At 37.6% G+C, this 115,343-nt stretch carries 91 protein-coding genes and 5 pseudogenes (2 of these 96 cut by a window edge); 52 read left to right on the top strand and 44 right to left on the bottom strand.

Annotated features, from left to right (window positions below; translation table 11 throughout):
• The 4 genes from bafA (ACFINI_RS01645) to bafA (ACFINI_RS01660) all read right to left on the bottom strand — a co-directional run.
• Positions 1-1,526, bottom strand: partial view of a BafA family autotransporter gene (gene bafA / locus ACFINI_RS01645; RefSeq protein ID WP_375645469.1) — the 5' portion only. The gene continues 1,078 nt to the left of window position 1, outside the view; the window shows 1,526 of its 2,604 coding nt (coding positions 1-1,526); it begins with the start codon at positions 1,524-1,526; its stop codon lies off the left edge, out of view.
• A gap of 356 nt (positions 1,527-1,882) precedes the next feature.
• On the bottom strand, positions 1,883-2,071 hold the full coding sequence (locus tag ACFINI_RS01650; protein ID WP_375620748.1) for a hypothetical protein: 189 nt from the start codon (positions 2,069-2,071) through the stop codon (positions 1,883-1,885).
• Between the two features lie 295 nt (positions 2,072-2,366).
• Complete coding sequence (bafA, locus tag ACFINI_RS01655) at positions 2,367-4,931, bottom strand: BafA family autotransporter (protein WP_375645470.1); 2,565 nt, start codon at positions 4,929-4,931, stop codon at positions 2,367-2,369.
• A gap of 363 nt (positions 4,932-5,294) precedes the next feature.
• Positions 5,295-10,799, bottom strand: coding sequence for a BafA family autotransporter (bafA, locus tag ACFINI_RS01660; protein WP_375645471.1), 5,505 nt, complete (start codon positions 10,797-10,799; stop codon positions 5,295-5,297).
• Between the two features lie 570 nt (positions 10,800-11,369).
• Between bafA (ACFINI_RS01660) and ACFINI_RS01665 the strand changes: the two genes are divergently transcribed.
• Positions 11,370-12,659 (top strand): MFS transporter, encoded by a 1,290-nt coding sequence (locus ACFINI_RS01665; protein ID WP_375620745.1) that lies wholly within the window; start codon positions 11,370-11,372, stop codon positions 12,657-12,659.
• On the opposite strand, the gene ACFINI_RS01670 is transcribed toward ACFINI_RS01665, so the two are convergent.
• From ACFINI_RS01670 to ACFINI_RS01680, 3 genes are read right to left on the bottom strand one after another with little or no spacing between them, the layout of a single operon-like run.
• The gene (locus tag ACFINI_RS01670; protein WP_375620744.1) at positions 12,656-12,922 is read right to left on the bottom strand and encodes a hypothetical protein; all 267 of its coding nucleotides are present in this window, start codon (positions 12,920-12,922) and stop codon (positions 12,656-12,658) included. The two genes, ACFINI_RS01665 and ACFINI_RS01670, sit on opposite strands and share 4 nt — an antisense overlap.
• A complete protein-coding gene (locus ACFINI_RS01675; protein WP_375611245.1) occupies positions 12,909-13,088 on the bottom strand; it encodes a hypothetical protein in 180 nt (59 codons plus the stop codon). The genes ACFINI_RS01670 and ACFINI_RS01675 overlap by 14 nt, the downstream gene beginning before the upstream one ends.
• On the bottom strand, positions 13,088-13,534 hold the full coding sequence (locus ACFINI_RS01680; RefSeq protein WP_375620743.1) for a DNA polymerase III subunit chi: 447 nt from the start codon (positions 13,532-13,534) through the stop codon (positions 13,088-13,090). Before ACFINI_RS01680 ends, ACFINI_RS01675 begins: the two co-directional genes overlap by 1 nt.
• A gap of 407 nt (positions 13,535-13,941) precedes the next feature.
• Here ACFINI_RS01680 and lptF point away from each other — a divergent pair, with 407 nt between their 5' ends.
• The 6 genes from lptF (at position 13,942) to rsmA (ending at position 21,481) form a co-directional block, all read left to right on the top strand.
• Complete coding sequence (gene lptF / locus ACFINI_RS01685) at positions 13,942-15,132, top strand: LPS export ABC transporter permease LptF (protein WP_375611243.1); 1,191 nt, start codon at positions 13,942-13,944, stop codon at positions 15,130-15,132.
• Positions 15,129-16,220 (top strand): LPS export ABC transporter permease LptG, encoded by a 1,092-nt coding sequence (lptG, locus tag ACFINI_RS01690; RefSeq protein WP_375645472.1) that lies wholly within the window; start codon positions 15,129-15,131, stop codon positions 16,218-16,220. Before lptF ends, lptG begins: the two co-directional genes overlap by 4 nt.
• Positions 16,221-18,581, top strand: a complete 2,361-nt coding sequence (locus ACFINI_RS01695; protein ID WP_375645473.1) for an LPS-assembly protein LptD — start codon at positions 16,221-16,223, stop codon at positions 18,579-18,581.
• 109 nt (positions 18,582-18,690) lie between these two features.
• Positions 18,691-19,647, top strand: a complete 957-nt coding sequence (locus ACFINI_RS01700; RefSeq protein WP_375645474.1) for a SurA N-terminal domain-containing protein — start codon at positions 18,691-18,693, stop codon at positions 19,645-19,647.
• Positions 19,647-20,660 (top strand): 4-hydroxythreonine-4-phosphate dehydrogenase PdxA, encoded by a 1,014-nt coding sequence (pdxA, locus tag ACFINI_RS01705; RefSeq protein WP_375645475.1) that lies wholly within the window; start codon positions 19,647-19,649, stop codon positions 20,658-20,660. The genes ACFINI_RS01700 and pdxA overlap by 1 nt, the downstream gene beginning before the upstream one ends.
• Positions 20,651-21,481: a 16S rRNA (adenine(1518)-N(6)/adenine(1519)-N(6))-dimethyltransferase RsmA gene (gene rsmA / locus ACFINI_RS01710; protein ID WP_375645476.1), complete on the top strand. Its 831-nt coding sequence runs from the start codon at positions 20,651-20,653 to the stop codon at positions 21,479-21,481. Before pdxA ends, rsmA begins: the two co-directional genes overlap by 10 nt.
• 29 nt (positions 21,482-21,510) lie before the next feature.
• On the opposite strand, the gene gmk is transcribed toward rsmA, so the two are convergent.
• From gmk to ACFINI_RS01745, 7 genes are all read right to left on the bottom strand, one after another.
• Positions 21,511-22,188, bottom strand: coding sequence for a guanylate kinase (gmk, locus tag ACFINI_RS01715; RefSeq protein ID WP_375611237.1), 678 nt, complete (start codon positions 22,186-22,188; stop codon positions 21,511-21,513).
• Positions 22,189-22,486: 298 nt separating this feature from the next.
• Positions 22,487-23,596, bottom strand: coding sequence for an endolytic transglycosylase MltG (gene mltG / locus ACFINI_RS01720; protein WP_375611236.1), 1,110 nt, complete (start codon positions 23,594-23,596; stop codon positions 22,487-22,489).
• A 96-nt stretch (positions 23,597-23,692) separates the two neighbouring features.
• The gene (gene fabF, locus ACFINI_RS01725) at positions 23,693-24,955 is read right to left on the bottom strand and encodes a beta-ketoacyl-ACP synthase II (RefSeq protein WP_375612931.1); all 1,263 of its coding nucleotides are present in this window, start codon (positions 24,953-24,955) and stop codon (positions 23,693-23,695) included.
• Between the two features lie 101 nt (positions 24,956-25,056).
• Positions 25,057-25,293, bottom strand: coding sequence for an acyl carrier protein (locus tag ACFINI_RS01730; RefSeq protein ID WP_004860281.1), 237 nt, complete (start codon positions 25,291-25,293; stop codon positions 25,057-25,059).
• A gap of 261 nt (positions 25,294-25,554) precedes the next feature.
• On the bottom strand, positions 25,555-26,292 hold the full coding sequence (fabG, locus tag ACFINI_RS01735; protein WP_375620734.1) for a 3-oxoacyl-[acyl-carrier-protein] reductase: 738 nt from the start codon (positions 26,290-26,292) through the stop codon (positions 25,555-25,557).
• An 18-nt stretch (positions 26,293-26,310) separates the two neighbouring features.
• Positions 26,311-27,255, bottom strand: coding sequence for an ACP S-malonyltransferase (fabD, locus tag ACFINI_RS01740; protein WP_375645477.1), 945 nt, complete (start codon positions 27,253-27,255; stop codon positions 26,311-26,313).
• 77 nt (positions 27,256-27,332) lie between these two features.
• Positions 27,333-27,920: an undecaprenyl-diphosphatase gene (locus ACFINI_RS01745; protein ID WP_375620732.1), complete on the bottom strand. Its 588-nt coding sequence runs from the start codon at positions 27,918-27,920 to the stop codon at positions 27,333-27,335.
• Positions 27,921-28,255: 335 nt separating this feature from the next.
• Between ACFINI_RS01745 and rpsF the strand changes: the two genes are divergently transcribed.
• The 10 genes and pseudogenes from rpsF (at position 28,256) to ACFINI_RS01795 (ending at position 38,725) form a co-directional block, all read left to right on the top strand.
• Positions 28,256-28,663, top strand: coding sequence for a 30S ribosomal protein S6 (rpsF, locus tag ACFINI_RS01750; RefSeq protein WP_375612935.1), 408 nt, complete (start codon positions 28,256-28,258; stop codon positions 28,661-28,663).
• Positions 28,663-28,911, top strand: a complete 249-nt coding sequence (rpsR, locus tag ACFINI_RS01755) for a 30S ribosomal protein S18 (RefSeq protein WP_375620813.1) — start codon at positions 28,663-28,665, stop codon at positions 28,909-28,911. Before rpsF ends, rpsR begins: the two co-directional genes overlap by 1 nt.
• Before the next feature lie 149 nt (positions 28,912-29,060).
• Positions 29,061-30,041: a hypothetical protein gene (locus tag ACFINI_RS01760; RefSeq protein WP_375620731.1), complete on the top strand. Its 981-nt coding sequence runs from the start codon at positions 29,061-29,063 to the stop codon at positions 30,039-30,041.
• 25 nt (positions 30,042-30,066) lie between these two features.
• On the top strand, positions 30,067-30,663 hold the full coding sequence (gene rplI / locus ACFINI_RS01765; RefSeq protein ID WP_375629349.1) for a 50S ribosomal protein L9: 597 nt from the start codon (positions 30,067-30,069) through the stop codon (positions 30,661-30,663).
• A 593-nt stretch (positions 30,664-31,256) separates the two neighbouring features.
• Positions 31,257-32,747, top strand: a complete 1,491-nt coding sequence (locus tag ACFINI_RS01770) for a replicative DNA helicase (protein ID WP_273791081.1) — start codon at positions 31,257-31,259, stop codon at positions 32,745-32,747.
• A 613-nt stretch (positions 32,748-33,360) separates the two neighbouring features.
• Positions 33,361-34,296 (top strand): annotated as a pseudogene (locus ACFINI_RS01775) (DnaB-like helicase C-terminal domain-containing protein); the annotation flags it as partial.
• Positions 34,297-34,302: 6 nt separating this feature from the next.
• Positions 34,303-35,679 carry a DNA repair protein RadA gene (gene radA / locus ACFINI_RS01780; RefSeq protein ID WP_375645478.1) on the top strand — a complete coding sequence of 459 codons (1,377 nt, stop codon included), beginning with the start codon at positions 34,303-34,305 and terminating at the stop codon, positions 35,677-35,679.
• Between the two features lie 142 nt (positions 35,680-35,821).
• Positions 35,822-36,364 (top strand): CvpA family protein, encoded by a 543-nt coding sequence (locus tag ACFINI_RS01785; RefSeq protein ID WP_375629355.1) that lies wholly within the window; start codon positions 35,822-35,824, stop codon positions 36,362-36,364.
• Between the two features lie 115 nt (positions 36,365-36,479).
• Entirely contained in the window at positions 36,480-37,973 is a 1,494-nt protein-coding gene (gene purF / locus ACFINI_RS01790) for an amidophosphoribosyltransferase (protein ID WP_375611226.1), read from the top strand.
• Positions 37,974-37,975: 2 nt separating this feature from the next.
• Positions 37,976-38,725 (top strand): SDR family NAD(P)-dependent oxidoreductase, encoded by a 750-nt coding sequence (locus ACFINI_RS01795; protein WP_375645538.1) that lies wholly within the window; start codon positions 37,976-37,978, stop codon positions 38,723-38,725.
• Positions 38,726-38,795: 70 nt separating this feature from the next.
• Here the strand turns inward: ACFINI_RS01795 and pssA are convergent, their stop codons facing one another.
• The 5 genes from pssA to cysS form a co-directional block, all read right to left on the bottom strand.
• Positions 38,796-39,635, bottom strand: a complete 840-nt coding sequence (pssA, locus tag ACFINI_RS01800) for a CDP-diacylglycerol--serine O-phosphatidyltransferase (protein WP_375611225.1) — start codon at positions 39,633-39,635, stop codon at positions 38,796-38,798.
• Positions 39,636-39,643: 8 nt separating this feature from the next.
• A complete protein-coding gene (locus tag ACFINI_RS01805; protein WP_375611224.1) occupies positions 39,644-40,342 on the bottom strand; it encodes a phosphatidylserine decarboxylase in 699 nt (232 codons plus the stop codon).
• Between the two features lie 117 nt (positions 40,343-40,459).
• On the bottom strand, positions 40,460-42,343 hold the full coding sequence (locus tag ACFINI_RS01810) for an ABCB family ABC transporter ATP-binding protein/permease (protein WP_375620728.1): 1,884 nt from the start codon (positions 42,341-42,343) through the stop codon (positions 40,460-40,462).
• Between the two features lie 115 nt (positions 42,344-42,458).
• A complete protein-coding gene (locus tag ACFINI_RS01815; protein WP_375645479.1) occupies positions 42,459-43,130 on the bottom strand; it encodes a DUF421 domain-containing protein in 672 nt (223 codons plus the stop codon).
• Between the two features lie 49 nt (positions 43,131-43,179).
• Positions 43,180-44,688 carry a cysteine--tRNA ligase gene (gene cysS / locus ACFINI_RS01820; protein ID WP_375645541.1) on the bottom strand — a complete coding sequence of 503 codons (1,509 nt, stop codon included), beginning with the start codon at positions 44,686-44,688 and terminating at the stop codon, positions 43,180-43,182.
• Between the two features lie 490 nt (positions 44,689-45,178).
• Between cysS and ACFINI_RS01825 the strand changes: the two genes are divergently transcribed.
• A complete protein-coding gene (locus tag ACFINI_RS01825; RefSeq protein WP_375606299.1) occupies positions 45,179-45,547 on the top strand; it encodes a TIGR02301 family protein in 369 nt (122 codons plus the stop codon).
• Positions 45,548-45,952: 405 nt separating this feature from the next.
• On the opposite strand, the gene ACFINI_RS01830 is transcribed toward ACFINI_RS01825, so the two are convergent.
• On the bottom strand, positions 45,953-47,281 hold the full coding sequence (locus tag ACFINI_RS01830) for a dihydroorotase (RefSeq protein ID WP_375645480.1): 1,329 nt from the start codon (positions 47,279-47,281) through the stop codon (positions 45,953-45,955).
• Positions 47,282-47,345: 64 nt separating this feature from the next.
• On the opposite strand from ACFINI_RS01830, the gene ACFINI_RS01835 reads away from it, so the two are divergent.
• The 3 genes and pseudogenes from ACFINI_RS01835 to ACFINI_RS01845 all read left to right on the top strand — a co-directional run.
• A complete protein-coding gene (locus tag ACFINI_RS01835; RefSeq protein WP_375645481.1) occupies positions 47,346-48,218 on the top strand; it encodes a YgfZ/GcvT domain-containing protein in 873 nt (290 codons plus the stop codon).
• Positions 48,211-48,828, top strand: coding sequence for a YfbR-like 5'-deoxynucleotidase (locus ACFINI_RS01840; protein ID WP_375610152.1), 618 nt, complete (start codon positions 48,211-48,213; stop codon positions 48,826-48,828). Before ACFINI_RS01835 ends, ACFINI_RS01840 begins: the two co-directional genes overlap by 8 nt.
• Positions 48,829-49,179: 351 nt before the next feature.
• Positions 49,180-49,321 (top strand): annotated as a pseudogene (locus ACFINI_RS01845) (integrase); the annotation flags it as partial.
• Between the two features lie 99 nt (positions 49,322-49,420).
• Here the strand turns inward: ACFINI_RS01845 and panB are convergent.
• The 11 genes from panB to rpoZ form a co-directional block, all read right to left on the bottom strand.
• Positions 49,421-50,236 carry a 3-methyl-2-oxobutanoate hydroxymethyltransferase gene (gene panB / locus ACFINI_RS01850; RefSeq protein WP_375645482.1) on the bottom strand — a complete coding sequence of 272 codons (816 nt, stop codon included), beginning with the start codon at positions 50,234-50,236 and terminating at the stop codon, positions 49,421-49,423.
• Positions 50,233-51,093 carry a pantoate--beta-alanine ligase gene (gene panC / locus ACFINI_RS01855; RefSeq protein WP_375645483.1) on the bottom strand — a complete coding sequence of 287 codons (861 nt, stop codon included), beginning with the start codon at positions 51,091-51,093 and terminating at the stop codon, positions 50,233-50,235. Before panC ends, panB begins: the two co-directional genes overlap by 4 nt.
• A 23-nt stretch (positions 51,094-51,116) precedes the next feature.
• Positions 51,117-51,863, bottom strand: coding sequence for a DNA repair protein RecO (gene recO / locus ACFINI_RS01860; RefSeq protein ID WP_375620720.1), 747 nt, complete (start codon positions 51,861-51,863; stop codon positions 51,117-51,119).
• A 25-nt stretch (positions 51,864-51,888) separates the two neighbouring features.
• Positions 51,889-52,794: a GTPase Era gene (gene era, locus ACFINI_RS01865; protein WP_012754937.1), complete on the bottom strand. Its 906-nt coding sequence runs from the start codon at positions 52,792-52,794 to the stop codon at positions 51,889-51,891.
• Positions 52,787-53,494, bottom strand: a complete 708-nt coding sequence (gene rnc, locus ACFINI_RS01870; RefSeq protein WP_375612949.1) for a ribonuclease III — start codon at positions 53,492-53,494, stop codon at positions 52,787-52,789. Before rnc ends, era begins: the two co-directional genes overlap by 8 nt.
• A complete protein-coding gene (lepB, locus tag ACFINI_RS01875) occupies positions 53,475-54,287 on the bottom strand; it encodes a signal peptidase I (RefSeq protein ID WP_375620718.1) in 813 nt (270 codons plus the stop codon). Before lepB ends, rnc begins: the two co-directional genes overlap by 20 nt.
• Positions 54,288-54,366: 79 nt before the next feature.
• The gene (acpS, locus tag ACFINI_RS01880) at positions 54,367-54,768 is read right to left on the bottom strand and encodes a holo-ACP synthase (RefSeq protein ID WP_375620717.1); all 402 of its coding nucleotides are present in this window, start codon (positions 54,766-54,768) and stop codon (positions 54,367-54,369) included.
• A gap of 26 nt (positions 54,769-54,794) precedes the next feature.
• A complete protein-coding gene (locus ACFINI_RS01885; protein WP_375610146.1) occupies positions 54,795-55,403 on the bottom strand; it encodes a DUF2062 domain-containing protein in 609 nt (202 codons plus the stop codon).
• Between the two features lie 93 nt (positions 55,404-55,496).
• On the bottom strand, positions 55,497-56,075 hold the full coding sequence (gene pyrE, locus ACFINI_RS01890; protein ID WP_375620810.1) for an orotate phosphoribosyltransferase: 579 nt from the start codon (positions 56,073-56,075) through the stop codon (positions 55,497-55,499).
• Between the two features lie 16 nt (positions 56,076-56,091).
• Positions 56,092-58,317 carry a RelA/SpoT family protein gene (locus ACFINI_RS01895; RefSeq protein WP_375645484.1) on the bottom strand — a complete coding sequence of 742 codons (2,226 nt, stop codon included), beginning with the start codon at positions 58,315-58,317 and terminating at the stop codon, positions 56,092-56,094.
• Positions 58,318-58,445: 128 nt separating this feature from the next.
• Positions 58,446-58,844: a DNA-directed RNA polymerase subunit omega gene (gene rpoZ, locus ACFINI_RS01900; RefSeq protein ID WP_273791104.1), complete on the bottom strand. Its 399-nt coding sequence runs from the start codon at positions 58,842-58,844 to the stop codon at positions 58,446-58,448.
• Between the two features lie 567 nt (positions 58,845-59,411).
• Here rpoZ and ACFINI_RS01905 point away from each other — a divergent pair.
• Positions 59,412-60,080 (top strand): uracil-DNA glycosylase, encoded by a 669-nt coding sequence (locus ACFINI_RS01905; protein WP_375620809.1) that lies wholly within the window; start codon positions 59,412-59,414, stop codon positions 60,078-60,080.
• Positions 60,081-60,128: 48 nt separating this feature from the next.
• Here the strand turns inward: ACFINI_RS01905 and smpB are convergent, their stop codons facing one another.
• Complete coding sequence (gene smpB / locus ACFINI_RS01910) at positions 60,129-60,605, bottom strand: SsrA-binding protein SmpB (protein ID WP_012231306.1); 477 nt, start codon at positions 60,603-60,605, stop codon at positions 60,129-60,131.
• An 18-nt stretch (positions 60,606-60,623) separates the two neighbouring features.
• Complete coding sequence (gene dapA, locus ACFINI_RS01915; protein WP_375629370.1) at positions 60,624-61,508, bottom strand: 4-hydroxy-tetrahydrodipicolinate synthase; 885 nt, start codon at positions 61,506-61,508, stop codon at positions 60,624-60,626.
• Between the two features lie 251 nt (positions 61,509-61,759).
• Here dapA and ACFINI_RS01920 point away from each other — a divergent pair, with 251 nt between their 5' ends.
• Positions 61,760-63,850 (top strand): lytic transglycosylase domain-containing protein, encoded by a 2,091-nt coding sequence (locus ACFINI_RS01920; protein ID WP_375620714.1) that lies wholly within the window; start codon positions 61,760-61,762, stop codon positions 63,848-63,850.
• A 1,036-nt stretch (positions 63,851-64,886) separates the two neighbouring features.
• On the opposite strand, the gene ACFINI_RS01925 is transcribed toward ACFINI_RS01920, so the two are convergent.
• A complete protein-coding gene (locus tag ACFINI_RS01925) occupies positions 64,887-65,657 on the bottom strand; it encodes an energy transducer TonB (RefSeq protein ID WP_375645542.1) in 771 nt (256 codons plus the stop codon).
• Positions 65,658-65,899: 242 nt separating this feature from the next.
• Between ACFINI_RS01925 and ACFINI_RS01930 the strand changes: the two genes are divergently transcribed.
• The 5 genes from ACFINI_RS01930 (at position 65,900) to ACFINI_RS01950 (ending at position 72,238) form a co-directional block, all read left to right on the top strand.
• A complete protein-coding gene (locus ACFINI_RS01930; RefSeq protein WP_375645485.1) occupies positions 65,900-68,077 on the top strand; it encodes a TonB-dependent hemoglobin/transferrin/lactoferrin family receptor in 2,178 nt (725 codons plus the stop codon).
• Positions 68,078-68,340: 263 nt separating this feature from the next.
• Complete coding sequence (locus tag ACFINI_RS01935) at positions 68,341-69,384, top strand: hemin-degrading factor (RefSeq protein ID WP_375611207.1); 1,044 nt, start codon at positions 68,341-68,343, stop codon at positions 69,382-69,384.
• A gap of 18 nt (positions 69,385-69,402) precedes the next feature.
• Positions 69,403-70,305, top strand: a complete 903-nt coding sequence (locus tag ACFINI_RS01940; RefSeq protein WP_375645486.1) for a hemin ABC transporter substrate-binding protein — start codon at positions 69,403-69,405, stop codon at positions 70,303-70,305.
• 5 nt (positions 70,306-70,310) lie between these two features.
• The gene (locus tag ACFINI_RS01945; protein WP_375612958.1) at positions 70,311-71,408 is read left to right on the top strand and encodes a FecCD family ABC transporter permease; all 1,098 of its coding nucleotides are present in this window, start codon (positions 70,311-70,313) and stop codon (positions 71,406-71,408) included.
• On the top strand, positions 71,405-72,238 hold the full coding sequence (locus ACFINI_RS01950) for a heme ABC transporter ATP-binding protein (RefSeq protein ID WP_375611204.1): 834 nt from the start codon (positions 71,405-71,407) through the stop codon (positions 72,236-72,238). The genes ACFINI_RS01945 and ACFINI_RS01950 overlap by 4 nt, the downstream gene beginning before the upstream one ends.
• A 1,122-nt stretch (positions 72,239-73,360) precedes the next feature.
• Here the strand turns inward: ACFINI_RS01950 and ACFINI_RS01955 are convergent.
• Positions 73,361-74,335 (bottom strand): tail fiber protein, encoded by a 975-nt coding sequence (locus ACFINI_RS01955; protein ID WP_375611203.1) that lies wholly within the window; start codon positions 74,333-74,335, stop codon positions 73,361-73,363.
• A gap of 1,868 nt (positions 74,336-76,203) precedes the next feature.
• On the opposite strand from ACFINI_RS01955, the gene thiC reads away from it, so the two are divergent.
• From thiC to ACFINI_RS02000, 9 genes are all read left to right on the top strand, one after another.
• A complete protein-coding gene (gene thiC / locus ACFINI_RS01960) occupies positions 76,204-78,039 on the top strand; it encodes a phosphomethylpyrimidine synthase ThiC (protein ID WP_375645487.1) in 1,836 nt (611 codons plus the stop codon).
• A complete protein-coding gene (locus tag ACFINI_RS01965; protein WP_375645488.1) occupies positions 78,036-78,986 on the top strand; it encodes an FAD-dependent oxidoreductase in 951 nt (316 codons plus the stop codon). The genes thiC and ACFINI_RS01965 overlap by 4 nt, the downstream gene beginning before the upstream one ends.
• Positions 78,987-78,989: 3 nt before the next feature.
• Positions 78,990-79,187 (top strand): sulfur carrier protein ThiS, encoded by a 198-nt coding sequence (gene thiS, locus ACFINI_RS01970; RefSeq protein WP_273791115.1) that lies wholly within the window; start codon positions 78,990-78,992, stop codon positions 79,185-79,187.
• 4 nt (positions 79,188-79,191) lie between these two features.
• Positions 79,192-79,965 (top strand): thiazole synthase, encoded by a 774-nt coding sequence (locus ACFINI_RS01975; protein WP_375611200.1) that lies wholly within the window; start codon positions 79,192-79,194, stop codon positions 79,963-79,965.
• Positions 79,962-80,567 (top strand): thiamine phosphate synthase, encoded by a 606-nt coding sequence (locus ACFINI_RS01980; RefSeq protein WP_375611199.1) that lies wholly within the window; start codon positions 79,962-79,964, stop codon positions 80,565-80,567. Before ACFINI_RS01975 ends, ACFINI_RS01980 begins: the two co-directional genes overlap by 4 nt.
• Complete coding sequence (locus tag ACFINI_RS01985; RefSeq protein WP_375620807.1) at positions 80,558-81,316, top strand: hydroxymethylpyrimidine/phosphomethylpyrimidine kinase; 759 nt, start codon at positions 80,558-80,560, stop codon at positions 81,314-81,316. The genes ACFINI_RS01980 and ACFINI_RS01985 overlap by 10 nt, the downstream gene beginning before the upstream one ends.
• Positions 81,317-81,764: 448 nt before the next feature.
• Positions 81,765-82,604, top strand: coding sequence for a uracil-DNA glycosylase family protein (locus tag ACFINI_RS01990; RefSeq protein ID WP_375638082.1), 840 nt, complete (start codon positions 81,765-81,767; stop codon positions 82,602-82,604).
• A gap of 73 nt (positions 82,605-82,677) precedes the next feature.
• Positions 82,678-85,305 carry an aminopeptidase N gene (gene pepN / locus ACFINI_RS01995; RefSeq protein WP_375645489.1) on the top strand — a complete coding sequence of 876 codons (2,628 nt, stop codon included), beginning with the start codon at positions 82,678-82,680 and terminating at the stop codon, positions 85,303-85,305.
• Positions 85,306-85,590: 285 nt separating this feature from the next.
• A complete protein-coding gene (locus ACFINI_RS02000; protein WP_375645490.1) occupies positions 85,591-87,912 on the top strand; it encodes an ATP-binding protein in 2,322 nt (773 codons plus the stop codon).
• Here ACFINI_RS02000 and ACFINI_RS02005 read toward each other — a convergent pair.
• A complete protein-coding gene (locus tag ACFINI_RS02005) occupies positions 87,909-88,433 on the bottom strand; it encodes a methylated-DNA--[protein]-cysteine S-methyltransferase (RefSeq protein ID WP_375611196.1) in 525 nt (174 codons plus the stop codon). The genes ACFINI_RS02000 and ACFINI_RS02005 overlap by 4 nt on opposite strands.
• Positions 88,434-88,887: 454 nt before the next feature.
• On the opposite strand from ACFINI_RS02005, the pseudogene ACFINI_RS02010 reads away from it, so the two are divergent.
• The 4 genes and pseudogenes from ACFINI_RS02010 to ACFINI_RS02025 form a co-directional block, all read left to right on the top strand.
• Positions 88,888-88,986 (top strand): annotated as a pseudogene (locus ACFINI_RS02010) (integrase); the annotation flags it as partial.
• Between the two features lie 257 nt (positions 88,987-89,243).
• Positions 89,244-92,729, top strand: a complete 3,486-nt coding sequence (gene carB, locus ACFINI_RS02015; RefSeq protein ID WP_375645491.1) for a carbamoyl-phosphate synthase large subunit — start codon at positions 89,244-89,246, stop codon at positions 92,727-92,729.
• A 247-nt stretch (positions 92,730-92,976) separates the two neighbouring features.
• Complete coding sequence (locus ACFINI_RS02020; protein WP_012754908.1) at positions 92,977-93,186, top strand: cold-shock protein; 210 nt, start codon at positions 92,977-92,979, stop codon at positions 93,184-93,186.
• Positions 93,187-93,508: 322 nt separating this feature from the next.
• Entirely contained in the window at positions 93,509-94,711 is a 1,203-nt protein-coding gene (locus tag ACFINI_RS02025) for a pyridoxal phosphate-dependent aminotransferase (RefSeq protein WP_375645492.1), read from the top strand.
• 1,162 nt (positions 94,712-95,873) lie between these two features.
• On the opposite strand, the gene ACFINI_RS02030 is transcribed toward ACFINI_RS02025, so the two are convergent.
• Both ACFINI_RS02030 and trxB read right to left on the bottom strand, forming a co-directional pair.
• Positions 95,874-96,779 carry a LysR family transcriptional regulator gene (locus ACFINI_RS02030; RefSeq protein ID WP_273791217.1) on the bottom strand — a complete coding sequence of 302 codons (906 nt, stop codon included), beginning with the start codon at positions 96,777-96,779 and terminating at the stop codon, positions 95,874-95,876.
• A 42-nt stretch (positions 96,780-96,821) separates the two neighbouring features.
• Entirely contained in the window at positions 96,822-97,778 is a 957-nt protein-coding gene (trxB, locus tag ACFINI_RS02035) for a thioredoxin-disulfide reductase (RefSeq protein WP_375612968.1), read from the bottom strand.
• A gap of 310 nt (positions 97,779-98,088) precedes the next feature.
• Between trxB and ACFINI_RS02040 the strand changes: the two genes are divergently transcribed.
• Entirely contained in the window at positions 98,089-99,483 is a 1,395-nt protein-coding gene (locus tag ACFINI_RS02040; protein ID WP_375631664.1) for a TrkH family potassium uptake protein, read from the top strand.
• Positions 99,484-100,690: 1,207 nt separating this feature from the next.
• Here the strand turns inward: ACFINI_RS02040 and ACFINI_RS02045 are convergent.
• On the bottom strand, positions 100,691-101,749 hold the full coding sequence (locus ACFINI_RS02045; protein ID WP_375645493.1) for a glycosyltransferase family 4 protein: 1,059 nt from the start codon (positions 101,747-101,749) through the stop codon (positions 100,691-100,693).
• A 17-nt stretch (positions 101,750-101,766) separates the two neighbouring features.
• Complete coding sequence (gene greA / locus ACFINI_RS02050) at positions 101,767-102,240, bottom strand: transcription elongation factor GreA (RefSeq protein WP_007347010.1); 474 nt, start codon at positions 102,238-102,240, stop codon at positions 101,767-101,769.
• A gap of 338 nt (positions 102,241-102,578) precedes the next feature.
• On the opposite strand from greA, the gene ACFINI_RS02055 reads away from it, so the two are divergent.
• From ACFINI_RS02055 to ACFINI_RS02065, 3 genes are all read left to right on the top strand, one after another.
• Entirely contained in the window at positions 102,579-102,893 is a 315-nt protein-coding gene (locus ACFINI_RS02055; RefSeq protein WP_375612971.1) for an SH3 domain-containing protein, read from the top strand.
• 258 nt (positions 102,894-103,151) lie between these two features.
• On the top strand, positions 103,152-105,461 hold the full coding sequence (gene uvrB / locus ACFINI_RS02060) for an excinuclease ABC subunit UvrB (protein WP_375645494.1): 2,310 nt from the start codon (positions 103,152-103,154) through the stop codon (positions 105,459-105,461).
• Positions 105,462-106,090: 629 nt separating this feature from the next.
• Positions 106,091-106,873 (top strand): BA14K family protein, encoded by a 783-nt coding sequence (locus ACFINI_RS02065; RefSeq protein ID WP_375629396.1) that lies wholly within the window; start codon positions 106,091-106,093, stop codon positions 106,871-106,873.
• Between the two features lie 70 nt (positions 106,874-106,943).
• On the opposite strand, the pseudogene ACFINI_RS02070 reads toward ACFINI_RS02065, so the two are convergent.
• A pseudogene (locus tag ACFINI_RS02070) lies at positions 106,944-107,255 on the bottom strand (MBL fold metallo-hydrolase); the annotation flags it as partial.
• 4 nt (positions 107,256-107,259) lie between these two features.
• Here ACFINI_RS02070 and ACFINI_RS02075 point away from each other — a divergent pair.
• Both ACFINI_RS02075 and ACFINI_RS02080 read left to right on the top strand, forming a co-directional pair.
• A pseudogene (locus ACFINI_RS02075) lies at positions 107,260-107,658 on the top strand (sensor histidine kinase); the annotation flags it as partial.
• A gap of 472 nt (positions 107,659-108,130) precedes the next feature.
• On the top strand, positions 108,131-108,754 hold the full coding sequence (locus ACFINI_RS02080) for a BA14K family protein (RefSeq protein WP_375645495.1): 624 nt from the start codon (positions 108,131-108,133) through the stop codon (positions 108,752-108,754).
• Between the two features lie 70 nt (positions 108,755-108,824).
• Here the strand turns inward: ACFINI_RS02080 and ACFINI_RS02085 are convergent, their stop codons facing one another.
• Positions 108,825-109,475: an MBL fold metallo-hydrolase gene (locus tag ACFINI_RS02085; protein ID WP_375606477.1), complete on the bottom strand. Its 651-nt coding sequence runs from the start codon at positions 109,473-109,475 to the stop codon at positions 108,825-108,827.
• Between the two features lie 144 nt (positions 109,476-109,619).
• Between ACFINI_RS02085 and ACFINI_RS02090 the strand changes: the two genes are divergently transcribed.
• Positions 109,620-110,324: a response regulator gene (locus tag ACFINI_RS02090; protein WP_375645496.1), complete on the top strand. Its 705-nt coding sequence runs from the start codon at positions 109,620-109,622 to the stop codon at positions 110,322-110,324.
• An 8-nt stretch (positions 110,325-110,332) separates the two neighbouring features.
• The gene (locus ACFINI_RS02095; protein ID WP_375645497.1) at positions 110,333-111,673 is read left to right on the top strand and encodes an ATP-binding protein; all 1,341 of its coding nucleotides are present in this window, start codon (positions 110,333-110,335) and stop codon (positions 111,671-111,673) included.
• Between the two features lie 45 nt (positions 111,674-111,718).
• Here the strand turns inward: ACFINI_RS02095 and ACFINI_RS02100 are convergent, their stop codons facing one another.
• Together ACFINI_RS02100 and ACFINI_RS02105 are read right to left on the bottom strand one after the other, a co-directional pair.
• The gene (locus ACFINI_RS02100; RefSeq protein ID WP_375629408.1) at positions 111,719-112,219 is read right to left on the bottom strand and encodes a YbjN domain-containing protein; all 501 of its coding nucleotides are present in this window, start codon (positions 112,217-112,219) and stop codon (positions 111,719-111,721) included.
• A 403-nt stretch (positions 112,220-112,622) separates the two neighbouring features.
• Positions 112,623-112,868, bottom strand: a complete 246-nt coding sequence (locus ACFINI_RS02105; protein ID WP_273791228.1) for an accessory factor UbiK family protein — start codon at positions 112,866-112,868, stop codon at positions 112,623-112,625.
• A gap of 304 nt (positions 112,869-113,172) precedes the next feature.
• Here ACFINI_RS02105 and lgt point away from each other — a divergent pair, with 304 nt between their 5' ends.
• The 3 genes from lgt to pgeF form a co-directional block, all read left to right on the top strand.
• The gene (lgt, locus tag ACFINI_RS02110; protein ID WP_375645498.1) at positions 113,173-114,051 is read left to right on the top strand and encodes a prolipoprotein diacylglyceryl transferase; all 879 of its coding nucleotides are present in this window, start codon (positions 113,173-113,175) and stop codon (positions 114,049-114,051) included.
• Positions 114,026-115,105, top strand: a complete 1,080-nt coding sequence (locus ACFINI_RS02115; RefSeq protein WP_375645499.1) for a class I SAM-dependent methyltransferase — start codon at positions 114,026-114,028, stop codon at positions 115,103-115,105. The genes lgt and ACFINI_RS02115 overlap by 26 nt, the downstream gene beginning before the upstream one ends.
• Positions 115,106-115,207: 102 nt before the next feature.
• Positions 115,208-115,343, top strand: the beginning of a protein-coding gene (gene pgeF / locus ACFINI_RS02120; RefSeq protein WP_375645500.1) for a peptidoglycan editing factor PgeF. 656 nt of this gene lie beyond the right edge of the window; 136 of the gene's 792 nt are visible here — the first part of the coding sequence; its start codon is at positions 115,208-115,210; its stop codon lies off the right edge, out of view.

A 115,343-nucleotide genomic window follows, 5' to 3' on the forward strand; every position in this document is an offset into this window, starting at 1 on the left:
AGAGTCTGATTTTCTTGAGAGGGAGATACAGAAACACTAGAGACATTCTGTGCCCCTCTTATCTGTGCCCCTCTTAAATGACGTGGAGGTCGTGGTTTAGATGGCTGTTTTTTAGTAAGTGAACGAGGACCGGTATTTTTTCCTTCAGAAGAAGCCCCTTGATCAGACTGTGTACCCGTATCAGCAGACAATGCAAGAGGAAACTTCGCTTTCTTATTCACACACTCTACTTCAGAATTAGAACCTTCCGTATCTCCAAAAGCTCTACTTAAATACCAAATTGTAGCACTACCACTAGAATCAGCACATCTTCCTCTCTTCACTAAGCGATACTGATAGGTTCCACCATCAACAGCTGTAATGTCCTTGCCCAAAAGATCTGCCAGAGTAAAATTAGCTCCGCCATTGTGGCTTCTATCGGTAATTAACGGAAGCTCAGTAACCAAACTATTCCTTTGTGAGAGAGGACCTGTAATTTCACGTCCAGAATCTGCAATATTTATTTTGTGATTCCCTGAGCCCTCACCAATCAACAAATAATCACTCGCATCCCACGTAGCGCTAATATTGAATCGAAAATGTAAATCCCCTGAAAGTCTCTCAACATAAAGTGAAATATGACGTGGATCATACGGAATAGAAGAAAAAATAACAGTCCCACTCTGCCCCCCTAAATCTTTAATTTTAATCTGTGGTTTTTCTCCTATCTTCCGTTCACCAACCTCAAATATTATCTCATCCACGCTCTCTTCTATAGGAATTTTTTTCTTAGTTATATGATTTGTCCTATCGCCAGCGAATAAATAAAGTTCTCCGCCACCATTGATCCTTACTTCTCCAACGACTTCTTGTACACCAACATGGAACCACGATTTAGCAAAATCCGTAATTGTTAAAGTATCTACAAATCCCATAGGATATACAACTTGAATAGCTTGATCCTTCAAAGTAGTTTTCACAGACTCCCCTAGTGCTAAGACATGCTGTCTCCCATTCCCAGAAACTTCTGTAAACATTGCTCTCCCCCCTTCCTTTCTTTGCCTCGCATAAATATTTTGTTCTCCATCATTTCCCACTTTCGCATACCAAGCACCTCCCCCATCATACACATTCTGCTGTCCCACTGCTCCACCTCCACCCGTAACTGTGGAATTATATGCACTACTTCGTCTAACCACGCGTGTAAAATCAATATTTGGCTCTTCATGAATAAACTGCTGACCTCCCCAAATTTTGGCGCTCATTGCAATTCCTGCTCGTGTAACTATTTGCATCCCTCCTTTTTTAATAGTGGACCCCACGGAAGTTTTTCCATTCTCAACAAGCTCTACATCACCATATTCAATCGTAATATTATTTTTGAAAAAACTAGCAATCAGTTCTAAATTTTTTTCTTCCTCTTCTCTATTTCCCACATCTGTTGCTCTTGTTAGCACTCTATTCCTACTCTCAACTACACTTGCAGATTGCAAAAGACAACTACTGATCATCAATACTGAAAAACTTAATTTGTATTTATACCGCATTATCCACACTCCACTCTCAATTATTTAGAAAAATACCCCGCGGCTACATAGGTCGCTCGCTTTAGATTGTATCATAATGTGTTTTATTTATGTCTAAATACAATTTTTTAGTGTATTTTTTAATTTAAGCAACTTTAAGTTGTTTATCTATAAGCCACTAAAAAACTCTAACTTAAGGCAGAAAAATTGAATAAAATTCAAAATGTTCACTTAAGTTAAAGGAATAATTTGCATATCTGGAATTATAGATGAAAAAAATGCTCGTGCCCTTTAATGGAGCCCCTCTTCACGTAAAACAAAACGCTACTGGGTTGTACATTCACACACTTGTTTTAAAGAGACATCTCTCAATGCACTCAAGCCCATTTCGCGACGTCATCCATGAATGATATACCGGTAAAGCCATTGAACTCCCAATCTTTACGCTTATGAAGAAGCGAGCCGATATCATCATACACTTTTCCAGCCCTAAAATGTTGCAACGCTACACCCTTTGGTACTTGAGGCAGTTTAATAAGAGGTATTTTTAGTTCTTTCTTGTACAATTTTTATCCACGCAGGCTTGCCTGCTTGTGACGTGCAAGAAAATGGTTTTGATTGATTCAACATAAACAGATTTGGAATCAGAGAATTCTATGATTTTCGCGACTCTCATTCAACATGCATAGAAATGAATTATTATTATAAATTCAGTATGTTACCTTTAAAAGAGAGAGTATAAAGACATTCCTACTGTTTGAGAAAGTCCTTACACTCTCGAGAAGACATAGCCGAGCGTTATCTGTTTAAGCTTGCAAAACAATTACATTTGTAAAGTCAATCAGCCGTGTACACACATATTTAGAAACTATAGCGTAATCCTAAAATACCTTGAAGAGCATTCTTAATCTTATGTCCTTTTAGATAATGTGCTTCCGCATAAAGTGTTAGTTTATCATTGACCGAACCGTTTAAACCAATTCCCAATTTACCCGCACTGCCTGATAAATCTGTAATAAATTTATACTGGTTATTAATTGTCGTATAATTATTATTTATATTCTCACGCAACCAAGCTGCCATAATGTAAGCTGTTAATGAAGTTTCTGAACTCACAAAAAATTCATGTCCTGCAGTCAATCCAACTTCACTGCGGAATGAAGTTAATGGGCTTAGATCACCTATCATTCCATTGGAAAGTTTTATTCTTTTACCTTCAACCTGCAAACCTGTTAGCTTGATATAAGGCTGCATCCAAGTATTCTGTGCCGGTTCAAAATAACAGCCAATCTCAAATGATCCACCTATCGCCCACTGATTGTAATGACTTTGAATGGCTAAACCATTCGTTGAGATGGCTTTCAAATCATCCTGGTAATAATTATATTTCAAAACACCATCCATATACCATCCACGATGATCAAAATAAGTTGCGTAAGTTCCAATGCTATAAGAGCTCAGATCACTATCACCACCTCGTGCATGAGAAATACGTACTTGATCATAACTCCCGAAACCACCAACATACAACTCTCCATGCCTTAATTCACTCAACTGATCAGCACCAAAGACTAAACCTGTCTGCCCAAGCTTAAAGTGTGTATGGCCTGTCGCAACACGTTCTCTGCTCTTAATCCCATAAGTCCATAGTTCGATATCCTTCTTATTTCTGTCCCAAATTTTTCTACCATTCCGTATAATTTGCAACTCATTATTAAAAATAAGCCCAGGAACTACGGACAACGTTAACACTGCATCTGTAGAGGGGGTTGTTGATGTTTCTCCAGGAAAAAAAGGATTTGTCGGATCTGGTATAGAAGGTTCTGGTCCACTGAGGCGGTCTGCCGATAAAAACCAAACTTTTCCATTTTCATCCTTTCTTTCTTTCAAATCATACATATAAGTTCCACCATCAATGGCGTTAATTTTTTCACCCTTAAGATCTGTCAGCGTAAAATGCGCTCCACCACTTTGATCCGTAATTAAATCACGCTTATTTGAAAAAGGATCCGTGATTTCAACTCCAGAATCAGCAACACTTATTGTATGTTTCCCAGCGCCTTTCTCAACCAAGAGATAATCACCACGGTTATGGGCAATCGTAGTATTGAACGCGAAATGTAAATTTCCTGAAAGATTATTCACATGAAGCTGAGAATAATATGGATCAGAACCTGTAAACGAAAAAATAACACTCCCTTCACCACTTAATTTTTGTATCAAAGAACTTTTTCCATCAAACTCATCAGTAATAGAGTATAGTTTTGTATCTTTTCCATTTAAAATAATATCTTCTACTGTAGTGCGTTGTTGATCATTCCCAGCATAAAGATGGATCTGCCCAGAATGGTTTACCTGTGTCTTGCCTTCTAATGTTGCTCCAGCATGCACCCATGATTTTGTTTGATCATTCATTGTTAGATTTTTTACAGATCCATCAGTATATATTTCCTGAATAGCACTCTCATTTAAAGTGACTCCAATAGCCTGACCGCCTTTTAAGATACGTTGTTTACCACCACCAAAAACTTCTGTGTGAAATGCAAAACCACCATTTTTTGCACTTTGAGACTTTTGTCCAACTTCTTGGACACCCCCTTGCATAACTTTTGTATTCCAAACTTTTCCGCCATCATATACTTTTTGTTGGCCTAGTGTTTCATCTTGACCATAAATGATAGTATGAGAAGCACTACTGCCTTTAATCTCTCCTCCAATATCCCCCTCCCCGAAAACAAGCTGCTCACCGCCATAAATTTTAGTCCCCTCTACTTTCCCTCCATTTCCAACACTTTGGTGCCCGCCTTCTTTAACAACAGCATTTTTCGAAAAACCTTGTTTTCCCTTTAAAGCCTGAACATTTTCAATTCCACCATGTTCAATTTTACTATTCTCACTGAGTCCTCCTGCATACACATAAAGCTCTGCACCATTCCTTACAGTGTTATTAATGGATCGCCCTGGACTATCAATTTCACCATCATTTGAAATGTATGCTTTACCTTCATTATCAAGGATATAATTTTCTAACATTGCCCCATCTTTAATGGAAATAAGTTCAGGCTTTTTAAGAAATGCAGTATTTTGTTCTTGTGCATTATATCCAGCATTGTCACGATGACTGCTGTCAAGCTCCTGTTGACTCGCAAACACTCTAGCACCCTTATCCATGATAAAATCTCTAGGCTTTTTTAAAAAGTCTAATTCATTGCGCGTTCTTACCATAACATCATTAGAGGCTCCAAGTATGCATCTTGCTGATTTCATATCCTCATTGTATTGATCTTGAAATACTTTATCATTTTCATAACTTGAAGATTGACAAAAAAGTGCTGTTCTCTCCTCATTTGCAGCAGCAGCTTGCACAAAACAGCTGCTCAACATGAGTATCCAAAAATTTCGTTTCCATTTATATTGTAGAGCCATATCCTCCCCCCTTCACGCCTGCATAGACACTGAACGTAATTAGCTCTACAAAACATATTTTCAACCTTAGATTGCAACAATCCTTCTTAAAAATCCTCCTTATCTCATAAAAAACCGTTCTTTACAGTTTTTTAAATACTTTTTTGATCAAGAATATAAGGGCGTTTTTATAGTGCTTCTTTAGCATTTTCTCGGAGTTTTCTTATCAAAGATAAAAAGTAATGCATAATCAAGTATATAAGGGTATACAGTTTATCATGAACAACGAAGCTGCGTGCTCTGAAAAATTGTTCTCTGATGCTGCATTAAAAACTTTAAAAAACTAATCATACATTTAAAGATAACTAAAAAATAACCATATCGTTAGAAACTATAGCGTACACCTAAAACACCCTGAAGGGACTGTTTTGTTTTACGCCCTTTAATATAATGTGCCTCACCATATAACTTTAACTTCTCACTCACTAAACTGCTTAAACCTATTCCTAATTTACCTGCATTCCCCGATAAGTCAGTGGTAAATGGATGGCGTTGATTAATTAACGTTTGATTGTCATCTTTATTCTCACGCAACCATGCTGCTGTAATATACGCAAGCGATGAGGAATCCATGTGTGAACCAAATTCATACCCTAAAGATAAACCAACCTCACTGCGTAATGAAGTGAATGGACGCATGTCACCTGTCATATCATTCGATAACTTGATTTCTTTACCCTCAACTTGTAACCATGTAAATTGTCCATAAGGCTGTAACCAACTGTTCTTTGACGTCTTAAGTCGATAACCAGCTTCAAAGGAAGTTCCCAATGCCCTTTGAGTATATGTTCCTTCAATCTCTAAACCATTCGTTGAAACGGCTTTTAGAGTATTTTGATAATGATTGTATTTTAAAATACCATCGAGATACCATCCACTATGATCAAAATAAGTGACATAAGCACCAATACCATAAGTATTGATTCCACTGTTACCCCCCCGTGCATGCGCAACACGGGCACGATCATAACTGCCAAAACCACCTATATAAAACTCTCCATTTTCCCACTCGCTTAAACCATTGATCCCCAAAACGATACCGGTCTGATCCAGTTTAAAATCTATATGCTCTGTAGCAACACTCTCTTTAGATTTAATCGCATAGGTCCATAAAGCCGTATTCTTTTTACTTTTATCTAGAATTCCTCTTCCCACACGTACGGTTTGCATTTCATTGTGAAAAACCATCGCTGGCGCCACAGACATAGACAATACCGCATCTGTAGAGGGAGTGGTCAAAAAGTGAGAAACTGAAAGTTTCTCACTCAATTGTGGAAAAGGTTGTTCTTTATGAACTGGACGTAAAATCATTTGATCGGCTAAAAATTGAGAAGAGGTTGAAACAGCAGTTTGTTGTTTTTCATCAGAAAGAGGATGAAGACTTCCTGAACCTAAGACTTCAATAACGTGACTTCCAAGAGAGGAAACAGTTGGAGATACAAAAGCTGGAGATCTTTGATTCAAGTTTTGGCGGTTTTTTCTTCGACGTGGCAATTTAATAACACGCGCTTGTGGTGCTGCAATAGTTGAAAGAGAAGAAACTGATTGATTTTGATTTAAATGCCGCATAGATCTGCTTCTACTACGTGGTAAACTGTTGAGAAATGAAACATTATCAATAAATACTGCAGATAAATACCAAACTTTTTCACCCCCATCCTCATCAATTCTCTGTTTTAAACCATACGTATAGGTTCCGCCATCAATAGTTTTAACATTTGCACCAGAAAAGCTTCTCAGGGTAAAATGTGCGCCACCACTTTGATCAAAAATTAAATCAAGTCCTGCTGAAGAAGGATCAACAATTTCAATACCAGAATCTACGACACTTATTGTATGAAAACCACTCCCATTCTCAATAAAGAGGTAATCACCTTTTTCTTCTGCAAGGCTAACATTAAAGTTAAAATGTAGACTCCCTGCTAGATTATCAATGTAAAGCTGAGAGTAATATAAATCATCTTCAAAAGAGGTAAAAATGACTTTTCCTACACCGCTTAACTGCTGAATGCGTGTACTTTTGTCGTCAAACCCACGAGCAACGGAGTATAATTGAGCGTCTTCTCCATTTAATTCAATGTTTTCTACTATAGTTTGTTGACCATCGTCTCCAGCATCAAGATGGAGCCCACCAAAATCCTGAACTTTTATTTCTCCTCCTAATATTGCACCAGGAGAAATCCATGAATTAGCATTACCTTCAATCGTTAGATTCTTTACAATTCCACCTGCATAGACTTCTTGAACACCACCAGTGCGTAAAATGACTGTATTTGCTTCACCTCCTGCTAAAACACGCTGCACACCCTCTGAAAAGATTTCAGCATTTACAGCTAAACCGCCGGCTTTTTCTGCAAAGTTATCATCATTAGGAAACCACTTAGCAAGAGTTTGTACTCCTCCACTCATCACTTTTGTTTCCACAGCCATCCCATCATCATATACATTCTGCTGTCCCGGCGTATCACCTTGACCATAAAGTGTCGTGTTATAAGCACTGCTCCCCACAATTCCACCATTTACATAACCATTTCCGAAAACAAGCTGCTCCCCACCATAAATTTCAGCTCTCAATGCAGAGCCTCCCCCCTCCACTTTTTGTTTTCCACCCTCGTAAATAATCGTAGATTCTGAGACCCCCTGTTCCCCTACAATCTCAGTACCACCATTTTCAATGGTTGTATTTTTACTGAAACCACCAGCTTCAACATAAAGTCTTCCTGATCCCTGAATTGTATTATTAATAGACTTCTTAAGAACACCTTGCTCTCCATCATCAGAGACATAAACTACGTTACCATCACCGAGCAAAGAGCTTTGTAGAATTCCTCCTCCTTCCCCAATGCTGTAATGAATTACATCAGAGATACTAAAATCTTTTGCCGATGTCATATTTTCTTCTTTTTCAGGAAGCTTATCTATAGGCGACTCCACATGAGGTGAAGGAATTACAGGAGCAGAAGTTATTTGTGATATAGCCAAAGACCAAGTCTTTCCCCCATTATCATCTTTTGTCTTTAAGCCATACATGTAGGCTCCACCATCAATCGTACTCGTCTCTTCACCAGAAAAATCTGTCAGAGTAAAATGCGCATTTCCGCTTTGAACATGAATTAAATCAAGCTCCAAAACTAAATTCTGATCTTGTAGAGGAGAATTGGTAATTTCAACACCAGAATCGATAACACTTATGGTGTGATTACCTGATCCTTGTTTTATCAGAAGATAATCACCGCGCTGTTCTGCAAAATTAGTATGCAACCTAAAATGTAAACTCCCTGAAAGATCATTGATCTCAAGTTTAGAGTAATGTGGATTAAACACGGTAGAAGTAAAAATAACACGACCATTCCCACTCAGATTCTCAATCAAAGAACTTTCACCATCTATATTAGAGGCAATCGCGTACAATTTTGTATCTCTGCCATTTAAGACAATTTTTTCTACTTCAGTACGAGATTGCTCTGCACCAGCATAAAGATAAATCCGTCCAGAATCATTAACCGTTGTCTTTCCTTCCAATGTTGCGCCACCATGTAACCACGATTGTGCTTGATCCTTAACGGTTAAATCTTTTACATAACCTCCTAAATCTATTGCCTGAAAAGCAGTCCCTTCTAAAAGAACGCCAATCGCGATTCCTCCCGCTAAAACATGTTGCTGTCCACCAGAAAAGACCTTCGTATCAAAGGCAAAACTGCTATACTCGTCTAGATCCTCTTCTCCATAAAGATTTTGTATCCCTCCTTCCATGATCTGTGTGTTAAAAACCTCTCCATCATCATACACATTCTGATATCCTCGCACTCCATTCTCACCAGAAACGATAGTGTCATAGGCGCTGCTCCTCACCACCGCACCTTTAATATCAGACTTTCCTGAAACAAATTGCTCACCTCCGTAAATTTCAGCCCCTTCAGCTTTTCCCCCCTCTTTAACCTTTTGTTGCCCACCTTTATGAACAATAGTATCCTGTGAAAGACCCTGTGTTTTAATAAGCTCAGTGCCACCTCTTTGAATTGTCGTATACAAGCTAAAACCACCGCTATAAACGGAAAGCTTTCCACCATCTTTAACTGTAATACTAATTGAAGTTTCTCCATTGCTATCAACTTCCTTGCTACTCGTGTCAAAGCTAGGATCTGCAATAGAAACAGTTGTTCCTTGATCAATTGTGAGTTCTGTAAGTAAATCACTTGATGAACCAGTATATGGTTTCAATACACTATCAAAAACTTGAGAAGTTGTCTCATCAATGGTGTGGTTTGCATCTAAGTACCAAATTTTACCAGTACCCTTATTGTTTCTATGTTGCAAACTGTACCGATAGGTTCCGGCATCAACAGTTCCGATTTTTTCACCAAAAGTGTTTGTCAGAGTAAAATGGGCATTTCCGCTGCGATCAGTAATTAATTTAAGCTTTTTGTAAGAAGAATTTGTAATTTCACGCCCAGAATCAGCCACACTTATTGTGTGAGAACCAGAGCCCCTTTTTTTAATCACAAGATAATCACTAAGCTGCTTGGCAAAATTGACATTAAAATCAAAATGTAAAGAACCTGAAAGATCATCAATATTAAGTTGAGAATAGAGCTTATTCGTCCCTAAAGACGTAAAAATAACTCTCCCATTTCCTTTTAAATTCTTAACATTAATCTCAGGTTTTTTGCCGTTATCTTCAGACGCAATAATGTATAGTTTGGTATCTTCTCCATTTAAATTAAGATTTTCTACTTCCGTAACAGCTTCACCATTTCCAGCATAGAGATAGAGGTTGCCAAAATCATTAACATTTGTATCCTTATCTAATATCGCACCAGCAAAACCCCATGACCTTGCTTGATGATTAATAGTTAGATTATCCGCATATCCAGAATCATATATATTCTGAATAGCTCTATCGTATAAAGTAACTTCACTCGCATTCCCTCCTGCAAAGATATTCTGCATACCATTTTTAAAAAGTTCAGTACTCAGTGCAAAAGCCCCCTCATTAATTGTAAAATCTTCATCTTCTATATCGGCTGTATCAGCATCTTCTGAGAAACCGTTATGAAAATTCTCTTTACCATCAAGATTCTGGATACCTCCTTTCATAACCTTTGTGTCAACAGCCATCCCCCCACTATAAACACTTTGTATTCCTGGCATTCCATCTGCAGCATGAATTTCAGTGCCATAAGCACTACTTTCCTTATCTTTTCGCGACAAACTAGATCCAAGGCTTCCCTTACCAAAAATAATCTGCTCGCCACCATGGATTTGAGCCCCTTCTGCATTTGCACCACTCTCAACAATTTGTTTACCACCTTTTTTAACAGTAGCATATTCTGAAATGCTCAAGTTTTGGACAAACTCAATCCCACCATGCTCAATTGTCGTATCCCTGCTAACACTTGCTGCATCAATGTAGAGTTTTCCCCCTTCTCTAACCGTATTATTAATGGAATAAGCTGCATCTTTATAGTTAAAGCTATTTATTTCAGAACCTTCAGAGTCACGGTTAGTAATATAGATCGCAGCACCATCGCTTATTATTGAATTTGTGAGTACTTCAAAGAATAGGTTTTCTAATCTCTTCCTTTCCTCTTCTGAAAGATCACTTCCTTCTGCTGTCTGTTTATTCTCTATCTTTTTTGATCCCCCCTTTTTTTCTTTTAGTCCCCTCACTTCTGATAACAACTTTCTTGTCTCTTCTAGGTGTTCACTGATACTTACTGGTGTTAATAACTTTTCTCTTGGTGTAGCTACTCCATATGCACTCGCAATCTTGACAAAAAAACCACTGACCATTAACGCACAAAAACTTAATTTCAATTTGCGTTGCATTATTTACACTCCATAATTTTAAATTTAAATTCTCCCATTTAGAAAAAAGTGCATAGACCAAAACAACACAACGTAATTGCTCAACCTCATGTCTTTTAAGACAGCAAAGCATTCGATGGATTAAGCTTTGACAGATCAAATATACACCATGTGTTTTAAAATGCATGCACAACTAAAAGATTTAATTTTTTAGATACACTTTAAAAGTGTTATAATTGCATCCATGAAAAATATTTTTAATATTTTGAGACACTAAACACTGATCTACGAATAAGATTGATCCCTTAATAGATAAAAATGGCATTAAACTTTAAAGGACACAGCAATGTGAATGAGAGCTGCGTTTATAGCCATCTATTGCCATCTTCTACAGCATTTAAAGCAGTGTCTTTATCTTATTCAATTTGGATAATATATAGAGCACTTATTCATACTCATCAGCCCATAATCATTGTTCTAATATATAACGAAGTGTCATAATATTGACTCGACACTGATTTGAAATTTCTATAGTTATAGTCAGTTAACTCGTCATTTGATTTGTCATATACTGAAAGGGACATTCTATTCATGTCTATAAACTCAGAAATGAAAGCTACAAGCAACAGAAACTCCCCTCGTCGGATTTTATTTGCAAGCCTTATTGGCCCAACAATTGAATTCTTTGATTTTTATGTCTTTGGCACTGCCGCAGCTCTTATATTTCCTCATGTGTTTTTTCCAACACAAAATGATCAAATTGCCATTTTACAATCTTTCCTAATATTTGGAGCAGCCTTTTTTGCCCGCCCTTTTGGATCAGTTGTTTTTGGACATTTTGGAGATAAAATTGGAAGAAAAGCAACACTTATCGCTTCTCTTCTCACAATGGGTCTTTCAACAGTCATTATTGGTTTTCTTCCTACTTATGAAATAGCTGGGTGGTTTGCCCCTTTCCTCTTAACCTTGTGCCGTATTGGACAGGGAATTGGATTAGGAGGAGAATGGGGAGGAGCTGTTTTGCTCGCTACAGAAAATGCCCCTCCAGAAAAGCGCGGCTGGTATGCAATGTTCCCCCAATTAGGCGTTTCAATAGGTTTGTTTTTATCTATTGCTGTTTATTTGGGTCTGCTGCATTTCCTTGATCGTGAAGAACTTTTAGCCTGGGGATGGCGTATTCCTTTTATTGCTTCAGTTGTTTTTATGATTATAGGATTATGGGTCCGTCTTTCAATCAATGAAACTGTTCAATTCAAAAAAACTCTTGAAAGTAAAAAACATGTCAAAGTTCCTATCATAGATGTCTTTTTAAAATGTCCACGAATCCTATTTCTTGGAATATTTTCTGGTATGGCAACTTTTGTTTTGTTTTACTTGGTTACTACATATTTGCTAAGCTATTCAACAAACCATTTGCAATTGCCATTTCATCAAGCTCTTCAAATCGAAATTGTCGGTGCTATTTTTTGTGGGATTTTTACTGTCATCACGGGAAGACTCGCTGACCGTATTAGACGTAGAACTTTGATGATTTGGATTACAATCATCACAGGTATTTATTCTTTCGCAATTCCTTATTTCTTAAATTCTGGAGTTATAGGAGTCCTTGCAATGTCTGTTATCGGTTTGTCTCTCATGGGAATGATATACAGTCCTCTTGGTGCTGTTTTGGCTTCACCATACCCAACAGCAATTCGATATACCGGTTCTTCTATTACTTTCAATTTATCTGCTATTATAGGAGCATCTCTCGCGCCTTATATTGCAGAATATCTGGTGCAACATTTCGATACATCTTATATCGGTTATTATTTGCTTCTTGCTTCTTTTATTTCACTGATTTGCTTCGTCGGATTTACAGATGATGAAATATCCAACTAAAATATAATAATGAAGAATAAAATAAGGACTGGCGGCAAAAATGCTGCCAGTTTCGTTTTTAAAGACAGGGGTTGAGGTATTTTCCACCACAATATTCCTGCAAACAAAGCACTCAAAAAGAAAAATAAAAAATCTGCAATATTGCTTATATAAGAAACAGCAAACATTTCTGATAAGATATGCGTTGTCCCCAACCATGAAACGCAAAAGAAGGCCAACATCACAGCCCATAAAACAAGCAAAATTCGATCAATAATTATCATTATGGCGTTTCGTTTTTTTAATTATAGTCCATATATTTAACATGCCTAAAAGAAAAATCACAATAAAAACCCAACGCCCTCCCCCTGAGCCTTCCGTAATAAAAAGTGCAGGATTTACTATTCCCAGTAATCCTATAAAAATCAGAACAATAGATACAAGACGCATTAAACCTGTTTTTCCCAGCGACGATCTTCAGTCTGTTGCCAATACGTTAAATTATGATTTTCCATTTTATATTTTTTCCACTGTGCACGAACGAGATTCAACTGCTCTTCACTTCTACCATCAAATATCACGACAAGCCGTTGATAAGCATCAATATCCGAACAAACAGCTCCCTCTATGAGAAAACGAATCTTTGAATCATTCGGATTTTCTTGTCCTGTCGTAAGAAATACAGGCTGAACGTTTGGATATTGATCACACTCCGTTCCATGTCCAATAAATGATTCATCAGTATAAACCCATAAATGTATATCTATAGAATCGCGTTGTTCTTTACTCACACACTGTATTGTTACTTTACCAAAACGAGCCAATGCACGCTCCACAAGCGTCGGCAAAATATCCTTCAGCGTTGACTGCGTCAAATGATAGAATAAAATATCCAATCTCTTAAGCCTTCATCATTCTTTATAAAAAAGCTAACATCTTTTTAAAAAAACTTCTATATCCCTAATACAAAGGAAACGGTTCAAGATATAAACCCTCTTTTTTGATTGAGATGCATTATCTTTTTGCACGTGTCTTTAAAAGACAAAAATTTTTATCTTCAACGTTAATAAAAAAGTTTTTTAAGTTATTTTCTAGATTCTTCTAGATTCTTTGTAGACTATAGTTGAAAATAAAATATAATGTACGGAAAATTTAAAGAGGACCTCATAGGCAATTTTATATTATTTATTTGGTAAAAATATCCAATTCATGAAAGGGTATTTTTTCAAACTTTATTACATTTTAACCGAAAGCAGTAAGAATATTTGCTATCGAATTAAAAACTGAGGATTTTCCCCAATTTATGCGTATTATTGAGTTCTACATCCTGAAACGTGTCATTGTTTTGTTTAGTTCTGTCATGATTGCAGCAGTGGGCGTTAGTTGGACTATACAAATTCTTGCACGGATAAACTTTCTCACAACAAGTAAACAAACACTCCTCACAGTCTTACAATTTTCACTCTCATTGGTTCCTTCTGTTATTTTTGTTGTCATTCCGTTTGCATTAGTCATCGCAATTACAACCATCCTCTCAGCAATGCATCAAGACTCAGAACTTGCTGTCATCAATGCCTCTGGTTTTCCTAAAAGTACTGTTTGGAAACCTATCCTTCTTCTTGCTATTGTTGCATCCTGTATCTCCTTTTCTATAGCTAATTTTGTTGTTCCTCAAGCGCGTCTTCATATGCGACAAATGCTAGCAAGCGCTCATTTTGATCTTATTAATCTATTCATTAGTGAAGGGAGCTTCCAAAAACTCGCCAATAACCTTTACATAGAAATTGGCGAACGAAATCCAAATGGAACACTTGAACGCCTTTTCATTGCCGACCAGCGTGATCCTAAGACTGATCTTTTTTATTATGCAACAGACGCATCCATTGTGAGCAATAAAAACGGCAGTTTTCTGGTTCTCAATAACGGTGAAATAGAAAGAGTCAATCATCAAAATAACAGTGTTTCAATCGTGCAATTTAGCTCATATACTTTTAGCCTAGGAGAGTTTATCCCTAGTGATAAAACACCTACTCTTTATCCAAAAGATCGGTCTCTTTCTTATTTACAAAACCCTGACCCAAAAGATCCCTACTATCAACGAAAACCACTCCAATATAAAGCTGAATTTCACCGCAGATTAACACAATGGCTCTACCCTATTGTTTTTTCACTTATTGCATTAGCAGCAGCAGGGGATGTACGCTCCCATCGACAAGCTCGTCATTCCGCAAATATCTCGGCAATTGCCCTTTCTTTTCTGGTGTATTGGATAGGATATTTTTTCGCAGAAAAAGCAAAAAGCGATCTTGCATACGTTCCTCTCCTTTATATTATACCTATAGGAACAAGTGCATTTGTCTTTTTTATGCTTTTAACGAATCATAAAATTGGGCTTCCCACAAAAGTTAATGAGATACTTCAAATCGCTTTTCAAAAAATAATGAACAAATTTGAACATCGAAAATCTCAAGATTCCTCGGATAAAATATCATGATTGGGTGGACACTTGGACGATATTTTTTTATACGGTATCTTAAAATAACTTGTTATTTCTGGGGAAGCATTTTTGTTCTTGCTCTTTTAATCGATTTCACAGAGAATTCCGGTAGGCTATCTTCACTTCCGCATTATACAGCAAAAGATGCATTTTTCCTCTCTGTTTTACGCATCCCTTTTATCATGCAACAACTTATCCCTTTCATTGCACTCTTTTCTGCAATGGCAACGCTTATCTCGCTCAACAAAAAACTTGAACTTGTGGTGACTCGTTCAATCGGTGTTTCTGCATGGCAATTTCTTATGCCAGCTTGTTTTGGAGCTTTTCTTTTAGGATTATTTTCAATTCTTCTCATTAATCCACTTGCTGCATGGGGATTTTCTCAAGCAGAAAAAAAGATGACTGAATGGCGCAATCACAATGTACTAACACCTCTTCACAATACAAGTATCCACTGGTTAACACAACGTACAAATTTAGGCAGAACAACCATTGGTGCCAAATCTATCACCGATCAAGGACTTTCTCTTCTCGATGCAACCTTTGTACAATACAATGACAATGCAACCGTTAAAAATTGGATTAACGCCCCAAAAGCAACCTTGACTAATGGATTTTGGCTATTAACAAATGGAACAATCTATAAAATAGGGCATCCTCCTGAAAAATTTACCGTGTTGCAAATAAAAACCAATCTAAAACCTGAATTTTTAACGGAACGTTTAGTGAATCCCGCAACTATTCCATTTTACCAATTGCCAAAAAAAATTATGATTGCACGTTCATTTGGCTATTCTGCTAATAATTTTGATATGTATTTCCAATCTTTGATTGCATTACCGGCATTGCTTGTGGCAATGACCCTCATTGCAGCAACTGTATCTTTAAATTTTACACGTTTTGGGCAATCTAGAATGTTGATTCTTGGTGGCGTAATAGCTGGGTTTATGCTTTATGTTATTTCCGTACTTGTTCAAGCTTTCGGTAATGCTGGATATATTCCACCAATTATTGCAGCTTGGACACCCGTTGTTATTGCGTTATTCTTAGGAATCTCTTTTTTACTTCATAAAGAGGATGGCTAAGTGAAAGCATTAACACTTAAAAAAACTATTTTAACAAAATTAAGTGCTCTCGCTTTTAAAAGTGTTGTGGGGGTTATTTTAGGAAGTGCTTTGTCTTATTGTGCGCACGCTCAAAGCCTTCAATCTCCTTCTCAAAGTCGCATTCAAAATCTGGAACCTCCTCTTTTGCTCTCTGCGGATGAACTCATCTACAATCGTGATGAAAACACTGTTTCTGCACACGGTAATGTCCAAATCAAATATGATGGCAATAAAGTTGTCGCTCAAAAAATTATTTACAATCAAAAAACAGGACGGCTTATAGCACAAGGGAACGTTGAAATTACTCAAAAGGATGGTAATAAAATTTATTCCAACCAAATTGATATGACCAAAGATCTTGGCGAGGGTTTTGTAAACGCCCTACGTATTGATACAGCCAACAATGTTCACTTTTCAGCCCAAAATGCTACACGCAAACACAATCACATAACAGTCTTTGAAAATGCAACCTATACAGCCTGTGAACCTTGCTCTTATAAACCAGATAGAGACGTCCTATGGAAAATTAAAGCAAGAAAGATCATATGGAATAATAGCGTCAAAAAAATTCGGTTTGAAAATAGCAGTTTTGAAGTTTTTGGTGTACCGATTATAAAATTTCCAAATTTTGAGATCTATGATCCAACTGTCAGGCGTGCTAGCGGTCTGCTTACTCCTCATTTTTTTTATACTGATTATCTCGGTATGGGGATAAAGAATTCTTATTTCTGGAATCTCGCCCCCCATTATGATTTTACCCTTTCTTCTACGGTTTATACCCAACAAGGGCTTTTAACCGAAGGGGAATGGCGTCAGCGTTTAAAAACGGGACGTTATAACATTCGCTTTGCTCATATATATCAAATGAAACCGCATAGATTTGATAATGATACGATTGATGCCCAACATAAAAACCGTTATATGCTGGCGACAAAGGGGGATTTTCGTATTAATTCACACTGGACTTATGGATGGGATATTCTTGCACAATCAGATCGGCATTTTAGTCGTGCCTATAAACTTGAAAACTATAACAATCCTACACAACTTTCTCAGATCTATCTGAATGGTCTTGCAGGAAAAAATTATTTTGATATGCGTTTTTATCATTTTAAAGTTCAAGATTCAATATTGAATGATCCTCATTATGAACGTCACTCTCGGCAAGCGTGGGTCTTACCACGCATCGATTATTTTTTCACACCAGATGAACCCATTTATAATGGAGAGCTTACCTTCCATAGTAATATGCAATCAGTTTATCGTCGCCATGCTGACTTCAGTTCACCCGACCAGAACGGAAACCCTCTCAACACAGTAAAACTTTCTGGTATGGCTGGAAATAGTTTGCGTTTAACAAACGAGCTTCAGTGGAAAAAGCGCTTCAACACGCACAACGGACTCATCTTAACCCCTCTTCTCTCTCTACGAGCTGATATCATTACAACCAATGCAAGCGAAAATCACACAGATTCTATAGAAAACAATGCCTTATCCGCAATTCATGGTTCAGCAATTCGTGGCATGGCAACAGCAGGATTGGAACTACGCTATCCCTTCCTCATTACAGCTGATCATTCTACACATATTATAGAACCAACTGCACAAATTTTTATACGCAATAATGAACAATATATTGGACAAATTCCTAATGAAGATGCTCAAAGCTTTGTCTTTGATGCAACCACTCTCTTTCAACGAGACAAATTTTCTGGTTATGATCGTGTAGAAGGTGGTACAAGAGCCAATATAGGTATAAGATATTCTGGAAGCCTTAATGATAATTGGTCTCTTTATGGTCTCATTGGACAATCCTTTCATCTAGCAGGAAAGAATTCTTTTGCAGAAAAGGACTTTATCAATGTCGGTACTCATTCTAGCTTAGAGGCAAAACGTTCAGACTATGTTGCAATGTTTGGTACAACCCATAAAAGTGGTTTTTCCTTAGAAACGCGTGGACGCTTTGATAAAAAAACAGGAAAAATCCGCCGTAGTGAAATCGAAGCATCACAAAAATGGCAAAATTTTTGGGCGGCTCTACAATATGCCTATATCGCAAAGCAACCAGATTATGAATATTCTCAAGAGCGCCAAGAAATTTCTTTTCAAACAGGACTTAAATTGGCAGATTATTGGTCCATTAATAGCAACGCCGGTTATGATTTAGTATCTGGTACATTTATAAAGCGAGGAATTAGCTTGAGTTATATGGATGAATGTTTCGGGTTAACATTCGGTTATCAACAGGTAACGAATCCAGGCAGGAAAGCACCCTTGCAAAACTTTAATTTCTCTCTTTCATTGCGTACGATTGCAGATATCGGAAAAAAGATAGATTAATTTATAAAGGGAATGTATCAGTCATTTAACTTATCATTGTTTTTATGAAAGAAAGCGTGTATTTTAAGTTGTTGATGAGAATTAATAAACAATGCGAAAGCCTATTTACATGAATAAATTGAAAAAGCGTTTTCTTGCTTTATTTTATATTGCATCTTTGAGCGTAAGTAGCCTGCTAATAAATGGATTTTTGATTCCGACAGTCTTTGCGCAGACTTCTATTGTTGTTACAGTTAATGGCAACCCCATCACAAATTATGATATACAAAGACGCCTTGCTTTTCTCAGGCTACAACAAAAGCAAGGCAATTTGGTGGCACAGGCTAAAAAAGAGCTTATTGACGAAAAGCTAAAAAATATTGAAATAAAACGTCGTAATATTGAAGTAAGCAATGATGAAGTTGATAGAGCTTTTGAGAATTTTGCGACACAAAATAATATGACGATTGATCAGCTCAACCAGATTCTGATCCAAACTGAGATCACAGTACAACACTTTAAAGATTACATCCGTGGACAAATAGGATGGGGGCGTCTTGTTAGCGCACGCTATCAAGCTGAAACAGGTATGATTAGCGAACAAGAAGCTGTACGCAGAATATTAAAAAATGGTGGTGTAAAACCTTCAACCAACGAATATACATTACAGCGAATTGTTTTTGTCATTCCTGCACATCGTCGTTCAGAGATCTTTGAAAAACGTCAAAGAGAAGCAAGTAATTTTCGCGCACATTTCCGTGGATGTGCCAATGCTCACAATCAAGCAAGAGGTATTTTAGACGTTACTATCCGCCACTTAGGAAAGTTTCTGGAGCCACAACTTCCTAATGCATGGGAACAAGCTATTCTTGAAACGCCTGCTGGAAAAATGACAAAATTACAAGAAACATCTGATGGAATTGAAGCGATTGCTGTCTGCAAAATAAAAAGAGTTTCTGATGATTATGTCGCTCGACTGATATTCTCTCTTCAAGATAGTAAAAAAAGAAGCCCGCAAAAACTTGAAGAATTAAGCGACAAATATTTAGGAGAACTGCGGCGAGTGGCACGCATTCAAAATTCATAATGGCTGCTCTTATTGTTAGTGGTGGTGATCCTGCCGGAATTGGTCCTGAAATAGTATTAAAAGCGTGGAATTTGCGTGTTACGCGCCAAATTCCACCTTTTGTACTTCTTGCTGATCCAGATGTTATTCGTTCGCGCGCTCGTTTTTTACAGATTGATGTTGAGGTGCAATCTGTTTTAATCAATAATCCTGCAAAAAATTTTCAAAACGCTCTTCCTATCATACCGTTAAAAAACAAACAAAGTGATCAATTAGGTATACCTTCATCGAATAATGCCGCTGGAATTATTGAAGCAATTAAACACTGTGTTCAATTGATTCAAAATGGCCATGCGTGTGCACTTATCACTTGTCCTATTGCAAAAAAGAGTCTTTATGATGCCGGTTTTCAATTTCCAGGTCATACAGAATTTTTAGCCGATTTAGCCCATAAAGCTTTTCATAAATGTTATCATCCAGTTATGATGTTAGCAGGACCCCGATTAAAAACAGTACCAATAACTGTTCATATTCCATTTAAAAATGTTCCTTCACAGCTTACCCGTGATTTAATTATTCAAACGGTACTTACTACTGAATATGACTTAAAAACAAGGTTTAAAATAACGTCACCCCGACTAGCTGTTGCTGGTCTTAATCCTCATGCTGGAGAAGGAGGTGCAATGGGAAAAGAAGATATTGAAGTTATCACTCCTGCTATTGAATATCTTAAAAAGAAAGGACTCAATATTGCAGGCCCGCTGCCTGCCGACACAATGTTCCATGAATGCGCAAGAAAGGCATATGACGTTGCCATTTGTATGTATCATGATCAAGCCCTTATCCCTGTTAAGACATTAGACTTTGACAGCACTGTTAATGTCACGTTAGGTCTACCTTTTATTCGCACATCTCCAGATCACGGAACTGCTTTTGACATTGCTGATAAAGGGATAGCCTCTCCCGAAAGCTTTATTGCTGCTCTTAAACTTGCAAATCAACTTGCAAAAAATAGTTTAAACCCATGCCAATAGATAATCTCCCTCCTCTGCGTGAGGTCATTGATATATATGGATTACAAGCGCATAAATCTTTGGGGCAGAATTTTCTTTTTGATCTTAATTTAACATCTAAAATTGCTCATCAAGCAGGCAATATAGAAGGAAAACCTGTTCTTGAAATTGGTCCAGGTCCTGGAGGTCTCACACGTGCCTTGCTAGCAAAGGGTGCCATTGTAACAGCAATAGAACGCGATGAGCGCTGCATACCGGCTCTCTTAGAAATAGAAAAACACTATCCTAAAAAATTAAAAGTTATTTGTAATGATGCACTGAAGCAAGACTTCTCAAAACTCTTTGAAACAAGCCCTGTAAAACCGCGCATTATTGCAAATCTTCCCTATAATATTGGGACACAACTCTTATTAAATTGGCTTTTAACTGAACCATGGCCTCCTTTTTATGAATCAATGACATTGATGTTTCAACGTGAAGTTGCCAAACGGATTACAGCTAAACCTCAATCTAATCATTATGGACGTCTTAGTGTCTTAACTGGTTGGCGTACCACTGCTAAAATTGCTTTTGATGTCCCCCCTCAAGCCTTCATACCAATACCTAAAGTAACGTCTTCCGTTGTTCATATTATTCCGCGAACACAACCTCTTGCCTGCTCTGCACAAAAACTAAGCCTCGTCACAAAAACCGCCTTTGGGCAAAGACGAAAAATGCTTCGTCAAAATCTCAAAATACTTGGAGGTGAAGAGCTATTAGAAAAAGCTGGAATTGATGGAACGCGCCGTGCTGAAACGCTCTCGATTTCTGAATTTGTAACTTTAGCGCATCTAGTGCTCTAAAAAATGCACTTTGTGTTATAAAACCTTTTTTAATCACAATATTTATCGATTTTTTCAGCAATAAGCCCATCAACAAAAGAACCAAGATAAGAACAACGCTCACGTTTTACGGTTTCAGCTAAATAAATTGATTTAATAAAAGATAAAGACTGATCTAAATCTTCGTTAATCACAACATAATCATAAGAAAGCCAATGCTTTAACTCCGTTCGTGCATTTTCCAATCGCAAATTGACAGTATCTTGACTATCTTCTGCTCGACGATGTAAACGCGAAACAAGCTCTTTCATTGATGGTGGAAGAATAAAAACAGATACAGTGTCTCCTAGCATCTTTTTTTGCAGCTGCTCGGTACCTTGATAATCAATATCAAATAACATATCTTGGCCAGCATTCAATGCGCTTTCAACAGTTTCACGTAAAGTGCCATAATAATTTCCGTGAACTTCTGCCCACTCAATAAATTCATCCCTATCACGCTTATATTCAAACTCTTCCTTTGAAATAAAGTAATAATGCAGCCCATCTACTTCACTAGGACGCCTTTTCCTTGTGGTCATACTTACGGAAAGCTCTAATTGTCCCTCTTTTAGAAGTAATCGAGAAATTGTTGATTTACCAGCACCTGAAGGCGAAGAAAGAATAAATAAAAAACCGCGGCGTTGATTTATTTTTATAGCACTCAATTTACTTTCAAAGACTGTCATTACACCACTCTACTTTGTTCATAAATGTTTCTCCAAAATTTGAATTATACATTATCTCAACCTCTCCCCTAATCAATGTGTTTTCTTAGCAATTCTCAATGTTATTTTGCTCTTTTTTGAGATAAGGTATTAGCAGTATATTCACTTTTTTCTTAAATATTTTTATCCATACGCCAACCCACTTGTGACAGACAAGAAAATGATTTTTTATCATTCTCATAAAAAATTTAAATAGAAAAATTTTACTATATTTGGGATTCTCATTTACGATGCAAAAAGATGTGTTATCACTATAAATTCAATGTTTTGCCTTTAATTCTCGCCACTTGCGAACATTCATATTATGTTCCTCTAAAGTTCGAGAAAAAACATGCCCTCCTGAACCATCAGCAACAAAATAAAGTGCATCACTGCTTGGTGGATGTGCCACCGCTTTTAAAGAATCTCGACCTGGATTTGCAATAGCCGTTGGGGGCAAACCATTAATTTTATAAGTATTATATGGTGTTTCCTTCTCAAGATCTGAACGATAAATTGCACGACCGGATGGTTTTCCTTTTCCTCCGAAGAGACCATAAATTACTGTTGGATCCGATTGAAGACGCATATGCTTTGTAAGGCGGTTATAAAATACCGCAGCAACCATTGGTCTTTCTGCTGCAATTCCCGTTTCTTTCTCAACAATTGAGGCTAATATAACAAATTCATCAATTGATTTAATGGGTAAATCAGGTGAACGCGTAGCCCATATAGCATGAATTAATTTTGTCTGTCCTTCACGCAACCTGTTTACAATCTCTTTACGCGTTGTTCCCCGAATAAAACGAACAGTATCCGTCATTAAATAACCTTCTGGAGGCAAAATTTTTGGAAGGTCTCCAATCAAAATTTCATTCGCAGCTAATCGATCGAAAACTTGCTGAACCGTTAAACCTTCAGGTACTGTAAATGTATACTCTATAGATTTTCCTTTCACAAGAATATCCATAATATCCTGCATCGAAGCATGAGCTGGAATTAAATATTCACCAGCCTTCAGATGCGTTGTTTTTTGGTGATAACCAACCCCATAAACAAAAATATCTGATGATCGAATGAAACCACGTTTTTCTAGCAATGAAGCAATTTCACGAATTCCGGTACCAGGATGGATAAGAACAATTTGTTCTTCCTCAATTTTTCCCTTTTCTTCAAAAATACTTTTTCCAATATAAAGAGGAATACTTATGGCAAAAAGAATAATCACAATCAGCATAAGAAAAAAATGACCGAGAATGACCAACGGATTACGGACGATAGATGATTTCTTTCGTTTTTTATGTATTAACATGTCATAACTATCTGCTAAATGATTCGAAGAGGAATCACTTACGTCCTTTAATGATTTTCCATTTTTCACATCGGACATAACCCCTCAATAGCGATTAAGGATAATATTATAATTTCTTATTCACCTTATAATAAAGTAGAAAACTCAAAAGCAAAAATTAAATAAAAATACTTATTATCCCCTAAAACGTCGCATCACCAACGATGCATTTGTCCCACCAAATCCAAAAGAATTAGAAAGAATCGTATCAATCTTTCGTTCACGCGGTTTGTGTGGTACAAGATCGATTTTCGTTTCAATCGATGGATTGTCAAGATTAAGTGTCGCTGGGGCTATATTATCCCGTATAGCTAAAATAGAAAAAATAGCCTCAGCAGCACCGGCTGCACCAAGTAAATGCCCGATAGATGATTTCGTTGATGACATAGAAACTTGTGGTGCATAACTCCCTAAAACACGCTCAACAGCCGCTAGCTCTATGGAATCAGCCATCGTAGATGTACCATGAGCATTAATATAATCAAGTTCACTTACATTCACTTGTGCACGCTTAAGAGCAGCTATCATACTACGCTGAGCCCCTTCACCACTTTCTGAAGGCGCTGTAATGTGGTAAGCGTCACCAGATAAACCATAGCCAATAACCTCAGCATAAATACGCGCTCCTCGTTTTTTGGCATGTTCCAGCTCTTCTAAAACAACAACAGCTGCTCCTTCCCCCATCACAAAACCATCACGATCAGTATCATAAGGACGTGACGCCCGTTCAGGATCATCATTGCGACAAGTGGAAAGAGCTCTACAAGCTGCAAAACCTGCAAGAGATATCCGATTTATCGGAGATTCAGTCCCCCCTGCCACCATGACATCTGCATCACCAAACATAATCAAACGTACCGCATCACCAATCGCATGCGCCCCTGTTGAACAAGCCGTTACAACAGAATGATTAGGCCCCCGTAAACCATATTGAATAGACACATAACCAGAAGCAAGATTAATCAAACGACCTGGAATAAAAAAAGGAGAAACACGACGTGGGCCCTTATCACGAAGCGTATAACCAGCTTCAACAATACCCTCAACTCCCCCAATTCCCGAACCAATTAACACGCCTGTACAAATCTGATCTTCATCACTCTTAGGAAACCATTCGGCATCTGCAAGCGCTTGGTTAGCAGCAGCCATTGCATAAACAATAAATGCATCAACTTTACGTTGCTCTTTAGGTTCCATATACAAATCAGCATTATAAGTCCCCTCTGTTCCATCCCCTAAGGGGATACGCGCAGCAATCTGGCATGGCAAATCTGACACATCAAACTCTGTGATACGTCGGACACCACTTCTTCCTTCAAGAAGTCGTTTCCAACTATATTCAGTATTACCAGCTAATGGAGATACCAACCCTAAACCAGTAACAACAACACGTCTCATAACTTCTAACCTTGAACTAAACTTCACCTCTCAAAGCTCTCTTTTCAAAAGAGCTCCGAAGAATATAGGCAAAAGCAATTCATGCCTTTGCCCTTTAGTAATCACGCAGAAGCTTTATCAATGAACTTGACTGCATCGCCAACTGTGAAAATCGTTTCAGCAGCTTCATCTGGAATTTCTACCCCAAACTCTTCTTCAAAAGCCATAACGAGTTCAACCGTATCAAGGCTATCAGCCCCTAGATCATCGATAAAGCTTGCATTTTCTACAACTTTATCAGCATTAACCCCAAGATGTTCCACGATAATTTTCTTAACGCGCTCTACTGTATCACTCATGTTGAAATCCTCGAATTTATATTTTCCTATAATTTGGTTAACTATATCGGTTCATCTAATCAAGCAATAGATGCATTACTTTAAAAGATTTTAGTAATGATTTAAAACATCCTGTGGATATCCCCTACAAAATGAACCAATCTGACATTCCGACATCAATTGATCAACGACCATATTAAAGAAATAGATGCATCTATCCATTTCAATCGTTACTATCTAAAATAATACAACTCATAAATCAATGTGGAATAAAATAAATACTCAAATCATTGCCATTCCACCATTGATATGGAGTGTTTGACCTGTCATATAGGCTGCTTCATCGCTTGCTAAATAAACAGCAGCAGCGGCTATTTCTTGCCCACTTCCCATACGCTTCACCGGAATCGCAGCCATAATGGCTTCTTTTTGCTTTTCATTAAGCTTGTCTGTCATTGCGGATTTAATAAATCCTGGAGCAATACAATTGACCGTGATGTTTCGCGAAGCAATTTCTTGTGCCAATGCTTTAGAAAAACCTATCAAGCCTGCTTTTGCAGCACAATAATTCGTTTGTCCAGGGTTTCCCACAACACCAACAACAGATGTAATGTTAATAATCCTTCCATAACGGCGGCGCATCATAGAATGTATTAATTCACGCGTCAAAAGAGAAGCAGCTGTTAGGTTAACTTCTAAAACATCATCCCAGTCTTTATCTTGCATACGCACAAAAAGACCATCCCTAGTGATTCCCGCATTGTTAACCAAAATATCGACGCCATCCATTTCTCTTTCTGCAACTTCAGCCAATTGTTTAATCGATTGGCGTTCAGAAAGATTAGCGGGAAATACAAAAACATTCTGCCCTAATTCTGCCGCCACTTCTCTAAGCTTTTCTTCGCGTGTTCCATGAAGTCCAACAATGGCTCCTTGTGCATGAAAGCAGCGTGCAATTGCCTCACCAATTCCTCCCGAAGCCCCCGTTACAAGAGCTTTACGTCCTGTTAATCTAAACATTTTTTAACTCCTTATAGATTAAACGCCGAGCATACCTAGCGCTGATTCTATTTCATCAACTGTTCCAATGGTTACCCCCTTTATATCTTTGTTAATACGACGCGTTAAACCTGTTAATACTTTTCCAGAACCAACTTCAAAAAGCGTATCAACTCCATTAGCAGCGATCCATTCTATTGTTTCACGCCATCGCACCCTCCCAGTCACTTGTTGGACAAGAAGAGTAGTAATACGCTCTGGATTGCTCTCAGGTGCAACAGAAACATTGGCAATCAAAGGAACAATAGGGGACATTTTGTTAACAGTCAAAAGTGCTTTCTTCATGGCATCAGCAGCAGGTTGCATTAAAGATGAATGAAAAGGTGCAGAAACAGGAAGAAGAAGTGCACGTTTTGCACCTTTTTTTGATGCAATCTCTACCGCTGCCTCAACTGCTTTTGCTTTACCGGAAATAACAATTTGCCCACCACCATTATCATTAGCAATCTGACATAGTCCTTCTCCAGAAACAGTTTCACAAATTTCTTCCACAATGTGCTCTTCTAAACCAATTAATGCAGCCATAGAACCTTCACCAACCGCGACAGCAGCCTGCATAGCATTGCCACGAATACGCAAAAGTCTTGCCGTATCTGTGAGAGTAAATGTACCAACAGCACAAAGAGCCGAATATTCGCCTAAAGAATGACCAGCAACAAACCTTACCTTTTCTTCTATACGAAGCCCTAATTGTTTCATCACACGAATGACAGCCATAGATACAGCCATTAATGCCGGTTGTGCATTTGCTGTTAACGTTAAAACATCTGCAGGTCCTTCAAAAATGATCTTTGATAATTTCTCACCCAAAGCATCATCAACTTCCTCGAAAACCATCCGTGCGACAATAAATTGCTCTGCAAGCGCTTTCCCCATACCAACAAGTTGACTCCCCTGCCCTGGAAAAATAAAAGCTGCACCCATTTATCAACTCCTAAAACTGTACAATTAAATTATTTTCTTTTGACCTTATTCATCCGCACAAATCAAGATAAAGCCCTTTATTTAAAACGAATACCACACTTAAAATTATATTTTAAAGGCGGAATTTGATATAAAAACTTAGGGAAATAGGGTGCTATAAACTGAATAACACCGAAACTTATGAGACTTCCTAAAAGTGCACCTGCTAAAATATCAAAGGGATAATGTACACCCACAAAGATGCGCGCCCAACAGATTAAGCATAAAAACACTACGGCAAATTTAAAAGTAACTTTGTATCGGTAAAAATAAAAGTTAGCTGCATAAGATGCAATGGTCAAGGCATGATTACTAGGAAAAGAAGCTGTTGCACGATGTTGAATAAGCGGTGTCGTCAGCCCTACCACGAATGGGCGAGGATGAAAATAAAAAAGAGAAATGAGATAACCTATGAAAAGAGATGCACAAATACTCATGCAAATGCTTAGCACAACACACCGTTCCCTCTCCCCACCACAAAACCACAACGCACAAAGATGGAGAGGAATAATATAAATTAAAAACTTTGCACAAAAAATACTAAACAAAACTACAATCGACCAAGCTTGATGATTGCCGACAAACATTTCAAAGAGTGTAACATCAATCTGGTTTAAAAAGTCCATTTTTCCCTCCTTTGCCTTTATATTACAGTATTATCTTTTTGTAGAAGAAGGAAATATATTAAGATTTAACAAATCAATTTTTTTATGTGCATAAACTTGCTATTTTAAAAGATAACCTGTAGATATGAAATATTCGTTGCCGGCACTTTAGCTGGAGGTTGAACGGAGGGCTGTAAAATATCAGTAGGAAATACAATGTTTCCGGCCTCCCGTATCTCCGCTCTGAGATGTCTCGAATTGTAAACGCGTCCTTTCTTCTTTGGATTTCCAAAAAAGACAAGTCGCAGAGGCTTTGCGCTAAAACCGGTGAAATTTAATTGAAGAAAGGCAAAACAATGGCTCTTTATGAACATATGTTCCTTGCCCGACAAGACATTGCACCGCAGCAAGTTGATGAACTTTTGAGTCTCTACAAAGGTGTCATTGAAGCGCATGGTGGAAAAGTTGGGCGTATAGAAAATTGGGGACTTCGTCCTCTTGCTTACCGTATTCGTAAAAACCGTAAAGCTTATTATGTCTTAGTCAATATTGATGCACCAGCTTCAGCAATTGCTGAAGTGGAGCGTCAGATGCGCATCAATGAGGATATTTTGCGTTATATGACCATTCGCGTAGAAAAACACGAAAAAGAAAAATCTGCTATGCTCTCACACCTTGATCGCAATAGTCACATTGGACATGATGAAGAGCGTCCTCGTTTTCCACGTCGTCAACGTGAAAATACTATAGAAGGGGTAGAATGATGACTGATACTAATCAAAACTCTGCACGTCGCCCCTTTCATCGTCGTCGTAAAACATGTCCTTTTTCAGCGACCAATGCTCCCAAAATTGATTATAAAGACATCAAGTTGTTACAACGTTATATTTCCGAACGTGGGAAAATTGTTCCTTCACGGATTACTGCTGTTAGTCAGAAAAAACAGCGTGAATTAGCTAATGCTATCAAACGTGCTCGCTTTTTAGGCTTACTTCCGTACGTTATAAAGTAAGCAATCAATACACTATGCAACTGGAGAGTTTCTCCAGTTGCATTTCTTATATGGTTAAAAAATAGCTTGTTGTATCCTATGTTAAGCTATTAAATGTCAAAGTTGGGGTATTGACACGCCTCTAACTGCAGAAAGCAGGACAGCAATAAATGAAAAAAAATCGTACTTATGAGATATTAACCGGTATTTTGGCAGGATTATTTGCTGTCGTGATAGGACTGGCAATCATCAGTGTTGCAAATATCGCGCCCTTTTTTTCTCTTCTTCTTGGCTGCTTTCTTTCATTGCCAATTTTTATTGTTGCGTTCGGTCAAGGAACATTAGCCAGTCTCATCGCCCTCATAAGTGCCACTGTTGTTCTTATCATAACCACTAATACCTATATTGCTCTTGGCTTTATGTTCTTATTTTTCCTTCCTGCTGTCTATGCTTCTTGGCTTCTTGGGCTTGCACGACCAGCGCAAAAAGAAAACGAACTGATATGGTATCCATTGTCATCGGTTATTTTTCATTTAACTAATTTTATCGCTCTTATAGCAACTTTCATTGGGCTCTATGTTCAAACACGTCCTTCCACACCCATCGTTGCAAAAAAAATCACCGAAAACATAGCACAAACTCTGCAACAAACACAGTCAATAAAAGAAGCCGATATACGCGCTTTTAATGAGCTTTTAATGACGCATACAGCAACTTTTACTGCTTTTTCTTTGACTATTTATAGTTTGGTTTTTCTCATTGGTAACCTTTACTTTTCCATGATAGCAGCACAACATATGAAATGGCTGAAAAGACCCCGTGATGATTGGAGCCAAACTCTCCGCCTTCCAATTTCTGGAATTATTATTTTTATTATTGTTTGCATAGCATCGATGGTTGAGCTGAGCGCTTCTCTTAACTTGAGTACCCGTGTCTTTAGTACTGCATACATTGTCATCATATTAATTAGCGGTCTAGCATATCTTCACAATATTACAAAAGGGGTAAACGGTCGGATTATTATACTTTCTCTTGTTTATATTGCTATTTTAACAGTCGTTTTTACTCCACCTATTGTTTTCATGATGCTTTTGATGGGAATTTGGGCTGCTATTCAATACAATTTTCAATCACGCAAAAAACTCCACTAAATTTATTTGTTCGAAAGGAAAAACTATGGATATTATTTTACTTGAGCGCATTCCTCGTCTTGGTCAGATGGGTGATATTGTCTCAGTTAAAGATGGTTATGCGCGTAATTTTCTCTTGCCTCAAGGTAAAGCTTTACGCGCAAATGAAGCTAATAAAAAACACTTTGAGATGCAACGTGCACAACTTGAAGCACGTAATCTTGAACGCAAAAGCGAAGCGCAAAAAATTGCTGAAAAACTTGATAGACAATCATTCATTGTTGTTCGTTCTGCTGGTGAAACAGGACAACTTTATGGTTCTGTGTCAACACGTGATATTGCTGAAATGATAACAGATGAAGGCTTTTCTATTGGGAGAAATCAAATCGAACTTAATCATCCAATAAAAATGATCGGTCTTCACACTATCACTCTTAGTTTACATCCAGAGGTTCAAATTTCTGTGATTATTAATGTTGCGCGTTCTACTAGTGAAGCACAACGCCAAGCAGAAGGTGAAACTCTCACTTCGGCTAAAGAAATATATAATATTCAAGAAGAATTATTAGAAGAAAGTCAGGAAGAATTATTGGCAGAAGAAATTAATGACAACGATATAAACAGTTCTCATCAAGAAGCTTAATTTCTATTTTTTCTTTCTGTTTTATATTTTTTATTCCATTTTAAATATCGATCATAAAATACTCACACTTTAAAAGTGAGTATTTTATGGCTATCGTACATAAAGAACCTAATTTTTATGAAAGAATTAGAAATATACTATTTAAAGGCATTACATGCCGAGAATGGTAGTATCACTAAGAGGAAATGTCTTTTGTTTTCCAGCATATAAAGTAAAAATAATTTAAAGTTCTACCCTTAAGACTAAAGTTTGTATGAGCGTTAATTTGATTATATCCTCACATGATCTGAAATAATTTCAGTTATAAAAAATAATTCTACTTACACAGATATTGGAATTTTAAGGTTAAGTAACTTAAAAATACTTAAATTTAGAGTAGCAAAACTTCCACTTTAAAATCACATATTATAAAATAAAATAGATAGACGTTATATAAATAATACACAAATGATAAATGAGGAACGAAAAGAGAGTTTTAAAAAATTATATAATTTTAACTTAAAATGAAGGTTTGTAGCTCTATTCTTTTAATTATACGATTTTCAATTTATCGCCTAAAGTAGCTAGACTTAGAATTTTAGTGGAAAAATATTATGGAAGAAACTAACGTTGTTAATGTCAGCTCTTCAAAGAAAGAGGATTCTCCTTCTTTTCGGCAACTTCCGCATAATATTGAAGCTGAACAGGCATTGCTTGGTGCCATCTTTATCAACAATGATTCTCTTGACCGCGTTTCAGATTTTCTAAAACCAGAACATTTTTTTGAACCATTGCATCAAAAAATTTATCATGTTTTATCTCACCTTATTAAAACAGGAAAACGTGTAGATCCAGTTACAATCAAGCCCTATATCCAAATGGAAGAAAAAATTGGAGATATTACTGTATACCAATATGTTGTTCGCTTAGCCACAGAGGCAGTCACTATTATTAACGCTGAAGATTATGGACGCGTCATTTACGATCTTTTTATCCGACGGTCTTTGATTAACCTTGGAACTCAAGTTGTCAATACAGCCTTTGATGCTCCTGTAGAACTCACGCCTACCCAACAAATTGAAACTGTTGAAAATCAGTTATTTGAGCTAGCAGAAAAAGGGAAATATGGAGGTGGATTTGAAAATTTTAATGAGGCTATTAAAAAAGCTATCGATATGGCAAGTGCTGCGAAAAAGCGCTCTTCACAATTATCAGGGATAGCCACCCATATTAAAACACTTGATGAAAAAATGGGAGGATTACAAGCATCTGACTTAATTATCCTTGCGGGCCGCCCTGGTATGGGTAAAACCTCACTGGCTACCAATATTGCCTTTAATATTGCTAATGCTTATAATCGTAATGCCAATATCCAAGAAAATGAAGGCGGCATTGTGGGATTCTTCTCACTTGAGATGTCATCCGAACAGCTTGCAACCCGTATTATTTCTGAACAAACAGAAGTCTCTTCTTCTGATATTCGGCGTGGCAATATTTCAGATGAACAATTTTCAAAAATTATTCGTGCGGTGAACCAACTACAAAAGGCACCACTTTATATTGATCAAACTGGGGGAATATCAATTACGCAATTAGCTGCTCGTGCGCGGCGTCTCAAGCGGCAACATGGTTTAGATATCTTGTTTATTGACTATATCCAACTCATGACAAGCAGTTCAAAGCGTTCATCAGAAAATCGTGTTCAAGAGATCACAGAAATTACCACAGGATTAAAAGCATTAGCGAAAGAATTGAATATTCCTATTATCGCTCTCTCTCAACTTTCACGTCAAGTAGAAAATAGAACAGATAAACGTCCACAGCTCTCAGATTTACGTGAATCTGGTTCAATTGAGCAAGATGCCGATATCGTTCTGTTTGTCTATCGCGAAGAATATTATCTCAAAAATGAAGAACCAAAACTAGGTAGCTTGGAACATACGAAATGGCAAGAAATAATGGATAAAGCTTTTGGAAAAGCTGACGTTATTATTGCAAAACAGCGCCATGGGCCGACAGGAATCGTGCCCCTTGCCTTTCAATCTGATTTCACACGCTTTAGTGATCTGGCCGATAGCAATTACCTTCCAGAGCAAATTGGTTAAATCGACATGGCGCGTAATCGTATTCAATTTATCTGTCAAAATTGTGAAACCATCCTTCTCATTAAAAAATGTAGTTCTTATCAAGAATGATAATTTCTTACAAAGAATCATTTTTCAATGATTCTAGCCGCCGTTATTTGCTATTTAATAACATTCTTCTTGCATGAAATGATAACACATCTCTTAATGTTGTAAGTGGGGTACATATATTAAAATCCATAGCTAATCTAAATCTTTCTATATTGTTCCTTCTTTTAAAAAACTCCTTCTCACAAGACACTCATTTTCTTGTTTTTAAATTCAAAAATAATTGCTGCTGTTGTGCAAGGCTGACTATTATGTAGAATATCAGAAACTTTCCTCTTTATAGGACAACCTCTAACCTTTTAACAAAAATATTTTCTAATCTATCTGAAAAATTACCCTAATTACCGCAATATAAAAAACAAGCAGTGTTTTAAATAATACAGCACAGAGAAAATTCTACAACATGCAAAATATTCTTGATATAAAATTGCATAAAAACTGATATCTAACAAAAGGAAAGTGTATAATTATGCTAGAAAAAAAAGAAGACTGCGATAGTAGATTTGACAGTCTTGATGACGCTATCAAAAGAGTTGTTGATATAGCAAGTGCTGCAAAAAAACGCTCTTCGCAAATATCAGGGATAGCGACTCATATTCAAACACTTGATGAAAAAATGGGAGGATTACAACCATCCGACTTAATTATCCTTGCGGGACGCCCTGGTATGGGTAAAACTTCACTTGCTACCAATATTGCCTTTAATATTGCCAACGCTTATAATTATAATGGTAATATCCAAGAAAATGAAGGCGGCATTGTGGGATTCTTCTCACTTGAAATGTCCTCAGAGCAGCTTGCAACACGTATTATTTCTGAACAAACGGAAGTCTCTTCTTCTGATATTCGACGTGGTCATATTTCAGATGAACAATTTTCAAAAATTATTCGTACGGTAAATCATCTCCAAAAGGCACCCCTTTATATTGATCAAACTGGAGGAATATCAGTTTCACAACTGGCTGCCCGTGCTCGACGTCTCAAGCAAAAACATGGTTTGGATGTCTTAATTATTGATTATATCCAACTCATGACAAGTGATTTAAAATACACATCTGAATATCGTATTCAAGAAATCACTGCAGAATTAAAAGCCTTAGCGAAAGAATTAAATATCCCTATTATTGCTCTTTCACAACTTTCACATCAAGTTGAAAACAGAACAGATAAACGCCCAAAACTTTCAGATTTAGGTGGATTTGGTTCTATTGAGCAAGATGCCGATATCGTTTTATTTGTCTATCGTGAAGAATATTACCTCAAAAATGAAGAACCAAAGTTCGGTAGCCTTGAACATATGAAATGGCAAGAAATAATGGATAAAGTTTTTGGAAAAGCTAACGTTATTATTGCAAAACAGCGCTATGGGCCGACAGGAATCGTGCCCCTTGCCTTTCAATCTGATTTCACACGCTTTAGTGATCTGGCCGATAGCAATTACCTTCCAGAGCAAATTGGTTAAATCGACATGGCACGCAACCGTATTCAATTTATCTGTCAAAATTGTGGAACTGTTCATTCTCGTTGGGCAGGAAAATGTAGCGCTTGTGGGGAATGGAATTCCCTTATCGAAGAAACTATAAATAGCGGCATAGGAAGTGGTCCTAAGCAGAATGCTCGTAAAGGACGCATTGTCACACTCACATCTCTTTCTGGAAATATTGAAGATGCTCCACGTATTCATTCTGGTATTGCTGAACTTGATCGTGTTACCGGTGGGGGCTTTGTCCGTGGATCGGCACTCCTTGTTGGAGGTGATCCGGGTATTGGTAAATCGACATTGCTTACACAAACAGCTGCTGCTTTATCACGTAAAGGATATAATGTCATCTATGTTTCAGGTGAAGAGGCTATTGCGCAAATTTGTCTGCGCGCACAAAGGCTTGAAGCTAACAATACAGAAGTGAAACTTGCTGCTGAAACCAATGTTGAAGATATCCTGGCAACCTTAAGCGAACATAAAAACCTTGATATGGTGATTATCGATTCGATTCAAACCCTATGGTCAGATACAGCAGATTCAGCACCTGGCACTGTCACACAAGTACGTATCGGTGCTCAGGCAATGATCCGCTTTGCCAAGAAAACAGGAGCCGCCGTTGTTCTTGTTGGGCATGTTACAAAAGATGGACAAATTGCTGGTCCTCGAGTCGTTGAACATATGGTTGATGGCGTTCTCTATTTTGAGGGTGAAGGAGGACATCATTATCGCATTCTTAGAACTGTAAAAAATCGCTTCGGACCAACAGATGAAATTGGTGTCTTTGAAATGTCTGATAAAGGATTACGCGAAGTGATAAATCCATCCGAATTATTTTTAGGGGAACGTAATGAAAAAGCACCAGGCGCTGCTGTTTTTGCAGGAATGGAAGGGACACGCCCGATACTCGTAGAAATTCAAGCGCTTGTTGCTCCTTCTTCCCTTGGGACACCAAGACGTGCGGTTGTCGGATGGGATGGAAATCGCCTTTCTATGATTCTTGCCGTTTTAGAAGCCCATTGTGGCATTCGTTTTGGACAGCATGATGTCTATCTGAACGTAGCAGGTGGATATCGCATATCAGAACCCGCTGCTGATTTAGCTGTAGCCGCTGCTTTGGTATCTTCTCTTGCCAATATCGCATTGCCAACGGATTATGTATATTTTGGTGAAGTCAGTCTTTCAGGAGCTACCCGCGCTGTTGCACATTCAGCACAGCGCATCAATGAAGCAAAAAAACTCGGCTTTCAAGGAGCCTTTCACCCCACAACAACAACCGAAATGATGAAGTCGCTCAACTTTCAACAAAAAACTTTCTCCGACCTTCCCGAACTCGTTGCTACTCTTACCGTAAGTAAAAAATGATCTGCACCACAGATATGATAATATAGAAAAAACTATATAAAATACAAAAGATCCTTGCTATAAGAACAAAAAATGGCATAACAAAAAATATATTTGCACACAGACTTAAAAGAACACAACTTTATGTATAAGGAACAAACAAATGATCATAACAATCCTTGATGGAATTGTCGTAGTAATCATCCTGTTGTCCGCTTTTCTTGCTATGCTTCGAGGATTTTCACGTGAAGTGTTATCGTTGATTTCTTGGGCAGTTGCAGCTGTTACGACACTGTTTTTATTCAAACCTGTCTTACCTTTCTTTGAACAATATCTCTCTAATAAAATGATTGCATTGATCACAACATTGGTCACAATTTTTATTATTGTTCTCATTATTACTTCAATTATTACAATGAAGATCTCTGATTTTATTATTGATAGTCGAATTGGTATCCTTGACCGTGCTATTGGTTTTATTTTTGGAGCACTTCGTGGTTTACTTATCATGGTCATCGGTATGTTGCTGCTTAATGCACTGATTAAACCCGAGCTTCAAGCGAATTGGTTAAAAAATGCAAAAACAAGGCCTATTTTAGATTCATTGGGACAAAAAGTTTGGGAAATACTCCCCAAAGATATTGGATCTGTTCTCGAAAAGACGGAAAATTTGTTTAAAGACAGCAATAAACATACGTATGAGTAACACTCTCATGAAAAGATAATTTTCAAAAAATAGAGAATAGTTTTTCATGAGGAAAGAGAACTAAATGATGTAAAATGTGATATTAATGATTCCTCCATATCACAACTGAAAGAATATGATGATAAAAAGCGATGTTTTCTGTCAAGAATTTTCATTAGATGATGATACCCTTCATGAAGAATGTGGAGTTTTTGGTATTCTTGGGCATGAAGATGCCGCAACATTAACAGCTCTTGGACTCCACGCACTTCAGCATCGTGGGCAAGAAGCAGCTGGGATTGTTTCTTACCATAATAAAATATTTCATCAAGAAAAGCATTTAGGTCTTGTTGGAGATCACTATACAAACCCTGCAACACTTGCGCGCTTACCAGGAAATCGTGCTATTGGACATACCCGTTATTCAACAACTGGAGAAGTGGCATTACGCAATGTTCAACCCCTTTTTGCTGAATTGAAAGTTGGAGGTATTGCTATTGCGCATAATGGTAATCTTACCAATGGTCTCACATTACGCCGTGAACTCATCGCTTCTGGTGCTATCTGTCAATCAACGTCGGATTCAGAAGTTTTTCTCCATCTTATTGCCCGCTCACGTTATGAGTCGTCCTCTGATCGTTTTGTTGATGCGATTCGGCAAGTAGAAGGTGGGTATGCTATGTTAGCGCTCACACGTACAAAACTTATTGCGGCACGCGATCCAACAGGAATTAGACCTCTCGTGATGGGGGAACTTGATGGTAAGCCTATCTTTTGTTCTGAAACTTGTGCTCTTGATATTATTGGAGCAAAATATGTCCGTGATGTTAAAAATGGAGAAATCATCATATGTGAAATACAAAAAAATGGGGAAATTACAAAAAAAATTATAAAACCAGAAAATACACAACCAGAAAAACTTTGCTTGTTTGAATATGTTTATTTTGCCCGCCCAGACTCAATCGTTGGAGGGCGTAGTGTTTATACAACACGCAAAAATATGGGAATCCGTTTAGCACAGGAAGCCCCTTGTGAGGGTGATGTTGTGGTTCCTGTTCCTGATGGAGGAACGCCTGCTGCAATTGGCTATGCACAAGAAATTGGAATTCCCTTCGAGCTTGGCATTATTCGTAATCACTATGTTGGCCGCACTTTTATCGAACCAACACAACAAATTCGCGCTTTTGGCGTCAAGTTAAAACATTCGGCAAACCGTCCTGTGATTGAAGGAAAACGTGTTATTCTGGTTGATGACTCTATTGTGCGTGGGACAACATCCCTTAAAATTGTACGAATGCTTCGCGATGCAGGAGCAAAAGAAGTTCATATGCGCATTTCTAGCCCTATGATTTTTTATCCTGACTTTTATGGTATTGATACACCTAAAGCTGAAAACCTTTTAGCAAATCAATATCCAGATTTAAAATCTATGTGTGATTTTATTGGAGCGGATTCATTAGAATTTCTTTCAACGGATGGATTATATCTTGCTGTAGCAGGGGAAAAACGGAATAACGCCAATCCACAATTTACTGACCATTATTTTACTGGATATTATCCTACGCATCTGGTTGATCAAGAAAATCTCTCCAAAATTCATCAATCATCTGTTCTTAAAACAAGAGATTAATGATGACAAAACGTGACTTTAGTCTCCATGGGCGTGTTGCACTTGTTACTGGCGCATCAAGAGGGATTGGCTATCATTTGGCACTCGAGCTTGCTGCACGCGGCGCTCATATTATTGCTCTTGCACGAACAGTCAGTGGACTTACTGAATTAGATAATCAAATCCGAGAAAAAGGGGCTCATACAACCCTTGTTCCCCTTGACTTGCATCATATGGAAAACATCGATACCCTTGCTATCTCAATTGCCAAACGTTGGAAAAAACTTGATATTATCGTTGCAAACGCAGGAATTCTTGGAACACTCTCACCAATAGCGCATATAGAAAACACGGTATTTGAAGATGTTTTTCAAATAAATCTTTTCAGCCAATGGCGCTTAATGAAAGCCGTTGAGCCTTTATTACGTGAATCTGATGCTGGACGAGCCATCCTGTTATCCTCAAGCGTTGCGCATGCTGCGCGCCCTTTCTGGGGAGCTTATGCAGCCTCTAAAGCGGCTTTAGAGGTGATTGCCCGCTGTTGGGCAGAAGAACTCAAACAAACCCCTATTAAGATTAATTGTGTCAACCCTGGTGGCACACGCACTGCCATGCGCGCTGAAGCTATGCCCGGTGAAGATCCACAAACTCTCCCTTCACCACAAGAGGTTGCAAAAAAGATAGTCCATTTGTTATCACCTGATTTAAAGGAAACTGGAAAACTCTTTAATGTCCATAAAAATCGGTTTGTAGATTATCATGTACCTGATTGATCATAATATGAGAAGTAAATCGTTTGACTCTCTCTTTTTCCTGTGCTTTTCGACAGAAGAATGAAGCACTTTATAATTCTTGGATAGCTTTAGCATCAGCCTTTTTCTCTTCTAAAGTAGCACGTTTATTATAAGCGATAAAACTACAAGGGAGAAAAATCATATAGCTAACAGCTGTAATCAATAAAGTTTCCCATGTGTAAGTCGCAAGAAAACCGACATAAATAACAATGACCAACATGCACGGTATAACGATATCGCGCCTTAAATTTTGATCAATTGTTTTTGCATTCCATACCGGTAAACGACTAATCAAAAGAAAAGCAATAATTACAGTATAAAGACTAAAAAATAATGCCCACCCCCAATTGGGGACCAAACCAAGAGTGCCTAAATAGGTAGGCAATAAAAGTAATAATGCTCCTGCTGGTGCTGGAACACCAACAAAATAACTTCTCTGCCACTTAGGTATATTGGGGTTATCTAACATCACATTAAAACGTGCTAATCGCAAACAACAAGCAACACAATAAACAAGGGCAGCAACCCACCCAATGTGATTCGCTTGATTCAAGATAAAAGAATAAACAATGAGTGCAGGGGTAACACCAAAATTTATAACATCAGCAAGAGAATCCATCTGTGCCCCAAAAGATGAACTACCATCTATTAAACGGGCAATGCGACCATCAGCACCATCTAAAACTGCAGCCAAAAGCACCATTAAAATAGCAGCTTCATAACGATGTTCAAAAGCCAAACGAATGCTGCTCATCCCTGCACAAATTGCTAAAATAGTAATGATATTAGGAATAACATACCGCATTGATGTAGGTGAACGCCGCCGATTTGCAACATCATCATGCTGCCCCTCAGGATTGAATGAAGAAAATGGCGAAAAATTTTTCATTGTGAATCCTAATCGTATCTGAAGCCCGTTGTGGCACTCTTATCATCAAAAGAACCCAAAACTGTTTCTCCAGCAATTGCTGTCTGTCCAACTGCAACACGCAATTTCATTTCAGTTGGTATATAAACATCAAGGCGAGAACCAAAACGAATCAATCCAAATCGCTCACCAGTCATAACGGCATCGTTTTCTTTTGACCAGCAAACAATCCGGCGTGCAACCATTCCCGCTATTTGTACGACACCAATTTTACCATGTTTGCTATCAATTACCACCCCATTACGCTCATTAAACTGACTAGCTTTATCAAAGTCAGCATTGGTAAATCGACCTGGATGATAAACGATAGACTCTACTGTACCACTGATAGGAATACGATTAATATGGCATGAAAAAACATCCATAAAAATGGAAATACGAATCATTTCATCTTTCCCTAATCCTAATTCTTCAGGTGGAACACATGATTCCACAAATGAAATACGCCCATCTGCAGGCGACATAACCCAATTTGAATTCAAAGGGATCACACGATCTGGATCACGGAAAAAGTATACACACCACACCGTGAGAACGAGACCAAACCAAAACAACGGACTCCATATCCAACCAAGAATGAGCGAAATAACAAAAAACGCTACAATAAAAGGATAACCTTCTTTATGAACCGGTACAAAGCTATTATGGAAAGATTGCAGAATACTCATATAATTTCCTATTCATCGTAAACTTAAACAAGCAACAAAGCTTTTTGTTCCTCTTGTGTCTTTTTATGTATTTAATCAATCACTCCATATAAAGATATAGATTACATTTTGCTCTATTTATTTTTTACGATTAACAACACTCGTCTCATCTTCTTCACGCATTTTACGTAATTTTTCTTCCGCTTGCGATGCTTCAAGCTGCTTATTCCACATTGAAGCATAAAGACCTTTCTTGCGTAAAAGCTCTGTATGCGTCCCATTTTCAATAATACGACCACTTTTAAGAACTAAAATTTCATCCGCATTGATAACAGTAGAAAGACGGTGCGCAATAATCAATGTTGTACGTCCACGGCTTACAATATCCAATGCTTGTTGAATTTCCTGTTCCGTCGCCGTATCAAGAGCCGCCGTTGCTTCATCTAGAATAAGAAGTGGAGGAGCTTTTAAAAGTGTCCGTGCAATAGCCACGCGTTGTTTTTCACCACCTGATAATTTGAGACCTCGCTCTCCTACCATAGACTGAAAACCTTCCGGTAAAATTTCAATAAATTTTGATATTTGTGCCATTTCAGCAGCTTTGCGCATCTCTTCATCTGTAGCACTTGGACGCCCATAGCAAATATTATAGGCAATTGTATCATTAAATAACACCGTATCTTGTGGGACCATGCCAATCGCTTCACGCAAACTCTTTTGTGTTACGTCACGAATATCCTGCCCATCAATTGTGATAGATCCTGCATCAACATCATAAAACCGAAAAAGCAACCGAGAAATAGTAGATTTACCGGCACCCGATGGACCGACAATAGCGACTGTTTTTCCTCCAGGAACTTCAAAATCAATATCTCTGAGAATCTGACGTCTCGAATCATAGGAAAACTTTACCTGATGAAAACAAATGGTCCCATCGCTTATCTCTAACGGTTTAGCATCCGATTTATCAACGATCTCTTTCTGAACATCTAAAAGATCAAACATTGCTTCAATATCCGTTAAACCTTGTCGAATATCACGATACATTGAACCAATAAAATTTAGTGGAATGGAAAGTTGCATTAAAAGCGCATTAATAAAAACAAAATCTCCTAAAGTTTGTGTCTTATAAAAAACTTCATAAGCTGACATCAGCATCATGATCGTCATTCCAATACCAAAGATAAGAGTCTGACCAAAATTAAGCCAGCTTAAAGATGTCCAAATCTTTGTTGCGGCTTTTTCATAACCTACCATAGAAGCATCAAATCGATCGGCTTCTAGAGTTTCATTACCGAAATATTTGACCGTTTCAAAATTCAAAAGAGAATCAACAGCGCGAGTATTCGCCTCAGTATCCGCTGTATTCATTTTTTGCCGAATACGAATACGCCAATCACTCGCCTTAATGGTAAACAAAATATATAATCCAACCGTTACAACAACAATGAGAAGATAATGCCACCCATAACTTATATAAAATACCAGTGCCGTTAATATAAATTCTAAAACTGTTGGTACTGTACTAAGAATTGAAAATCTTACGATCGCTTCGATTCCTTTTGTTCCACGCTCAATCACACGAGAAAGCCCACCTGTTCGGCGTTCCAAATGAAATCGCAAGGATAACTCATGCATATGTACAAAGGTTTTATAAGCTAATTGACGAACAGCGTATTGACCAACAGTGGCAAACAGGGAATCGCGTAATTGATTTAATCCAGCCTGCATAATACGCGCGACATTGTATGCCAAAACAAGCATGATGGGAATAATCCAACTGGATGGGAACCATTCAGGTAGCTGAAAGCTTGAATCAAGCACATTCGTAGAATATTTAAATAAATACGGTACAGATATGAGAACGAGCTTAGCCAAAACAAGATAAAATATTGCCCATAGCACACGCATTTTTAGATCACGCCGCCCTACCGGCCACATATAGGGCCATAAATTGTAAAGTGTGTGCAGAGTCTTCCCTGTATCTGATGATACAGTTTTTGTCATTTCATTGCGTTTCATAAAGTCCTTACTTCTCTATCATCCGCACAAACAGGCAAAATACCCTCTGTGGTTATTTATAGATTCATCTCTTCATTACGGCTTCCAATAAGCTATACCTACCCGTTTTTTGAAGTTAGACTGTTTTTGAAAAGGGAACAAGAAATAATCCACTATACAATTTATTATTTTGATCTGTATTTTCATACCACTCTGCTGCAAATAAATTTTCAACTTTTACATGTTTTTTTTTCAATTCTGCCTGAAGCCATTTTTTTGTTTTACCAATCTCTTTAAGTCCATCATCAATAACTTCACCATTTTCTATTAAAATCGTCGATTTCTTTCCCTCTTCCTTTTTAATGACAGTGCAATCACCATTGATTTCCAAACGAACAAAAGCAGCTTCATGTAAGTGACACCCTTTAAGACGTAACATCGTAATGAGATCATTAATATTGATCCCTAAGTTCTTAATCTTATCCATTTGGAAAACTCCATCTAAAACTAATGTGACATTCCGCCCTGCAATAAGACGACGAAAAAAAACTGAATAGCGTGCAAAAAAATTAAAAGATGTAATCAAGGTTTGCCAGATGAATAAAACAAGCAATAATTGAAGGCTACTAATATTCTGATTATAAATAACGCCTCCAATAATACCTCCCATGACAAAATTACTGACCAAATCAACTGGTGTCATCTGACTAAGACTACCCCGCCCCGTCGTTCTTAAAATAAATAAGAAGGCAACAAGACCTACAGCTAGTTTAAGCGCGATATATCCATAATGATATAAAAATTCCATCATATTCTCCTTTTTTATGGAGCTGCTGGAATAGAGACATTAGTGCGCTTTAGTGTCGCTTTATTTCCCACACAGTTATGCGCTCACCACTCTGCGGATCCTTACTGTCTTTTAAAAGAACCCCCTCGGCTGCAAGCTCATCACGAATTGTATCCGCAGCTTCCCACTCTTTATTATGGATAAGTCTTAGTCTTTCGGCAATGCGCTGATCAATAAATTTTGTATCAATGAAAGTTTTTCTCATAAATAATGGGCAATCTATTTCTTTAATCCATTCTTGTCTTAACAGTCCTAATAAATTCATCCCATTCAGAAGAGCCAAAGCATTTCCTTCTTTATAAAATTTTCGCAAAAGAGTCAGTGCTTTTGGAGTATTAAGATCATCACTAAGTGCATCTATCAAAGTATCATCAACTACTTCATTGTTTTTCATCTCACTCTTTTTGCTGCGAAGCAATTCATACCAACGATACAGTTCGCTGCTCGATTGTATTAAACGCTGTGCTGTCCAATTTAATGGTTCACGATAATGTGTTTGCAACATCGAAAAACGCGCAGACAAACCAGCCCAATTTTGCTTCATTTCATCGGATAAAATACCATTAAACTCCAAAAAATTATTCTCTAAAACAGAACGAATAGTTATGAAATTGCCAAAGCTTTTCGACATCTTTTTACCTTCAACTTGTAAAAAGCCGTTATGCATCCAAAAATTAGCCATTCGCTCCGTCCCAAAAGCTGAACAACTTTGTGCAATCTCATTTTCATGATGAGGAAAAATTAAATCAAGTCCACCACCATGGATATCAAAAATATTGGCGGTCGGATCATCACAAGTTAAACCACCACCATAGGGCGCTAATAACTTTGCCATTGACATTGCAGAACATTCAATATGCCAACCTGGACGACCTAAAACAGGAATTCCGCCCGGTGATTTCCAACCTGGTTCTCCTTCCTCAGAAGGCTTCCATAAAACAAAATCCATCTCTTCCCTTTTATAAGCAGCAACATCAATACGTGCCCCCGCCCTCATTTCATCTAAAGAACGATTTGCAAATGCCCCATAATGGGGAGGATTTTTTATACTACTTACAGAAAATAATATATGATTTTCCGCTTTATAAGCGTGCCCCTTTTCAAGCAACCTTTCAATTAAAGAGCGCATCTCCTCTAAATGCTCGGTTGCGCGCGGCTGACTGGTTGGCAATAGACAACCAAGTGCTATTGTATCTTGTTGAAACTGAGAATATGTACGTTCTGTTAATTGACGAATAGCGTCATTCAGTGACAAGTTTGGATATTCGCAAGCTGCTCGTGCATTAATTTTATCATCAACATCTGTAATATTACGTGCATATAGAACATGCTCATTGCCATAAACATGACGCAATAAACGAAATAAAATATCAAAAACAATGACAGGGCGTGCATTTCCTATATGTGCATAATCATAAACTGTCGGTCCACAAACATAAAGACGTACTCTTGTCGCATCTATTGGTGTAAAATTTTCTTTTTTACGTGTTAGCGTATTATAAAATCGCAACTCTTTCATCATTGGCTCCATGAACGATACCACGCACCGCTCTTTTTAAATGTATCTTACCTCAAATTATCGCATTATGCGGTTTAGGCTAGAACTTTTATCTTATAGTAAATTTTTCTTATCATTTTCCCATTGTATTCACGGCTGTATCCATCATTGATCGTAAAAACAATCTATTTTATTTGATTAGACAAAAACATTCTGTAGATAGAGATTTTTTCTCTCCTTGAAGAAAACGAGCTTTAAAAAATTCTATAGGTGTTACACTATAAATTTATGTGAAAAATAGATTGCAGGAAGCAAATCTTAAATTTTTCACTACAAAAAACTCCGTCAGTATTTTCAATATTTCATTATGGTTTCCTTACTGTCTCTTACGCCCTATATTTTATAAGTAAGTGAGAATAATGTAACAATTAACCCTATTTTTTGACATCGTTTTCATGACACAATTATTTTATTTGTACAGAGTTTTATTCCAAGGAAAACAATAACAATAATGCGTAATAGATTGATGAACATCATTATTTTAATATTCATTGTAAGTTCAATGCCAACCTTTGCGCAACAATCTCCACCTTATGAGAAAAAATTACTCCGACTAGCGGAAATTTTGGGATCTCTGCATTCTCTTCAAAATCTTTGCGAGACTCCAACAAACCAATGGTATGACTACATGAACGCATTGATTGAAGCAGAAAAGCCTATCCCACAAAGACGTGCTTATTTTTATGAAGCGTTTAATGAAGCGTATCGTGCTTTCTCAGAAAATTATCATCATTGTACACAAGCAGCAATTGAAGCCAATCAAAGATACGTTGAGGAAGGAAGAACTTTATCCGAAAACCTCCTCATGCATTATAAATAATTAATCTATACAAAAAGTATCTTCTTCAATTTCAGCAATATAAACCATGTTCTCTCACAAATGAGGGGAGCTGTAAATCTACTCTGAAAATAGAGAAGTTTTTGAAAAATAATTCCTCGACACGTTTTTATTCTTGTGAGCATCTTTCCCCTGAACAAAATCGTTCTTTGGCTTCCTGCCCCCTCAGAGCTTGTTTATCAATAGGCTGGGTTCTTGTTGAACAGATTCTTCTTGGCTTCTCACCCATGTTATTACTTAAACTAAAAGTACTAAAGGCTTGACAAACAAGTCTAAAAATATTCACCATACACTTAAAAAAATACTTATGTGCCAAGGGAGCTAGCACGCCTTATATCACCGCTCTAAAAGATGGTATTTTACGGCATGCTTATAATTTTAATCTATTTACACCAAAGTTTCTATAAATTTAACAGGCTCTCCTTGTGAAGAAGTAACAATTTCACCTTCCCACATCACACGCATACCACGGATAATGGTCCCAACAGGCCAACCTTTAACTTTTTGACCATCATAAGGTGTCCAACCGGTACGCGAACCAATTAAGCTATTCGTAATAATTTCTTCTCGCTTAAGATCAACAATGGTTAAATCAGCATCAAACCCAACAGCAATGCGCCCTTTACAACTTATACCAAAAATACGACTAGGGCCATGTGAAGTGAGATCAACAAAACGTTCAAGAGATATTTTTCCTGCATTCACATGTGTCAACATAATTGCTGCTGTTGTTTGCACGCCTGTCATACCTGAAGGTGAAGAGGGATAAGGTTGAAGCTTTTCTTCAAGAGTATGAGGCGCATGATCTGAACCTAAGACATCAATAATTCCTTGTTGAACACCGTACCAAAGAGCGTCACGGTGGCGCGGCTCACGAATAGGCGGATTCATCTGAATTAATGTACCAAACTTCTTATAATCATCAGCCGTGAGCGTCAAATGATGTTGTGTCACTTCAATTGTTGCAACATCCTTATGTTTTTTTAGAAAATCAATTTCTTCTTCTGTCGAAAGATGTAACACATGAATCCGAGCCTTCGTCTCATGAGCAATTTTTACCAAACGCTGCGTACATTTTAATGCCGCAACTTCATCACGCCAAATCGGATGTGACGATGCATCCCCTTCAATACGCAATATTTTACGCTCTTTGAGCCTCGCCTCATCTTCAGAATGAAAAGCCGCACGACGGCGTATATTCTTCAAAATAAGGCGTACACTTTCATCATCATCGACCAAAAGATCACCCGTAGAAGACCCCATAAAGACTTTAATTCCAGCTGCACCAGGAAGTCTTTCTAATTCAGACAATTCATGAGCATTTTCACGCGTTCCTCCAACCCAAAATGCAAAATCACAATGCATTCGATGAAATGCGCGTTTAACCTTATCGCTTAATGTAGCTTCTGATGTTGTCAATGGATTGGTATTAGGCATTTCAAAAACTGCTGTAACCCCCCCTAACACAGCAGAATACGAGCCACTTTCCAAATCCTCCTTATATTCATTACCTGGCTCGCGAAAATGTACTTGGCTATCAATAATTCCCGGTAAAATATGAAGCCCCGTACAATCAATCACCTCACCTGCCGATGCACATGTAAGGTCGCCAATTTCAGCAATACGGCCATTTGTAACACCAATATCGCGCTTGCTTCTTCCATCATGATTCACAAGTGTTGCACCTTTAAAAATTGTATCAAATGTTTTAAACATAGCCACGCTCCTTACATATTCCTCTCTTATCGATTATGTAACTTTGAGCAGAAAGGCAAGAACCATGATTGAAAAACAAAATGCCATTTGCTTAAAAAATCGCGCAATTATTCAAATTACAGGCGAAGAAGCAACAGATTTTCTGCAATCCCTGATCACGACAGATGTAAAAAAAATCAGCCCGCAAGAAATTTTCCCTGGAGCTCTCTTATCCCCTCAAGGAAAGGTTCTTGCTGATTTTCTTATTGGCAAAAAAGAAGATGGTTATCTGATTGATATTATCATGCCTTTAGCTGATATACTCCACAAGCGTCTGTTGCTTTATAAACTGCGTAAAAAAATAGAAATTACACAACCATTACAAGAACTTGTTACAGTTTCTTGGAAAAATGAATCAGATGCTTTAAATTTTGATTCAAGTTTTGTTGATAAACGCTTCCCACAAAAAGAAAAAATAATACGAATCTATGGCAAAAAACCTTTTTTAACTTCAGAATATCATGACACATGGAATCAATTGCGTATCCGTTATGCAATTGCGGAAAGTGATCAAGACTATGAAATTGGCAAAGTCTTTCCTCATGATATTAATTACGATCAAATAAATGGACTTGCATTCAATAAAGGATGTTATATTGGACAAGAAATTGTTTCACGAATGCACCACCGCCGTGCAGCACGTCGCCGTATTTTTATTGTAAAAGGCCAGTGTAAATTAACCCCTCAATCTAGCATTGAAGCAGGAACAAAAGTGCTTGGCTACTTGGGAACATGTGTAGAAAATGAGGCTCTTGCTTTAATGCGTATTGACCACGTCAAAGATGCTATGGATCATAACATCCCCTTTACTGTAAAAAACATTCCTGTCACTATAAGCATTGCTGAAAATATGAATTTTACCTTTCCTGAAAATACTATAGAAAACACTCATGGCTAAAGCTGAATTATTAAAAAATGGAGAAGCCCGCGCTTGGCAAAGAATGCTTTCTGGAAGGCGACTTGATCTTCTCAACCCTTCTCCTTTTGATGTTGAAATTGAAGATATTGCCCATGGACTTGCTCGTGTAGCACGTTGGAACGGTCAAACACGAGGAGAACACGCCTATTCTGTTGCACAACACTCTCTTTTGGTTGAACAAATATTTCAAAAACTTTTTCCACAATCGGGAAGCAATGAATGTCTTTATGCCCTTCTTCATGATGCTCCAGAATATGTCATCGGCGATATGATTTCCCCTTTTAAAGCTGTCATAGGAAAACAATATGAACGCGTTGAAAAGCGCATCCAAGATGCTATCCACATGCGCTTTTCTCTTCCCGTTGATCTTTCTCAAAAACTTTTAAAAAAAATTAAACAAGCCGACCGTATCGCTGCCTATTATGAAGCGATTACGCTTGCTGGATTTAATACAGAAGAAGCCCTTCACTATTTTGGCTCTCCCAATAATATTTTACCCGATGATCTGAATTTATCCCCCTATTCTACCCAACACATTGAAAACGCATTTTTAACGCGCTTTAATGACTTGGATGTCCAAAGATTATAGCCCCTTCGCATTGTTGATTCCTTGTCATTACAGACTCATCACACTGACTTATAATAATAATTCATTGTTTTTTCATTTTGAATGAGAGCTCCTAATATCGTAAGCTTCACTCATTTCAAATCTGTTTATATTGGATCAATCAAAATCATTCTCTTGCACACCACAAACGGGTCTGGCGTGTGGGTAAAATTTTTTAAAGAAAGAGTTAAAATGCTTCTTATGAACCATCTCAAGTGCTAAGCGCTGTCGCAGCATTGAAAATTGGCAAAGTGTGTGATGATGCCGGCTTGCTCTCTTATGAAGCGTAAAGACGGGAGTACTCTATAAATTTTATAAACTTTATAAGGGACTTACCACTATACTATTCACGAACGCCGTCGCGAAATAGGTTGGGTACCTTAAGAAAGCTTTCTTAAAAAAAGCACGTGAATTAGCGACCCAATGGCGTTCTGTTTTGCATGAGAGGCGTGACTTCATTAAAGAAATGGAAAAAAGCACAGTTCAAATTGCATACAAAATATATTAAATAATGCACATTCATTATCAAAATAAAAAATGTTCTCTTGTCAAACCTTTCATCTTAAACTGAAGTTTATTTTAGTTTATAAACTTCATTATCTGCTGGGAAAGCGCGAGATGTGACATCCTCTGCATAATTCTTTATTGCAGTTTCCATCGCTTGTTCAAAGTCTCCATAACGGCGTACAAATTTTGGCACATGAGAACCATAGCCCAACATATCTTCCATAACCAATACTTGCCCATCACATTGATTGGACGCCCCTATACCGATCGTAGGGATAGAAAGCTTATCTGTCAGTTTCACCGCTAAAGGTTCAACCATTGCTTCTAAAACAACAGCAAAAGCACCTGCCTCTTCAATCGCTGCTCCATCTGCTTCAATTCTTTGCCAATCATTCTCCTTGCGTCCTTGTGTTTTAAAACCACCAAAACGATTCATTGCTTGGGGTGTAAGACCAATGTGCCCCATCACTGGAATGCCACGTTTACACAAAAAATCTATTGTTTGGGCTATATAAACGCCACCTTCAAGCTTAACTGCACCACACCCCGTTTGTGCAAGAATGCGCGATGCATTTAAAAAAGCTTGTTCTGGACTTTCCTCATAAGATCCAAAAGGCATATCAATAACAACAAGAGCTTTTTGAGATCCACGCACCACGGCTTTCCCGTGTAAAATCATCATATCTAAATTAACAGGAAGCGTTGTCTCAAACCCATACACAACCATCCCAACGCTATCACCAACCAAAAGGATATCGCAATATGGATCAGCAATCCGCGCAGTATAAGCTTGATAAGCTGTTAAAGAAACAATTGGCTGTTGTCCCTTTCGTGCACGTATTTCGGAAGATGTTATACGCTTTACGGTTTTATGTACACTCATTTTCCACCCTTCTCTTGCAATATATATTGATCAATCAGCCTTACCTCACCAAAGCGGACAGTAAGGAGTAAAACCGCCGGTTTATTCAATGTTCCTTTAACCACGCATAAAGTTTCCATATCCCGTAAATCTATCGCTTCAATGATTGCACGCGTTTCTTGTTGTAAAATATCACGAACAGTTTTGCATAATTTATCAACCGACCGTTCACCTTCATGATAAAGCTTTTCAGCAGCTTTTCCACTTTCAGGAATAATTTTGGCAGCTTTACGATCTTCTAATGTTAAAAGCTGATTGCGTGAAGAACAAGCTACACCATCTGACTCCCGTAGAATAGGAACTCCAACGATTTCAATAGGAAAAGCCAAATCTTCAACCATACGCCGAATAATTAAAATTTGTTGAAAATCTTTTTCCCCAAAAAAAGCCTTATCTGCTTGGACAATGTTAAAAAGTTTAGCAACAACGCTTGTTACACCACAAAAGTGCCCCGGACGTAATTTTCCCATCAAAATACGTGATAATTTTTTCACTTGCACAATTGTATCATTTCCTAGTGGCCACATTTCATCGACAGAAGGAGCAAAAACACATTCAACACCTGCTTCTTTTAACAAAGCACAATCGCCTTTCAAATCTCTTGGATATTGAGAAAAATCTTCATGAGGTCCAAATTGCTTTGGATTGACAAAAATAGAAACCACTACGCGATCACACATTGCTCTTGCATACTGTACTAATGCAAGATGACCATCATGCAATGCCCCCATTGTTGGAACAAAACCAATCGAAAAACCGAAACGTCGTTCCTCTGAAGTATATTGGCGAACTTCAGCAATTGTCTTTAAAATTCTCATTTTCCCATTCAATTATCATCAGATCAACAAATTAATGCCTGTACACCAAATTGGCGCTCAAACAATTGTATCAAATTCATGCGCACTGACGGCTGCTTTATATCTCGTGGCTCCCAGACATGACGCATAAGAAAAAAACCCGTCAGTATAAAACCATTTATTATATCACTAAAATCAGCAGGACGAGTCGTTCTTTGTACAAGAAACTGTGGTAGAATGAGAAGCTTTTTTTTCCAAGGTTCTCCTGCTTCTTCACAGACAGCCCGACCAGATTTTGGTGATACGTAATGAAGCCTTTCCTGACGACCTGTTGCAGCACAACAAGATAAATCAAGACCAAAACCAAGTTCTTCAAGAAGCAGCATTTCAAAACGTACAAGCAATTCTGCATTTACAAATGGTTCATCAAAATTCTGCATAAAAAGGTGTAAAATATCATATAAAATGGGGTGCGGATCACGTTCGGGAAGAAGCCGCAAATGAAAAGCTATCAATTGCAAAGCATAAAGTGCTTCTGGTAGACAGATTAATCGTGCCGCATGTAAATCAAGAGCTTCAAGCCGAAAAAGTCCCAAATGTTCGTCTAAACGAGCCCACCATTCAGCCTCCACAAAATTTCCAGGTTGAAGAAGAGCTGCCATACGACGCGACCGCCCCCCTTTTACCACTCCCATATAACGACCATGTTCACGTGTCATAATCTCAAGAATAACACTTGTTTCACCATATTGGCGTGTACCAAGAATAACGGCTTGTTCTTTCCACTTCATTTTACTTTAATTATTTTTAAAAATCTTATTTTAAAAAATCCAATCCCATTTCGCGATAACGTTCTGGATCAGTATCCCAATTATCGCGCACTTTCACAAAGAGAAAAAGATGAACCTTTTGATCCATAATTTCCATGAGTTCTTTACGTGCTGCTTGACCAATCGCTTTAATTGTATCGCCTTTTGCTCCTAAGACAATTTTTTTCTGACTCTCACGCTCGACATAAATAACTTGATTAATTTTAACGGAACCATCTGAACGCTCTTCCCAGTTTTCTGTTTCAACCGTTGAGGAATAAGGAAGTTCATCATGAAGACGAAGAAAAAGTTTTTCACGCGTAATTTCAGCAGCAAGATGACGCATAGGCATATCAGAAATTTGATCTTCCGGATAATACCATGGCCCTTCCTGCATCATGTTACTCAACGCATGAAGTAAATCCTTGCAACCAGAACCGTTTAGAGCAGAAATCATAAATGTTTGCGCAAACTTTACACGTTCATTTATTTTAGTGGTTAACGCTAGAAGAGATGATTTAACAACTGTATCAACCTTATTAAGAACAAGAACTTTTTCTTGTTTCATATTGTTTACAATATCTAACATCATATCAACTTCATCCGAAAGACCACTTTGAGCGTCAATTAAAACGAGTAGAACATCAGCGCTCTTAGCCCCTCCCCAAGCAGCAGAGACCATGGCTCGTTCTAAGCGCTTATGGGGACGAAAAACACCCGGTGTATCGACCAACACAATTTGCACATCATCATGAATGACAATACCGCGGATTAAAGTTCGTGTTGTTTGTACCTTATGTGTTACAATTGAAACCTTTGTTCCAACCAATTGATTAACCAATGTCGATTTACCGGCATTAGGCATCCCAATAAGCACAACAAACCCAGAACGCGTTTTCATAACGTCACTCATGATCATTTTTTCCTACTGTTTTCCATACACCCTCTCGTCGCAAAATTTTTTCAGCTGCCATTCTTTCAGCATATCTTTTGGAGCTTCCCTGCCCAATCTCTGAAGCAAACCCAGAAATACTGACCTCTACCATAAAAACAGGATCGTGATCTGGACCTGAACGTTTTATAACCTGATAATGTGGTTGTGCATTGCCTTGGATATGCGCCCATTCCTGTAATTCTGTCTTGGCATCACGTCGACCAGCATCCATTTTCTTTGCCCGACTTTGCCAATATTTTTGAATAAAAGGGCGAACGCTTTCCAATCCTCCATCGAGATATATTACTGCAATCAAAGCTTCCACGACATCTGCATGCATGTTGATAAGTCGACGTCCCTCAAAATTTTTCATCTCAAAACCAACACGGATCATATCAGGAAGCCTCATTTCACGCGCAATATCAGCACATGTCTGTGCATTGACCAGATGATTTAAACGAACTGATAATTCACCTTCACTTGCCTGAGGAAAAAGTTGATACAGCATCTCTGCAATCAAAAGCCCTAAAACCCGATCCCCTAGAAACTCTAGTCGTTCATAATTCCCCTGTTCCGAATCTTGTACACTCGAGTGTGTTAATGCCTTCTTTAACCTCTCTTCATCTTTAAAACGATGCCCCGTCAGCTTGAAAAGCTGATCAATCATGAGACGTTTCATCGTTGCTTCCTTGCTTGATAAGCGGCAAATCATGAACCGTATTTATGAAAGAAAACAAACGTTTCCAACGCACATCAAATGGCCAGCGCCAAATCTGCCAAGCACTTGAACCATTACTGATAGAAAAGAAAATCACGCTCGCGCGACCAATAAGATTTTCTTCTGGAACATAGCCTACATCTAAACGACTATCATCTGAATTGTCGCGGTTATCTCCCATCATAAAGTAATGTCCTTGAGGAACTTCAAAGACTTCTGTATCATCAACTTTCGGGATGAAAGCTAAATCAAGTGTATCATAACTGACACCGTTAGGCATTGTCTCGCGATAAACCTCAACAGGATAGTTAACCTCTGTTATATCAGAATTATCAATCTCCCCCATAAAGTGACGTGAAACAGCCTCATCATTAATATAAAGGACACTTTGACGGACTTGTATACGATCACCTGGTAGCCCAACAACGCGTTTTATATAATCAATCTTCGGATTACTTGGTAAGCGAAAAACGACCACATCTCCACGTTGAGGTTGAGATGCCCAAATCCGTCCAGAAAAAAGAGGAGGAGAAAAAGGGATGGAAAAACGAGAATACCCATATGCATACTTAGAAACAAACAGATAATCTCCCACCAACAAAGTAGGACGCATTGAACCGGAAGGAATACTAAACGGCTGGAAAAAAAGTGTCCGAATAAACGCTGCTAAAAGCAAAGCCTGTATTAAAACAGAAATAAATTCACGAAGCCCACCTTTTTTTTCTTTTTTATGCACTTTATCTTTTTGGATCATCACCAACTGCCTTCTCATCACAGATATAATTTTTTTCATCATAATATTCAAATAACAAAAGCACAATCTCTCATGCCATCTATCCACGTGGAAGTGCTTCGATAATAATAAATGCCTGCGCCCAAGGAAAATCATCTGTTATACTAAGATGAATAACTGCATCATGATGAGGAGGTAATAACTTTTGAAGTTGTATTTGCGCACGATTTGTTAATTGCATTATTGGTTTACCAGACGGCAAATTAACTACCCCCATGTCTTTCCAATTGATACCACAAGCGATTCCCGTTCCTAAGGCTTTAGCACATGCTTCTTTAGCAGCAAATCTTTTTGCATAAGAAGAGGAGCTTTTTTTGAGATTTTCAGATCTATTTCTTTCAATATCCGTAAAAATACGTTCGATAAAATGCTCACCATAACGAACCAACATTTTCTCAATACGTCGTATATCAACCAGATCATTTCCAAGACCAATAATCATAAGATATTACCCGATCTTTCTTAAATTCATTTCTGTTTTAATACAGGCGATGAGCGCTTCTTTAAACGCCTTTTTTTTATAATCTTTTGGTATCGCTTTTGTTTAAAACGAACCGTTGCTCTGTAAACACCTATATAAGATAAACCACCAAAAACAATACCTAAAAGAGTTCCCCCTAAAATCATAGGACTCATAATTGTGTCCCATGCGCCTTTAAAGAGGAGAGAGAGATTTGACAATGTCAAACCATTAAATAGAGCACGAATTTGCGAAAGAGAAATCTCTTTGACATCGCTAAAAAGTGATAAACAAAAATACCCTACTTTATAATCAGCCATGACAATCAATAAAAATGTGAGTGGATTAGAAAAAATTGTCCCAATGATTGCGGCAGCAAAGTTTGCACGCAAAAGCCAAGAAAAAAATATTGCCAAAATAATATGCAGCCCAAAGAAAGGTGAACAAGCTAAAAAAACGCCAACAGCAACCCCTAATGCTACTTCATGCGGTGTTGCTGATATACGCAAAATACGTTTATGTATGTAGCAAAATGAGCGAGAAAATGAACGACGTGGCCATAACCAAAGTCGAATACGCGTTACAAAATCTATTGGTTCTCGACGACGAAAAAGCATATGACTCTCAATATACATCTTTTGATGATGAAATAATCTATATCATCCAAATTAATCTTTTTAAGCTTTTGCACAAAAAAAATATAACGACAATTAAATATTTCGACTGCCTGGTTTAATCGCGGGAAGAACAGAAAGCTCTGCAGGAAGTGCATCACTAGCATAAGAGGTTATCTCGTATTCAGCAAGCGCAATCAATGGAACTCCAACATTGACCTTACCACCAGAACGATCAAGGATACATGCACTAGCCAATACCTCTGCTCCTGCTGCAACAAGCGCTTCAACAGTCTCACGAATGGAAAGACCCGTTGTTACAATATCTTCAACAATAACAATCCGTGCCCCCTTCTTGATTTCAAAACGACGCAATTCAAAGATGCCATTTACACGCTCTACCCAAAGAGAAGGAACACCAAGGTGACGTGAAGTTTCATAGGAAGGAATAAGACCGCCAATTGCGGGACCAACAACATAGTCAATTTTTCCCTCGATAGATTTTTTGATTTTTTCAGCCAATCCACGACATAACTTTTCCGTCAAGTCAGCATGCATGAATACTTTCGCTTTTTGCATATAAGTCGCACTATGGCGCCCCGATGTTAAAATAAAATGCCCTTCTAGAATAGCATCTGCTTGTTTAAAAATATCAATGACATCTTGTGTCTTCATTGCAAAATCTTTCTTTTTATCCATGAACCCGCCGTACTGTACTTACTGAACCTGCCTTTTTTAACTGAGAAAAAATACGATTCAAATGTTTTAAATCCCACACTTCCAAATCAATCATAATTTCTGTAAAATCTGGTGCTGTACGGATAAAAGATAAATTTTGGATATTGGCATCGTTAGCAGAAATTATTTGTGTAATTTCAGCCAGAGAACCTGGACTATTTACAACTAAAATATCCATCCGTGCAGGAAAACGTTCATTCATTTGGGCATCAATATCCCAGCGGACATCAATCCATCGTTCTGGCTGATCATCATACGCCATCAAAGCTGAAGACTGTATTGGATAAATAACGATCCCAGCTCCTGGCTGCATAATACCAACAATCCGATCTCCAGGTACTGCTCCTTCCGGTGAAAAACGTACGGGTATATCTCCACGGGTTCCTCTAATAGGCAAGGCTTTAGATTGATGATTCTCGACCATTGCATTCTTTTCATTTTCTGGAACTTTAAAAATCATACCTTGAGCATTTTCAATATTAAACCAACCTTCTTCCCCAGGCTTAAAAGATGACTTTTGTACCACACGGTGATCTTGATAATCAGGATAAACCGCTTTAATCACATCAGCGGAAAACAGCTCTCCACGCCCAACAGCAGCCAATACATCCTCTACATCTTTACGTGCTAAACGTGGCAAAACTTTCTTCAAAAGGTCTTTTGAAAATTGCTTTCCCATATATTCAAATGAACGCTCGAGAATACGATATCCTAAACCCGAATATTGTTTACGTACCGCTGCACGACTTGCTCGTCGAATAGCTGAACGTGCTTTACCCGTGACAACAAGAAATTCCCATGCTGCTGGCGGAATTTGAGCGTGTGAGCGAATAATATCAACCTCATCACCATTTTTTAATTTGGTCATTAAAGGCATAATACGACCATTGATTTTTACACCAACACAAGAATCACCGATGTCTGTATGGACGGCATAAGCAAAATCAATAGGCGTAGCTCCTTTAGGAAAAGCAATTAATCGACCTTTCGGCGTAAAACAAAAAACTTGGTCTTGAAAAAGCTCAAGTTTTGTATGTTCTAAAAACTCTTCTGGATTATCTCCATCAGACAAAGATTGTATCGTTTGACGCAACCATGCATAGGCATTCGTTTCACTTGATAACTTCACAGTCGAATAATTGGAACCGTGCTCTTTATATATGGAATGAGCAGCAACCCCATATTCAGCAACTTCATCCATAGCAGCCGTTCTAATTTGCAACTCAACACGTTGTCTTGAAGGACCAACAATTGTTGTATGAATAGAACGATAATCATTTTGCTTTGGTATAGAGATATAATCTTTAAAACGACCAGGAACCATTGGCCATGTCGTATGAATGACACCAAGAGCACGATAACAATCATTCACGGACTCAACAATCACACGAAATCCAAAAATATCCGATAATTGTTCAAAAGATAATGCTTTACTTTCCATTTTGCGAAAAACTGAATAAGATTTTTTCTGACGGCTTTTAACATCTGCTTTAATGCCATTTTCCAAAAAAAGTTTTGTCAATTCATTTTCAATTGTGGAAAGCAAATCACGGTTGTGTTTCAATAATTCAGAAAGTCGATTGGTAATCGTACGATAACCTTCTGGATTTAAATAAAAGAAAGAGAGATCCTCTAATTCCTCACGCATATCCTGCATACCCATACGACCTGCAAGTGGCGCATAGATATCCATCGTCTCTTCAGCAATTCGCCGACGTTTATCATCACGCATAACACCAAGGGTACGCATATTATGAAGACGATCAGCAAGTTTGACTAAAAGAACACGAACATCATCAGAAATAGCAATAAGAAGTTTACGAAGATTTTCTGCTTGTACGGCTTTCTTTGATACAAGATCAAGCTTATTAAGCTTTGTAAGCCCTTCAACCAACTTCCCAATTTCAGAACCAAAAAGCTGATCAATTTCTGCTCGTGTAGCGCTTGTATCTTCAATTGTATCATGCAAAAGAGCAACAGCAATCGTTGCCTCGTCCAACCGCATATCTGTCAAAATAGCAGCAACTTCTAAAGGATGAGAAAAATAAAGATCACCTGATGCACGCTTTTGATGTGCATGCTTTTTCATTGCATAATCATAGGCCCTGTTTAAAAGAGCCTCATCTACGTCAGACTTGTAACGTTGAACACGTCCAACAAGCTCACACTGACGCATCATACGAGCATATCCTTTATCTTTTCACACCTCTAATCTTTATTGAACATGTCCTATCAATAAAAGACAAGAAAAATAATTGCTCCTTACATGACAAGGTATCTTTACTCCTGTAACATAAATTGCTGCAATTAATAATCGTCACTTTTTTCTGGAACAACCAAACCTTCAATACCCGCTAAAAGCTCTTCTTCTGACATATGATCAAATGAAGTACCTTCTTCTTGCGACGACGTATTAAAAACACTTTCAGCTTCACCTGAATGGGTAATAAATTCACTTGCCATTTCTGGCTCATCTACTTCCACATGCTTTTGCAACGAATGAATAAGGTCTTCCTTTAAATCAGCAGGCGACAATGTTTCTTCTGCTATTTCACGCAAAGCAACAACTGGATTTTTATCATTATCACGATCAACCGTAATCTGCGCTCCTTGTGAAATCTGACGCGCCCGATGACCTGCTAAAAGTACCAATTCAAAGCGGTTGTCAACTTTATCAATACAATCTTCTACCGTTACGCGGGCCATTTATGCCTCTTTCTCAAATAAAAAAATTTAATAGCGGATAAAGGAGTATATACAATAATCAAAATAAAACACAAGAAAAACAACACAAACTTTTATATTTTTTGATTAAAGAACTTATTTAAAAAAATTCTTGGAAAATTTAAAAATGTATAACCTATTCATGCTCGTTATCAAAATTTCTTTTAAAAGCATTCCAATAGATTGACTTCAAACAAAGGGAGGTCTTTCTTGACAAAAGACTTGTCTGGAGTCCTTATCCTTTTAAAAGGAATACCTGCTGTTTAAACCCTTTGCAATAACAGCAGTCTTATACATACTTTTTATGATAATATCTTTATCTAAAGAGAAAACTTTTTTCTTTGAACATCATGTGTATCGCACTCTTATTCATCGAATAAATTACTGAAAGATGACCTCTCTTTACACAATAATGAGCAATAAGTTTATATTAAACTTTCTTCTAAAAAAGTTTATTTATATTCATTATAGATTGTTTATCAAAACATAACCCGTCATATACGCTATATAAAGACTCACAAAATAGAAAAACGATTGATGCCTAACACCATGAATAGCCAATTAACATCACTGTGCCCAGAACCACCCCAAAATTGCAATTTATGTCCGAGGCTTCATCAATTTATCGCTGGCTGGCGTGTAAAAGAACCAAGTTGGTATAACGCACCGGTGCGCCCATTCTTTCCTTATAAAGGGCCAGATACAACACGCCTTCTTATTGTTGGGCTTGCTCCTGGATTACGCGGAGCAAATCGAACTGGACGTCCATTTACTGGTGATTATGCTGGGCACTTACTTTATTCAACTTTAAAAAAGTTTGGTTTTGCCCAAGGAACCTTTGAAGAAAGAGCAGACGATACTCTTGAACTTATTGATGCAGCAATTGTTAACTCTGTTCGTTGTGTTCCACCAGAAAATAAACCCACCGGTGCAGAAATTAACACGTGCCGCTATTTCTTCTCACCTCTTTTAACAAATCTTCCCAAACTTAAAGCCGTTATTACCTTAGGCACCATTGCGCACCATTCAACGATACGTGCCCTTAATGCAAAAGTTTTAGCTCACCCTTTTGGACACGGCGAAATCAATAACATCGGCAGATTACGCATCTTTTCGAGCTATCACTGTTCTCGTTATAATACAAATACTGGACGTTTGACAGACGCCATGTTTCATCAAATCTTTCAAGCAGCAAAAACATACTTAGATCAATGCTAAAACTGTTTTAAACAGCGCTATGAATAAAGAATATCTAGATCGCATCCATTAGCCATACCTTTTTAAAAGTCTTGCTTTCTCACGTCCCCAATCACGTTTTTTTTCCGTTTCGCGCTTATCATGAAGCTTTTTCCCCCGCGCTAGAGCGATCTCCAACTTAACGCGCCCTCGTTCATTAAAATAAAGTTTGAGAGGAACAAGTGTCATTCCTTCACGAGACGTTGCATTAAAAAAACGTGCCATCTCACGTTTTGAAAGTAATAATTTGCGCAAACGTCGTGGTTCATGATTAAAACGATTAGCCTGCGTATATTCAGGAATATAGCTGTTTACTAACCATAATTCCCCATTCTCAAAACTCGCATAGCTTTCAGCAATATTGGCATGATTAGAACGTAAGGACTTCACTTCCGCTCCCTGAAGGACAAGACCAGCCTCGAGATTATTAAGGATTTCAAAATTAAAACGTGCTTTACGATTGTCAGCAATTATTTTCCGTACGGGCGCGTTCTTTTTTTTATTCATGGCTTTGTCAATATCATTTTATGCTTTTAAAAGACCAGCATGACTGAGGGCTGCATCAATAATCTTCTTTGTTCTTTCTGTTAATGGAACAATAGGAGAACGCACAGTATCACCACAAAATCCTAATTTTGCAGCAGCATATTTAATACCTGCTGGACTAGGTTCAATAAACACAGCACGATTAAGAGGCATCAAGCGATCATTTAATTCTCGTGCTGTTTTATAATCACCACGAAAACAAGAGGCTTGAAGTTCAGCACAAAGCTTTGGAGCAACATTGGAGGAAACTGAAATACACCCCATACCTCCATGTGCATTAAAACCTAACGCCGTACAATCATCACCGGAAAGCTGCACAAAATCTTTTCCACACTTTTCACTTTGTTCACTAACGCGCTCAATTCTGCTCGTTGCATCCTTAACACCAATGATATTGTTAAAATCTTGATAAAGGTCTTTCATCGTTTCTACAGCCATATCGATAATAGAACGACCAGGAATATTATAAATTATAATCGGAATAGAAACAGCTTTGGCAATGGAAGAAAAATGCTTATATAAGCCAGATTGATTTGGTCTATTATAATAGGGAGTGACAACCAAAACTGCATCTGCGCCAGCTTTTTGCGCGTATTGTGCAAGCTCTACAGCCTCGCTTGTGCTATTTGATCCCGCTCCAGCAACAACAGGAACACGCTTTGCAACCTGCTCAACACACAATTCTATAATCCGCTTATGTTCTTCATGACTTAACGTTGCTGATTCACCTGTTGTCCCAACAGGGCTTACACCGTTAATCCCTTGTGTGATCTGCCATTCAACAAAATCACAAAACGCCTTCTCATCAATTGCGCCCTTGTTATCAAACGGTGTGATAAGCGCAGTTATAGCTCCCTTGAGCATGACAAACTCCCTATAATGTTTGCTTTTATTTTTTTAATAATCGCCTTTTATAAATTTTAAATAGAGCATAATCTTGCTCTATCATTGAAGCAAGATGAATTTCAAAAAAAGCCCCCATAAGATGAAAATGTCCCTCCTTAAATGTTGAACATTTCTTTAAAATAAGCCGTCTATATTAACGCGTTTTTCATGCTTGTGTTCTATAAATCCTTAAGTTTTTACAAAAAGCAAGGTCTCAAGGTCTTTTCTCTATGCGTGTATTTTCCACCTCTCTTTTCGTATCAACCTTTACTGCACTTATACTGGCAATAAGAATTTTATTTTCAAGTGCATACGCGCAAACACCCCTTTTGCAAGGGAAAGTACCAATCCCTTTGGTTCGCCCTACTCCCTTTACCGCAAAAGAAGCTCAAGAATCTCTTCAACAGACACACACAACATCACACAATACTGCTACACTTCAGCAACTGAAAACTGGGCTAGATGCACTAGCAAACAACAATATTGCAAAAACAATAAATCTTCGTAATTCAATGGAAAAACATAGCCTTGATCGTCATATTTTGACATGGGCGCTGGGGGTGTCAAACCAAGCTAATATATCCAGTTCTGAAATATTTAATGCAATCAACATGCTAAAAGGATGGCCAGGTATAGAAACGATGCAACGCAATGCTGAACGTGCTTTTCTTAACGAAACCAACGTCACACGCGCAATCATCCAAAAATTTTCTCATCACCCGCCCCAAACAGCACAAGGGATGGCTCTTTTCGCTAAAGCACTTATCGCAACGGGACAAACCACTCGTGCTCAACACGTTATTGCGCCATGGTGGCATAAAACACAGCTTAATGCAAAAGAAGAAGTATTTGTTCTTAAAAATGCAAGCGCTACATTAAAACCTATTGATCATTTGAAACGCATGCAGTTTATGCTGTATGCACATCGTTTTGATTCAGCAGCACGCGTTGCAAAATTAGCCCATGCTCAATCTCTTTTTAATGCTTTTGTGGCCGTTGAAAAAAATGATCCTAGAGCTACACAAAAATTAAAAGCTGTAGAGAGATCATGGCAAAAAGATCCTCTTTTTCAGTTTGCTCGAATACGCCATCTTCGACGAACAGAGCAATATGATGCGGCCGCAGCACTCATGATGAAAACATCAAAAGATGCATTTCGCCTTATGAACCCTCATTCATTGTGGAAAGAACAACGCGCCCTTTCTCGTGAAATGCTCGATTTAAACAAACCAAAAATTGCTTATCAACTCGTTGCAATGCACACTGGTATAACATCTGCATTAGCCATCGATGCTGAGTTTCATGCAGGATGGTATGCACTACGGTTTCTTCATAACCCTAAATTAGCAATGCAGCATTTTTCACGTATTCCTCAACTCTCTTCTTTACCTTTTTATGCATCACGTGGATATTACTGGATGGGACGAACAGCAGAAGCGCTAAAAGAACATCAAAATGCCCAGCAATACTTTCATCGCGCAGCTCATTTTGGTGCAACTTACTATGGTCAATTAGCCGCTGCACGACTCAACCAAAAAAAGCTTAAAGTTTTCTTTCCCAAACCAACAACCGCTGAGCGACAACATTTTAGTGCACGAAAAGCGATCAAAGCAATTCAACGTCTTGAAGCAGCCGGCTATGCTGATTTTGCTAAAATTTTTTATAGAGAGCTCGGAAAAAAAATAGAAAGCCCCGGTGAATTAGCTCTTCTGGCTGTTATGGCAGAAAAAAATGGAGACTATTATACCAGCCTCAAAATTGGAAAAATGGCTGTTTTTCAGGGGAAAAATGTCGGTGCACTCTCTCATCCTCTGGGAGCTATACCAGCTTCTGCTAATATTTCTGTAGAAGAAAAATCGCTTATCTATGCCATTGCACGCCAAGAAAGCGAATTTAATCCAACAGCCATATCAAAAGCAGGTGCACAAGGTATACTCCAATTGCTTCCTACAACAGCAAAAGCACTGGCAAAAAAATACTCAATCGCATGGTCTCCTAAAAAATTTAGCAGTGATGCTCATTATAATGCAACATTAGGTGCTCATTTTCTCAATGAACAATTAGAACGTTTTAATGGATCCTATATACTAACTCTTATTGGCTATAATGCGGGTCCCCGTCGAGTCAATGAATGGATAAAACGTTATGGCGATCCTCGAGGTCAATCTCTCGATAACGTCATTGATTGGATTGAACGTATTCCTTATACAGAAACACGTAATTACGTGATGCGTGTCATGGAAAATTATGGTGTCTACAAAGCAAGACTCACTGGGAAAATAGATATAAAAACCGACTTGCTTTCTGGTCGACGGAAATAATATGCCTTAACTTCCCAAATAGCATTTGAAATGCGTTCACAAGAAGTGTTTTTATTCCTTTTTAAATAGTACCCACATACCAACCTTCTTAGGACGTATAAGAAAGTAATTTTAATTGATTCAGTATTAATAAATTCGAAATGAGGAAACCCTACGCTATTTGGGTCTTTTATTTTAAATACAAAATGATGAATTATCATTATAAATCAACAGGTAGTACAAATAATTCATTTCTTCTCAACATAGACGACAATATCATAGAGATTACAAATATATAGAGAAGAGTGAAACAAATAGCTCATCCTTTTACTGTTGCTTATTAGTCAATATTCAAATCTTGTGAAACAGCATTTTTTAAAACTATTTTTTCTGCTTATAACATTTCTATACCAAATAAGAGCACGTTATTATATATATCGTTTGGATTATTTCTGATAACAGAAAGACAGACACATTGAGTTAGAAAGCCTTTAAAGACAAACAATTTTCTTCTGCATCTTCCCTTTTCATTCGGTTTTACGACTTTTAAATATGTCAATATCTTTTAATAATGAAGATGAAACTTTGCTTTTTGTTTTTCTCATTTTTACATATAAGCTTTACATATAAGCTCACATCCTTCACACAAAACAGAGTATCCCCAAATAGTATGTTTTTCTTATTTATATTATTGTTTTATTTTAATGTTTCTAAGTCCATTTCACAACGGTGTATCTGAAAAGTACTTACGAAAATCCTCTCACGAATGGTATAAAAATCGATTAGACCTTTAATTAATAAAAGCTATAGCTCTATCATCCCTTAACTCCCAATGTTGCAAAAGCCCTTTCATTTAGAGCACTCATAAGAAGTATATTCACTGCTTTTTAGAAGTTTTTTATCCATGCTCCTCCTCAACTTGTATCATAAGTAAGCGGATGGTTTTGATTGATTCAACATCAAAAAAATTCGAATAAATTATATTTGAACTTTCATTAAAATTATAAACAATCATTATAAATCAATATATTATAAGAAAATCGCCCCGTATAAAAAATCAGCTAAATATTAGGGATACTCTAATTGTTTTATTCACTTTTGATGGTGGTGGTGGTGGAAAAGAACCAACGCGTCGAAGGGCTGCCATCGCTAATCGATCAAGTTCTGGATCTCCAGCAGAGACTACTACACGACTAGAAAAAATACTCCCCTGCTCATGCACCATAAATTCTAACTTCACCGTTCCTTTTGTACGATTGGTGCGCTGTCCCACAATATAATTTTTTTGCCTTTCTAATTGTGACTGTACCTTTGCTAACCACTCCATTAACAACATATCTTCAAGCCCTGCTGTACCGCCGCCCTTGTTGATGGAAGAAGAACGTACCGCCTTTGCATTGGAGCGCTTTACTACGGCCTTTGGCATCTGTATTGTTTTTTTGATAAACGCTTTATGCTCCACTTTTTGAGGTAGGGGTTCTTCCAAAGGCTTTAAATCATCTTGTTCTACTATATGCTGAGGTTCTTCCGATTGAACTTCATCCACGGATTCCAATCCTTCTGACTCCTGCTCTAGGAGATCAGACTGTAATATTTCTTGTTCTGTATTAATATCCGACTCTCTATGAATATCTGGCAAGTCTGTATCAACATCCGGATATACAGTTTCTTGCACAAAAGTCAGCATAATCTCCGATGAGAGCAAGCCATTACTTATACCAGTACTTTGAAAATAAAACTGTGCTGCCAATAATACATGCAAAAAGAAAGCCCCAATAAATGCACCAATCCAAAGAGTTAATAATTGTTTCGTATTTGCAAAAATCATCGTTTCTTCTGCCACTATTTTAAGCTTAATATTGGTGTTCAATCTCATTAAAACAGGCTATTTTGAAATTGCAACTTTTTTCTTGACTGATTTTGTCATGTTTAATATGGTCTTCTAATGATTTTGTGCCGTTGTCAAAATCATTCCTACTTGGCTGGCAAGTTTTAATCAGTGAGTCCAGCCTTTTTGTATTAAAAAATTTCAAAACAGAGAGGGGATGTTTAAAAGGGTTATGATGTGTTATGCAAATAAGACGAAAAAATATCTATAAAAGCTGTGTAATTTTAAGTGCATTATCGGTCTGTATACCTTCATTTGTTTTTGCACAAAATAAAGATGGAAGTGCTGTCACTGAACTCAAACCAATCCTTATTAAAGGAAAAAAAATAGAAGATGCTTCAAATTCAATAACCATTCTGACTGATCGTAAGACCAACAAGAATATTGATGAAAGACAAATAACTGATGTTTATGATGTGAGTCGTCTTAATCCTTCCGTATCCTATAACTCAGAAAATAACAGTTTCGTTATTCGGGGTTTAGATGCAAACCGTGTTCTTACGACAATGGATGGTATTTCTCTTCCATGGTTTAATGATATATTCCGTGGTGGAGGTGGAAACACAACTTTTGATTTCAATGCTCTTTCTACGTTTGATACTATTCAAGGATCAGATTCTAGTCTTTATGGTTCTGGCGCCTTAGGGGGAATCATTGCGTTGCGTACCCTTGATCCTGAAGACCTGATCGTGGAAGAAAAGAATTGGGGAAGCCTTATAAAAGGTGGTTATAATTCTGTTGATAACAGCTGGCGCATCGATCAAGCTTTTGCTGTGCGTAATTACCGAACATTTTTACTTTTTCAAGGATCTTATGTAGAAGGTCATGAGCGCAAAAATATGGGAACAGTAGAAGGGTATGAGGAACGCACGCGCAAAAACCCTTCTCACTTTGATAAAAATAACTTACTTTTTAAAATTCATCAATATTTGAGTGATAATCACCGCCTTGGTTTTACCGCAGAGCGTTTTGGTCATAATAGTAACACACATGAATTAAATTCGTCTAAAAGATACGCTCCAGGTTCCGTTTATGAGCAGGATAATAAACTTCGTGAGCGCTTTTCTCTTTCTTATAATTATAATGGTAATGGTGATGCAGTTCTTGATGCGTTTAATGGGCAGCTTTATTGGCAAAGGCAATCAAGTCGTTACGTTATGACAGGCGTTCGTGTTTCAGCCCCCAAAGGGGATTATTTGAGAGATAATTTCTTGCGTAATATCAATTATGGTTTCAATGCTGATGCCCTTAAAAAAGTGGATTTTGGCACTATAAACCATACGTTAAAGTTTGTAATGAATGTTTCGTCATCTAAATTTCATCACTATTTGTTAGGTAAAGACAATTGTCATATAAAAGAATACGCTCGAGGATGTCTTTTTGTTCCTGCTAATCGATCAGATTCACCAGACACAAATGGTTACAATTTAGGTTTTGTTTTTGAAGATGAAATTGGGTTGGTTGATGATCGTTTTCGTGTAACACCGGGAATCCGGTATGATTGGTACAAATATGTTCCTCAGAAAACACCTTCTTATGAGAAAGCTCTGATTTCTGATAAATTCCCTCCAGAAAGAAGTGGTTCACGCTTTTCTCCTAAATTACGCGTGGAGTGGGATGTTCGTAATCAAGTAACGCTCTATGCTCAGTGGGCACAGGCTTTTCGTGCACCACGTATTTCAGAACTTTACGTCTCTTATATCAAACCTTCTGCTTATTACGTGAAAGGGAATCCTGATCTTCAACCAGAAACAAGCAATGGGTATGATGTTGGTCTACGGTATGGAAATGTAAATTTCGGTGGTTCCTTCAATGCCTTTTTCAATCAATATAAGAATTTCATAGATACTGAGGATAGAGGGCCATCAGAGGAATTTAGATTTGCGCGTCGGCATTACATGAATCGTTTTCACGTGCAAATTTTTGGTGTTGAGACAAAAGCCCATTTAGTTCTTAAAAATGGTTTTCATAGCAATGTTGCTCTTGCTTATTCACAAGGAAAAGATCTTGATAAAAAGGAGTATCTTAACTCAATTCCTCCTTTGAAAGCAGTTATCGGATTAGGATATGCAAAAGAGGTTTGGGGAAGCGATATTATCCTTACTTTGGCAGCTAAACGTGACAAAGTAGCCGGAGAATCTGATTACCAAAAAATTCCAGCATATCATGTCGTTGATATGACAGGGTGGTGGAAACCATTCGGTGAAACGGGACCTATTCTAAGAGCCGGTGTTTATAATCTTTTCAATACAAAATATTGGAATGTATCTGAACTTCCTTCAGGTAAAAGTTCAACACCAAAAGATTATTATAGCCAGCCTGGTCGTAACTTTAAGGTGTCGTTTGTACAAAAGTTTTAGTCACTTCTGTTAATTATTCGGTCAATAAAATCGTATTGATAAAAGGATTAATTATTGTGTTTCTATTTTCAACATCTTTAAAATTACAAAGATTTGGTAGAAAAGTTTTAATTCTTTCTGTTTTATCGTTTTTTGATTGCTCAGCTGTTGGCGATAGAGTGTTATTTTGTGATAGATTGAACTCTTAAAAGAATTTAATTTATTGCCTTGGAATTGTAAAATTTGAAAGTTAGTTTTTGAGTTAAGTAACATAAGGTAAATTCATGGCACATACAGCTGAAATGATTCTTCGTTTGCGTGAAGAAAAAAAAGAAATGCGAAACCGCGATTTTGCGGTTTCGATTGGTATATCTGAAGCGGAGCTTATTGCGGCTTATTGTACCATTGGAAAAGCAAAAAGGCTACAAACTGATGTTGCTACTCTCTTGGAAAATGCACCTCGACTTGGAACCGTCATGGTCTTAACTCGCAATGAATATGCTGTTCACGAAATAACGGGACGCTTTGAAAAAATTGTTCAAAACGAACATATTCCTATCACACTTGGTGAAATTGATTTGCGTATTTTTACAAAACAATGGAAGTTCGGTTTTGAATATGATGTCGTTATTCTTGGAAAACCTACAAAAAGTCTGCAATTCTTTGATCAACATGGCGTTGCTATTTTAAAGGTCTATTCTAAAGATATGACAAATATGGAAGAGTGGAATAAACTTGTTGAAAAGCTCCTTCTTGAAGATCAGTCTCCTGTTCTTAACATTCTTCCCGTTTCTCTCCCAGCCCAATGTGACATAACAGAATTGGATATTGAGAGTTTTCGGGATCGTTGGCGGAAAATGACAGATGTACACCAACTTCACAAAATTATTTCCGAATTTAAAATTAATCGACATCATGCTGTAAAATATGTTGGTAATGAATTTGCCGATGAATTACAGGTAAATGCTGTTGAAATAATGCTTAACCAAGTCGCACAACAAGAACTGCCAATCATGTGTTTTGTTGGGAATAAAGGGTGTATTCAAATTTTTAGTGGGACTGTAAAAAATATTAAGCAAATGGGACCTTGGCTTAATGTTCTTGATCCAAGATTTGACCTTCATTTACTCACGTCCGGGATTGCTAGAGTATGGCATGTTCGCAAACCTACCCGTGATGGTTATGTCAGTTCACTTGAAGTTTTCGATAAAGATGATGAGATGGTTATTCAATTTTTTGGCGTACGCAAGGAGGGTCAAAAAGAACGTGAAGATTGGCGTTCTTTATTGAATAGTTTGCCATCATGCCAAGAAAACAGCAGTAACTAAGATAAGATAAGGTTAGACATGTTCATATCTCTTTTACATAGGTTATCAAACCTTTTTCTTACGTGTTTACTGCTCTCTCTTACTTGTTTTTCTAAACAAGTAATTGCTGAACCTGCAACGCGTTTTCCTGAAAATGCTCGAATTGTTTCTATCGGCGGAGCACTTACAGAAATTGTCTATGCATTGGGAGCCCAAGATCAACTTGTCGCTCGTGATAGTACAAGCGTCTACCCACAAGAAGCGCTCAAGCTTCCTGTGCTTGGATATATGCGTGCTCTTTCACCTGAGGGGGTTTTATCACTTGCTCCAGAGGGTATATTGCTTGTTGAAGGAAGTGGTCCCGCTTCAACAATTGATATTCTCAAAAAAACATCAATACCTCTGGTGATCATACCAGAAGACTACTCCCGTGAAAATGTGATAGAAAAGATTCGCCTCGTTGGTCAAGCCATTCATCGGGAAGTGCAAGCCGCGGCGTTAATTGAGAAATTGAAGCGTAATTTTTTAGACAACGATGCGCGTTTAGCGAAAGTAACAACACCAAAGCGTGTTCTTTTTGTTTTCTCTGTGCAAAATGGACGCGTCATGGCATCTGGAACAGGTACTGCAGCTGATAGTATGATCAAACTTTCAGGCGCTATCAATGCTATCACCGATTATAAAGGATATAAACTTCTCAACAGCGAAGCATTATTGAAATCAGATCCTGATGTTATTTTGCTTGTAAAACATGGTGCAAGATCAACCAGCATTGATAAGATTTTAGCCATACCGGCAGTTCAAGCAACAACTGCAGCGAAAAATCATGCCATAAAACAGATGGATGCTATGTATTTTTTGGGATTTGGTCCACGTACTGCAGACGCATCAAGAGAGCTTATTGAGATACTTTATGGTGCACATCAAAACGGTAAGAGCTGATAAAAATGGTAGACGGTACATCCAGGATGCATTTACCTAAAGAAAAAGAAGGTAAAAAAATAAACCGTTCAAAGCAGGGAAAAATTTTATTATTAAGCTTAATAATATTCCTTATTTTCAGTATTTTTGGTGGGCTCTTGAATGGTGCAGCAAAGGTTTCTTTCGTTGATCTCCTCCATGTGATACTTACACAAGATTTTTCGGTAAGTAGTAAAACGCGTGATTACCTCGTGCTCATCGACATAAGGCTTCCCCGTGTTATCTTGGGATTATTGATTGGAGCAGCCTTAGCTGTCTCCGGTGTTCTTATGCAAGGGCTTTTTCGTAATCCTCTTGCAGATCCCGGAATTGTAGGTGTATCAGCAGGTGCTGGACTTGGAGCAGTCTTAGCAATTGTTGTCGGCATTGCTTTTCCTGTTTCTTTTGCACCTTTTCTAGAGCCTTATAAAGTTATCATAGGTGCTTTTTTTGGTGGACTTTTATCAACGATTATTCTCTACATAATAGCAACGCATAACAGCTTTACCTCTATTGCAACCATGCTGCTTGCTGGTATTGCTCTTGGTGCATTAAGCAGTGCTGTTGTAGGAACATTGATTTTTGTCGCAAATGACCAACAACTGCGTGATATCACTTTTTGGAGTCTGGGCTCTCTTGCGGGCGCTACATGGTTGAAAGTATGGCTTGTTCTCCCTTTTATCGTTATTGGTCTTCTTTTCTCTCCCTTTTTATCACGAGCACTTAATGCCCTTGCTCTTGGAGAAGCTGTTGCTGGCCATATTGGTTTCCATATTCAACGCGTCAAAAATATTGCTATTCCCCTTGTTGCTCTTATGTGCGGTAGTGCTGTTGCTGTCAGTGGTGGTATTGGTTTTATTGGTATTATTGTTCCTCATATTTTACGTCAACTCATAGGTCCTGATCATCGCTATCTCATTCCTTGCTCTGCTCTCTTGGGAGCAGCATTACTTATTTTTGCTGATATGTTTGCACGCTTAATTGTTGCCCCCGCAGAATTGCCGATTGGGATTGTAACAGCGCTTTTTGGTGCACCTTTCTTTCTATGGATCCTTATATGCAAACGAGGAACAGACTTTTCATGATTGAAGCGACAAATATTTGTGTTCAGCGCGGAAAGAAGCAGATTCTTAAACACATTAATCTTCAAGCTAAAAGTGGTGCTTTTACCATTATTATTGGTCCTAATGGATCAGGAAAAAGTACTTTTATCAAAGCTCTGAGTGGTGAAATTCCTTATAGTGGAAAAATAACCTTAAATGGTTATAATGTATGCCAAACAAAAACTCATGTAATGGCAAAAATGCGGGCTGTACTACCACAATCAACAACGCTCGTATTTCCATTCTTAGTCCATGAAGTTGTAGGGCTTGGCCTTTCTGTAAACCAATTTAGCATTGCCAAAGCCGAATTGCAAAATCTTATCCAGAAAGCTTTAGAGTGCGTTGACCTTTCTGATTATGGCAACCTGTATTATCACCAATTATCAGGTGGAGAACAAGCTAGAGTACAACTTGCCCGTGTACTTTGCCAAGTCTGGAAACCTGTTCATAATGGGATTCCTCGCTGGATGATATTAGATGAACCTATTGCTAGCCTCGATATTCAACATCAAATCATCGTTATGGATATTGCTAAACAATTTGCTCATTCTGGTGGCGGCGTTCTTGCTGTTCTTCATGACCTCAATCTCGCGGCACATTATGCAGATAACATGATCTTGCTCAAGGAAGGTGAGATTTATTGCGAAGGAAATGCAACTAATGTGTTGACAACACAAAATCTCCGCGATGTTTATCATTGTTCTTTAAACGTTTCTGAATTACCTAAAGAAGATATCCCTTTTATACTCCCTCAAACGACATCCTCCTATGAAATTAGATCTCTAGGCTATCGGCTTCAATCTAAAAACTAAAGTCCATAGCAAAATAAAACACGCAAATATTCAAGAATCTTTTTTATTTTTATATGAACTCCTTTTTGTCATCTATCATTAAAAAAGAAGACCAAGCACCCTAAAGATATTTTTGGAAAAAACTACCAGTTTAAAATCTTTCAAGATTTTACGTAACTAAAAACATGTGAAGTTTTGTTTTGCTATCAAACTGTTAGATAATACGAATTTATACAACATAAATATGCGTTTTCCTACTCTTTCTATCACTTTTATCTTTATAAAAATGATCCAAGAAATGCGTACAAATGCCTTTGTTATAATAACGGATGTATTATTATATCTTCTAAGGACCATATAGAAATCAAGTACCTTTCTCCCCTGCATAAAAGATTTATTTGTAGCTTTAATGGTAATGTTTTCTTTATAATACATATACTTTAGCTTATTTGTATAAATAAATATTGATTTACAATGATATTTTTACTTTTCTCTCTCTATTAAAAAATTGTTTATTGGCATATCACAAAGAATTAACCTATTGAATAAAAACTTTAAAATAAACTCAATAACGCTTTTTGTAAGCCCCCTAATGCAAAAACAATGCGGAATATAGGGATGAGGAGAGAGTATAGAAATAGCGTTTGTCTTCTGCTTCATAAGCATAATGATGATTCCACTCAAAGGGGAACTATCATTTACAGATAAAGCCTCCTACCATGGCAATGCAAAGAAATGAAATCGACAACAAGGTGAGAAATATATTTATAAGATGAATTAACTCATACAGGGGTATGCTATTTTTGCACAAAAAACGCTAAAAATATTGTACTTTTTTATGCCTCAGGTTGAATAATTTTATTACCTTCCCCTATCAAAACACCTTATGAAAAAATATATCTCCAGATCTCTTCACGGCACAGTTTAAATGATTTTTAAACATTTTCCCTATGTTATCATATAATTATAAAATAAATTATATCCTTAACTCTTTCTTTCAATCATTTTAAATTTGTTTTTTGACGCTCTCAAGTATTCTATTAACAATATAGATTTCCTTTTCATATGTATAGAAAATAACGCGGAATTGCTCCGCGTTAACAAAATTATCAAGGTGTATAGATTATTATTACTTAAACATACTCATGATTTTATAGCATAGACAACGGTTGTATTAACAGGGCGCGTTTCTGCCTCACCCGTATGGGAAAGAGTTACCTTGTGTGTATGTGCACCAGCAGAAGCTGTTCTCCCTTTCAGGGTTGCATTATAAGTATAATGATTCGGGAGTCTCCCAATATCACCAACGGGCCATCCTACCCCTTGATACTCAAAATTATGCGCATGCTCGCCTGCGTTTTCAATACTCCCAATATGCGTATGTGATTTTATGCTATCTTGTTGTTCATCTGCAAACTTTCTACCACCATCTAAACCCCGACCATTATCAAAGCCGCGTAAAAACATGCCTCTAAAATCAGGAACTTTAAAAGTTTTATTGCTGTCTTTTCCCCATTTATCACCTATTGCCTCGAATAACTGCGGATAATCTTCACGCTTATAGGCCTTACCATCACATAAAAGCCAACCATTTGGCACATTTTGCATAGCAAATGTTGCAATGAATCCAGAGGGGAAACTTTCTATCTTTGGTGGTGTAGGGTTTAATAAATACCAACCCTCATGCTCTTTTATTAAAACACCATTATTGTATACCATTTCATAAATGCCATCTGTTTGAAATTCTCCACCTTCTAATGGTATAACCCCCGTATCAGTGGCTTTATAGATAAGCTTTTCTCCTATATTATTAACAGTTATTGTTGTCACGCCAATATTTACACCACAAGCTTTAAAACGTATGACGATATCATTGTTGTATTTCTTTATAGGCGAAACTGTCTTTAAGGTAATTAATGTTGTTTTATCTTCCAAATTTACTATAAAGCTTGAATTAATAGACCCACCATTATCTGCAAGATATTCGCGCACGCGCTGCATCATCGCCCTTGCACTATCATTAACAGAACTAGGCGGCTGTCCTTCTGCCCAATTAATGATACTATCTGAATAAGCATTTTCATCAGCCTTTAGAGACCAATCATAGATATTAGACATTTTAAATCCCCCATTATTTTCATAGTTTTTCTAACAACTTCTCGTTCTGTGCACTAAAATGTGCTGCCGCTGTTTATTGGTACATCATAACCACTGCACCATCTTTATTTACGCATTTTATCTCTCTTCACTCCTTCCAATTTTATAACCTAAATTCACCAGACGCTTTTCATAACATTAGTCTTAATGCTTTCTCTTCTAATGTATAATGTAACCACCTCATCTGATGTTACTTAATATCTTGTTTTGTTGCTTTGCTGTTGTTATATAATTATTTTTTCAATCTTGCATCTTGCATCTTGTTGCAAAATTTATAAATACTTCCAAAATTTTTCTTATTATGGATTTCATATAACCATTACTGAATGTAATAACTTATCATCCACATAGAAAGTTTCTGACTTAAACATTATCTTTTTTTATTTTTTTCAATAGTTTAAATCTATCTCGTCGATATTTTATACCATATATTTTAAACAAAGAAATTCTATCTTTTGGCTATCATTTGTATTAAAACTTTAAAAATTAGCTTCAAATTTTTTGCATGCTTCATTATGTTTTTATTCACATGCAGATACTTTGTTCTATTTTATTCAATTGATTTCTGAAATTGTGTCACAAGATTAGCACCAATGTTTTTTTGAATAAGCTTTTGTTCAATCTAAATGTATCACAGAGAATATATTCAATATGGACATTTGCTCCACACTTTCATTAAACTGGAAATAAAATACTTTGAAATATTAAATATCACACACCTTCACAAAATTTGAAGGTTGTATCCGATCCGGAAAAAATTAAAAAGCATAACCCAGCCCCTCCCCCAATGTTTATGAACAATATCCTTGTTTTTTAAACGCCCCATAACCAACTTTTCCCCTCCCACACTTAGCACATCTCCCTCTATATATTATTATATGTATATTTTTTTTGCAAGAACAATAAATCATTCTAAACAACATCTTGCAATTATTGGTGTTCTTCTTAATTCAAGGCAATATTATTTTTATAATAAAGATTAGGTATTGTTTCACGCTTTTATTTATCGCATTCTTAATGGGAACATCCCCCTCATGAAGAATAGAATGCCCCAAACAAAATATAATGATATTGCATATTACGCACTTTTTAAGAAATATTGCTCAAAATATACTCCTTTCATTTTACGACAGCGCACGTCAATGATACAATAGCAAGCCATTATAGATCATCAGCTTTAAGCTTTTGAAGATACAAGTGGAATCCATCATACATTTTGTTGGCTCCCACGTTTTGACAGCCTCACTCTTAGAATGTTCATTAAATGACATTTGGCTTCCTTTCTTCAAGTGCTTTGCCCCATACGCTCCCACTTATTACGTGCAAGGAAGTGTTTTTATACGAAAAGATATATGATGAGAGGATCTTATGGTATTCTGAGTTATTATTTTAATATGAAAAAAATCTCAATCAAAGCCATAAACTATTTACTTTTCCCTGATAAGCCGTTTTTAACTTTATTCTGGTTTATAAAAGCTTCAATATCATAGTTTATCACTTCATAATATCTATTTTCACTCTTAAAAACACACCAAAATCGTTTAAAATATATTTTTATGATTGACAATATAGATATTTAAGCCAACCATATTCGTATTAACAAAAATACTTCAAGTGGGAGGAGGCATGCAAATATTAGAATAGATATTGTATCAGTTTTTCAAAATAACTTTTCTTGAGCTGTATTGGGTTTTCTTTGCTACAAAGCAATACTATCCGTATTCATCTGAATGCTCGTGATTGATAATTTGAATACATCTCCATTAACATCGTAACTCCATTAACATCGCAACCTATTTTTGAACTCCGTGTCTATAAGGAAAAAGTTTGTGCAGAAAAATACTCCATCAATCAGTTGTAGCCCCTTTCCCGCTTCACGCAAAATTTATCAACAGAGCCTTCTCTTTTCTGATGTGCGCGTACCATTGCGTGAAATTTCACTGGCTGATGGCAGTGGTGAAAAACCTTTAAACGTCTACGATACTTCTGGCCCCTACACAGATAAAGATATGATCATTGATATTACAAAAGGCCTGCCAGCAATTAGCTTGCCTTGGCTCTCTAAGCGGGATGATACTGAAACTTATCCTGCACGATTAGTTAAACCTGAAGATAATGGATTGACTTCTGATAAAAACCTTACACCAGCCTTTAAGCAAAAACGTTCTATTTTACGAGCAAAAAATGGCAAAGCAATTACACAAATGGCTTACGCACGCGCAGGCATTATTACCGAAGAAATGGAATATGTGGCTATACGAGAAAATGAAGGATTAGTAGTAAAAGAACGGCAGAATGTACCATCAAATGAAACATTTGCTGGATCAATACCAGAAATTTATACTGCGGAATTTGTTCGCAATGAAATTGCTTGTGGACGCGCCATTATTCCACAAAACATTAATCATCCAGAGTGCGAACCCATGATTATTGGGCGTAATTTTCGTGTTAAAATTAATGCTAATATTGGCAATTCAGCAGTAACTTCATCTATGGAAGAAGAAGTTGATAAAATGGTTTGGGCCATTCGCTGGGGAGCAGATACAGTTATGGATCTTTCTACAGGTCGAAATATTCACAATATTCGTGAATGGATTATTCGAAATTCTCCTGTGCCCATCGGAACAGTTCCTCTTTATCAAGCTCTCGAAAAAGTACAAGGTATTGCCGAAAACTTAACATGGGATATTTTCCGTGATACCCTTATTGAGCAAGCAGAGCAAGGTGTTGATTATTTTACCATTCACGCAGGATTAAGATTACCATTTATTCCTATGACCATTGATCGTGTAACAGGTATTGTTTCACGAGGCGGTTCTATTATGGCAAAATGGTGTCTCCATCATCACAAAGAAAGCTTTCTCTATGAACATTTTGATGAAATTTGTGATATTGCAAAAACATATGATATCTCTCTTTCATTAGGAGATGGGTTACGCCCTGGCTCTATTGCCGATGCCAATGATGAGGCCCAATTTGCAGAGCTTAAAACCTTGGGAGAATTGACAAAAATTGCTTGGAAAAAGGATGTACAGGTTATGATTGAAGGACCAGGACATGTCCCAATGCACAAAATTAAAGAAAATATGGAGCAACAATTAGATCTTTGTCATGAGGCGCCTTTTTATACTTTGGGACCTCTTACAACGGATATTGCTCCTGGTTATGACCATATTACATCAGCAATTGGTGCCGCTATGATTGGATGGTTTGGAACTGCTATGTTGTGTTATGTAACACCTAAAGAACACCTAGGACTCCCCGATAGGAATGACGTAAAAACTGGTGTGATCACTTATAAAATTGCTGCTCATGCCGCTGATCTTGCAAAAGGTTTGCCCAGAGCACAGTTGCGCGATAATGCTCTTTCACGTGCACGATTCGACTTTAGATGGCATGATCAATTCAACCTGTCGCTTGATCCAGAAACAGCTTGTACCTTTCATGATGAAACAATGCCGAAAGATGCCCATAAATTGGTGCATTTTTGTTCCATGTGTGGACCAAAATTCTGTTCTATGCGTATTTCCCATGATATTCGTGAGGCAGCCGCAATAAGAAAAACAAAAGGGGAAGGTATGATCGCCATGGCCGAAAAATATCAGAAAAATGGTGACCTTTATATGGAAATTGTTCCTCCTCAAAAAAAGAAAGTAAATAGTTGAAGAACATTCTTATCAAAGGTGCAGGTGTGGGCGGCTTAACAGCTGCCTTTATGTTACAGCAAAAAGGTGCTTCTGTTACTGTATCAGCCCCCCCTCATTCACCTATAGGAAGTGCTAGTTGGTATGCAGGAGGAATGCTCGCACCTTACTGTGAAAGGGAAAATGCAGAACAAATTGTTGAAGATCTTGGTGTACAAGCTATACAATGGTGGCGTAAAACGCTCCCCAACCTTGTCATACAAAAAGGCACTTTAGTGGTTGCACCTACACGAGATAGAGGAGAGCTCGAACGATTTTCTGTACGTACGCATAATCACAAAACCGTAGATAATACAGAAATAGCTCATCTTGAACCAGATCTTGCTGAACGTTTTAACTGTGCACTCTTTTATGAAAATGAAGCCCATATTGATCCTCGCAAAGCACTTATGGCTTTAAAAGAAAAGCTGCTCAACAATGGAGCCTGTTTTGTTGATGTAGAGAAGGCTGAAAAAAAATTTGATATTGTTATTGATGCGACAGGAATAGCACGTTTAGGAAAAGATAAAAATATACGGGGCGTACGCGGTGAAATGCTTCTCGTGCGCTGCACCGATATTAAAATTTCGCGTCCAATTCGTCTTCTTCATCCACGGTTTCCTCTCTACATTGTACCTCGACAAGATAATATTTTTATGATTGGTGCAACGATGATTGAAAGTGACTTTGATGGTGCAATCTCTGTAAGATCAATGATGGAACTGCTCAACGCGGCTTATACTTTACATCCTGCTTTTGCTGAAGCAGAAATTATTGAATCTGGCGTTGGTGTTCGTCCATGTTATCCTAATAACTTCCCTTCTGTGCATAAAGATGGTAACTTTATTTCTATTAATGGATTTTATAGACATGGTTTTCTGTTGTCTCCAGAAATGGCAAAACGAGCAATGGAATTGGCATTGGAATAAAACATGCAAATATTTGTTAATGGTGAAACAGTCCAAACAGAAGTTATGACTCTCGGTCTCTTGCTTGAAGAATTGGGGTATGAAGGAAATTGGCTTGCAACTGCTGTTAACGCTGAAGTTGTTCCCATAGATGCACGAAGCCAATTTGTCTTGCATGAAGGAGATAAAATTGAAATTTTAAGCCCAATGCAAGGAGGCTAAAATTATGCTGAATCTTTATGGACGACAATTCTCTTCCCGTCTTCTATTAGGTACAGCGCAATATCCTTCACCAGCAATCCTTCGTGATGCTATTCATAAATCGAATACGGAAATTGTAACTGTTTCCTTGCGCCGTGAAACTGCAGGTGGAAAACAAGGTGGACAATTTTGGAAATTTCTTCAAGAACTTGGGGTAACAGTGCTTCCTAATACTGCTGGTTGTTATACTGTTAAAGAGGCCGTAACCACAGCGCAATTAGCAAGAGATCTTTTTAAAACAGCTTGGATTAAACTCGAAATTATCGGTAATTCAGACACCTTACAGCCAAATATTTTTTCCTTAATCGAAGCTGCTCAAATTTTAAACAATGAAGGTTTCAAAATTTTTGCCTATACAACGGATGATCTCATTGTTGCTGAAAAACTTTTCGACATTGGTTGCCGTGTTATTATGCCTTGGTGTGCTCCTATTGGTTCTGCCAAAGGACCTCATAATACTGATGGATTGCGTTCTATCCGTGCTTACCTTCCTGATGCTACTCTTGTTATTGATGCCGGCATTGGACGCCCATCACATGCCGCCATTGCGATGGAACTGGGTTATGATGCGGTCCTTCTTAATACCGCAGTTGCTAAAGCAGCTGATCCTGTTTTGATGGCTGAAGCATTTTCTAAAGCTGTTCAAGCAGGACGTATGGGATATAAAGCTGGCATGATCGAAGCACGCAATGTAGCAGTCCCTTCAACACCAATCATTGGAAAAGCGGTATTTTCATGAAACTGGATCCATTTTACCTCATCGTTGATAACGCTGATTGGATTGAACGTTTGCTTCCTCTTGGTATCAAGCTCGTACAATTGCGTATGAAACATGAAAATCAACAAATAATCCGTCAACATATTAAGCGTGCAAAAAACATATGCAATAAATTGGGAGCACAATTAATTATTAATGATCATTGGGAAATAGCAATTGATGAAAAGTGTAATTTTATTCATCTGGGACAAGAAGACCTAAGCAATGCTGATCTTCACGCAATTCGTAAAAGTGGTATAAAAGTTGGTCTTAGTACACATGATGAACATGAATTGGATATCGCACTCTCTGCTAATCCTGAGTATATTGCACTTGGTCCTATTTATCCGACAATCTTAAAAAAAATGAAATGGATGCCGCAAGGACTAGAAAAAATCAAACAATGGAGAAAGCGGATTGGTGCTTTACCTTTGGTGGGTATTGGTGGTTTAACACCAGAACGCGCAGTGGGTGTTTTAAAAGCAGGAGCAAATAGTGCTGCTGTTGTGACTGATATTATCCTCCATAAAAAACCAGAAGAGCGTGTACAGCAGTGGATAAAAGTGACACAAACATGGCGTTGATACCTTCTATTCTTATTGTTGCGGGCACTGATCCAACAGGAGGTGCTGGTATTGTTCGTGATATAGAAACCTCTGCACATTTTCAAATAAAAGCAAATTTAGCAATTAGTTGTGTTAACGTACAAGATGATAATCGCGTTGTCGAAATCATTCCAATGCGTGGAGACCTCGTCGCTGCGCAAATGCGTGCTGCCCTAGAAGCAAATCCAATAAGCGCAATAAAAATCGGTATGACGGGGACAAAAGCAATTATAGCAGCAATCTGTAACGTACTCAAAGACTATCCCCATGTTCCAGTTATTTTGGACCCTGTACTTGTCGCTTCATCAGGAGGAAAACTAATAACGGAAACAATCATCGACACGATGATCGATAAACTGCTTCCTCATGTTGATCTTTTAACACCGAATAGAGAAGAACTCGCTCTTCTTAGCCACAGTCCATTGGCATCTCATGATAAGCAAGCAATACAACAAGCAAAAAAACTTTTGTCATTGGGAGCTCGCTCTATTTTAGTAAAGGGGGGACATGCAGAAGGTCCTCTTGCAATTGATAGCTTCATTGACAAAACTGAAGTCATAAATATCTCTACTCCACGTTTAAAAGGAACAATGCGAGGAACAGGTTGCATTCTCTCAAGCGCTATTGCAGCGCATTTAGCATTAAATGAACCTCTCATTTCAGCTGTAAAAAAAGCAAAAGCATATATCCACACATTGCTTTTAACCCATTGTAAAAATAGTTTATAACGTCTTAGTATTTTCTTATATAAAAGTAATATTTATATATTTCAATTAATATATTTAATTTTTTTAATAAAAGTTATTAAAAAAATATAATAATATAAAATTTATAATTAATCTTATAAATAAAATACTACAAAATTCACTTTCATTAAGTATTAAATATAGAATATAATGATAAAAAATATTATCACACCACTTGCATTCAGTAAAAAATTCTTTTAGTATGAGTGAGTTTAGTCTGTTTAAAAAGTTGAAATAACGCAATTTAAACAAATTATACATTTAAAGATGCATATAATCGCGAACATTTGCATTTTACGATTTGCCTTTTTTGTGAAAAGAGAGAATCCTATCAGCGTTCTTATACATTAATGGCTAGCGAATACATTTAATAAAACTTGAAGGATAATTTTGTTTGATCTATAATCGCTAGATCATTAGAAAAAGTAAAATGTTAAATCAAACGCCGTGCTCAATTTCCTATGAAGAACTCTTAAACTTTTATAAAGAAAGTGGTGCGGATGCCGTTCTGACGGATTTCCCTATTGATCGTTTTAAGCAGTCTGCTTGTTCAGAGAGAAAATTAATATCTGTCGTGAACATTTCTCATAATCAACAAGCATCTCCCAAAACATCTCCAACCGTAAAATTAGATCATCATCAGCTGCATAACTCTAGGACTATACAAAATGAATCCACAGCTATAGAGAGTGCAAAAAGTGCCAAGACACTTGATGAATTAAAATCTGCTCTCCTTGCATTTAATGGCTGTTCATTAAAATTGACAGCAAAAAATACCTGTTTTTCAGATGGAACAGCAGGAAGCCCCCTGATGCTTATAGGCGAAGCACCAGGACGAGACGAGGATATACAAGGAATTCCTTTTGTGGGAAAAGCTGGGATGTTGCTTAATAAAATCCTCGCATCAATTGGCTTAACAAGAAATAATGTTTACATTGCCAACACTATTCCTTGGCGTCCGCCAGGAAATCGTACACCAACACCAAGAGAAATTGCCTTGTGCCGCCCTTTTATTGAACGGCACATTTATTTAGCGCGTCCTCGTGTTCTTATAGCACTAGGAGGCGTTGCTGCACAGTTTCTTACTGGATCTCAAAATGGGATTATCCGAACAAGAGGGAAATGGCATATCTATGAAAGCGAGGATAATATAAAAATACCTGTTATGCCAACTTTCCACCCAGCTTACCTTCTTAGAACCCCTAGTCAAAAGAAGCTTACATGGATAGACTTCTTAGAAGTAAAAAATCGCCTCGACAGCCTTTTGTAATTCTTTAATCCTATATTGCTTCTAAAATTAACACACCCTTCTTTAACTCTTAAAATACAAATGGGAAAAAACTATGAAACAGCCAATAACATCTATTTATCGTTTGGAAGACTACCAACCAACCCCTTACGTTATCCCTAAAACACAACTTTCTTTCCAATTAGCACCGACAAAAACCTATGTTACAGCCATATTGTCTATTGAATCCCGTCACGATACAAAAGAATTAACACCTCTTGTTCTTTCTGGTGATGATCTTACTTTAATTTCCGTTTCTATTAATGATGAGATATTAGCCCCAAACACTTATAAAGTGACGCCTTCACGTTTAGAAATTACAACGCCACCAACGGTTCCTTTTACATTGAAATTGGTTACGGAACTGAATCCTGAAAGCAACCGCCAACTTATGGGGCTTTATCTTTCAAATGGTGTTTATTGCTCACAATGCGAATCGGAAGGTTTTCGTCGTATTACTTATTTTTACGACCGCCCAGATGTTCTTTCTACCTATAGAGTGAAAATTGAAGCAGATACCCAAACAATCCCAATCTTGCTTTCAAATGGTAATCTGGTGGAAACAGGAACTTTAGAAAATAATCGCCATTTTGCCATTTGGGAAGATCCTTATCCCAAACCATCTTATCTCTTTGCTTTAGTAGGTGGAGATCTTGATAAGTTAGAAGACCATTTTACAACTGTATCTGGACGACGTATCGAGCTTGGTATCTATGTAGAAAAAGGAAAAACCGAACGCGCAACCTATGCAATGGATGCTCTTAAACGTTCCATGCGTTGGGATGAACAATGTTTTGGGCGCGAATATGATCTTGATGTTTTCAATATTGTTGCTGTTTCCGACTTTAATATGGGAGCAATGGAAAACAAAGGCCTTAACGTTTTTAATGATAAATATGTTCTTGTCGATCCTGAAACAGCAACCGATCAGGATTATAGAAATGTTGAACGTGTCATTGCACATGAATATTTTCATAATTGGAGCGGTAATCGTGTTACCTGTCGCGATTGGTTTCAACTCTGTTTAAAAGAAGGATTCACTGTTTATCGTGATCAGGAATTTTCATCAGATCAAAATGTACGCAGCCTACAGCGAATTGAAAATGTAAAAGCATTAAAAGCAACGCAATTTGCAGAAGATGCAGGACCTCTTGCGCATCCTGTGCGTCCTCGTCAATATAGCCAAATTAATAATTTTTACACAACAACTGTTTATGAAAAAGGTGCTGAAGTTGTTCGCATGATACGGACTATTTTAGGTCCTACTCTTTTTCGTAAAGGCACTGATCTTTATTTTCAACGTCATGATGGACAAGCTTGTACAATTGAAGATTTTATTACCTGTTTTGCTGAAGTGTCTGGTCAAGACTTCTCCCAATTCATGCTATGGTATGAACAGGCAGGAACACCCAATGTAGAAATCGATAGTCATTATAGCGATGGTGTTTTAACAATTCATGCAAAGCAACATATTCCCGTTACCCCACAACAAAAAACAAAAAAGCCCATGTTTATCCCTATCGCTTTTGGACTCCTAGGACCTAATGGAGAAAACCTCACCTATGAAGCAGATACAGATATTCAATCAGATGTTATGCTTTTATCCAAGGAAAGCCAAACCTTTACATTAAAGGGACTGCGTGAAAAACCCGTTTTATCACTGCTGCGAGACTTTTCAGCACCAATCATTCTACACACTCCATTCAATGAAAGAGAACTTATTTTTCTTGCACAACATGATGACAATCACATCAATCGCTGGCAATCTCTTAATCATTTAATGACGCAAGCTTTGATTCAAAGCATTCAAGATAAAACACAAGAAAAAGCAACACTTCCTTCTGCTTTGCTAAAGCTGATTGAAACGATTATAACAGATGAAACCTTAGAGCCTGAATTTCGTGCCTTCTGTTTAAATTTACCTAGTGAAGTTGAGCTTGCTCATACAATCGGTAAAAATATTGACCCAGATCGTATTCATTATGTCCGCAATCAGTTTTTAGTTTCACTTGCACAAACTCATCAAGAGCTCTTAACAAAATTCTATGGACAAATGCAAACCCAAGAGCCCTATTCACCAAACACTGCACAAGCTGGAAAGCGAGCATTAAAGAATATCATACTGGATTACCTTTCCATTGCTGAAGCCAATCCAAATCGAGCTGCTATACAGTATGCAACAGCTGATAATATGACTGACCGTATGGCGAGTATCGCTGTTCTCGTGAAGCGTTTTAATGAAAATGAGCAGGCACAAAATGCCTTAAATGATTTTGAAAACCGCTATCGGCATGACCCTTTGGTCATGGATAAATGGTTTTCTATTCAAGCAATGGTTGCTGACACATCAACACTCGAGAATGTTCAAAAGCTCATGCAACATCCGCTGTTTTCACAAGATAATCCTAATCGTGTACGTTCTCTAATCGGTGTTTTTGCCTCTAACAATCTCACGGGCTTTAACAGGATGGATGGAGCATCTTATCATTTTCTTTGCCAAGTCATTTTGGAAATTGACAAAAAAAATCCACAGCTTGCTTCACGATTATTAACAATGATGCGCTCTTGGCGACAATTAGAACCTATTCGACAACAAAAACTTGAAACTGAATTAAAAATGATTGCTGCTGCGCCAAAATTATCAAGCGATGTTGCTGATATCATCAACCGTCTGCTTACTTGAAACAAAAAATTATTTTAAATCAATATGCTATAATATTTTTTAAAATAAATTCTATAAACTATTCGATCATCATTAAACCTATAAACAGGCAATCTAAGCCTGTTTATAGATCACGTTTAAAGTACTTTTTTCTTTTCATATTCCAAAATCATAAAAGTAAAATTATTTTTTTAAAAAAAAGACTGGACAGAAGACTCCTGTTTTGATTCATTGCACTCGATGGGGTTACTATGAATATCGAAGCAGTTTTTAAATCACATTATTCCAGAATTAAAGGAACGCGAAATGGCTAAATTGGACGCATATAATGCGCCAAGGGAGGTGTATGCTGATTCAAAATCAAGCGCTCAAAGTCGCAAGGAGCGGACAGAGCGTACCAATCTGTATTCTGGTTCTGCCTATAAAAAACTTCTTTTTATTGAACCTTGGCTGCGACGTTCACTCCCATTTGTAATTCTTGCATTTCTTGTTATACTAGCAGCAATCCGTTTCCTATCAATCTATGATTGGCGCAACACAATTGATAAAAACACGCATTCTACCATCGCTCTCTTAGCTTCTCATATTACCAATACAATCGACCGTGACTTACTTGCCGCCACTCGACAAGGAAAAGCTGCTGCTCTTTCTCATAATCATTTACAAAATATCCTGACTAATTTTCGTAACAAAGGTTTTATAAAAACCAGCGCTGTTATTGCTATTGTCGATCAAAAAGGCAATGTCCTAGCTTCATCAAGTTCCGAGATTGTCTTAGGAAAACCCTTACAGAATTTTACCTCTGAAAGCATTACTTTACAAGCTCTAGGAAAACATGCTGGAATCATGAAAATTACAATAGGAAAAGATATTCCTGCTCTCGCTTCCTTTCAGCAAACAGAAAATGGACAATATGGGGTATTCATCAGTGAAAAAATGCAACATATTTACATGGAATGGCGGAAAGCTCTCTCGTTAAATATAACCATGTTCATTGGAACTAGTGGCGTTATCCTTGCTCTTCTTTATGCTTATTACAACCAAATTGTACGAGCACGCAAAACAGATCTTGTTTCAGAAAAAATTCAAAACCGTATTGATATGGCAATGATGCGTGGACGCTGTGGACTATGGGATTGGAATATGGCAAGTGGACGCGTCTACTGGTCACGAGCAATGTACGAAATGCTCGGCTATGTCCCTCAAGATGCATTGCTCTCAATTTCCCAAATTAGCGCCATTATCAATCCAAATGATGCGAATTTTTTTGACCTTGCTCAGGAATTAATGAGCGGTAAAAAAAAGCATATCGATATTAACGTTCCTATGCGTCATGCTGATGGTCATTATGTATGGATGCGCATTCGTGCCGAAGTTACTGAAGAAGAAGAACCCCATTTGGTTGGTATTTCCTTCGATATTAGTGAACAGCAACAATTGGCTGAACAAACAGCGCAAGCCGACCTTCGTATCCGTGATGCGATTGAAAACATTTCAGAATCTTTCGTCTTGTGGGATGCTGAAGGACGTTTAGTCATGTCCAACAGCAAATTTTGCGAATATGCCGCTATTCCTAAACAAATTCTCCAATCAGGTATCCAACGTGCAACCGTCGAAGCCATGGCACGCCCTGCACTCAGTGAATATCCCCTTAAAGATGATGGTACTGGTAACTTAACCAGTATTCGCCAAACGGCAGATGGTTGTTGGCTCAAAATTAACGAACGACGAACCCAAGATGGAGGATTGGTTTGTATTGGTACTGACATTTCTGAGCTTAAACAACAACAGGAAAAATTTGAAGACAGTGAAAGGCGTCTTTTTTCTTTCATTCAAGAACTCAAGCGCGCGCGAGGGAGTGCTCAACAACGCGCAACAGAAGTTGAAAAACTTAATAAAAGTCTGAAAGCAGAAAAAGAACGCGCCGAAAGTGCTAATAAGGCTAAATCAGAATTTTTAGCCAATATGTCTCATGAATTGCGCACGCCTCTGAATGCTATTCTTGGTTTTTCAGATATCATGTTGCAATCGACTTTTGGTCCTCTTGGTTCACAACGCTATAAGGAATATATGCATGATATTTACAATTCAGGAACCCATCTTCTAACCCTTATCAATGACATCCTTGATATGTCAAAAATCGAAGCAGGAAGATTTACGCTTGATTGTAAAAATACCGATCTTGAGCCCATCATTAGTGAAGCAGTACGAACACTAACGCCCCAAGCTCAAGAAAAAAATATTGTTGTTACAACAAACATTACCCCAGAACTTCATGCTGAAGTTGATGGTCGTGCAATGAAACAGATTTTCCTTAATCTCATCTCTAATGCCGTTAAATTTACGCCTTCTGGCGGAAATATTGATGTCTGCGCTTTCAAGAAAAAAAATAACCTTATTTTTAAAATTACAGATACAGGCGTTGGTATCCCCCAATCAGCAATTAAAAAACTTGGGCAACCTTTTGAACAAGTCGAAAATCAGCTCACTAAATCTCATACGGGCTCAGGTCTTGGATTAGCCATTTCACGCTCCTTGCTAGAACTCCACAAAGGAAAACTTGAAATTACTTCAAAAGAAATGAAAGGAACAACTGTAACGATTATAATGCCCATCACACAAAGTTAAATTTTTCCATTTTGTTCCCGTTGTAGTAAAATCTGTTTCCGTTTTTCCCCCCAACGATACCCTGAAATAAAACCATTTTTACGCACAACACGATGACACGGAATGATAATAGCCAATTCGTTACGTGCACAGGCATGAGCAACGGCACGAAAAGCTTTCGGCATACCAATACGGCATGCTAAGATCTCATATGAAATTGTTTCACCACATGGTATATCACATAATACTGCCCATACTTGTCGTTGAAAAACTGTACCATTTATATCTAAGGGAAAATTATATTTTTTTACCAGCTTAGGTGTTTCTATCATGGCTATAATATGGGCAACTTCTCTCTTAAATGTATTGTCACCTACAACTTGTTGTACATCACCAAAGCGTATCGTAAACTCCTGTAATAATTGCTCTATAGTGTCTCCTAACGCTATATGACAAATCCCTTTTTGAGACCTAGCCACCAAAAGCTTTCCTATTGATACATCTTTCAGACAGAATACTCTCGTTTGGGAAATATTCAGCATTTTAGCCTTCTTTATATTTTAAAAAGTTTTGAACATCATCCATAAAGTAAAGGGAGAGTATTCACTATCTTTTAAAAACAAACAAAATCATTCTGAAATGATCTCCTTAGCCATTGTATTAAAATACACTCTCACCCTTTTATGAAACAGACACATCTATAGATTGACGTTCCCTACCCTAAAACAGAAACTTCGACCAGAGCTGATTTATCAACAATCTTGCTATTTATCTAACAGATTCCAACTGAAACCATTTGATATAGTTTATTTCATAAGCTCTCTACAGACAAATCTTGTCCTGAATTTTATCATATACTAACAAAAAATACCTTAATGTGGTCAATTTTCATACCTTATATCACAGCTCTAAACGGCAGTATTTTACGGAACAACACGATAAGCTTCCCACTTCATTTTACGAAATCCCATTGAACCATAAATAATGGCTTATGTTTTACAAGCAATAGAAAAAGAGCGTGCTCTCTTAGGCAAAAAATGTCATAAAACACAAAATATACCGGCAATGGATTGGAAAGATGTTCCGGCTTTTTATGCTCCACGTATGCTTGAATATTCTAATTTGTTAGAGCACTGTTATTATTTTTTTATCAAAGGTCATACTTTTGATAGACTGACGAGATGACTCAACTCAAAAAAGAAATTTATCTTCAATTTTATGAAAAAAAGCATGGAAAAGGTATTTTAATGCTTACTTTCTTTGTCACTTAACTTATAAAATGATTGTAGCCTCAGAACTGAAATATTTTGCCCGCAACAATCGCACATAGATATTTGTCATAGGAAAAAGTCATGCCCAAACGCACAGATATAAAATCTATTCTTATCATCGGAGCAGGACCTATTATCATTGGTCAGGCATGTGAATTTGATTATTCAGGCACTCAAGCCTGTAAAGCATTAAAAGAAGAAGGTTACCGAATTATTTTGGTAAATTCTAATCCTGCCACGATTATGACAGATCCAGATCTAGCTGATGCAACTTATATAGAGCCCATTACTCCTGAAATAGTTGCCAAAATTATTGCCCACGAGCGTCCCGATGCCCTTTTACCCACTATGGGAGGACAAACAGCCCTCAATACTGCTTTATCATTAAAGCGTATGGGTATTTTAGACCGCTATCATGTTGAAATGATAGGAGCCAATGCTGATGCTATTGATAAAGCTGAAGATCGTGCTTTATTCCGCCAAGCGATGGCAAAAATCGGTTTGGAAACGCCACGCTCTATGTTAGCCAATGCAACAGAACTGAAAGAAGAAAATCGCCAACAACACGCAAAAACGTGTGCTGAACTTAAAGCCAAGCTTTCTGGTGCTGCGCTTGACAAAGCACTCGAAGAACTTGAGCGCAACTGGCGACATACCGAAGCTGATCGTAAACAACATTATATTGCTCATGCAACAGCAAAAGCAGTTCAAGCTCTTGATGTTGTTGGGCTTCCAGCTATTATTCGTCCTTCATTCACCCTTGGTGGAACTGGTGGTGGAATTGCTTATAACCGCTCTGAATTCTATGAAATTATTGAACGTGGGCTTGAAGCTTCACCAACAACAGAAGTATTAATTGAAGAAAGTGTTTTAGGGTGGAAAGAATATGAGATGGAAGTTGTTCGTGATAAGAACGACAATTGTATCATCGTTTGTTCTATTGAAAACATTGATCCGATGGGGATTCATACCGGTGATTCGATCACTGTAGCACCTGCTCTCACCTTAACCGATAAAGAATATCAATGTATGCGCAATGCCTCGATTGCTGTTTTGCGTGAAATTGGTGTTGAAACGGGGGGATCCAATGTACAGTTTGCTGTCAATCCTGAAAATGGGCGCCTCATTGTTATTGAAATGAATCCGCGTGTTTCTCGCTCTTCAGCGCTTGCCTCAAAAGCAACGGGGTTTCCCATTGCTAAAGTAGCGGCTAAACTGGCTGTTGGTTATACTCTTGATGAATTAAAAAATGATATCACGGGTGGTGCAACACCAGCATCATTTGAACCTTCTATTGACTATATTGTGACAAAAATTCCTCGTTTTGCGTTTGAAAAATTTCCCGGTTCATCACCTGTCCTCACAACTGCGATGAAATCTGTAGGAGAAGTCATGGCAATTGGACGCACTTTTCAAGAATCGTTACAAAAAGCACTCCGTGGACTTGAAACAGGGCTTACGGGTCTTGATGAAATTGTGATTCCAGAGCATGCTGAAGGTGATGAAAAAAGTTCTATACGCTCCGCCATTGCCATACCAAGCCCTGATCGTCTACGCTATATTGCTCAAGCCATGCGCACAGGCTTACCCTTAAACGAGATTCACCAAATTAGCAAAATTGATCCGTGGTTTTTAGAACAAATAGCCTCCATCATTGAAATGGAGCAGCGTATCCGCATTCATGGATTACCCCAAGACGCAGATAACTTACGTATGTTAAAAGCTATGGGCTTTTCAGATGCGCGATTAGCCTCCCTTACAGGGAAAGAACCCGATTATATCGCAGCTTTACGCAAATCACTGAATGTTAAACACGTCTTCAAACGGATTGATACTTGTGCCGCTGAATTTTCTTCTCCTACAGCCTATATGTATTCAACATATGAAGTTCCCTTTGCAGGTGTAGAGCACTCGGAAGCACACGTTTCTGAACGCAAAAAAATTGCTATTTTAGGCGGAGGACCAAACCGCATTGGGCAAGGTATTGAATTTGATTACTGTTGCTGCCACGCTGCTTTTGCACTGCGTGATGCAGGATTTGAAGCGATTATGATTAACTGTAATCCTGAAACAGTTTCAACCGACTATGATACCTCTGATCGCCTTTACTTTGAATCTTTAACAACAGAAGACGTTATCGCTATTTTAGAAGCAGAACAGGAAAAAGGAGATTTGGTTGGAGTCATCGTCCAATTTGGCGGACAAACACCCTTGAAATTGGCAAGCGCTCTAGAAAAACACAACATCCCCATCCTAGGTACTTCACCTGACGCTATCGACTTAGCAGAAGATAGAGATCGCTTTCAAAAACTGTTATTTAAACTTAATTTAACACAACCTCAAAATGGTATCGCCCACTCCATTGAACAAGCACGCCTCATTGCCCACGAACTAGGCTTCCCCTTGGTTGTACGTCCCTCTTATGTTTTAGGAGGACGTGCTATGCAAATTATCCGTGATGAACGTAGCTTACAAAATTATTTACTTGAGAGTGTCCCCGAATTAATTTCAGAAGATATCAAAGTCCGTTATCCTAACGACACAACAGGACAAATCAATATATTGCTTGGTAAAAATCCGCTTCTCTTTGATACCTATTTAACAGAAGCAATTGAAGTAGACGTCGATTGTCTATGTGATGGCAAAGAAACACTAATCGTTGGTATTATGGAACACATTGAAGAAGCTGGTATCCACTCTGGTGATTCAGCATGTTCTTTACCAGTCCATACGCTCTCAAATAAAATAGTTACTGAATTAGAGCGCCAAACCAAAGCATTAGCACAAGCACTTCATGTTCGCGGCTTAATGAATGTACAATATGCTATAAAAGATGACACCATTTATGTCTTAGAAGTCAATCCCCGTGCTTCACGTACTGTCCCATTTGTTGCAAAAACGATTGGTCGCCCTATTGCTAAAATGGCTGCACGTATTATGGCAGGAGAAACGCTTCATGATGCTCTTCAAGCTTATGGTGGATTACCTTCTTTGCAAAAAAAACAACATATTGCCGTCAAGGAAGCAGTATTTCCTTTTGCTCGTTTTTCAGGTGTTGATACACTTCTTGGTCCAGAAATGCGCTCAACCGGTGAAGTTATGGGTCTTGACTATGAATTTTCGCTTGCTTTTGCTAAAGCCCAACTTGGAGCTGGTGTAAAACTCCCTAAAGAGGGAACTTTGTTCGTTTCTGTAAGGGATGAAGATAAAAAACGCATCTTAAATCCTGTAAAACGTTTAACTGAGCTTGGCTTTTCTGTTGTCGCCACAAGTGGAACACAAAAATTTCTCACCGAACACCACGTTGAAGCAAAAAAAATCAACAAAGTTCTAGAGGGACATCCCCATATTGAAGACGCTATTCGTAATCGCCAAATTCAATTAATTTTTAATACAACTAGCACTGCCAGTGCCATCTCAGACTCAAAATCATTACGTTATGCAGCACTCATGCAAAATGTTCCCTATTATACAACAATAGCTGGAGCCAAAGCCGTCGTAGAAGCGATCAAAGCACTCAAAAAAAGGCACCTTGAGGTACGTTCACTACAAAGTTATTTTAGTTGAATTTTTTTCTACTTAGCAAAATGTACACTGTTTTCTTATTTTTTCTTTATATAAAAATTGATTAAGACTTGCTTTTTGTTCTAAAAACTTTTATAGAGGTTTCATCGAATTTTCGGTTACGTGACTTTCTTTCCTGTGCAATCTGCACTTTCGGCGAAACTTCTCCCACCTAATTTCGATCTACAACCGTATTGAAGAAATGAAAGCTTCAATGCTCAATATAATTATATATTCTAAGGAGTTTCCTATGTCTACAGGAACAGTTAAGTGGTTTAATACAACAAAAGGTTTCGGATTCATTCAGCCTAGCGATGGTAGTGCAGATGTATTTGTACACATTTCTGCCGTCGAGCGTTCAGGTCTAAACAGTCTTAATGAAGGGCAAAAAATCTCTTATGATGTTCTTCAAGATCGTCGTTCAGGAAAATTTGCCGCTGGTAACCTTGCAGCACTTTAAAGTTTAAATTCTGCAATATTTTATTTAGAAATCTTCGTCTGTAAAGACGAAGATTTTTTTATTTTGTATAAAGCATTATTTTACCTTGTTAAAATAAAAGACTGCTTATCTCCTTTGCACAATTTATCAAACCTCTCTTATACTTCCTCAAAAACTTTCATAAAATCTACGAAGAGATTATCTTGTAAAAGATCTCAAAAAAGAAGAATATAAAGCCCGTGTAAGAGTATTTTGGAAGTTTTTTATTGCATACAATATAATCTCTTATAGAATATCCTTAAAGCAATAACCATTTGTTGATATAATATAAGGATTTAAAATTATGGCTTTTATTGCCGACAAGCTGTCTCGTATCAAACCTTCTGCAACAATTGCTGCTTCTCAAAAGGCCCGTCATTTAAAAGCATTAGGGCGAAATGTTATTGCTTTAAGTGCTGGAGAGCCAGACTTTGATACCCCAGACAACATCAAAAACGCGGCTATTGAAGCTATTCGAAGGGGAGAAACAAAATACCCTCCCATATCTGGAATTCCAGAATTGCGCCAAGCAATTTCTGCAAAGTTTAAAAGAGAAAATAACCTTCTTTACCAACCAGAACAAATTATTGTTGGTACTGGTGGAAAACAAATTCTCTTTAATGCATTCATGGCAACTTTGAATAAAGGAGATGAGGTCATCATTCCATCCCCTTATTGGGTTAGTTATCCAGAAATGGTTGCACTCAACGATGGTACGCCTGTCTTTTTAGAAACAAAAGCCGAATTTTCTTATAAACTCCAACCACAAGAGCTAGAAGCTGCCATTACCCCCAAAACCAAATGGTTCATCTTTAACTCTCCTTCAAATCCATCAGGTGCCGCTTATACACATAATGAATTGAAAAAACTTACAGATGTTTTAGTAAAATATCCTCATGTTTATATCCTTTCCGATGATATATATGAACATCTCACATATGAGGGTTTTACCTTTGTGACTCCAGCTCAAGTAGAACCAGCGCTTTATGAGCGTACACTCACAATGAATGGTGTTTCTAAAGCCTATGCAATGACAGGATGGAGAATCGGTTATGCAGGCGGACCACAAGAATTAATTAAAGCCATGGATACCATTCAAGGACAGCAAACATCTGGAACAAGTGTCATTTCACAATGGGCTGCGGTTGAAGCACTCAACGGACCACAAGACTTTATTGCTAAAAATAAAAGTATTTTTCAAGCACGCCGTGATCTCGTTGTCTCCATGCTAAATCAAGCTCTTGGCATTTACTGTCCAACGCCTGAGGGTGCTTTTTATGTTTATCCTTCTTGCACCGGACTTATTGGAAAGAAAACACCCAATGGTCAACGTATTACGAATGATGAAGACTTTGCCATAGCGCTTCTGGAAACAGAAGCTGTTGCTGTCGTCCAAGGATCTGCTTTTGGACTTGGATCAACTTTTCGTATTTCTTATGCAACATCAGAAGAATTACTTGAAAAAGCTTGTATACGTATACAGCGTTTTTGCAACAGTTTAATTTAAAATTTTTAATATCATCTCTTGTGATTGTTTTTTGCCGAATGTTAGTATATCCGAGAAAATATCTGAAACTGTGTCATGGTCTAAATCTATCGACTCAGCAAAAATATCTATGAATAAACACAAAAATAGATGCTGTAGATAAAGATCAAAAAAATTTAGCTATCAAATAAATGAATCGGTCTATTATCATAAGAGATGACAAGCCTATTCTACTTTCTCCATTCAATTTATAACTCTAAAAAAGACCGAGCACTTTTAAACACAATTGCCCTTATAATCAAAGGCCCTTACAATAAAATCTCTTCTATTTCTCAGCTTCTTCTTCGTCCTAAAACGAAGAAGAAGCCACCTCCCATCGTTGTGTAAGCAATCCAGTTTCCTTTAAGTTCTATTTAATAACTACTTGATTTACTTCATAGGCTTTATGAACAAGACCTGCCTTAAATATTCACCTCACATTCTAATAAAAAGCACTTCATGTATAAGGTTTTAAATATTTTATATCACCCCCCTAAAAGACAGACTTTTACAGTACAATAGAATATCCCCTCTCAAACTCCTCATTGAATTTTAGTATTCTTAAAAAAATTGTTGGATATCCACCAGTTTCGAAATTTTTTCTTTATCATCTTCCCATATATTGCAATTTCTAGGGACTCTTTCAAAAATTAAAAAAAAAGCCGGACATATGTCCGGCAAATTTGGAAAATCCTCAGAGATAAAATCAATCTGATAGATCTTCGTAAGGGAACACTCAAGAAAACGAAACTGGGAGGCAACATAATCAAGAGATAGTATTCTATGTCATTTTATAAGGAAAAGCACAACAAAGACTTAAGCGTATCTGCTATGCAATAAACACATAGCTTTAAATTTGTCTCCATCATGTACCACTCTCTTTAATTAAATAGTAAAAATGTTAACTACACCATCACACGATTGTCCATTTTTCAATATATAATAACCCTCACGGTTGCTAGCATTCATAAAAAACATTTATCCCTCTTTTCAAAAATATTTACCCGTACGAACTCCCTCCACTTTTAATGTGCAACAAATAATTTTAATTGATTCAATATAGGCAAATTTGAAACGAAAGAATATTACGGGAGTCTCAAGTTGCAAAACAGCTAATTATTCCTTATAAATTAAGATATTAATATTAAAAAGACCACTGGCGAGCTTTTAAAAAAATATAATCTCGAAAAGCATTTAACCTTGCCAAATTCTTTAAATTATAAGGATAACAAAAAAAAGTATCAAAAGAAGGAATATCAACCATATCAGGAAAAAGACGCACTAAATGCTCATCATTATTGACGATATAATCAGGAAGCACAGCAATCCCAAGATCACGCATAAGCGCATTCTTTATTGAGATGATATTGTTGATTTGTAAAACTGAAACGCGCAATGATCCATCACTTCTACCAGCCTTTTCCAACCAATTTAAACCAGACAAATAAGGTGGAACAGGTTCACCGAACGAAATAATACGATGCTCATCGAGATCAGACAATTTTTCCGGCTTTCCATAATTTGCAATATACTTTTCCGAAGCATAGACATGCATATGAATTGTAAAGAGTTTTCTTTGTATAAGATCAGGTTGTTTGGGTTGATGTAAGCGAACAGCACAATCCGCATGACACATTGTCAAATCAAGCTCTTCATCGGAAAGCAAAAGCTGAACCTGCATATCAGGATAAAGACTAAGAAATTCTGGCATACGCTCTGCAATCCACCCTGCCCCCATTCCAAAGGTCGAGGTCACACGCAAGTGCCCCGTTGGTTTTGCATAGCTTTCACTTAATTGCAAACGCACACTTTCAAGCTTCATCAAAACATCATGAGCTGTACGATAAAGAGTTTCTCCCTGTTCTGTAAGAATCAAACCACGCGCATGACGTTGAAATAAGGATACCCCAACCTCTTGTTCTAAAGCCGAAACCTGTCGTGAAACGGCTGATTGAGATAAATGAAGTTTTTGAGCAGCATGCGTAAAAGATCCCGCTTCTGCTGCAGCGTGAAAAACCCTTAACTTATCCCAATCCAACGGTGGCGCCACAATTAATTCTACCTCTATATTCTCTATGTTCTCAATGAATGACTAACGCCTGGGTATATCCAAAAACCGTTCTGCTTCCAACGCTGCCATACATCCTCTTCCCGCAGCTGTTACAGCTTGGCGGAATGTTTCATCTGTCACATCCCCAGCAGCAAAAACACCAGCAATGCTTGTTGCTGTTGAGTCTGGTGCTGTCCATAAATAGCCGCCTCGTTTTTGTTTCAGCTGTCCTTCAAACAGAGAAACAGCAGGATCATGCCCAATGGCAATAAATATGCCCTCTGCATTCACTTTCATCTCGTGACCTGTCTTAACATTTTTCAGACGTGCCCCTGTTACAACAGCGCCCTTTGAATCTTGAGCTGGCAGCCCCACAATTTCTTCAACCACATGATCCCAAAGAACACGCACATTATTACAAGCCAGCAACCTATCTTGCAAAATTTTTTCTGCCCGAAACTGTCCCCGCCTGTGAACCACGCTTACACTCTTAGCCAAATGCGATAAATAAAGTGCTTCTTCAACAGCCGTATTTCCTCCTCCCACGACAATAACGTCCTTATCACGATAAAAAAAGCCATCACATGTAGCACAAGCGGAAACACCTCCGCCCATAAAGGTCTGTTCACTTTCTAAACCAAGCCAGCGCGCTTGAGCTCCTGTTGCAATAATCAGTGCATCACAAGAATATTGTGTTCCTGAATCCCCATATAAGACAAAAGGATACTTCAACAAATCAGCCTTTATAATTGTATCATAGACAATTTTTGTCCCCATATTCTCAGCTTGTTTTGCCATTTGTTCCATCAACCATGGTCCTTGAATGGGATCTGCAAAACCTGGATAATTCTCAACATCAGTTGTAATTGTCAATTGTCCCCCCTGCTGCAAGCCCGTCACCAAAACCGGCTTAAGCATTGCTCTTGCTGCATAGACCGCCGCTGTATAACCAGCCGGACCTGAGCCAATAATTAGCAGACGAATATGCGATTGTACCATTAAATCCCCTTCACTTTATTATAAATTAATTATTCTATAAATGATAACGGAATGCAGCCTTTTAAAAAAATATTTTTCAAGAGCCCTAATTATGTTATGTATACTTCTTTTCAAGTTTTATGAAAAGGTCTGATTACTAATTCATCAAGGCACGCTAATGTTAAGAATTAATCCTTATCCTATAAAGAGAAAAATGTAACTTCTTATGAGCACAAAACCATAATAAAAAGAGATACAAAGATAGGGAACGATCATTTTTCAATTTATTATCAATGTCTGTGCACGTTTTGCCTTAATCATGGGAGGAGCAATGCTTTTGCCAATTTTTGTGGATTTGCACGACAACAATCGTAATTGGATAAGCTTTCTCTATTCTTGTGCCATAACCACCATGTTAGCAACGCTGATTCTTTTAGCAACTAAGGGAGCTACTTGTCGCTTTTCAGCACGGCTTGGCTTTATGCTCACTGTTTGTCTTTGGCTTACAGGAAGCATCGTAGGTGCCTTACCTCTTTATCTTTCTCCTCTTCCCATTTCTCTAGCAGGAGCCATTTTTGAATCTGTTTCTGGAATTACAACAACAGGCTCCACAGTCCTTTCTGATCTTGATAATTTATCGCGAAGTATTTTATTATGGCGTTCTCTTATATGCTGGATTGGGGGCATTGGTTTTATCGGTTTAGCCCTCTTAATTTTGCCTTCACTGCGTGTGGGTGGCGTGCGACTTTTTCATATGGAATCATCTGATAAATCTGAAAAAATATTGCCTCGCATCAACCAAATTGCTAACGGAATTATCATCGCTTATGTTGGGTTAACATTGGCTTGTATGCTTTCTTATTTTGCTGCAGGCATGAATTTATTTGATGCCATTAACCATGCAATGAGTACAGTAGCAACAGCTGGTTTTTCAACGCATGATGCTTCTTTTGGCTATTTTTCTGATACACCAGCCATCTTAATTATTTCAACAATCTTCATGTTGCTTTCTGCTTTACCTTTCGTACTTTATGTTAAATTAGTCCTTCCTGGACACTCTAAACGCTTCCTTGACCCACAAGTGATTGTTTTTCTCCATATCGTTCTCCTTTTCAGCTTTGCTTTAGCGGCATGGCTACGGTTTTATGATCATCGCGCGTTCCACTTGATTTTCCTTGATGTCATTTTTCACCTTTCATCCATTATTAGCACCACCGGTTACAGCGCTGAAGATTATCAACTTTGGGGACCGTTTGCGCTTGGAATTTTCTTTATTGTTTCTTTTACAGGCGGATGTGCTGGTTCTACTTCTGGTGGCATGAAAATCAATCGCCTCATTATTCTTTGGCGTATTACACAAACAAATATAGAAAAACTTCTTTCTCCTAATGTCGTTGTAAAAGCGCGCTACGATCACTCAAATATATCAAATGATGTTGCTCAAGCCGTTTTGTTTTTTGTCTGTCTTTATATGTTTTGCCTTGTTATCGGCACTGCACTTTTGCTTACAACCGGTCTTGACTTTACCTCTGCCTTTACGGGGGTCTTAACCGCACTTTCAAATGTTGGTCCAGGCTTTGGAGATATTATTGGCCCCACTGGTAATTTCTCTACAATCAACGATCATGCTTTATGGATTTTAAGTTTTCTAATGTTAGCTGGACGCCTTGAAATCATAACAATATTCGTCCTTTTTATTCCCGCTTTCTGGCGTGAACAATTCTAATGCAGAGATATTTTATGCTACCATGATAAAAAATTTACAAGATAAAAAGGCGAGAACAGTATGCGTCATAATATTCACTCCTCACCCAATCTACTGAAGATTTCCTAAAATTTCATACAAAACATCATATCAATGATATAAAAATAATTCAACAAAAACAATCAAATACCGATATTCTCAAAACCATAACATATAAAACTTCACTTTATTGATCTTCTTTATCAAATAAAGTGGACGCATAGAACATTCTTTTTTACGAATAATCTCTCATGCAAAAAATATGAATATTTGCTGATAAAAGTGTTTTTTCTCTTTAATAGAGTTACACCCTTATAGAAAAAAATGCTATTATATTACGAACTCACAAGCTTGTAAAAAACATCTCACAATACTCATCACCCCCATTTCACGACAGCCCTCATGAAAGATATAAAATGGGCACCATCATTTTTACTTAAATAATAAAGTGCATACCGAAACCACAACATAAGATACAATTAGCACCATCATATTATTTTTCTGCTGTTAATGTTGCAACAAACTGCATTTCAGACAATTTATAAGAAATCTCTTTACACCCTGTCTTCAATAGTTTTTATCCACCACATGCCTTCTTCCAATTGTGATGTACAAGAAGATAGCTCTCATTGTTAATATCAACAGATTTTACATAAGAAAATCTTACGGTACTCAAAGCTCTTATTTAAATTGAAAAGGTAATTTATTTATAAAAATCAATATATATATATATTGATCTTAAATCCATCTTATCATGAATTTATTGAAAATATGTACGACTATTTTATCCATGGAGATACCATCATTATCTTTTTAAGACAAGAAAACGTTTTTTTTGCTATCTATTTAAGTCTTACAAAACCAACAATATCAGCACGACACCGTATAAGATAGTGCATAAATCCCCAGACTTGAGTTAAAGCATTATTTTCTTATTCTAAAATATCAATGAATAAAAGTAGCTTTCTTCTCTCCTAGTATGCTTTATCATAAACTACATATCGCTCTCAAGCGTATACATTTTTAATCTTTTATCCAAAATTTTGGGAACTTCTTATAGTGTTCTACTAAAGACAATATAAATTTTGTAAAATAACATTTATATCATTGAGCTGTTTTCTTGATAACTATGAAAAACCTTTAAGGAAAATACTTTTATCATTCCTCAAGAAGATTTTTGATATAATAATCAAAGTCTTTTTTCTGCAAACAGTTCTTTGTAGACACGCCCAATCTCCGCTGTCTCCTTTTCCAAAGGAAAGTGCGTACGAACATGGGTTAAAGCTTTCTTTCCGGCTGCCAATGTTTTTTCTACATCAGCAAAATAAGGTTCAATTGCTGCTGTTAAAGCCGCTCCATCTCCTGCTTTTACAACTGTTCCTGTCGCTTCTACAACCAATTCTTTATAAGCTCCTGCATCACTCGTTACAACCGCAACCTGTGATGCCATTGCTTCTAATGGTGTTAAACCGAAACCTTCTGTACGAGAGGGTGCAACATAAAGTGTTAAACGACGGTACCATAAAGGGATGTCCAGAATCTCACCAAGAAAAATAATGCGATCATCCAGACCAGCCTTAGCAATCTTTTGGCGTAATTCTTTTTCAAAATGATAATATTGCTCTGTCGTACGACCAGCGATAAGTGCTGTCCATTCAGGATAGTCAGGCAATAATGCTATCATGGCATCAACAAATAAATCTGTTCCCTTTGAGTAGCGCAGACGCCCAAAACATCCTACCGCATATTTTCCTGGAAATCCTGTCGAAGAAAAGCAATCATCAAGAGTGTGTGGTGGAATAAAACGCCTCACATCCACCCCATGCATAATAACCTTATGAGGCACTTCTAGATAAGCGCCCGTACGTGTACTGGTAGCTATAACCCTATCCATACAGCGAATCAACCATTTGGTAAAAGGCTTATGATGACGTTGTGAAGCCGAAGTAAAGATGAGTTTAAGCTTCATTCGCAAAACATCGCGCAAAAAGATCCCACAAAGCATCTCAATATTGCGTCGTGCATGCCAAATACGAAATGGCTTCCCTTTCGGACTTTTCCAAAGTCCGAAAAGGTCCCTAAAGGCAAGAGTTGGCAAAGTTCGTGGTAAACCAAACCCCAAAGTGGATATACGCACACCTTGTTCGCGTTGCAGTGGAATAAGCTGAATAATCGTAGATGTTACTCCCGATAAACGCCTTTTAAAGTGAGGCGCAATAATTTCAGTTTCGTCCAAAGATACACGCATAATAATCCATATGTTATTTAGATGTACTGAACCTTAATGATCTCGTAATTATGCGCACCACCTGGTGCATTCACCTCAATCACATCACCCTCTTGCTTGCCAATGAGTGCACGTGCGATAGGCGAAGAAATAGAGATTTTTCCAACCTTTACATCAGCTTCTTGATCTCCTACGATCTGATACACTTTTTTTTCCTCAGTATCCTCATCCAAGAGTTTAATGGTTGCACCAAATTTTATTTTGTCACCTGAAAGACGCGAGACATCTATAACTTCTGCTCGTGCGATATAATCTTCAAGCTCATTTATACGCCCCTCATTATGACTTTGCGCTTCTTTAGCTGCATGATACTCAGCATTTTCAGATAAATCACCATGCGCACGCGCCTCAGAAATTGCTTCAATAATTCGCGGACGCTCCTGTTGTTGACGCCAACGCAACTCTTCTTTAAGACTCTCAAAACCAGCTGTAGTCATCGGAACTTTTTCCATAATCCGTCCCTTTCTATTACACGGAAGGTTTAATAAAAATACAAAAAACGGCTTCCAAAATTACTTTTGGAATCCGAAAACTACGATCTTTTTTATTATATAGTACAGTATCGCTGTTTTCCATATAAAAATAAATAAAGGAAACAAAACATGCACAAATAGTGATTAAAACATCTCATTTTGGTGTTTAAAACGTTAAACTTCACTCTTCTCTTTAAAGTGTCCTAAAGAAGAAAGAATTGTATTTTTTTCTGTTTTATCATAATCTAGTAAAAGAAATTATATAGAATATGAAGAGAGAAGGATAGAAAATCTCTAAAGAAATTCTTTACAGAAAAATGAAAAAAATCGTCATTTTTTTTATGTTTGGCTCTTTCTTTTTAGCCACAACAATATCAGAGGCAGCAGATGCTTTTGTTACGAGAAATCTTAATTTTAGAACAGGTCCCAGCACTCAATATGCACTTTGCGGCTTAATCTCTGCTGGAGAATTAGTTTTTGTTAAAAACTGTGAAGGAAATTGGTGCCATATCCGATATAACACTCAAATAGGTTGGGTGTCATCTCGTTATCTTTCATTTAAAGATGGAAATGATCTTTATCACACATATACAATGTCTTTAATGCCCAAACGTACCGATTATTCTCCATAACAGCTATAATAACTTATGCCCTCTTGAATATCATCATGGCAAAAATGCAATAGTGTTCACGAACAACCACAAATATGCTCCTTCCAAAGAAATACTTCGAAGAATTTGTCTCATAAAAAACTTGATCAATATCCTAATGAAAGCTCTAATAAACCAAAATAAATCTGTTCAATAACGTTTTGCTGTTGTCGTAATAAATTTGTAAAAATTAGTATTTTCTTTAAAATCACCAGCACTTTTCTATCAAAGGATACAACAATGAAAAATGGTGTTACTGCAACAGTAGAAGCTCTTTCTGCTCTTATTGCTTCAGGTAATCCTCTTTTTAAGAATGGTGCATTATGGACACCTCACCGCCCCATTCGTCCTGAAAAATCTGAAGGTGGTATTCCATTTCAACTCGAAACATCTTTTAAACCAGCGGGAGATCAACCTCAAGCCATTAAAACTCTGGTTGAGGGAATTCAAAAAAATGAACGTACACAAGTGCTTTTGGGTGTTACCGGCTCAGGGAAAACCTATACAATGGCCAATATCATTGAAAAAACACAGCGTCCAGCTTTAATATTAGCTCCCAATAAAACTCTAGCAGCGCAGCTTTATGGGGAATTTAAAAGTTTTTTTCCCCATAATGCCGTCGAATATTTTGTTTCCTATTATGACTATTATCAACCAGAAGCCTATGTTGCACGCTCAGACACTTATATTGAAAAGGAATCCTCAATTAATGAACAAATCGACCGTATGCGCCATGCTGCAACACGCGCTGTCTTAGAGCGTGATGATGTTATTATCGTCGCATCTGTCTCCTGCATCTACGGAATTGGTTCCGTAGAAACCTATACGGCCATGACCTTCGAAATAGAAAAAGGGGACAAACTCAATCAACGAAAACTCTTGGCTGATTTAGTCTCTCAACAGTATTATCGACAAGATATCAACTTCGTTCGTGGTTCCTTTCGTGTACGAGGGGATACAATCGAAATTTTCCCTGCCCACCTCGAAGATCGTGCTTGGCGTATTTCGCTCTTTGGCGATGAAGTGGAAACAATTACGGAATTTGATCCTCTCACCGGACAAAAAACAGGCGATCTTCAATCAATTAAAATTTATGCCAACTCACACTACGTAATACCACGCCCAACACTTAACCAAGCGATGAAATCTATCAAAATGGAACTCGTTCAACGCCTCGATGAGTTGAACGAAGCTGGACGTCTTTTAGAAGCACAACGTTTAGAACAACGTACAGTTTTTGATTTGGAAATGTTGGAAACCACCGGTTCATGTCCGGGAATTGAAAATTATTCACGTTATTTAACAGGACGAAATCCCGGTGAACCACCCCCAACTTTATTCGAATATATTCCACTCAATTCTCTTGTTTTTATCGATGAAAGCCATGTAACCATTCCTCAAATTGGTGGTATGTACCGAGGTGATTTTCGCAGAAAAGCAACCTTAGCAGAATATGGTTTTCGCCTCCCTTCTTGTATGGATAACCGTCCTTTGCGCTTTGAAGAATGGGATGCTATGCGCCCACAAACGATTGCTGTCTCCGCAACACCTGGACGGTGGGAAATAGAACAATCTCACGGTACTTTTGCAGAACAAGTTATTCGCCCCACAGGGCTTGTTGACCCACCAACAGAGGTTCGTCCAGCCAAAAATCAAGTCGATGATGTTGTGAATGAAATTCGTAAAACAATTCAAAAAGGCTACCGCACACTAGTGACCGTCCTAACCAAGCGTATGGCCGAAGATTTAACGGAATATCTGCACGAACAAGGTATTCGTGTACGCTATATGCATTCCGACATTGATACATTAGAACGCATTGAGATTCTACGCGATCTTCGGCTTGGCACCTTTGATGTCCTCATTGGTATCAACTTGCTCCGAGAAGGCTTAGATATTCCAGAATGTGGTTTTGTTGCCATTCTAGATGCCGATAAAGAGGGCTTTTTGCGCTCTGAAACTTCCCTCATACAAACAATCGGACGTGCTGCACGTAACGTAGATGGCCGTGTTATCCTCTATGCAGATACGATCACTGGTTCCATAAAACGAGCCTTACAGGAGACACAAAGACGTCGACAAAAACAAATAGCCTATAATGAAGAACACCATATCACACCGAAAAGTATCAAAAAAAATATCGGAGATATTCTCAATTCAGGCTATGAAAACAACCATATTCGTACAAATATCCCTGATGTCATCGAGAAAAAAAATATGGTTGGCAACAATTTAGCATCTCATATTAAACACCTCGAAAAATTAATGCATGAAGCAGCTGCTGATCTTAATTTTGAAGAAGCAGCACGCCTTCGCGATGAAATCAAACAATTACAAAAGATAGAACTAGAACTCGCAGAGAATCCCTTAACACATCATAGAGAACAATCCCCCCATGAGCCCGTGTTACAACCAAGTCTTTTCTCCAAACCAGACCTTGCACACATGGGACCAACCATGGACACTGGTATTTTGGAAAATCAAAAAGGAAAATCTCGTAAAAACACCCCTAATCAAGCAACAATAAAACGAAAAAAACGCAATCAATGAAGGAGAAAAAAATTTCAAACCGCATAAAATAATCTTCAACTCTTCTAAAAAAAGACGAAAGCTCAAAAGCAAACAGCGTTATCCGAAAAATAGACAACCTCCAACATCAAGGGTGCTTCAATTTGTCTAAAACAACATGAGAGAGAACATTTTATAAAAAATTTCTAAAATATATTATCTTTATACAGTTATACTCTGATATCTAACTCAATATTATTTATCCTTACAAGAAAATATTCAAATAGGACACTGTCCTATAACACAAATAAAGTAAAATAAGACTTTCTCATAGAACCATAAGCCTATGATAAAAAATGATAACTTTTATTCATATCCCTATTGTTCAATTCATATTGTACCAAACAATAAAAAATTATCCCTAAATAAAGAGTTTATATTCCATAGTAAAAAATCGTGGACTCTCAATACAAACTTATTAATTAACCTCAAGCAGAGTACATTAATTGAAATCAAAATTCTGTTATGATTTCATTTTACTGTCTCCGCGATAGATTTAACTAAATAAATTTTTATTTTTTTGTCACAATAAAGCCCAAAATTGTTCAGGCTCTATTCAGTTTGAAACGTATAGGATGTGAAAAATACGAATTTACACAAGGAGCATCATTATGAAAAAAGTGATCAGGCTAGCGGTATTATCAGCAATGTCAACTGTGACCGTTTTGATGCCGCTAAATGCAACGCTTGCGGATATGGCATGGAATCGTAGTGACTCTATCTCGAGAGAAATAGATGATATGATGAGGAAGATGCGTAAAGAAACAGATGATGCGATAAGGGAAATGAGGAAGAAAGCTGATATTCTGCCTTGCGGTTTTTCTCGCTCCCATTGTTCTGATAAAAAACGTAGCTTTTTATCTGATGATTTCCAAAAGTTTGTTGATGATTTCCACAAGAGTTCTGATGACAACAAGAGAAGATTTAAAGCCAAACATGAAAGGTCTGTAGCCAAACAGAGTAAGACGGAACAACAACATCATCATCACCACCACCACCATTATCATCATGTTGAAAACAAAACATATCATTACGTCGAGCGCAAAAAGACAAAACACAGTAATATTCATATAGATAACTCAGGAGATGCTTTAGCGGTGGGTATTCTTGGTCTTGCAACAGGTACGATTCTTGGTACAATTTTAAAAAAACCAGAACAGCCACAAGTGGTTTATCAAATAGTACCACAAAATCAGGTAATTTATCAAAAAGTTCCGCAAAATCAAAGAGTTTATCAAGTGCAGCAAACAGTGGCATATGAGCCATTCCAGCAATCATTAGAATCTGATTGGCTTAACTATTGCAAGAAAAAATACCGTTCCTTTAACCCTAAAACAGGGACCTTTCGAGACCGTAATGGTTTGGAACACATTTGTTATGCCCCAATAAATTAACTTCTGTTCTGCCCTACTAAAAAGTTTTAAATGGCAAAAAAAAAACGCTTCAAAGCGTTTTTTTGTTTTCTCATATATTAAAATCTTGAAGAAAAGGATTATTTTGGTGCTCATAGCCTATACTACTTTTGGGATCATGCCCACAGATAAAACAAACATCATCGCCTAAGGGTAAAACTTTTTCTCGAAGGGATTTCATCAATTTTTCATAAGAACAGAAGGGGAAGTTCGTACGTCCAATAGAACCACGAAAGAGAACAACACCCAAGAAGGCTAAGCGCTCTTTTTCATTGAAATAAATAACATGACCAAGAGAATGCCCTAGTGTATGCAAAACCCTAAACTCATGTCCAGCAAAATACACACACTCACCATCTTCTAACTATATCGAACAACGCCCCATGATGCTTGCGGATGTAAGCCATGATTTAAGAACCATTCTCACCCGTTTCAAACTTCAACTAACATTAGCAAATAATGACTTTGATATCAAGCCGCTTGAGCAAGATGTGAGCGACACGCAAAACATGTTAGAAGATTACCTTGCTTTTGCCCGTAGTGAAGAAAGTGAATGTGTTAAAACTTTTGATTTAAATGCTCTTATGCAAAAATTCTCCACCGATGCGCATCTTCACAAACGTCAATTTTCCTACACCATTGAAAGCCCTACACAAATACAAGCACACCCACGTGCCTTCACGCGTCTCATCAGCAATATTGTGTCAAATGCATTTTGTCATGCCAATACTGTCAAACTAACAGCCATATCCCAACAAGAATGTTTCCCATATATCAAAAAAAGTTCCCGCAATATATTATATTTATACAGTTATAATATGATATCGAACTCAATATTTAGCCTCACAAGAGAGTAGTCAAACAGGACTGTATTCAATCACACAAATAAGGTTCTATCTTAGCACCATAAGCCTATAATAAAAAACGATAACTTTTGTTCATACACCTATTGTTCAATTCATATTGTATCAAGCAATAAAAAATTACTCATCAATAAATAATTTATAACCAATAGTAAAAAATCTGGTGCTCTAAATACAAGCTGCTTAATTAATCTTAAGAAGAGTACATTAATTGAAATCAAAATTCTGTCATGATTTTATTTTATTGTATTGATAATAGTTTTAACTAAATGAATTTTTATTTTTTTGTCACAATAAAGTCCAAAATTGTTCAGTCTCTATTCAGTTTGAAACGTGTAGGATGTGAAAAATACGAATTGACACAAGGAGCATCATTATGAAAAAAGTGATCAGGTTAGCGGTATTATCAGCAATGTCTACTGTAACCATTTTGATGCCATTAGATCCAACGCTTGCGGATATGGCATGGTATCATAACTATGATATGAGAAGGGAGGCTGGTTTACCGTCTCACAATTTTAGCTCCCATTTTTCTCATAGTGAACATCACTCTTTTGATAACCCCCACACGCGTCATTATGTTAGCCATAAATGGGGAGCACAACAACACCATCATGTTGAACACAAGACATATCATTATGTCGAGCGTAAAAAGACAAAACACAGTAGTATTAATATAAATAACTCAGGAGAAGCTTTAGCAATGGGCATTCTTGCTCTTGCAGCAGGTGCACTTCTCGGCAAAATTTTAAAAAAACCAGAACAACCACAAGTTGTTTATCAAACCGCACCACAGCATCAAATTGTATATCAACAGGCTCCACAAGAACAGATAATTTATGAAGCTCCGCAAACGGTGGAATATGAGCCAGTACAACAATCATTAGAATCTGATTGGCTTCAATATTGCAAGAAAAAATACCGTTCCTTCAACCCTAAAACAGGAACTTTCCGAGACCGTAATGGTTTGGAACACGTTTGTTATGCCCCAATAAATTAACTTCTGTTCTGCCCTATTAAAAAGTCTTAAATGGCAAAAAAAAACGCTTCAAAGCGTTTTTTTTATTTGCTCATATATTAAAATCTTGAAGAAAAGGATTATTTTGGCGCTCATAGCCTATGCTACTTTTGGGACCATGCCCACAGATGAAACGAACATCGTTGCCTAAAGGTAAAACTTTTTCTCGAAGAGATTGCATCAATTTTTCATGGGAACAAAAGGGGAAGTCCGTACGTCCAATAGAGCCACGAAAAAGAACATCACCCAAGAGGGCTAAGCGCTCTTTTTCATTGAAATAAATAACATGACCAGGAGAATGCCCTGGTGTATGAAAAACCTTAAACACATGTCCAGCAAAATGAACGCACTCACCATCTTCTAACCATCGATCAGGAATACAAATGCAAGCATCAGTGATGCCATAATTTTTTGCGCTTTCGCTCACGGCATCCATCACAGGCTTATCATCGCGATGTGAACCGATAATTTTTACATTAAGCGCTTCTTTCACTTGCATTGCTGCTCCTACATGATCAAAATGACCATGTGTTATCCAAATAGCCTCAACGATAACACCATTCTTTTCGATTACGTCTTGAATTCGTGGCCAATCACCACCAGGATCAACGAGAACCCCCGTTTTACATTCACTATCAAAAAGCAAAGTGCAATTTTGTTGGAATGTCGTAACTGGAATAATATGTATATTAAGACTACCCATAATATCCTTTTCAAAAATAACTTTTTTAAATTTATAAATAAAACTTTCTCTCCTTTAAGGTAAAGGTGCTGCTCGACAGCTTTATACAACTTATGTAAACTTGCATTTTGTGTAAACTAAATTTTTATCAAGGTTTTTTTAAGAATGAGCAATCACGTTCAAGTTTTGTGTGACGATGCCCCTCACCTTCTTGTGATTGATGACGATACACGTATTCGCAATCTTTTATTTCAGTTTCTCATTAAAAATGGATTTCGTGTTTCAGTTTCAGCTAATGCGAATGAAGCAAGACGACTGTTAGCAAGTTTAGATTTTGATCTTCTTATTGTTGATGTCATGATGCCTGGCGAAAACGGTATTGATCTCACTCATTCACTCCGCCAAACAAAAGATGTCCCTATCTTCATGTTAACAGCTTTATCAGAAATAGGCAATCGTATCCGTGGATTAGAAGCAGGGGCAGATGATTATCTGGCTAAGCCGTTTGACCCTCGTGAACTTCTCCTTCGCATCAACGCCATTTTACGACGTGGTTTTCCCCCTCACCAACCCAAAATTGAGCAAATAGTTTTTGGTCCTTATATATTTTCAATTTCACGACGCGAACTCAAAAAAGGAGGAGAAATTATTAAATTAACAGATAAAGAACAAGAAATGATGATCATTTTTGCCGAAAATGCAGGCGATACAATTCCGCGCCATAAATTCGCGACCGATGACAGCAATGTAAGTGAACGTGCCATTGATGTGCAGATCAACCGCCTTCGTCGTAAAATCGAAAAAAACCCAGCACTGCCTATATGGCTCCAAACCGTGCGAGGAATAGGGTACAAACTCTCTATTGAATAGGCACAAGAATGATCAAACCTTTAAGATTTTTTCTTCGATGGTTAACGAAAAAAATGCCTAAACGGCTTTATGCTCGCTCTTTGATCATTATCATCGCTCCCATGGTGCTTCTGCAAACGGTCATTGCTTATGTCTTTATGGAACGCCATTGGCAAATGGTAACCGAGCGTCTTTCAACGGCTGTCGTGCATGATATTTCAGCCATTATTGATATTCTTGAAACATATCCCCAACAAGATAACTATGAAGATATCAAGCGTATTGCACAACAACGTATGGGATTAAATATTTCTATTCTATCTCCTACCTCCTTACCCCCTCCAGGACCTAAGCCATTTTTTGCAATTCTTGACTATTTTTTAAGTGAAGAAATCACCCGCCAAATTAACCGTCCCTTCTGGATCGATACCGTAGGAGATTCTGATCTTGTTGAAATCCGTATCCACCTTGGTCACAACATTTTACGCGTCTTTGCTCCACGCAGCCAAGCCTATGCTTCCAATACTGCTATTTTTTTAAGCTGGATGGTAGGAACAGCTCTTGTTTTATTGCTGATAGCAATTTACTTTTTACGCAATCAAATCAAACCGATTCAACAATTGGCTGAAGCAGCAGAAAGCTTTGGACGCGGTCGTCCTTTACCAAAAGGATTTCAACCACAAGGAGCTGATGAAGTCCGTCGTGCAGGCATCGCTTTTTTACGCATGCGTGAACGTATTGAACGCCAAATTGAACAACGTACCATGATGCTCTCAGGAGTAAGTCATGATTTAAGAACCATTCTTACACGCTTTAAACTTCAGCTGGCATTAGTAAATACTGACTTTGATATTAAACCGCTTGAGCAAGATGTAAGTGACATGCAAAATATGTTAGAAGATTATCTTGCTTTTGCTCGTGGTGAAGGAAGTGAAAGTATCAAGGCTTTTGATTTAAATGCTCTTATGCAAAAATTCTCCACCGATGCTCGTCTTCACAAACGTCAATTTTCTTACACCATTGAAGGTCCTACAGAAATACAAGTACGTCCCCGTGCTTTCACACGCTTAGTCAGCAATCTTGTAACAAATGCATTTTGTTACGGCACGACTGTTAAACTAACCGCTAACTCTCAACAAGAATCTTTTATATTGATAATCGATGATAATGGACCTGGAATTCATGAAAATATGCGCACAGAAGTTTTTAAGCCATTCTTTCGACTTGATAAAGCGCGAAATCAAGATGCAAGTGGAACAGGACTTGGTCTTTCTATTGCTCAAGACATAGCACGCAGCCATGGCGGCAATATACAATTAGATGAAAGCCCACTCGGGGGAGTGCGCGCTATTCTTGATGTCCCCCTATGAGCAATATTTCCGCAAACCATCTGTAAAAATAACAGACTGTATATTTTAGGCATTCCCTACAGTTTCAAACAAAGTGTATTGCAGTGCCTTGTAAGCACTTTCTCCCGACAAAGCAACCATCTGAAATGCAACATAATGGCTTTCACAAGCTTTAAGTGCATGTATCAACAATGTTTCAACCTGTATATGAGATGGATGCATCCCACCAGCCAAAAGAAGACCTTGTCGATAAATGACTGAATTATTCCTTTGCCAGTAATCAAAATGTCCCAACAACAACTTTTCATTAATTGCTAGCAATAAGCGCTGTATTTCAGCTGTTCGAGCATTTTTAGTAGAGAGATCAAACGAACAAGCTAAATGAAGTGCTTCATGCTCTTCCATCCATGAAAAAGCAAGACGATAGTTTGCGCGTTTTCCTTCCACACAAACGCTAATTTCATCTTGTGCATCCCGCTCAAACGACCAATCATATTCACAGGCAATCTGTTCGATAAAGTCAACAGGGTGCTCTTTTCTTTCTGTGGCGCAAAATGCAAGCCTCATCACAATCCTCAATCATCTTAAAACATTGTCAACAGAATATAAACCGTCTAAACTGTAACAATATTTTGCTACAATCAGAACCTTTACACCAAACAAATACACATAAAAACATCGACAGTACACAAACACCCAGAACACAATCGCGCTGTTTAGGGCAACCTGATAGTCATAAAACGAATCATCAAGTCTTTTCAGTGTATTGATACAATTTCATAGCGCCAGCCCCCCTGATTCAAAAAAATGTATTTTACCCCAAAAAAAATCAAAAATAAACAAATGCTCCGCTCTAACAGACTCAAGATTAAGCATTTTTTAGTTTCACGCATCACATTGAAAAATTGGGGATATTTTTTGAAGATTCTTTTTTTAAGAAACTATTTTACTTTTTTGTGTCTGCGTTTTTTTAATCATCTTTCTTTAAATCATCAAGGCGCCTTTTCAAATCAGCATTATCAGCATGGATTTTCAGCACCATCTCCTTAAAAGTCTCAAACTCTTCGCGAGACACAAGATCAAGTTTGTTTGCTATCTTTTCAGCCTGCACACGAAAAGCTGTTCCAGCTTCACGTCGTATGCCTTGCGCAACGTCAGCAGCATCCGTTGCTAATTTTGCTAATTCATCAAGAATACGATTTGATCCATTACGCATAACATTTTTCCTTAAATTTTAATTATTGACGCACGCATTATAGCGTATTCTCATAACATTTAGATACTGTAATTTGTTCCTTTTACTCTATATTTTACATACTATGTAGACTTTTCATAACGATTTTGTTTAAGATTTTTTAATATTCCTTTATCACCATATTTTTTACCGCGATAAATCAGTGGAAATCTATCTCCCTTTCTGACTAGCCTCCCTACTGACTTGACCATTGTGCATTCATCTGTCATTTCTGACCATCAGAGTCACTTCATATTCATCTCGTATAATGTAAAATGCTTAACTCATGAACAATCTGTCTTGTCCAGCCATTGCTTTTCCGTCTTTTCTTGATCCTGTTATTATCCAGCTAGGTCCCGTAACACTTCATTGGTATGGACTTGGTTACGTGCTGGGTATTCTTTTTGCTTGGTGGTATGCGCAAAAATTATTAAAAAAAACATCTCTATGGTATAGAGGCCACCCTCCTATGGATAAAGAAAAGATCGGAGATTTTGTTGTCTGGTCTGCCATAAGTGTTGTTGTCGGAGGGCGTTTAGGACAAGTTCTTGTATGGGATCCCATTTACTATTTTAATCATCCAAGTGCTATTATTGCCGTATGGGATGGGGGAATGTCCTTTCATGGCGGACTTATTGGTATTATCATTGCTATGATCTGGTTTGCCCGTAAAAATCATATTAACATACGAGCCATGTTTGATATCATTGCTGCAGGTGCTCCTATTGGTATCGGCATTGTACGAATCTGCAACTTCATCAACCAAGAGTTATGGGGCAATATTACTACACATCCTTGGGCTGTTTGTTTTCCTCTCGATCCTTACTATTTACCGCGCCATCCAAGCCAGCTTTACGAAGCATTTATGGAAGGATTTCTTCTCTTCATCATCCTGTGTCTTCTTATTTTTGGGTTCAAAGCATTAAAACGTCCCGGTACTGTATCAGGAACATTTATTATAGGCTACGCAGTAACACGCAGCATTTCTGAAGTTTACCGTGCGCCTCAAGAAGATCCAGAATGGTTTTCGACTCTTTTCCATTCTACTGGTTTTACCTATGGCATGGCTTTATCTCTTCCCATGCTTCTTGTAGGGTTTTATCTTCTTCTCCACGCCTTTAAATATAAATCGACAGAAAATGGCCAATCTCAAAGAAAAAATTAAAGAAATGATTGTCCTTAATGGACCAATCACTGTTAGCCAATATATGACGTTGGCACTCACCGATCCCCAATTTGGTTATTATCAAACACAAACCCCTTTTGGACGTGCTGGTGATTTCATTACAGCACCTGAAATAAGCCAATTATTTGGAGAAATGATTGGCATTTGGACTCTTGCAAGCTGGAAAGCTCAAGGGTGCCCTCACCCTTTTATTCTCGCTGAAATAGGTCCAGGACGAGGAACTTTGATGGATGACATTTTGCGAACCATCCAAAAGCTCTCTCAAACGGCATTTAATGCTGCTGAAATTTTTCTGATCGAAATAAGCAAAAAACTTGCAAAAGAACAAAAAAAGCGCCTTTTCTCTTATCAAAAACAAATCCATAGCATTGAAAATTTTAATCAAATTCCTTCAAATCCTCTCTTCCTCATTGCTAATGAATTTCTCGATACACTCCCTATCAACCAATATATTAAAGTCAATGGAGAATGGAAAGAGCGCCGCATTACAGTCAATCAAAATGGAGATTTCATCTTTATTGCTGCCCCGCATAAACTTCCCTCTTCTTGTCTACAAACCTATTGTTCTAAAGTGCCTGACGGAACAATTTTTGAACATGCCCCCTTACGGCATCAATTCATGCAACAAATCAGCCACCATTTAGTGCAAGTGACAGGTTCTGCTTTACTTATCGACTATGGTGCTTGTGAGCTTGCCTTTGGCGATACCTTGCAAGCACTCTCAAAACATAGATTTCGTGATGTTTTTGATGCCCCGGGTGAACATGATTTAACATCCCATGTTGATTTTTCTTTTTTAAAAAACATAGCTCTTGAACAGGGCTGTTTTGCTGAAATCTTAGAGCAAGGAGAATTTCTTTTTAAAATGGGACTACTGGAGCGCGCAAACCAGCTTGGAGTTGGCAAAAGTGCTCCTTTGCAAGACAAAATCCGCCAAGACATCGAACGGCTCGCTAGTCCAGATCAGATGGGAAAATTATTTAAAGTTTTACATTTCAGTGATAAAAATATCTCCATACCTCCCCAATTTTAATGATCGGCACTTTTGTCAATAAGCACATCATTATCTGAAATATTCATTGACAAATATGAACATCTCCATCCTCACTTTAAATAATCTCCATAAGGAACTTTTATGAAATCTATCCCTCATCCCATTCTTGCAAAAAATCTTTCTACTTTACACTCCCATGGAATAAAACATGGATTTTTTACACGTCAAGGTGGTGTTTCAAAAAATCTTTATCATAGTCTTAATGTTGGGAAAGGTT

Source organism: Bartonella sp. AA56HLJMS (assembly GCF_042197145.1).
Classification (GTDB): Bacteria; Pseudomonadota; Alphaproteobacteria; order Rhizobiales; family Rhizobiaceae; genus Bartonella.

Bases quoted from the DNA above. Each gene is read 5' to 3' on its own strand.
- ACFINI_RS01955 (WP_375611203.1), bottom strand. From the start codon at position 74,335: ATGTCTAATATCTATGATTGGTCTCTAAAGGCTGATGAAAATGCTTAT.
- ACFINI_RS02085 (WP_375606477.1), bottom strand. From the start codon at position 109,475: ATGGGTAGTCTTAATATACATATTATTCCAGTTACGACATTCCAACAA.
- fabD (WP_375645477.1), bottom strand. From the start codon at position 27,255: ATGGGTGCAGCTTTTATTTTTCCAGGGCAGGGGAGTCAACTTGTTGGT.
- ACFINI_RS02040 (WP_375631664.1), top strand. From the start codon at position 98,089: ATGCTTTTGCCAATTTTTGTGGATTTGCACGACAACAATCGTAATTGG.
- ACFINI_RS02065 (WP_375629396.1), top strand. From the start codon at position 106,091: ATGAAAAAAGTGATCAGGCTAGCGGTATTATCAGCAATGTCAACTGTG.
- ACFINI_RS01990 (WP_375638082.1), top strand. From the start codon at position 81,765: ATGTTAAATCAAACGCCGTGCTCAATTTCCTATGAAGAACTCTTAAAC.
- ACFINI_RS01980 (WP_375611199.1), top strand. From the start codon at position 79,962: ATGAAACTGGATCCATTTTACCTCATCGTTGATAACGCTGATTGGATT.
- ACFINI_RS02000 (WP_375645490.1), top strand. From the start codon at position 85,591: ATGGCTAAATTGGACGCATATAATGCGCCAAGGGAGGTGTATGCTGAT.
- ACFINI_RS01920 (WP_375620714.1), top strand. From the start codon at position 61,760: ATGCGTGTATTTTCCACCTCTCTTTTCGTATCAACCTTTACTGCACTT.
- uvrB (WP_375645494.1), top strand. From the start codon at position 103,152: ATGAAAAATGGTGTTACTGCAACAGTAGAAGCTCTTTCTGCTCTTATT.
- recO (WP_375620720.1), bottom strand. From the start codon at position 51,863: ATGAAGTGGAAAGAACAAGCCGTTATTCTTGGTACACGCCAATATGGT.
- trxB (WP_375612968.1), bottom strand. From the start codon at position 97,778: ATGGTACAATCGCATATTCGTCTGCTAATTATTGGCTCAGGTCCGGCT.
- ACFINI_RS01730 (WP_004860281.1), bottom strand. From the start codon at position 25,293: ATGAGTGATACAGTAGAGCGCGTTAAGAAAATTATCGTGGAACATCTT.
- rsmA (WP_375645476.1), top strand. From the start codon at position 20,651: ATGCCAATAGATAATCTCCCTCCTCTGCGTGAGGTCATTGATATATAT.
- bafA (WP_375645470.1), bottom strand. From the start codon at position 4,931: ATGGCTCTACAATATAAATGGAAACGAAATTTTTGGATACTCATGTTG.
- ACFINI_RS01885 (WP_375610146.1), bottom strand. From the start codon at position 55,403: ATGCTTTTTCGTCGTCGAGAACCAATAGATTTTGTAACGCGTATTCGA.
- rpsF (WP_375612935.1), top strand. From the start codon at position 28,256: ATGGCTCTTTATGAACATATGTTCCTTGCCCGACAAGACATTGCACCG.
- ACFINI_RS01930 (WP_375645485.1), top strand. From the start codon at position 65,900: ATGCAAATAAGACGAAAAAATATCTATAAAAGCTGTGTAATTTTAAGT.
- lgt (WP_375645498.1), top strand. From the start codon at position 113,173: ATGAACAATCTGTCTTGTCCAGCCATTGCTTTTCCGTCTTTTCTTGAT.
- ACFINI_RS01770 (WP_273791081.1), top strand. From the start codon at position 31,257: ATGGAAGAAACTAACGTTGTTAATGTCAGCTCTTCAAAGAAAGAGGAT.
- fabG (WP_375620734.1), bottom strand. From the start codon at position 26,292: ATGTTTAGATTAACAGGACGTAAAGCTCTTGTAACGGGGGCTTCGGGA.
- ACFINI_RS01940 (WP_375645486.1), top strand. From the start codon at position 69,403: ATGTTCATATCTCTTTTACATAGGTTATCAAACCTTTTTCTTACGTGT.
- rpoZ (WP_273791104.1), bottom strand. From the start codon at position 58,844: ATGGCCCGCGTAACGGTAGAAGATTGTATTGATAAAGTTGACAACCGC.
- lepB (WP_375620718.1), bottom strand. From the start codon at position 54,287: ATGATCCAAAAAGATAAAGTGCATAAAAAAGAAAAAAAAGGTGGGCTT.
- ACFINI_RS01700 (WP_375645474.1), top strand. From the start codon at position 18,691: ATGAATAAATTGAAAAAGCGTTTTCTTGCTTTATTTTATATTGCATCT.
- ACFINI_RS01665 (WP_375620745.1), top strand. From the start codon at position 11,370: ATGTCTATAAACTCAGAAATGAAAGCTACAAGCAACAGAAACTCCCCT.
- ACFINI_RS01745 (WP_375620732.1), bottom strand. From the start codon at position 27,920: ATGGACTTTTTAAACCAGATTGATGTTACACTCTTTGAAATGTTTGTC.
- ACFINI_RS02080 (WP_375645495.1), top strand. From the start codon at position 108,131: ATGAAAAAAGTGATCAGGTTAGCGGTATTATCAGCAATGTCTACTGTA.
- ACFINI_RS01675 (WP_375611245.1), bottom strand. From the start codon at position 13,088: ATGCGTCTTGTATCTATTGTTCTGATTTTTATAGGATTACTGGGAATA.
- ACFINI_RS02005 (WP_375611196.1), bottom strand. From the start codon at position 88,433: ATGCTGAATATTTCCCAAACGAGAGTATTCTGTCTGAAAGATGTATCA.
- ACFINI_RS01835 (WP_375645481.1), top strand. From the start codon at position 47,346: ATGATTGAAAAACAAAATGCCATTTGCTTAAAAAATCGCGCAATTATT.
- panC (WP_375645483.1), bottom strand. From the start codon at position 51,093: ATGAGAATTTTAAAGACAATTGCTGAAGTTCGCCAATATACTTCAGAG.
- ACFINI_RS01825 (WP_375606299.1), top strand. From the start codon at position 45,179: ATGCGTAATAGATTGATGAACATCATTATTTTAATATTCATTGTAAGT.
- ACFINI_RS01975 (WP_375611200.1), top strand. From the start codon at position 79,192: ATGCTGAATCTTTATGGACGACAATTCTCTTCCCGTCTTCTATTAGGT.
- purF (WP_375611226.1), top strand. From the start codon at position 36,480: ATGATGATAAAAAGCGATGTTTTCTGTCAAGAATTTTCATTAGATGAT.
- lptF (WP_375611243.1), top strand. From the start codon at position 13,942: ATGCGTATTATTGAGTTCTACATCCTGAAACGTGTCATTGTTTTGTTT.
- radA (WP_375645478.1), top strand. From the start codon at position 34,303: ATGGCACGCAACCGTATTCAATTTATCTGTCAAAATTGTGGAACTGTT.
- gmk (WP_375611237.1), bottom strand. From the start codon at position 22,188: ATGACAGTCTTTGAAAGTAAATTGAGTGCTATAAAAATAAATCAACGC.
- ACFINI_RS01950 (WP_375611204.1), top strand. From the start codon at position 71,405: ATGATTGAAGCGACAAATATTTGTGTTCAGCGCGGAAAGAAGCAGATT.
- cysS (WP_375645541.1), bottom strand. From the start codon at position 44,688: ATGAAAGAGTTGCGATTTTATAATACGCTAACACGTAAAAAAGAAAAT.
- ACFINI_RS01830 (WP_375645480.1), bottom strand. From the start codon at position 47,281: ATGTTTAAAACATTTGATACAATTTTTAAAGGTGCAACACTTGTGAAT.
- carB (WP_375645491.1), top strand. From the start codon at position 89,244: ATGCCCAAACGCACAGATATAAAATCTATTCTTATCATCGGAGCAGGA.
- lptG (WP_375645472.1), top strand. From the start codon at position 15,129: ATGATTGGGTGGACACTTGGACGATATTTTTTTATACGGTATCTTAAA.
- fabF (WP_375612931.1), bottom strand. From the start codon at position 24,955: ATGAGACGTGTTGTTGTTACTGGTTTAGGGTTGGTATCTCCATTAGCT.
- thiS (WP_273791115.1), top strand. From the start codon at position 78,990: ATGCAAATATTTGTTAATGGTGAAACAGTCCAAACAGAAGTTATGACT.
- ACFINI_RS02020 (WP_012754908.1), top strand. From the start codon at position 92,977: ATGTCTACAGGAACAGTTAAGTGGTTTAATACAACAAAAGGTTTCGGA.
- ACFINI_RS01935 (WP_375611207.1), top strand. From the start codon at position 68,341: ATGGCACATACAGCTGAAATGATTCTTCGTTTGCGTGAAGAAAAAAAA.
- ACFINI_RS02090 (WP_375645496.1), top strand. From the start codon at position 109,620: ATGAGCAATCACGTTCAAGTTTTGTGTGACGATGCCCCTCACCTTCTT.
- ACFINI_RS02045 (WP_375645493.1), bottom strand. From the start codon at position 101,749: ATGCGTGTATCTTTGGACGAAACTGAAATTATTGCGCCTCACTTTAAA.
- ACFINI_RS01905 (WP_375620809.1), top strand. From the start codon at position 59,412: ATGAATAGCCAATTAACATCACTGTGCCCAGAACCACCCCAAAATTGC.
- ACFINI_RS01760 (WP_375620731.1), top strand. From the start codon at position 29,061: ATGAAAAAAAATCGTACTTATGAGATATTAACCGGTATTTTGGCAGGA.
- greA (WP_007347010.1), bottom strand. From the start codon at position 102,240: ATGGAAAAAGTTCCGATGACTACAGCTGGTTTTGAGAGTCTTAAAGAA.
- ACFINI_RS01795 (WP_375645538.1), top strand. From the start codon at position 37,976: ATGACAAAACGTGACTTTAGTCTCCATGGGCGTGTTGCACTTGTTACT.
- era (WP_012754937.1), bottom strand. From the start codon at position 52,794: ATGAGTGACGTTATGAAAACGCGTTCTGGGTTTGTTGTGCTTATTGGG.
- rplI (WP_375629349.1), top strand. From the start codon at position 30,067: ATGGATATTATTTTACTTGAGCGCATTCCTCGTCTTGGTCAGATGGGT.
- panB (WP_375645482.1), bottom strand. From the start codon at position 50,236: ATGAGTGTACATAAAACCGTAAAGCGTATAACATCTTCCGAAATACGT.
- ACFINI_RS02115 (WP_375645499.1), top strand. From the start codon at position 114,026: ATGGCCAATCTCAAAGAAAAAATTAAAGAAATGATTGTCCTTAATGGA.
- pyrE (WP_375620810.1), bottom strand. From the start codon at position 56,075: ATGAAGACACAAGATGTCATTGATATTTTTAAACAAGCAGATGCTATT.
- smpB (WP_012231306.1), bottom strand. From the start codon at position 60,605: ATGAATAAAAAAAAGAACGCGCCCGTACGGAAAATAATTGCTGACAAT.
- pssA (WP_375611225.1), bottom strand. From the start codon at position 39,635: ATGAAAAATTTTTCGCCATTTTCTTCATTCAATCCTGAGGGGCAGCAT.
- ACFINI_RS01895 (WP_375645484.1), bottom strand. From the start codon at position 58,317: ATGATGCGTCAGTGTGAGCTTGTTGGACGTGTTCAACGTTACAAGTCT.
- ACFINI_RS02095 (WP_375645497.1), top strand. From the start codon at position 110,333: ATGATCAAACCTTTAAGATTTTTTCTTCGATGGTTAACGAAAAAAATG.
- ACFINI_RS01810 (WP_375620728.1), bottom strand. From the start codon at position 42,343: ATGAAACGCAATGAAATGACAAAAACTGTATCATCAGATACAGGGAAG.
- ACFINI_RS01945 (WP_375612958.1), top strand. From the start codon at position 70,311: ATGGTAGACGGTACATCCAGGATGCATTTACCTAAAGAAAAAGAAGGT.
- pepN (WP_375645489.1), top strand. From the start codon at position 82,678: ATGAAACAGCCAATAACATCTATTTATCGTTTGGAAGACTACCAACCA.
- ACFINI_RS01840 (WP_375610152.1), top strand. From the start codon at position 48,211: ATGGCTAAAGCTGAATTATTAAAAAATGGAGAAGCCCGCGCTTGGCAA.
- bafA (WP_375645471.1), bottom strand. From the start codon at position 10,799: ATGCAACGCAAATTGAAATTAAGTTTTTGTGCGTTAATGGTCAGTGGT.
- ACFINI_RS02100 (WP_375629408.1), bottom strand. From the start codon at position 112,219: ATGAGGCTTGCATTTTGCGCCACAGAAAGAAAAGAGCACCCTGTTGAC.
- ACFINI_RS01670 (WP_375620744.1), bottom strand. From the start codon at position 12,922: ATGATAATTATTGATCGAATTTTGCTTGTTTTATGGGCTGTGATGTTG.
- ACFINI_RS01785 (WP_375629355.1), top strand. From the start codon at position 35,822: ATGATCATAACAATCCTTGATGGAATTGTCGTAGTAATCATCCTGTTG.
- ACFINI_RS01815 (WP_375645479.1), bottom strand. From the start codon at position 43,130: ATGGAATTTTTATATCATTATGGATATATCGCGCTTAAACTAGCTGTA.
- acpS (WP_375620717.1), bottom strand. From the start codon at position 54,768: ATGATTATTGGTCTTGGAAATGATCTGGTTGATATACGACGTATTGAG.
- ACFINI_RS01805 (WP_375611224.1), bottom strand. From the start codon at position 40,342: ATGAGTATTCTGCAATCTTTCCATAATAGCTTTGTACCGGTTCATAAA.
- dapA (WP_375629370.1), bottom strand. From the start codon at position 61,508: ATGCTCAAGGGAGCTATAACTGCGCTTATCACACCGTTTGATAACAAG.
- ACFINI_RS01925 (WP_375645542.1), bottom strand. From the start codon at position 65,657: ATGATTTTTGCAAATACGAAACAATTATTAACTCTTTGGATTGGTGCA.
- rpsR (WP_375620813.1), top strand. From the start codon at position 28,663: ATGACTGATACTAATCAAAACTCTGCACGTCGCCCCTTTCATCGTCGT.
- mltG (WP_375611236.1), bottom strand. From the start codon at position 23,596: ATGTCCGATGTGAAAAATGGAAAATCATTAAAGGACGTAAGTGATTCC.
- rnc (WP_375612949.1), bottom strand. From the start codon at position 53,494: ATGAAACGTCTCATGATTGATCAGCTTTTCAAGCTGACGGGGCATCGT.
- ACFINI_RS02105 (WP_273791228.1), bottom strand. From the start codon at position 112,868: ATGCGTAATGGATCAAATCGTATTCTTGATGAATTAGCAAAATTAGCA.
- ACFINI_RS01985 (WP_375620807.1), top strand. From the start codon at position 80,558: ATGGCGTTGATACCTTCTATTCTTATTGTTGCGGGCACTGATCCAACA.
- pdxA (WP_375645475.1), top strand. From the start codon at position 19,647: ATGGCTGCTCTTATTGTTAGTGGTGGTGATCCTGCCGGAATTGGTCCT.
- ACFINI_RS02025 (WP_375645492.1), top strand. From the start codon at position 93,509: ATGGCTTTTATTGCCGACAAGCTGTCTCGTATCAAACCTTCTGCAACA.
- ACFINI_RS02055 (WP_375612971.1), top strand. From the start codon at position 102,579: ATGAAAAAAATCGTCATTTTTTTTATGTTTGGCTCTTTCTTTTTAGCC.